The 114696-nt window shown below is 73.5% G+C and carries 92 protein-coding genes, 5 tRNA genes, 1 rRNA gene and 2 pseudogenes; 51 read left to right on the forward strand and 49 right to left on the reverse strand.

The genetic code is table 11. The features are described 5' to 3' along the window. The 5 genes from ACIGG8_RS28040 to ACIGG8_RS28060 all read right to left on the reverse strand — a co-directional run. Positions 1–93, reverse strand: a 16S ribosomal RNA gene (locus ACIGG8_RS28040); the annotation flags it as partial. Between the two features lie 561 nt (positions 94–654). Next, the gene (locus tag ACIGG8_RS28045; protein ID WP_396551587.1) at positions 655–1323 is read right to left on the reverse strand and encodes a nucleoside/nucleotide kinase family protein; all 669 of its coding nucleotides are present in this window, start codon (positions 1321–1323) and stop codon (positions 655–657) included. Positions 1324–1423: 100 nt separating this feature from the next. Next, a complete protein-coding gene (locus ACIGG8_RS28050) occupies positions 1424–2386 on the reverse strand; it encodes an LD-carboxypeptidase (RefSeq protein WP_396551588.1) in 963 nt (320 codons plus the stop codon). A 205-nt stretch (positions 2387–2591) separates the two neighbouring features. Continuing rightward, positions 2592–3671 (reverse strand): tryptophan--tRNA ligase, encoded by a 1080-nt coding sequence (gene trpS / locus ACIGG8_RS28055; RefSeq protein ID WP_396551589.1) that lies wholly within the window; start codon positions 3669–3671, stop codon positions 2592–2594. 184 nt (positions 3672–3855) lie between these two features. Then, positions 3856–5319, reverse strand: a complete 1464-nt coding sequence (locus ACIGG8_RS28060; protein WP_396551590.1) for an APC family permease — start codon at positions 5317–5319, stop codon at positions 3856–3858. Between the two features lie 415 nt (positions 5320–5734). Here ACIGG8_RS28060 and ACIGG8_RS28065 point away from each other — a divergent pair, with 415 nt between their 5' ends. Continuing rightward, entirely contained in the window at positions 5735–6784 is a 1050-nt protein-coding gene (locus tag ACIGG8_RS28065) for an ABC transporter substrate-binding protein (protein WP_396551665.1), read from the forward strand. 276 nt (positions 6785–7060) lie between these two features. Then, a complete protein-coding gene (locus tag ACIGG8_RS28070; RefSeq protein WP_396551591.1) occupies positions 7061–8260 on the forward strand; it encodes a hypothetical protein in 1200 nt (399 codons plus the stop codon). 104 nt (positions 8261–8364) lie between these two features. Here the strand turns inward: ACIGG8_RS28070 and ACIGG8_RS28075 are convergent, their stop codons facing one another. Continuing rightward, positions 8365–8910 carry an NUDIX domain-containing protein gene (locus ACIGG8_RS28075; RefSeq protein WP_350526618.1) on the reverse strand — a complete coding sequence of 182 codons (546 nt, stop codon included), beginning with the start codon at positions 8908–8910 and terminating at the stop codon, positions 8365–8367. Positions 8911–9113: 203 nt separating this feature from the next. Here ACIGG8_RS28075 and ACIGG8_RS28080 point away from each other — a divergent pair, with 203 nt between their 5' ends. After that, complete coding sequence (locus ACIGG8_RS28080) at positions 9114–10091, forward strand: ATP-grasp domain-containing protein (RefSeq protein WP_396551592.1); 978 nt, start codon at positions 9114–9116, stop codon at positions 10089–10091. Positions 10092–10275: 184 nt separating this feature from the next. On the opposite strand, the gene ACIGG8_RS28085 is transcribed toward ACIGG8_RS28080, so the two are convergent. Next, a complete protein-coding gene (locus tag ACIGG8_RS28085) occupies positions 10276–14343 on the reverse strand; it encodes an ABC transporter transmembrane domain-containing protein (RefSeq protein ID WP_396551593.1) in 4068 nt (1355 codons plus the stop codon). Positions 14344–14739: 396 nt separating this feature from the next. Beyond that, positions 14740–15483 (reverse strand): TetR family transcriptional regulator, encoded by a 744-nt coding sequence (locus ACIGG8_RS28090; protein ID WP_396551594.1) that lies wholly within the window; start codon positions 15481–15483, stop codon positions 14740–14742. Positions 15484–15610: 127 nt separating this feature from the next. Between ACIGG8_RS28090 and ACIGG8_RS28095 the strand changes: the two genes are divergently transcribed. From ACIGG8_RS28095 to ACIGG8_RS28110, 4 genes are all read left to right on the forward strand, one after another. Further along, the gene (locus tag ACIGG8_RS28095) at positions 15611–17323 is read left to right on the forward strand and encodes a carboxyl transferase domain-containing protein (protein ID WP_396551595.1); all 1713 of its coding nucleotides are present in this window, start codon (positions 15611–15613) and stop codon (positions 17321–17323) included. 143 nt (positions 17324–17466) lie between these two features. Then, the gene (locus ACIGG8_RS28100; RefSeq protein WP_396551596.1) at positions 17467–19770 is read left to right on the forward strand and encodes an acetyl/propionyl/methylcrotonyl-CoA carboxylase subunit alpha; all 2304 of its coding nucleotides are present in this window, start codon (positions 17467–17469) and stop codon (positions 19768–19770) included. Next, positions 19767–20753, forward strand: coding sequence for a hydroxymethylglutaryl-CoA lyase (locus ACIGG8_RS28105; RefSeq protein WP_396551597.1), 987 nt, complete (start codon positions 19767–19769; stop codon positions 20751–20753). The genes ACIGG8_RS28100 and ACIGG8_RS28105 overlap by 4 nt, the downstream gene beginning before the upstream one ends. Positions 20754–20926: 173 nt before the next feature. Beyond that, on the forward strand, positions 20927–22117 hold the full coding sequence (locus ACIGG8_RS28110; protein ID WP_396551598.1) for an acyl-CoA dehydrogenase family protein: 1191 nt from the start codon (positions 20927–20929) through the stop codon (positions 22115–22117). Positions 22118–22350: 233 nt separating this feature from the next. Here the strand turns inward: ACIGG8_RS28110 and ACIGG8_RS28115 are convergent, their stop codons facing one another. Further along, on the reverse strand, positions 22351–22815 hold the full coding sequence (locus tag ACIGG8_RS28115) for a universal stress protein (protein WP_396551666.1): 465 nt from the start codon (positions 22813–22815) through the stop codon (positions 22351–22353). Positions 22816–23915: 1100 nt separating this feature from the next. On the opposite strand from ACIGG8_RS28115, the gene ACIGG8_RS28120 reads away from it, so the two are divergent. Then, a complete protein-coding gene (locus ACIGG8_RS28120) occupies positions 23916–24851 on the forward strand; it encodes an HAD-IA family hydrolase (RefSeq protein ID WP_396551599.1) in 936 nt (311 codons plus the stop codon). Between the two features lie 6 nt (positions 24852–24857). On the opposite strand, the gene ACIGG8_RS28125 is transcribed toward ACIGG8_RS28120, so the two are convergent. Next, positions 24858–25658, reverse strand: coding sequence for a GNAT family N-acetyltransferase (locus tag ACIGG8_RS28125; protein ID WP_396551600.1), 801 nt, complete (start codon positions 25656–25658; stop codon positions 24858–24860). Positions 25659–26704: 1046 nt separating this feature from the next. On the opposite strand from ACIGG8_RS28125, the pseudogene ACIGG8_RS28130 reads away from it, so the two are divergent. The 5 genes and pseudogenes from ACIGG8_RS28130 to ACIGG8_RS28150 all read left to right on the forward strand — a co-directional run. Next, positions 26705–27752 (forward strand): annotated as a pseudogene (locus ACIGG8_RS28130) (helix-turn-helix domain-containing protein); the annotation flags it as partial. An 862-nt stretch (positions 27753–28614) separates the two neighbouring features. Next, positions 28615–29217, forward strand: coding sequence for an oligoribonuclease (gene orn / locus ACIGG8_RS28135; RefSeq protein ID WP_396551601.1), 603 nt, complete (start codon positions 28615–28617; stop codon positions 29215–29217). A gap of 169 nt (positions 29218–29386) precedes the next feature. Further along, positions 29387–29462 (forward strand) — tRNA-His (locus ACIGG8_RS28140). Positions 29463–29609: 147 nt separating this feature from the next. Continuing rightward, positions 29610–30056, forward strand: a complete 447-nt coding sequence (locus tag ACIGG8_RS28145; protein ID WP_350526601.1) for a DUF4442 domain-containing protein — start codon at positions 29610–29612, stop codon at positions 30054–30056. Between the two features lie 110 nt (positions 30057–30166). Continuing rightward, entirely contained in the window at positions 30167–31126 is a 960-nt protein-coding gene (locus ACIGG8_RS28150; protein ID WP_396551602.1) for a hypothetical protein, read from the forward strand. Positions 31127–31272: 146 nt separating this feature from the next. Here ACIGG8_RS28150 and ACIGG8_RS28155 read toward each other — a convergent pair whose 3' ends face one another. Together ACIGG8_RS28155 and ACIGG8_RS28160 are read right to left on the reverse strand one after the other, a co-directional pair. Beyond that, the gene (locus tag ACIGG8_RS28155) at positions 31273–32178 is read right to left on the reverse strand and encodes a spermidine synthase (protein ID WP_396551603.1); all 906 of its coding nucleotides are present in this window, start codon (positions 32176–32178) and stop codon (positions 31273–31275) included. Between the two features lie 219 nt (positions 32179–32397). Continuing rightward, on the reverse strand, positions 32398–32910 hold the full coding sequence (locus ACIGG8_RS28160) for a hypothetical protein (RefSeq protein ID WP_350526604.1): 513 nt from the start codon (positions 32908–32910) through the stop codon (positions 32398–32400). A 260-nt stretch (positions 32911–33170) separates the two neighbouring features. On the opposite strand from ACIGG8_RS28160, the gene ACIGG8_RS28165 reads away from it, so the two are divergent. Further along, entirely contained in the window at positions 33171–34793 is a 1623-nt protein-coding gene (locus ACIGG8_RS28165) for a tetratricopeptide repeat protein (protein ID WP_396551604.1), read from the forward strand. Between the two features lie 42 nt (positions 34794–34835). On the opposite strand, the gene ACIGG8_RS28170 is transcribed toward ACIGG8_RS28165, so the two are convergent. Then, entirely contained in the window at positions 34836–35492 is a 657-nt protein-coding gene (locus ACIGG8_RS28170) for a histidine phosphatase family protein (RefSeq protein WP_350526606.1), read from the reverse strand. Between the two features lie 312 nt (positions 35493–35804). On the opposite strand from ACIGG8_RS28170, the gene ACIGG8_RS28175 reads away from it, so the two are divergent. Genes ACIGG8_RS28175 through ACIGG8_RS28185 form a run of 3 tightly spaced genes read left to right on the forward strand, consistent with a single transcriptional unit; the run spans position 35805 to position 40017 of the window. Beyond that, positions 35805–37004, forward strand: coding sequence for a hypothetical protein (locus tag ACIGG8_RS28175; protein WP_396551605.1), 1200 nt, complete (start codon positions 35805–35807; stop codon positions 37002–37004). Beyond that, positions 37001–38626, forward strand: coding sequence for a hypothetical protein (locus ACIGG8_RS28180; RefSeq protein WP_396551606.1), 1626 nt, complete (start codon positions 37001–37003; stop codon positions 38624–38626). The genes ACIGG8_RS28175 and ACIGG8_RS28180 overlap by 4 nt, the downstream gene beginning before the upstream one ends. Beyond that, on the forward strand, positions 38626–40017 hold the full coding sequence (locus ACIGG8_RS28185; RefSeq protein ID WP_396551607.1) for an AAA family ATPase: 1392 nt from the start codon (positions 38626–38628) through the stop codon (positions 40015–40017). The genes ACIGG8_RS28180 and ACIGG8_RS28185 overlap by 1 nt, the downstream gene beginning before the upstream one ends. A 53-nt stretch (positions 40018–40070) precedes the next feature. On the opposite strand, the gene ACIGG8_RS28190 is transcribed toward ACIGG8_RS28185, so the two are convergent. Continuing rightward, the gene (locus ACIGG8_RS28190; protein WP_396551608.1) at positions 40071–40391 is read right to left on the reverse strand and encodes a hypothetical protein; all 321 of its coding nucleotides are present in this window, start codon (positions 40389–40391) and stop codon (positions 40071–40073) included. A gap of 244 nt (positions 40392–40635) precedes the next feature. Here ACIGG8_RS28190 and ACIGG8_RS28195 point away from each other — a divergent pair, with 244 nt between their 5' ends. The 3 genes from ACIGG8_RS28195 to ACIGG8_RS28205 all read left to right on the forward strand — a co-directional run bounded on the left by ACIGG8_RS28195 (position 40636) and on the right by ACIGG8_RS28205 (position 41865). Further along, positions 40636–40992 (forward strand): hypothetical protein, encoded by a 357-nt coding sequence (locus ACIGG8_RS28195; protein ID WP_396551609.1) that lies wholly within the window; start codon positions 40636–40638, stop codon positions 40990–40992. A 173-nt stretch (positions 40993–41165) separates the two neighbouring features. Beyond that, on the forward strand, positions 41166–41723 hold the full coding sequence (locus ACIGG8_RS28200; protein WP_396551610.1) for a bifunctional DNA primase/polymerase: 558 nt from the start codon (positions 41166–41168) through the stop codon (positions 41721–41723). A gap of 68 nt (positions 41724–41791) precedes the next feature. Continuing rightward, a tRNA-Lys gene (locus ACIGG8_RS28205) sits at positions 41792–41865 on the forward strand. Between the two features lie 146 nt (positions 41866–42011). Here the strand turns inward: ACIGG8_RS28205 and pgi are convergent. Next, positions 42012–43673: a glucose-6-phosphate isomerase gene (gene pgi / locus ACIGG8_RS28210; RefSeq protein ID WP_396551611.1), complete on the reverse strand. Its 1662-nt coding sequence runs from the start codon at positions 43671–43673 to the stop codon at positions 42012–42014. Between the two features lie 199 nt (positions 43674–43872). After that, the gene (locus tag ACIGG8_RS28215) at positions 43873–45456 is read right to left on the reverse strand and encodes a Na+/H+ antiporter (RefSeq protein ID WP_396551612.1); all 1584 of its coding nucleotides are present in this window, start codon (positions 45454–45456) and stop codon (positions 43873–43875) included. 169 nt (positions 45457–45625) lie between these two features. Between ACIGG8_RS28215 and ACIGG8_RS28220 the strand changes: the two genes are divergently transcribed. The 4 genes from ACIGG8_RS28220 (at position 45626) to ACIGG8_RS28235 (ending at position 48429) form a co-directional block, all read left to right on the forward strand. Then, a complete protein-coding gene (locus ACIGG8_RS28220) occupies positions 45626–46534 on the forward strand; it encodes an NADP-dependent oxidoreductase (protein WP_396551613.1) in 909 nt (302 codons plus the stop codon). A 66-nt stretch (positions 46535–46600) separates the two neighbouring features. Then, a tRNA-Lys gene (locus tag ACIGG8_RS28225) sits at positions 46601–46674 on the forward strand. Positions 46675–46822: 148 nt separating this feature from the next. After that, positions 46823–47794, forward strand: a complete 972-nt coding sequence (locus ACIGG8_RS28230) for a GlxA family transcriptional regulator (protein WP_396551614.1) — start codon at positions 46823–46825, stop codon at positions 47792–47794. Further along, the gene (locus tag ACIGG8_RS28235) at positions 47794–48429 is read left to right on the forward strand and encodes a DJ-1/PfpI family protein (RefSeq protein ID WP_396551615.1); all 636 of its coding nucleotides are present in this window, start codon (positions 47794–47796) and stop codon (positions 48427–48429) included. Before ACIGG8_RS28230 ends, ACIGG8_RS28235 begins: the two co-directional genes overlap by 1 nt. A gap of 74 nt (positions 48430–48503) precedes the next feature. On the opposite strand, the gene ACIGG8_RS28240 is transcribed toward ACIGG8_RS28235, so the two are convergent. Both ACIGG8_RS28240 and ACIGG8_RS28245 read right to left on the reverse strand, forming a co-directional pair. Continuing rightward, a complete protein-coding gene (locus ACIGG8_RS28240) occupies positions 48504–49691 on the reverse strand; it encodes an MFS transporter (RefSeq protein WP_396551616.1) in 1188 nt (395 codons plus the stop codon). Between the two features lie 86 nt (positions 49692–49777). Next, a complete protein-coding gene (locus ACIGG8_RS28245) occupies positions 49778–51415 on the reverse strand; it encodes a chitinase (protein ID WP_396551617.1) in 1638 nt (545 codons plus the stop codon). 213 nt (positions 51416–51628) lie between these two features. Here ACIGG8_RS28245 and ACIGG8_RS28250 point away from each other — a divergent pair, with 213 nt between their 5' ends. Next, entirely contained in the window at positions 51629–54838 is a 3210-nt protein-coding gene (locus ACIGG8_RS28250; RefSeq protein WP_396551618.1) for a S41 family peptidase, read from the forward strand. A gap of 116 nt (positions 54839–54954) precedes the next feature. On the opposite strand, the gene ACIGG8_RS28255 is transcribed toward ACIGG8_RS28250, so the two are convergent. Beyond that, positions 54955–55185, reverse strand: a complete 231-nt coding sequence (locus tag ACIGG8_RS28255) for a hypothetical protein (protein ID WP_396551619.1) — start codon at positions 55183–55185, stop codon at positions 54955–54957. A 194-nt stretch (positions 55186–55379) separates the two neighbouring features. Here ACIGG8_RS28255 and ACIGG8_RS28260 point away from each other — a divergent pair, with 194 nt between their 5' ends. Beyond that, positions 55380–56186 (forward strand): phosphoribosyl-dephospho-CoA transferase MdcG domain-containing protein, encoded by an 807-nt coding sequence (locus ACIGG8_RS28260; RefSeq protein WP_396551620.1) that lies wholly within the window; start codon positions 55380–55382, stop codon positions 56184–56186. 9 nt (positions 56187–56195) lie between these two features. Here ACIGG8_RS28260 and ACIGG8_RS28265 read toward each other — a convergent pair whose 3' ends face one another. From ACIGG8_RS28265 to ACIGG8_RS28275, 3 genes are read right to left on the reverse strand one after another with little or no spacing between them, the layout of a single operon-like run. Beyond that, positions 56196–56543 (reverse strand): hypothetical protein, encoded by a 348-nt coding sequence (locus tag ACIGG8_RS28265; RefSeq protein ID WP_396551621.1) that lies wholly within the window; start codon positions 56541–56543, stop codon positions 56196–56198. Further along, on the reverse strand, positions 56543–56755 hold the full coding sequence (locus ACIGG8_RS28270; protein ID WP_396551622.1) for a hypothetical protein: 213 nt from the start codon (positions 56753–56755) through the stop codon (positions 56543–56545). The genes ACIGG8_RS28265 and ACIGG8_RS28270 overlap by 1 nt, the downstream gene beginning before the upstream one ends. 7 nt (positions 56756–56762) lie before the next feature. Then, positions 56763–57026 carry a hypothetical protein gene (locus tag ACIGG8_RS28275; protein WP_396551623.1) on the reverse strand — a complete coding sequence of 88 codons (264 nt, stop codon included), beginning with the start codon at positions 57024–57026 and terminating at the stop codon, positions 56763–56765. Positions 57027–57136: 110 nt separating this feature from the next. Here ACIGG8_RS28275 and ACIGG8_RS28280 point away from each other — a divergent pair, with 110 nt between their 5' ends. The 3 genes from ACIGG8_RS28280 to ACIGG8_RS28290 all read left to right on the forward strand — a co-directional run bounded on the left by ACIGG8_RS28280 (position 57137) and on the right by ACIGG8_RS28290 (position 58911). Next, entirely contained in the window at positions 57137–57964 is an 828-nt protein-coding gene (locus ACIGG8_RS28280) for a Scr1 family TA system antitoxin-like transcriptional regulator (protein WP_396551624.1), read from the forward strand. Then, positions 57961–58164, forward strand: coding sequence for a DUF397 domain-containing protein (locus ACIGG8_RS28285; protein WP_396551625.1), 204 nt, complete (start codon positions 57961–57963; stop codon positions 58162–58164). Before ACIGG8_RS28280 ends, ACIGG8_RS28285 begins: the two co-directional genes overlap by 4 nt. A gap of 102 nt (positions 58165–58266) precedes the next feature. Further along, positions 58267–58911 (forward strand): dihydrofolate reductase family protein, encoded by a 645-nt coding sequence (locus tag ACIGG8_RS28290; RefSeq protein ID WP_396551626.1) that lies wholly within the window; start codon positions 58267–58269, stop codon positions 58909–58911. A gap of 63 nt (positions 58912–58974) precedes the next feature. Here ACIGG8_RS28290 and ACIGG8_RS28295 read toward each other — a convergent pair. The 6 genes and pseudogenes from ACIGG8_RS28295 to snpA (ACIGG8_RS28320) all read right to left on the reverse strand — a co-directional run. Then, positions 58975–59118: pseudogene (locus ACIGG8_RS28295) on the reverse strand (phospholipase domain-containing protein); the annotation flags it as partial. 34 nt (positions 59119–59152) lie between these two features. Continuing rightward, entirely contained in the window at positions 59153–61129 is a 1977-nt protein-coding gene (locus tag ACIGG8_RS28300; RefSeq protein ID WP_396551627.1) for a ricin-type beta-trefoil lectin domain protein, read from the reverse strand. A 259-nt stretch (positions 61130–61388) separates the two neighbouring features. Continuing rightward, a complete protein-coding gene (locus ACIGG8_RS28305) occupies positions 61389–63455 on the reverse strand; it encodes a phosphocholine-specific phospholipase C (RefSeq protein ID WP_396551628.1) in 2067 nt (688 codons plus the stop codon). 198 nt (positions 63456–63653) lie between these two features. Beyond that, positions 63654–64313, reverse strand: a complete 660-nt coding sequence (locus ACIGG8_RS28310; protein ID WP_396551629.1) for a pentapeptide repeat-containing protein — start codon at positions 64311–64313, stop codon at positions 63654–63656. 175 nt (positions 64314–64488) lie between these two features. Then, on the reverse strand, positions 64489–65112 hold the full coding sequence (gene snpA, locus ACIGG8_RS28315) for a snapalysin (protein WP_396551630.1): 624 nt from the start codon (positions 65110–65112) through the stop codon (positions 64489–64491). Positions 65113–65414: 302 nt separating this feature from the next. Then, positions 65415–66077: a snapalysin gene (gene snpA, locus ACIGG8_RS28320; RefSeq protein ID WP_396551631.1), complete on the reverse strand. Its 663-nt coding sequence runs from the start codon at positions 66075–66077 to the stop codon at positions 65415–65417. Between the two features lie 270 nt (positions 66078–66347). Here snpA (ACIGG8_RS28320) and ACIGG8_RS28325 point away from each other — a divergent pair, with 270 nt between their 5' ends. Further along, positions 66348–67322, forward strand: coding sequence for a LysR family transcriptional regulator (locus ACIGG8_RS28325; protein WP_350521894.1), 975 nt, complete (start codon positions 66348–66350; stop codon positions 67320–67322). A 62-nt stretch (positions 67323–67384) separates the two neighbouring features. Here the strand turns inward: ACIGG8_RS28325 and ACIGG8_RS28330 are convergent, their stop codons facing one another. Together ACIGG8_RS28330 and ACIGG8_RS28335 are read right to left on the reverse strand one after the other, a co-directional pair. Continuing rightward, a complete protein-coding gene (locus ACIGG8_RS28330; protein ID WP_396551632.1) occupies positions 67385–68599 on the reverse strand; it encodes a low temperature requirement protein A in 1215 nt (404 codons plus the stop codon). A 468-nt stretch (positions 68600–69067) separates the two neighbouring features. Further along, a complete protein-coding gene (locus ACIGG8_RS28335; protein ID WP_396551633.1) occupies positions 69068–70771 on the reverse strand; it encodes an ABC transporter family substrate-binding protein in 1704 nt (567 codons plus the stop codon). Positions 70772–71105: 334 nt separating this feature from the next. Between ACIGG8_RS28335 and ACIGG8_RS28340 the strand changes: the two genes are divergently transcribed. The 5 genes from ACIGG8_RS28340 (at position 71106) to ACIGG8_RS28360 (ending at position 75677) form a co-directional block, all read left to right on the forward strand. Next, complete coding sequence (locus ACIGG8_RS28340; protein ID WP_350521891.1) at positions 71106–72086, forward strand: ABC transporter permease; 981 nt, start codon at positions 71106–71108, stop codon at positions 72084–72086. A 16-nt stretch (positions 72087–72102) separates the two neighbouring features. Beyond that, a complete protein-coding gene (locus ACIGG8_RS28345; protein WP_396551634.1) occupies positions 72103–73143 on the forward strand; it encodes an ABC transporter permease in 1041 nt (346 codons plus the stop codon). After that, positions 73140–75224 (forward strand): dipeptide ABC transporter ATP-binding protein, encoded by a 2085-nt coding sequence (locus tag ACIGG8_RS28350; protein WP_396551635.1) that lies wholly within the window; start codon positions 73140–73142, stop codon positions 75222–75224. Before ACIGG8_RS28345 ends, ACIGG8_RS28350 begins: the two co-directional genes overlap by 4 nt. A gap of 60 nt (positions 75225–75284) precedes the next feature. After that, positions 75285–75358: transfer RNA gene (locus ACIGG8_RS28355), tRNA-Lys, on the forward strand. A gap of 73 nt (positions 75359–75431) precedes the next feature. Then, on the forward strand, positions 75432–75677 hold the full coding sequence (locus ACIGG8_RS28360) for a hypothetical protein (RefSeq protein ID WP_396551636.1): 246 nt from the start codon (positions 75432–75434) through the stop codon (positions 75675–75677). A gap of 106 nt (positions 75678–75783) precedes the next feature. On the opposite strand, the gene ACIGG8_RS28365 is transcribed toward ACIGG8_RS28360, so the two are convergent. After that, positions 75784–76773: an alpha/beta fold hydrolase gene (locus ACIGG8_RS28365; protein ID WP_396551637.1), complete on the reverse strand. Its 990-nt coding sequence runs from the start codon at positions 76771–76773 to the stop codon at positions 75784–75786. After that, positions 76770–77600, reverse strand: coding sequence for a DUF998 domain-containing protein (locus ACIGG8_RS28370; protein WP_396551638.1), 831 nt, complete (start codon positions 77598–77600; stop codon positions 76770–76772). Before ACIGG8_RS28370 ends, ACIGG8_RS28365 begins: the two co-directional genes overlap by 4 nt. A gap of 123 nt (positions 77601–77723) precedes the next feature. On the opposite strand from ACIGG8_RS28370, the gene ACIGG8_RS28375 reads away from it, so the two are divergent. The 3 genes from ACIGG8_RS28375 (at position 77724) to ACIGG8_RS28385 (ending at position 81708) form a co-directional block, all read left to right on the forward strand. Next, positions 77724–77797 (forward strand) — tRNA-Lys (locus tag ACIGG8_RS28375). Between the two features lie 224 nt (positions 77798–78021). After that, positions 78022–80454, forward strand: coding sequence for a transglycosylase domain-containing protein (locus ACIGG8_RS28380; RefSeq protein WP_396551639.1), 2433 nt, complete (start codon positions 78022–78024; stop codon positions 80452–80454). 204 nt (positions 80455–80658) lie between these two features. Further along, entirely contained in the window at positions 80659–81708 is a 1050-nt protein-coding gene (locus tag ACIGG8_RS28385; RefSeq protein WP_396551640.1) for an EamA family transporter, read from the forward strand. A 221-nt stretch (positions 81709–81929) separates the two neighbouring features. On the opposite strand, the gene lepB is transcribed toward ACIGG8_RS28385, so the two are convergent. Both lepB and ACIGG8_RS28395 read right to left on the reverse strand, forming a co-directional pair. Beyond that, complete coding sequence (gene lepB / locus ACIGG8_RS28390; protein ID WP_350521883.1) at positions 81930–82751, reverse strand: signal peptidase I; 822 nt, start codon at positions 82749–82751, stop codon at positions 81930–81932. A 198-nt stretch (positions 82752–82949) separates the two neighbouring features. After that, positions 82950–83285: a chorismate mutase gene (locus tag ACIGG8_RS28395; protein ID WP_030060240.1), complete on the reverse strand. Its 336-nt coding sequence runs from the start codon at positions 83283–83285 to the stop codon at positions 82950–82952. 282 nt (positions 83286–83567) lie between these two features. Between ACIGG8_RS28395 and ACIGG8_RS28400 the strand changes: the two genes are divergently transcribed. Both ACIGG8_RS28400 and ACIGG8_RS28405 read left to right on the forward strand, forming a co-directional pair. Continuing rightward, positions 83568–83993 carry an OsmC family protein gene (locus ACIGG8_RS28400; RefSeq protein ID WP_396551641.1) on the forward strand — a complete coding sequence of 142 codons (426 nt, stop codon included), beginning with the start codon at positions 83568–83570 and terminating at the stop codon, positions 83991–83993. A gap of 709 nt (positions 83994–84702) precedes the next feature. Continuing rightward, complete coding sequence (locus tag ACIGG8_RS28405) at positions 84703–86580, forward strand: putative bifunctional diguanylate cyclase/phosphodiesterase (protein ID WP_396551667.1); 1878 nt, start codon at positions 84703–84705, stop codon at positions 86578–86580. Positions 86581–86711: 131 nt separating this feature from the next. Here ACIGG8_RS28405 and ACIGG8_RS28410 read toward each other — a convergent pair whose 3' ends face one another. After that, positions 86712–87803, reverse strand: coding sequence for an LLM class flavin-dependent oxidoreductase (locus ACIGG8_RS28410; protein WP_396551642.1), 1092 nt, complete (start codon positions 87801–87803; stop codon positions 86712–86714). A 636-nt stretch (positions 87804–88439) separates the two neighbouring features. Between ACIGG8_RS28410 and ACIGG8_RS28415 the strand changes: the two genes are divergently transcribed. Together ACIGG8_RS28415 and ACIGG8_RS28420 are read left to right on the forward strand one after the other, a co-directional pair. Next, on the forward strand, positions 88440–89027 hold the full coding sequence (locus ACIGG8_RS28415; protein ID WP_396551668.1) for a DedA family protein: 588 nt from the start codon (positions 88440–88442) through the stop codon (positions 89025–89027). Positions 89028–89517: 490 nt separating this feature from the next. Beyond that, positions 89518–90798, forward strand: coding sequence for a hypothetical protein (locus tag ACIGG8_RS28420; protein WP_396551643.1), 1281 nt, complete (start codon positions 89518–89520; stop codon positions 90796–90798). Between the two features lie 162 nt (positions 90799–90960). Here ACIGG8_RS28420 and ACIGG8_RS28425 read toward each other — a convergent pair whose 3' ends face one another. From ACIGG8_RS28425 to ACIGG8_RS28450, 6 genes are all read right to left on the reverse strand, one after another. Beyond that, the gene (locus ACIGG8_RS28425; RefSeq protein ID WP_396551644.1) at positions 90961–91866 is read right to left on the reverse strand and encodes an alpha/beta fold hydrolase; all 906 of its coding nucleotides are present in this window, start codon (positions 91864–91866) and stop codon (positions 90961–90963) included. Then, positions 91863–92993, reverse strand: a complete 1131-nt coding sequence (locus ACIGG8_RS28430) for a branched-chain amino acid ABC transporter permease (protein WP_396551645.1) — start codon at positions 92991–92993, stop codon at positions 91863–91865. Before ACIGG8_RS28430 ends, ACIGG8_RS28425 begins: the two co-directional genes overlap by 4 nt. Before the next feature lie 119 nt (positions 92994–93112). Then, positions 93113–93979 (reverse strand): branched-chain amino acid ABC transporter permease, encoded by an 867-nt coding sequence (locus ACIGG8_RS28435; protein ID WP_396551646.1) that lies wholly within the window; start codon positions 93977–93979, stop codon positions 93113–93115. Then, positions 93979–94782 (reverse strand): ABC transporter ATP-binding protein, encoded by an 804-nt coding sequence (locus ACIGG8_RS28440; RefSeq protein WP_396551669.1) that lies wholly within the window; start codon positions 94780–94782, stop codon positions 93979–93981. The genes ACIGG8_RS28435 and ACIGG8_RS28440 overlap by 1 nt, the downstream gene beginning before the upstream one ends. Positions 94783–94838: 56 nt before the next feature. Beyond that, positions 94839–95636 carry an ABC transporter ATP-binding protein gene (locus ACIGG8_RS28445; RefSeq protein WP_396551647.1) on the reverse strand — a complete coding sequence of 266 codons (798 nt, stop codon included), beginning with the start codon at positions 95634–95636 and terminating at the stop codon, positions 94839–94841. 5 nt (positions 95637–95641) lie between these two features. Further along, positions 95642–96913, reverse strand: a complete 1272-nt coding sequence (locus ACIGG8_RS28450) for a substrate-binding domain-containing protein (RefSeq protein ID WP_396551648.1) — start codon at positions 96911–96913, stop codon at positions 95642–95644. A 335-nt stretch (positions 96914–97248) separates the two neighbouring features. On the opposite strand from ACIGG8_RS28450, the gene ACIGG8_RS28455 reads away from it, so the two are divergent. The 4 genes from ACIGG8_RS28455 to ACIGG8_RS28470 all read left to right on the forward strand — a co-directional run bounded on the left by ACIGG8_RS28455 (position 97249) and on the right by ACIGG8_RS28470 (position 103365). Further along, complete coding sequence (locus tag ACIGG8_RS28455) at positions 97249–98010, forward strand: CoA transferase subunit A (protein ID WP_396551649.1); 762 nt, start codon at positions 97249–97251, stop codon at positions 98008–98010. A 4-nt stretch (positions 98011–98014) separates the two neighbouring features. After that, positions 98015–98773: a 3-oxoacid CoA-transferase subunit B gene (locus ACIGG8_RS28460; protein WP_396551650.1), complete on the forward strand. Its 759-nt coding sequence runs from the start codon at positions 98015–98017 to the stop codon at positions 98771–98773. Between the two features lie 391 nt (positions 98774–99164). Beyond that, a complete protein-coding gene (locus tag ACIGG8_RS28465; RefSeq protein ID WP_396551651.1) occupies positions 99165–101417 on the forward strand; it encodes a glycosyltransferase family 2 protein in 2253 nt (750 codons plus the stop codon). Between the two features lie 16 nt (positions 101418–101433). Then, complete coding sequence (locus ACIGG8_RS28470) at positions 101434–103365, forward strand: galactose oxidase-like domain-containing protein (RefSeq protein ID WP_396551652.1); 1932 nt, start codon at positions 101434–101436, stop codon at positions 103363–103365. 90 nt (positions 103366–103455) lie between these two features. Here the strand turns inward: ACIGG8_RS28470 and ACIGG8_RS28475 are convergent, their stop codons facing one another. The 6 genes from ACIGG8_RS28475 to ACIGG8_RS28500 all read right to left on the reverse strand — a co-directional run bounded on the left by ACIGG8_RS28475 (position 103456) and on the right by ACIGG8_RS28500 (position 109148). After that, entirely contained in the window at positions 103456–104508 is a 1053-nt protein-coding gene (locus tag ACIGG8_RS28475; protein ID WP_396551653.1) for a glycoside hydrolase family 6 protein, read from the reverse strand. A gap of 214 nt (positions 104509–104722) precedes the next feature. Continuing rightward, positions 104723–105451, reverse strand: a complete 729-nt coding sequence (locus ACIGG8_RS28480) for a uracil-DNA glycosylase (protein WP_350521869.1) — start codon at positions 105449–105451, stop codon at positions 104723–104725. Between the two features lie 78 nt (positions 105452–105529). After that, positions 105530–106789, reverse strand: a complete 1260-nt coding sequence (locus ACIGG8_RS28485; protein ID WP_396551654.1) for a low temperature requirement protein A — start codon at positions 106787–106789, stop codon at positions 105530–105532. A 108-nt stretch (positions 106790–106897) separates the two neighbouring features. Continuing rightward, entirely contained in the window at positions 106898–107677 is a 780-nt protein-coding gene (locus ACIGG8_RS28490) for an HAD-IIA family hydrolase (RefSeq protein WP_396551655.1), read from the reverse strand. Between the two features lie 194 nt (positions 107678–107871). After that, positions 107872–108387 (reverse strand): hypothetical protein, encoded by a 516-nt coding sequence (locus tag ACIGG8_RS28495; RefSeq protein ID WP_396551656.1) that lies wholly within the window; start codon positions 108385–108387, stop codon positions 107872–107874. 203 nt (positions 108388–108590) lie between these two features. Then, complete coding sequence (locus ACIGG8_RS28500) at positions 108591–109148, reverse strand: carboxymuconolactone decarboxylase family protein (RefSeq protein ID WP_396551657.1); 558 nt, start codon at positions 109146–109148, stop codon at positions 108591–108593. Between the two features lie 279 nt (positions 109149–109427). Here ACIGG8_RS28500 and ACIGG8_RS28505 point away from each other — a divergent pair, with 279 nt between their 5' ends. From ACIGG8_RS28505 to ACIGG8_RS28515, 3 genes are all read left to right on the forward strand, one after another. Continuing rightward, the gene (locus ACIGG8_RS28505; protein ID WP_396551658.1) at positions 109428–110180 is read left to right on the forward strand and encodes a MarR family winged helix-turn-helix transcriptional regulator; all 753 of its coding nucleotides are present in this window, start codon (positions 109428–109430) and stop codon (positions 110178–110180) included. A gap of 5 nt (positions 110181–110185) precedes the next feature. Beyond that, positions 110186–111274: a Gfo/Idh/MocA family oxidoreductase gene (locus tag ACIGG8_RS28510; RefSeq protein WP_396551659.1), complete on the forward strand. Its 1089-nt coding sequence runs from the start codon at positions 110186–110188 to the stop codon at positions 111272–111274. 82 nt (positions 111275–111356) lie between these two features. After that, a complete protein-coding gene (locus ACIGG8_RS28515; protein ID WP_396551660.1) occupies positions 111357–111962 on the forward strand; it encodes a hypothetical protein in 606 nt (201 codons plus the stop codon). On the opposite strand, the gene ACIGG8_RS28520 is transcribed toward ACIGG8_RS28515, so the two are convergent. Both ACIGG8_RS28520 and ACIGG8_RS28525 read right to left on the reverse strand, forming a co-directional pair. Further along, a complete protein-coding gene (locus ACIGG8_RS28520; RefSeq protein ID WP_396551661.1) occupies positions 111949–112371 on the reverse strand; it encodes a type II toxin-antitoxin system VapC family toxin in 423 nt (140 codons plus the stop codon). The two genes, ACIGG8_RS28515 and ACIGG8_RS28520, sit on opposite strands and share 14 nt — an antisense overlap. Further along, positions 112364–112648 (reverse strand): type II toxin-antitoxin system Phd/YefM family antitoxin, encoded by a 285-nt coding sequence (locus ACIGG8_RS28525; RefSeq protein WP_396551662.1) that lies wholly within the window; start codon positions 112646–112648, stop codon positions 112364–112366. Before ACIGG8_RS28525 ends, ACIGG8_RS28520 begins: the two co-directional genes overlap by 8 nt. A gap of 129 nt (positions 112649–112777) precedes the next feature. On the opposite strand from ACIGG8_RS28525, the gene ACIGG8_RS28530 reads away from it, so the two are divergent. Together ACIGG8_RS28530 and ACIGG8_RS28535 are read left to right on the forward strand one after the other, a co-directional pair. Beyond that, positions 112778–113197: a hypothetical protein gene (locus ACIGG8_RS28530; RefSeq protein WP_396551663.1), complete on the forward strand. Its 420-nt coding sequence runs from the start codon at positions 112778–112780 to the stop codon at positions 113195–113197. Next, positions 113194–114600, forward strand: coding sequence for a hypothetical protein (locus tag ACIGG8_RS28535; RefSeq protein ID WP_396551664.1), 1407 nt, complete (start codon positions 113194–113196; stop codon positions 114598–114600). Before ACIGG8_RS28530 ends, ACIGG8_RS28535 begins: the two co-directional genes overlap by 4 nt. Positions 114601–114696 lie beyond the last annotated feature (96 nt).

A 114696-nucleotide genomic window follows, 5' to 3' on the forward strand; every position in this document is an offset into this window, starting at 1 on the left:
ACTGATCCACCCCGAAGGGCTTCACCGTTCGACTTGCATGTGTTAAGCACGCCGCCAGCGTTCGTCCTGAGCCAGGATCAAACTCTCCGTGAATGCTTTCCCGGCAGTACCCATTTAAGAGCGCCGGTCGACACCCGCGTTGAGCGGCACGGCAACCACCGGAATAGGGCGGCCCCGCGCACTGCGTCCTCGCTAGTGTTTATTTCAAAAGGAATCTCCAACCCCGATCAAACGATCGAGGCCGGGGATGTCAACATATCTGGCGTTGACTTTTGGCACGCTGTTGAGTTCTCAAGGAACGGACGCTTCCTTCGGACCGCCTTCCAGCGGACCCTCCGGGCTTCGTTCTTTCGTGTTTCCAGCTTATCAGATGTTTTCCGCTCCGTTTCCGGGGCTTCGTTCATCCAACTCGCCGGTGTCTTCCGGGGCTTGACGCCCCGTCCGACGTTTCAAACTCTAGCCGATCCCTGCCCCGAAAGGCGAATCGACCGCAATCCGATAAAACGAACACGCCGAATAAGAACCGAGCCGCGACGCAGAAATGCGAACGCAACCCAGCCCGAACCTGGGAAGTGGTGTTTCAGAGGATTGGCCGCCCCGGGACCGTCCGCGCCGATGCGTGTCCGGTGCTCCCTGCCGAGCGACTAGGAAACACTACGCCTGTCCGGCCTCGAAGGCAAACCCGCCCGTCCCGGAGACGGTCCGGGTGCAGAGCGCCTGCCCGGGCTTCACGTACTCACCGTTGGGGTGGTCGTTGCCGGTGACCCAATGCCGTGCGCCGGCCTCGTCGCGACCGCCGGCGCGGTGGCGGCCGAGGAGCCGCTCCTCGCGGACGGTGTCGTCGGCGTGGACGTACCAGAGTTCGCGCAGCAGGCGGCGGGCGTCCGGCCACGGGGTGTCGGCGGACGCGAGGTAGTTGCCCTCGGTGATGACGAGGCGGGTGTGCGGGCGGACCACGTGGCGGGCGGCGACCGGTTCGTCCAGGGTGCGGTCGAAGTCCGGGACGTAGATGTCCTGGAAGCGGTCGGCGGCGATGCGGCGCAGCAGGGCGACGTAGCCGTGGGCGTCGAAGGTGGCCGGGGCGCCCTTCCGGTGGGCCAGGCCCAGGCGGTCGAGCTGGGCCCCGGAGAGGTGGAAGCCGTCGAGCGGGACGTAGGCGGCGGTGCCCGGTCCTTCGGCGTGCTCGATCTCGGCGACCAGGTGGCGGGCCAGGGTGGACTTGCCGGCACCGGGCGGGCCGGCAAGTCCGAGGATCGTGCGGGCGTTGCTGCCCGGGCCGCGGAGGAAGCCGAGGGCAAGGGTGGTGAGGCGGTCCTCGTTCATGGCCGCACCTTACTCACCTGGGGCCCGAGGAACCGGGCCTTCGACGACCCGTCTTTCGACCCCCGGCCTCCGACGACATGGGCCTTCGACGACCGGATGCTCAGGCCGCCCGCTCGGCCAGCGCGGGCGCGTCGAGGGTGAGCGTGCCGGCGTCGGCGTCGAGCAGGGCGGGGACGCCCAGCGGAACGGTCAGGGTGGACGGGCAGTGGCCGAAGCCCAGCTCCCAGAGCACCGGTACGCCGAGCCCGCCGAGCCGGTCGAGCATCACCTCGCGGACCCGCTCGGGCCGTCCGCAGCCTTCCCAGGAGCCGAGGGCGATGCCGGCCACGCCGTCGAGGGCACCGGAGCGCAGGAACTGGGTGAGGAGGCGGTCCAGCTGGTACGGGTGCTCGTTGACGTCTTCGAGCACCAGGATGCTGCCCTCGTAGGAGGGACGGGCCGCCGGTGTGCCGCGCTCGGCGGCGAGGACGTGGACGCATCCTCCGGCGGTGACGCCGCGGGCGCGGCCGGGGACGAGCGGGCCGGCGGTGGCCGAGGTGAGGACCGTGGTGGCGGCGGGGTCGAAGAGGGTGCGGCGCAGGTGCTCGGCGGTGGGACCGTCGGAGATGAAGGAGGCGCCCGCGGCCAGCGGCCCGTAGAAGGTGACGAGGCCCAGGTGCCGGGCGAAGGCCTCGTGCAGGGAGCTGACGTCGCTGAAGCCGATGAAGGGCTTGGGTGCGGCGGCACGCATCGCCGTCCAGTCGAGCAGGTCGACCATCCGGTGCACCCCGTAGCCGCCGCGGGCGCAGATGACGGCGTCGACGGTGGGGTCGAGCCAGGCGCTCTGGAGGTCGGCGGCACGGTCCGCGTCGGTGCCGGCGAGGTAGCCGAGGGCGGGGTGGGTGTCGAGGACGTGCGGGGCGACGGTGACGCGCAGCCCCCAGGAGCGGAGGATCGCGCAGCCGGTGGTGAGGCGTTCGGGTTCGATCGGGCCGCTGGTGGCGACGACGGCGATGTGGTCGCCGGGGCGCAGGTGCGGCGGACGGGTCAGCCCCTGGCCGGGTGTGGTCGGGTGCTGGTCCATGGGCCGGGCCGCCTTTCGGGCGCGGGAGCGGGGGACGGGCGGCCGCGGTGTGGTTGCGGCCGCCCGGTGACGATATGCCCCCGCGGTGACCGGCCGATGTCCGAGGGGCGGTGCCCGAAGGACGGGGGGCGTAAGGACGGGACCCGACGGACGGCGTCCGGGCGCGGACGTCCGCGGCGTGCGGGCCCGCCGGGGTGAGGGCTCTTCAGATCACGGCGCCCATCACCTCCCGGACCTCCCGCAGGGTGGCGTCGGCGACGGCACTGGCCCGCTCGGCGCCGTCGCGCAGGACCTGCCGGAGGTGTCCGCGGTCGGCGGCGAGCTCGGCGCGGCGGGCGCGCAGCGGCCGGAGGTACTCGTTGACGGACTCGGTGGCGACGCGCTTGAGCGCGGCGGCGCCGCCGTCCCCGATCTCCTCGGCGACGGCCTCGGGGGCACGGTCCTGGCAGAGCGCGGCGAGCAGGACGAGGCTGGACACCTCGGGGCGGTCGACCGGGTCGTAGCCGATGCGGCGGTCGGCGTCGGTCCTGGCGCCGCGGATGATCCGGGCGGTCTCGTCCTCGGTGGCGCCCAGGGCGACGGCGTTGCCCCGGCTCTTGCTCATCTTTCCGCCGTCGGTGCCGAGCAGCATCGGGGCGTCGGAGAGCAGGGCCTGCGGGCGGGGGAAGACGGCGCTGCCGTCGGCGTGCGGGTAGCGCTCGTTGAAGCGGCGGGCGACGGTGCGGGCGACTTCGAGATGGGGCAGCTGGTCCTGACCGACCGGGACGAGGTCGGCCTTGCAGAAGAGGATGTCGGCGGCCTGGTGGACGGGGTAGGTGAACATCAGCCCGCTCACCGCGGACTGGCGGGAGTGGGCGATCTCGTCCTTGACGGTGGGGTTCCGGTTCAGTTCGGCGACGCTGACCAGGCTGAGGAAGGGCAGCAGCAGCTGGTTGAGGGCGGGAACGGCGCTGTGCGCGAAGATCGTGGACCGCTCGGGGTCGAGGCCGGCCGCGAGGTAGTCGAGGACGAGGTTCTCGGTGTGCTCGGCGAGCCGGTCGGCGAGGTCGCGGTCGGTGATGACCTGGTAGTCGGCGACCACGACGAACATCTCGACGCCTTGGTCCTGCAGTCGGACGCGGTTGCGCAGGGTGCCGAAGTAGTGGCCGAGGTGGAGCGGGCCGGTGGGGCGGTCCCCGGTGAGGACGCGGTGGGCGGTCGGGTCGTCGATCAGGCCGGTCTCGGCGGCTGCAGTGCCGAGCGCGGCGGCGGACGTGACGGGCGGGGCGGCGGTCTCGGTGGTCACGGGTTCTCCTCGGTGCGGCGGTGTGGCGGCCGTCCGGGGCGAGGGGCCCGTCCCGCGGGAGAGCGGGGGAAACGCAAAAGGGCCGTCCATCCCGGACGGGCCCTGGTCAGGCGAGTGCTGGTGGCCGTCCTAGGACGGCCACCAGCACAGGCCCACGAAGCGCTTCATGCGCCCAAGCGTAGCGTCAGTCCTCCATCACCAGCGCGGGAGTTTCCTTGCGCAGGGTCTCGCCGCGGAAGAACTCCGGCCGTACCAGGCCGTAGCAGGTCATCAGCAGTGCGCCGAGCAGCAGGATGCCGACGCCGATGACGAACACCGAGCCGACGCCGAGGACGGCTCCGCTGCCGTAGTCGGGGGCCCAGGCGTCGGTGAGGGTCTGGAGGAAGACCCCGCTCAGCAGCAGGCCGCCGAGGAGCGGGGCGATGCCCTTGAGCAGCAGGTCGCGCGGGCTGGTGCGCAGCGAGCGGCGGAAGTACCAGACGCAGGCGAAGGCGGTCAGCGCGTAGTAGGAGCAGATCATCAGGCCGAGCGCCAGGATGGTGTCCTCGACGACGTTCTCGCTGATCAGGCTCATGCCGACGTAGAAGACGGCGGTGGCGCTGCCGGCCGCCACGGTGGCGTAGCCGGGGGTGCGGAAGCGCGGGTGGACGGCGCCGAAGCGCGGCGGCACGGCGCGGTAGGCACTCATCGCGAGCAGGGTGCGGGCCACTGGGATGAAGGTGGTCTGCAGGCTGGCGGCTGCGCTGGCGACCACGGCCAGGAAGAGCAGGATGCTCCACGGCGAACCGAGCACCGGGCGGGCCAGCGCGGCGAAGACGTTATCGGCGGTCTCCGGGTTGCCCAGACCGGTGCCGGTGGTGCCGACGCCGGCGAACATCTGGGCGGCGATCGCGACCAGCAGGTACGAGCCGACCAGGGTGACCATGGAGATCATCGCGGCGCGGCCGGGGGTCTTGGCGCTCCCGAGGGTCTCCTCGTTCATGGTGAGGCAGGTGTCCCAACCCCAGTACATGAAGATCGACAGCGACAGTCCGGCGGTGAACGCGCTGAACGAGCCGACCTGGAGCGGGTCGAGCCAGGAGAAGGAGAAGCCGATCGAGTCGGGCAGGTCACCGGCGGCGGCCTTGCCGACGGCGATCGCCGCGAACAGCAGCAGCACCGCCAGCTGGAGCCCGACCAGGCCGTACTGGAACCACTTGGTGGCGGTCATCCCCCGGTAGCTCATCGCGGTGGCACCGGCTATCAGCAGGACGACGGTGAGCAGGTGGACGGCCGTGTTCCGGTCGAGATCGGCGACCCAGCCGCTGCCGGTCATCTCGCCGAGCATCAGGTAGAGGAATTCGGTCGCCACCCCGGCCAGGTTGGAGAGCACGATGATCGTCGCGACGGTCAGCCCCCAGCCCGCCATCCAGCCGACTCGGGGGCCGAAGGCCTTGGCGGTCCAGGTGAAGGACGTTCCGCAGTCCGGGAAGTCCTTGTTCAGCTCCTTGTAGGCGAACGCGACGAGCAGCATCGGCAGGAAGCCGGCCAGGAAGACCGCGGGCATCCGGACGCCGACTGCGGTGACGGTCGGGCCGAGCGTCGCGGTCAGGCAGTAGACCGGGGCGACCGTCGAGACGCCCAGCACCACACTGCCCAGCAGGCCCACGGAACCGCCCCGTAGACCCTTGTCCCCCGCTCCCCCGGCCGTCCCCGGGTCGGGGACTCCACCACTGGTGCCACTGACCGGGGCACCCTGCGGAGCGCCGGGCGCCGTTGCCCGGCCGCTACTCGTGTGCTCTGAGAGCTGCTGATCAAACACCAGCGCACTCTAAGTGCGGACACGGAATGTTGAATAGACCAACTCTTGGTGATTTTATGCACTTACGATGACTTTTCCGCTCTTGACTCCCCCCTCCGAGTCCCTCTCGCGGTAGCGCACGGTCCAGATCGATATAGGTTAGCCTCACCTAAGTTCGATCTCCCCGTTCCGACCCGTGAAGGAGCGTCGCGTGGCCCCCACCTCCGACGATCTGGCCTCCGCCCCCCGTACCCCCGACCGCCGCAGGTTCCTCAGGGCCGGGATCGCCGGCGGGGCGGTGCTCGGCCTCGGCGGCCTGCTCGCCGCCTGCGGCAGCTCGGGCGGCTCCGGTGGTTCGGCCGGCTCCGACGGCTCCGGCGGATCGGCCCCGGGTGGCGGCTCCGCGCCCGACCAGAAGTCGGTCAAGCAGGGCGGCGACGACTACGCCACCGTCATCGAGAAGATGAAGGGCTTCGGCACCGACGCCGCACCCGGCGTCTACCCGCGGACCGTCAAGCACGCGATGGCCGAGACCGTCATCCCGGCCAGGCCCACCCGGGTCGTGGTGCTGGACACCGGCGAGCTCGACAACGTCGTCTCGCTCGGCATCCAGCCGGTCGGCGTCGTCCACGCCGACGCTTCCAAGTCCCTGCCGTCCTACCTCAAGGACAAGGCCGGCAGCCCCGCCGCCGTCGGCACCATCAACAGCCTCAACCTGGAGGCGATCGCCGCGCTCAAGCCGGACCTGATCCTCGGCAGCCGGCTGCGCGCCCAGGACCAGTACGCACAGCTGTCCAAGATCGCACCGACCGTCTTCTCGCTCCGCCCCGGCTACCCCTGGAAGCAGAACTTCCTGCTCAACGCGAGCACGTTCGGCCTGGAGGCCGAGGCCGGGGCGCAGCTCGACGCCTACCGCGCGGCGGCCACCGCGATCGGCGCCGGGCTCGGCGACAAGCGGCCCACCATCACACCCCTGCGCTTCATGCCGGGCCGCACCCGGCTCTACGCCGAACTCTCCTTCATCGGCACCGTCCTCACTGACGTTCCGCTGCCGCAGCCCGCGATCGAGCAGGTCAAGGAGCTCGCGGTGGAGGTCGGCCCGGAGCAGATCGACAAGGCCGACGCCGACTGGATCTTCTACGGCGTGTACGGCAGCCCCAGCTCGACCAACCAGGACACGGTGCTGGGCGGCGCGCTCTGGAAGACCCTCGGAGCGGTCAAGTCCGGGCAGGCCCGCCCGGTTTCGGACGAGACCTGGTTCCTCGGGCTCGGCGTCATGGCGGCGAACGCGGTCCTCGCCGACCTCAAGGGGTTCGTCGCGCCCGGCAGTTGACCGGGCACCGTCGGCACGGGCGGCGGCGCGGGCGGCGGCGCGGCGGCGATCTGCCGGGAGTCCTCGCGGGGGTCCTCGGGCTGGTCCTCGCGGGGGTCCTCGGGCTGGTCCTCGCGCGGGTCCTTCCGGATGCCCCCGGGCTGGTCCTCCCACGGGTCCTTCCGGATGCCCTCGCGTGGTCGTGCGGTGGTCGCACGCACACCGCCGGGTCGGACGCTTGGAGCTGGTCGCGCGGTGCGGGAGGATCGTCGGGACCGTCCCCCGAAGGGCCCGCCGATGACCTCGCCCCACCTCGCCGCAACCGATCCGCGCCTGCCCGGCCCGCCCGGGGAGAGCGCCGGATCCGCACCCCCGCCCGCCGTACCCGGGCCGGCCGCCGCGGCCGGCCCGATGTGCTCGATCGCGACCGCGGTCGAGACGGGCACGGTCGCGCCCGGGTCCACCGACGGCGTGATCCGCCGGGCCCCCTCGCCCCGCCACGACTCGGTGCCGCAGCCGCGCAGCCGGGACGACGCGGACGCGCTCGCCCTCCCCGCGACGGTCTCCGTGCCGGACCCGTCCGTGGTGGACGGCGACCCGACGACGGCACGCCTGCGGGCGGCGTTCGCCGAACGGCTGCGGGCCGCACGGACCGAGGGTCGCTCGGTCGCCGAGCTGGCGGCCGCGTGCCGTCGGCCGGTCGCGGAGGTCCGGGCGATGCTCGGCGAGGAGGAGAAGGAGGAGGCCGACGGCGGAGCCGGGAGCAGCGGCGGCACCGGGGCAGAGGCCGGGGCTGACGTCGAGGCCGAGGCCGAGGTCGGGTTCGTGCGCTTCCCGTCGGTCGTCGCGCCGGAGGGCATCCCGTCCGTACCGGCGCAGCGTTCGGTGCGCGAGGAGCTGCGGGCCTTCGGGCCCCTGCGGCCGTCGCCCTCGCGCCGACTGCGCCGGATGCACCCGCAGGCCACACCGGACGGGCAGGAGGCGACCGCACGGGAGACGGCCGCGGCCGGCCCCGCCGGGGCGGGCCTCCCGGGTGCTGCCGCACGGACGGGCGAACTCGGCGGTACGGCGGGGGCGGTGGCGGATCAGGTGGTGCCGGGGGCCGGTGCCACGACCGCGGCACCCCTGGACGGCGGTGCCCTCCACGCCGAGGCGCCGCACACCGAACCGCAGCTCGGCATCCTGATCGGTGGGAACCCCGGTCTGCCCGAGCCCGTCGGTCGGCCGGAGGAGCGGGCGCCGGTCCGGGTGGCGGCCGAGCCGATCCGGGTCGGCCGCGGCACCAGCCTGGTGGTGCTGCCCTCCTGGCGCCCCGCCATCGCCGTCTCGGTGCCGACCGAGCAGCTGCTGGCCGCGACCGGTCTCGGCTACGAGCAACTCGCGGGCGCCCGGCTGACGGTGCTGATGAACCCGAGCGCGCTGCACGACCGGGAGCTGGAACTGCACGGCTGGGAGACCGGTCCCGGCACGCGGGGCCGACGCCGCGGGCGGCCCTGACAGCACGCGCCGACGCCTGGCGACCCCCGCCCCCGACACCGCCGGACGGGTACCGCCGGCCCCCGCGGGGTGGGCAAGGGGGGTGGGCCGCTGCCGGTCGACGGTCAGCGGACCGCCGGGGCGTTCGGGACGTACCCGAGGTCGACGGGCACCGGCGGGTTGCCGTCCACGGCCCAGCCCCGGCGGACGGCGTCCAGCAGCTCCGGAAGCCGGGGCGGCCACAGTGCGTCGGCGTTCTCGTCGGCGAGGTCGGCCGGGGTCCACCAGCGCCAGTCGAGGATCCGGTCGACGGCGTGCACCGCGCTGACGTCACCGACCGGGCCGCGGTGCGGTCCACCGGTGAGGTAGATGTGCTCGTGCTGGCGCACCGGGGTGCCGTGCCAGGTGAAGTCGTGTTCCCAGGTGCAGAGCAGCGGGCCGGGTTCGAGGTCGGTCCAGCCGGTCTCCTCCCACAGCTCGCGCCGGGCCCCCTCCCACGGGGACTCGCCCGCCTCCAGTCCGCCACCCGGCATCGTCCAGTGGACGCCGACCTCGTCGTTGTCCGAACGGAGCAGGAACACCGAGCCGTCCTCGTCCAGGACCACCGTGCGGGCGGCCTGTCGCGGCACGCGCTTGTGGGGGCGCAGCAGATTGCGCATCGGGTTTCGCATCGGATCACTCTCGCAGCGGGCCTCCGGAACGTCGAGCGGATGCGTCGCTCCGTCCGGCCTTCGAGTACTTCGAGCCCGTCGAGTCCTCGGGGGGCAGCTGGTCGGCGGGGGCCTTCACATCCCTGGGGTCCTTCGGGTCCTTCCGGCTTCCGAACCGCCTGGCGCGGGCGCCGGACCTGCCCGTTCGCCGTACCCTGACGGCCATGCCCGTACCCGCGATCATCTTCCCCGTCGATCCGCTCAACCCGCGCCGGCCCGATCCGCACTTCGCGTGGGAAGCCAGGCTGCTGCGGGAGTTGGGTGGCGAGCACCACCTCGTCGACCACGACGCGCTGCTCACCGGACGGGCCCCGGAGGCGGTCCGGCGGGTGCCGCGGGACAGCGGACCGCTCTGGTACCGGGGGTGGATGCTCCCCTCCGCCCGGTACGCCGACTTCGCCGCCGCGCTCACGGCACGCGGCGGCAACCTGCTGACCAGCGCGCCCGGTTACGCGGCCGCGCATGAACTGCCCGGCTGGTACGGCGTGTTCGAGGGGGCGACGCCGGCGAGTGCCTGGATCCCGTCGGACGGACCGGTGGCGCCCGGGCCACAGGAGCTGTCGGCAGCCGTGGCCCGAATCGGCGGGAGCGGCCCGGCGATCGTCAAGGACTACGTGAAGTCCCGCAAGCACGAGTGGCACGAGGCCTGCTACGTACCGGAGTTGGCCGACCTGCCGGCCGTCGGGCGGGTGGTGCGGCGGTTCGTCGAGCTGCAGGGCGAGTTCCTGGCCGGCGGGGTGGTGCTGCGGCGCTACGAGGAGTTCGAGCACGCCGACGGCGCTGAGGGCGCCGGCGGTTCCGGGGGTGCTGAGGGCGCCGGCGGCTCCCGCGGCTCCGACGGTGGCAAGGGGGACGAACCAGGTGCGGGCGGGCGGGCCGTGGAGGCGCGGGTGTGGTGGCTGGACGGCCGGCCGATCCTGGTCGGGCCGCATCCGGACGCCCCGCGCCGGAACGTCGAGCCCGACCTCACCGAGGTCCGGGCGCTGGTCCGGAGGCTCGGCTGCCGCTTCGTCACCACCGACCTCGCCCGCCGGGCCGACGGCTCCGGCTGGCGGGTGGTCGAGGTCGGGGACGGACAGGTGAGCGACCTGCCGCGCGGAATCGACCCCTCGGGGCTGCTGACCTCGCTGATCACCGCCTGACGGGCCTCGTGACGGGTCTCGCGTGACGGGCCTCGTGACGGGTCTCGTGACGGGCCTCGTGACGGGCCTCGTGTGACGGGCATGTGTGACGGTCTCCCCCGATGGGTCGCGCCCGGCGGGCCGCCCGGCGGATCGCGGGCAGGGCGCTCCCCGGACCGGGCCCGTCCGGGGAGCGGCCCGGGGGCTACCCGGCGGCGACGGTCTCGGCGGCCGGGTGGCCGTCCGCGATGAACGCCTGCCAGAGCCGGGCGTAGGTACCGTCCAGGGCGAGCAGTTCGGTGTGGGTGCCGTCCTCGACCACCCGTCCGTGGTCCAGCACGATCACCCGGTCGGCGCGCTCGGCGGTGGTCAGGCGGTGGGCGATGACCAGCGTGGTCCGACCGCCGCTGAGCCGGTCCGCGGCGTGGTTGACCGCCGCCTCGGTGGCGAGGTCGAGCGCCGCGGTGGCCTCGTCGAGCAACAGGACGTCCGGGTCGACCAGTTCGGCCCGGGCCAGCGCGATCAGCTGGCGCTGACCCGCCGAGAGGTTGCGGCCGCGGCCGGCCACCTCGTGGTCGTAGCCGCCCGAGAGCCGGACGATCATGTCGTGCGCGCCCACCGCCCGGGCCGCCGCCTCCACCTCCTCGGCCGAGGCGCCCGGCCGGCCGTACGCGATGGCCTCGCGGACCGTACCGGCGAACAGGTAGGCCTCCTGCGGCACCACGCCCAGACGGTGGCGGTACTGCGCCAGGTCGTAGCGGGTGAGGTCGACCCCGTCCACCCGGACGGTGCCCTCGGTCGCGTCGTAGAACCGGGCCACCAGCTTCACCAGCGTCGACTTCCCGGCGCCGGTCTCACCGACCAGCGCCACCGTCTGCCCGGCCGGGATGTGCAGGTTCACGTCGGCCAGCACCTTCGGGGCGCCGTCCGCTCCGCCGTTGTAGGCGAAGCCGACTCCCTCGAAGTCGATCTCGCCGCGCAGCCCCTTGGGCACCGGGACCGGGTCGGCCGCCGGGGCCGTGGTCGTCGGCGTGCGCAGCAGCTCGCGGATCCGGCCGAGGCCCACGGAGGCCTGCTGGTAGCCGTCGAAGACCTGGGACAGCTGGTTGACCGGTGCGAAGAACAGGTCGATGTAGAGCAGGTATGCGACCAGCGCGCCGACCGTCAGCGTTCCGGCGTCGACCCGGGCGGCGCCGACGATCAGCACCAGTGCGGCGGCCACGCTGGAGAGGAACTGGACGAACGGGAAGTACAGCGAGATGTACAGCTGCGCGCGGACCCGGGCCTCGCGGTACGCGATGCCGCGCGCCACGAAGCGGTCGGTGTTGGTGTCCAGGCGGCGGAACGCCTGCACGATCCGCATGCCGGCCACGTTCTCCTGGAGGTCGGCGTTGACGACGCTGATCAGGTCGCGGGAGCGCTCGTACTGGTCCTTGGACTTCCTGCGGAACACCAGCGTGGCGATCACCAGCAGCGGCAGTACCGCGAAGACCACCAGGGCCAGGCCGGCGTCGATGATCAGCAGGGCGGCGAAGATCCCGGCGAAGGTCAGCAGGCTGACCACGGCGGTGACCATGCCGGTCTGCAGGAAGGACGTCAGCGAGTCCAGGTCCGTGGTCATCCGGGTCATGATCCGGCCGGTCAGCTCGCGCTCGTAGTAGTCCAGGCCGAGCCGGTTGAGGTGGGCGAAGATCTTCAGCCGGAGCGTGTAGAGGACGCGCTCACCGGTGCGGCCGCTGACCCGGTTCTCGGCACCCTGCACCAGCCAGTCCAGCAGCACCACGACCAGCGCGGTGAGCGCGGCCACCGCGACACCGGACATCAGGCCCTTGCGGACGCCCTCGTCGATGCCGTGCCGAATCAGCACCGGCAGGACCAGGCCGGCCGCCGCGTCCAGGGCGACCAGCAGCAGGGCGATGAGCAGCGGAGTGCGGAAGGGGCGCAGCAGGCGGCTCAGGCTGAAGTCCGGGTCGCCGGCCTCGGCCTCGGGGCGGGCGACGGCCGGGGTGTCGGCGGCGGGCGGGAGGGCGGCGACCTTGTCCAGCAGGTCGGGGTCCGCGGTGCGGGCGGCCTTGGACAGGGCGGGGGTGGGGAGCTCGGGGCTGGGGAGCCCGGGGGTGGTGGGAGCGGTCGGCTGCTCGGCGGACGGCTTCCGGTCGGACGGCTTCCGGTCGGAGGGTGTCCGGTCGGGCGCCTGCACGGCCGACGGCTGCCGGGAGTCCTGGTGCCGGGCGGCCGTCGCGTCGGCGGCCGGATCGGCCTGCGGTTCGGCGGGTGCCCCGCTCCGCGGACGACCCGCCTCGGGGTCGGTGATCAGCGCCCGGTACTGGGGACATCGGGCTTCGAGTTCCTCGTGCGTACCGAGGTCCAGCAGGCGGCCGTGGTCCAGGACGGCGATCCGGTCGGCGAGCTGGAGGGTCGAACGGCGGTGGGCGATCAGCAGCGTGGTGCGGCCGGTCATCACCGAGCGCAGCGCGTCGTGGATCTCCGCCTCGACCTGCGGGTCCACCGCCGAGGTGGCGTCGTCCAGCAGCAGGATCCGGGGGTCGGTGAGGATCGCCCGGGCCAGGGCGATGCGCTGGCGCTGGCCACCGGAGAGGGTCAGGCCCTGCTCGCCGACCCTGGTCTCGTAGCCGTCCGGGAGCGCACGGACGAACTCGTCGGCCTGGGCGGCGCGCGCGGCGGCGACCACCTGCTCGTCCGTGGCGTCCGGGCGGCCGTAGGCGATGTTGGTGCGGACCGACTCGGAGAACAGGAAGCTCTCCTCCGGGACGATGCCGACCGTCGCCCGGACCGAGTCCAGGGTGAGGTCCCGCAGGTCGTGGCCGTAGAGGCGGACGGCACCGGCGGCCGGGTCGTAGAAGCGGGGCACCAGCTGGGCCACCGTCGACTTGCCGGAGCCGGAGGCGCCGACCACGGCGAGGGTCTCGCCGGGGGCCAGCTTCAGGCTGAGGCCGTGCAGCACGGGTGCGGGGTGCTCGGGGTCGTAGCGGAACTCGACCTGGTCGAACTCCAGGGCGACGTCGAGGGTCCGGGGGCCGACGGTGGTCCGCCGCGGGGCGTCGCCCACCGGGACGGTGCCGTGCGCGAGGGCGCCGGACGGGACGGTGCCGGACGGGGTGTCGTGGTGCGCCGGATCCGGGGCGGGGTCCGCGGTGAGGTCCAGGGTGAGCGCGTCCGGGCGTTCCCGGACCAGCGGGCGCTCGTCGATCAGCTGCAGGACGCGCTCCACGCCCGCCCGGGCCTGCTGGCCGACCGTGATGATCATGGTCAGCATCCGGACCGGGCCGGTCATCTGCGCCACGTACGTCGAGAAGGCGACGAAGGTCCCGAGCGAGACCTGGCCGTCGACCGCCAGCCAGCCGCCGAAGGCCAGGACGGCGACCTGGGCGAGGGCCGGGATCGCCTGCATCGCCGGGTTGTAGCGGGCGTTGAGCCGGATCGAACGCAGCCGGGCGGCGAACAGGTTGCGGGACGCCTGCTCCAGCTTGTCGAGCTCCTGCGCCTCCTGGCCGAAGCCCTTGACCACGCGGACGCCGCCGATCGCGCCGTCCACCACGCCCGCGACGGCGGCCGCCTCCTGCTGGGCTGCCCAGGTGGAGGGGAACAGGCGCTTGCGGCTGAGCACGGAGACCCACCACAGCGCGGGCGCCATGACCAGGGCGACCAGGGTGAGCGGCGGGGACAGCCAGAGCATCACGATCAGCGACATGACGAACATCAGCAGGTAGCCGGTCATCATCGGCACCATCGAGAGCAGGCCGTTGACCAGCTGGAGGTCGGAGGTCGCCCGCCCGACCACCTGTCCGGTGTCCAGCCGGTCCTGGCGGTGGCCGTCGAGCCGGCCGAGCGACCGGAACAGGTCGCTGCGCAGGTCGTGCTGCACGTCTAGGGCGAGCTGGCCCCCGTAGTAGCGGCGGACCTGGGTGCAGCCGAAGACCACGACGGCGGCCAGCAGCAGCACCACCGCCCAGGGGGCCAGCGAGCGGGTGTGGGCGACGATGACGTCGTCGATGATCAGCTTGGTGACCAGCGGCACCAGCGCGGTGACGGCCATGCCGAGGAGCGAGGCGCCGAAGGCGAGCAGCAGGCTGCGGCGCGACCGCCAGCTGTATCCGACGAGGCGGCGCAGCCAGCCGGCGGGCTCGGTGCGCCCGTCGGCGGCGCCCGTTCCGGCGGCGCGCTCGCCGACGGTGGCCTCCGGGGTCGTCGAGCCGGGGGCCGGTGGGCCGCTCGGGGATTGCTCCACCGTGGATCCGTGAGTCTCAGGCATATTTAGGGATGCTAACCATTTCGTCGAGTGGCCGCCACGGCGTTTCCGACCCCGGGTGGGTTCGGGGCGGGCCGGGGCAGCCCGGATCGTCCGGTCCGGCGGACTGGGCAACAGCGCGCGGCCGGCGGAGATTCCCGATCGAACATCCGCGCGACCGGCATCGACCACCGCCCGCATCCAGGGTCGCCGACCGCCCGTGCAGTGCCCAGCGACCGCGGGTGGTCCGGCGCAGTCCTTTCGGCCTAGGCCTCCGGGCGGGGACGCGCGCGTAAGCGGCCGGTGCCCCGCGCGAAGCGAAACCCGGTGGGACGCGCGCAGCCCGGGGGGAAGCGCGCGGCCCGGGAGAAGGGCGCAGCCCGGCGGAACGACGCCGCTCCCGGCGGAACGGCTCTGCTCCTACTCGGGCACCGACGAGCCCGAGCCGGCCGCGTCCGCGGCGGCGGCGAAGGCGCCGTGGGCGAGGGTGTGCAGCAGGGCGGCCATGCCGTCGCGCTGCAGACCGGACCGCTCACCCTGACCGGACCGCTCACCCTGACCGACCCGCTCGCCCTGGCCGGACCGCTCACCCTGACCGACCCGCTCGCCCTGGCCGGACCGCTCGCCCTGGCCGGGGTTCGAGCCGACGCTGTGCGGGGTCGAGTTGATCAGGCCGAAGACGGCGTGCACGGCGGCGCGCGCCACCGGCTCGGCGGCGGGCTCGGCAAGCGGCGGGTAGGCCTGCCGGACCACGTCCACCCACAGCTCGACGTAGCCGCGCTGGAGCCGGCGGACCGTGCGGCGGTCCTCCTCCTTGAGGTTCAGCAGCTCGCGGTCGTGCAGGGTGATCAGGTCGCGGTCGTCCAGGGCGAAGTCGACGTGGCCGCCGATCAGCGCGTCCAGCGCGGCGACCGGACCGTCGCCACCGCCCGCCCGGCGGCGCCCCTCCTCCAGCAGGCGCTCGCTGATGCCGATCAGCAGGTCGGCGAGCATCGCGTCCTTGCCGGCGAAGTGGCGGTAGAGCCCGGGACCGCTGATCCCGACGGCCTTGCCGATCTCGTCCACGCCCACGCCGAGGAAGCCCCGGGCCGCGAACAGTCGTGCGGCCTCCCGGCGGATCTGGTCGCGGCGTGGGAGCGCAGAAGTTGCGGGGACGTTCGGCATGCCGTCCATCGTAGACAGTCGGGTTATCGGTCGTTAACCTGGGCGGCGTAAGTTAACGTTAATTAACGCTGGACTCCATGGGCGCCGAGGCGCCCACCTGGTGCCGAGGGCAAGGGAGCTCTTGGGAATGGTCATCTCAACCGCCGGCGCACCCACCGGCCTCCAGCTCAGCGCGGCGAACGGCACGACGGCGGCGCCGACGGCCCCACCGCCCGGAGCCGCCGCACCGGCGCCCCGGCTCGGCACCTCCGTCGACCCGGGCTCCGCGGCCTACCGCGCCAACACCGAAGCGCACCAGGAGCTGGTCGCCGAGTTGCGCTCGAAGCTCGACGCGGCCGCCCAGGGCGGCGGCGCCAAGGCCCGCGCCCGGCACACCGCACGCGGCAAGCTCCTGCCCCGCGATCGGGTGGACACCCTGCTCGACCCGGGCTCGCCCTTCCTGGAGCTGGCCCCGCTGGCCGCCGACGGGATGTACGACGGGGCGGCGCCCGCGGCCGGGGTGATCGCCGGCATCGGGCGGGTCGCCGGTCGCGAGGTGGTGGTGGTCGCCAACGACGCCACCGTCAAGGGCGGCACCTACTACCCGATGACGGTGAAGAAGCACCTGCGCGCCCAGGAGGTCGCGCTGGAGAACCGCCTGCCCTGCGTCTACCTGGTGGACTCCGGCGGCGCCTTCCTCCCGATGCAGGACGAGGTCTTCCCGGACCGCGACCACTTCGGCCGGATCTTCTACAACCAGGCCAGGCTCTCCGCCTCGGGCATCCCGCAGATCGCCGCGGTGCTCGGCTCCTGCACGGCCGGCGGCGCGTACGTCCCGGCGATGAGCGACCAGGCCGTGATCGTCCGCAACCAGGGGACGATCTTCCTGGGCGGGCCGCCACTGGTGAAGGCCGCCACCGGCGAGCTGGTCACCGCCGAGGAGCTCGGCGGCGGCGACCTGCACTCCCGCACCTCGGGCGTGACGGACCACCTGGCCGAGGACGACGCCCACGCCCTCTCCATCGTCCGCACGATCGTCGCCGGGCTCGGCCCCCGCGCGGCCAAGCCCTGGCCGCTCGCCGCCGTCGAGCCGCCGACCGTGGACCCGGCGGGCCTGTACGGGGCCGTCCCGGTCGACCCGCGTACGCCCTACGACGTGCGCGAGGTGATCGCCCGCCTGGTGGACGGCAGCCGCTTCGCCGAGTTCAAGGCGGAGTACGGCGCGACCCTGGTCACCGGTTTCGCCCGGATCCACGGCCACCCGGTCGGCATCGTCGCCAACAACGGCGTGCTGTTCTCCGAGTCGGCCCTCAAGGGCGCCCACTTCATCGAGTTGTGCGACCAGCGCGGCATCCCCCTCCTCTTCCTGCAGAACATCACCGGATTCATGGTCGGCCGGCAGTACGAGGCGGGCGGCATCGCCAAGCACGGCGCCAAGATGGTCAACGCCGTCGCCTGCACCCGCGTCCCGAAGCTCACCGTGGTGATCGGCGGCTCGTACGGGGCCGGCAACTACTCGATGTGCGGCCGGGCCTACTCACCCCGCTTCCTGTGGATGTGGCCGGGCGCCAAGATCTCCGTGATGGGCGGTGAGCAGGCGGCCTCCGTCCTCGCCACCGTCCGCCGCGACCAGCTGGAGGCACACGGCGAGCAGTGGCCGACCGAGGCGGAGGAGGAGTTCAAGCGCCCCGTCCGCGAGCAGTACGAGCGCCAGGGCAACGCCTACTACGCCTCCGCCCGGCTCTGGGACGACGGTGTGATCGACCCGATGGACACCCGCACCGCCGTCGGACTCGCGCTCACCGCCTGCGCCAACGCCCCGCTGGCACCGCCGGCCCCGTACGGCGTCTTCCGCATGTGATCCCTCGTCATGGCGCCCCTGCGTTCGTGATCCCTCCCTTCCGGGTGTGACGTCCACGGCGCCGGTCCGACCCCGGGCCGGCGCCCGACCGCCCACCGCCACCTCCTTCGTACGGCTCCCCTCGACCCGGAGGAACGCCTCCCATGTTCGACACAGTTCTGGTCGCCAACCGCGGTGAGATCGCCCTCCGGGTGATCCGCACCCTGCGGCGCCTCGGTGTCCGCTCGGTCGCCGTGTTCAGCGACGCGGACGCTGACGCCCCGCACGTCCGCGAGGCGGACGTCGCGGTCCGGCTCGGCCCGGCCGACCGCAGCGACAGCGCGGCGGCCGAGACCTACCTGCGGACCGACCAGATCCTCGCCGCCGCCCGCCGCACCGGTGCCCAGGCCGTCCACCCCGGTTACGGCTTCCTCGCCGAGAACGCCGGCTTCGCCCGCGCCTGCGCCGACGCCGGCCTCGTCTTCATCGGACCGCCTCCCGGTGCGGTCGAGCTGATGGGCGACAAGATCAACGCCAAGGAAGCCGTCCGGACCGCCGGGGTCCCGGTGGTCCCGGGCAGCCAGGCCACCGCGCCCACCGACGAGGAACTCGTCGCCGCCGCCGACGAGATCGGCTACCCGGTGCTGCTCAAGCCGTCCGCCGGCGGCGGCGGCAAGGGCATGCGCCTCGTGCGGGACCCGGCCGAGCTGCCCGCCGAGATCGCCGGCGCCCGCCGCGTCGCACGGACCGCCTTCGGTGACGACACCCTGCTGCTGGAGCGCTGGATCGACCGGCCGCGCCACATCGAGGTGCAGGTGCTGGCCGACGCCCACGGCACCACCGTCCACCTCGGCGAGCGCGAGTGCAGCCTGCAGCGCCGCCACCAGAAGCTGATCGAAGAGGCTCCCTCCGTTCTCCTCAATGCCGAGACCCGCGCCGCGATGGGCGCCGCGGCCGTCCGCGCCGCGGAGTCCTGCGGCTACACCGGGGCCGGCACCGTGGAGTTCATCGTCCCCGGCATCGACCCGGACGCCCCCGCCTCCGCCGCCGAGGGGGTGCGGGACTTCTTCTTCATGGAGATGAACACCCGTCTCCAGGTGGAACACCCCGTCACCGAACTCGCCGTCGCCGTCGGCGCCGACGCGACCAGGCTGGACCTGGTCGAGTGGCAGCTGCGCGTCGCCGCCGGCGAACGGCTCTCCTTCGCCCAGTCCGACGTCTCCTTCCTGGGCCACGCCATCGAGGCCCGCATCTGCGCCGAGGACCCGGAACGGGACTTCCTGCCCACCGGCGGCCGCATCCTCACCCTGGACGAGCCCCGGGGCGAGGGCATCCGCGTCGACTCCGGGGTCGCCCCCGGAACCGTCGTCACCAGCGCCTACGACCCCATGCTCGCCAAGGTCATCGCGTACGGGCCCGACCGCCCGACCGCGTTGCGCCGGCTCCGCGCCGCGCTGGCCGACACCCGCATCCTGGGCGTCACCACCAACACCGGCTTCCTGCGGCGGCTCCTCGCACACCCCGAGGTCGCCGCCGGCCGACTGGACACCGGCCTGGTGGAGCAGACCGCCCAGCAGCAGCCGGCCCTGCTCACCGCGTCGTACTCCCCCGTCAACGCGACCGCTCCGGCCGAGGCCACGACGCCCGCCCACCCCGGGAACGGGACCGACGCCGCAGCGGCCGAACCGCCGTCGCCCGCGCACCTCCTCTACTTCGCGGCCGCGCTCGCACGGCACCTGGAACTCACCCCGGCCGCCACCCCCGGCGGCTGGACCGACCCGTTCTCCCTTCCCTCCGGCTGGCGCCTGAGCGGCACCCCCGCCTGGACCACCCACCGACTCCGTACCCCCGGCCAGGACCCGGTGCCGGTGCGCATCCGTTCGATCACTGCGAGCAACGTAGTCGACGCCACTGACAATTCCGCCGGGCAGGCCCGCGAGGTGGAGCTCCGGCTCGGCGACGGGCCGGTGCACCGCGCCCGCGCGGCCCTGGCCGGCGACCGGCTGCACCTGACCGTCGACGGCCTGCAGACCACCTTCTCGCTGGCCACCGACGCCACCCCCGGCCTCGCCGCCGGACCGGTGACCTGGCTCGGCATCGAGGGCGACGCCTGGCCGCTGCACGCCTACGACCCGGCCGTCGAGCGCGCCGCCGGGGCCGGCGCCCACCACGGCGCCCTGACCGCCCCGATGCCCGGCACCGTCACCGTCGTCAAGGCCACGGCGGGCGAGACGGTCCGCAAGGGCCAGCCTCTGCTCGTGCTGGAGGCCATGAAGATGGAACACGTGATCGCCGCGCCGCACGACGGCGTGGTCGCCGAGCTGCGGGCCACCGCCGGTGCCACCGTCGCGATGGAGGACCTGCTGGTCGTGGTCACCCCGGTCGAGGAGGCCGCCGCCGGGGAGACCGCCACCGGGACTGCCGCCGCGCCCGCCGCGCCCGCCGAACCCGCGGAGGTGCGGTCGTGACCACCCCCGCCCGCGAGCCCGACGCCCTCGACCTGGGCCTGCCCGACCCCGTCCGCGCCCCCGGCCTGCCCGAGGAGGTCCGGATCCACGAGGTCGGCCCCCGGGACGGCCTGCAGAACGAGGGCGCCATGGTGCCCGTCGAGGTCAAGGCCGAGTTCATCGCCCGGCTCGCCGCCGCCGGCCTGCGCACCGTCGAGGCCACCAGCTTCGTGCACCCGAGGTGGGTGCCCCAGCTGGCCGACGCCGAGGACCTGATGCCCAGGCTCGCCGAGCTGCCGGAGCGCCACCCCGGCCTGCGGCTGCCGGTCCTGGTGCCCAACGAGCGCGGCCTGGACCGCGCGCTCGCCCACCACGCCGGCGACATCGCGGTGTTCGCCAGCGCCACCGAGACCTTCGCCCGCCGCAACCTCAACCGCTCGGCGGACGAGGCCATGGCGATGTTCCAGCCGGTCGTGACCCGGGCGACCGGGGCGGGGGTCGCGGTCCGCGGCTACCTCTCGATGTGCTTCGGCGACCCGTGGGAGGGGCCCGTCCCGATCCCGCAGGTGGTCCGCCACGGCGTCCGGCTGCTGGAGATGGGCTGCTCGGAACTGAGCCTCGGCGACACCATCGGCGTGGCCACCCCGGGCCAGGTGAGCGCCCTGCTGACCGGCTTCGCCCGGGCCGGGGTGCCGGCCGACCGGCTCGCCGTGCACTTCCACGACACCTACGGCCAAGCGCTCAGCAACACCCTGGCGGCGCTGCGCGAGGGCGTCACCACGGTGGACGCCTCGGCGGGCGGCCTGGGCGGCTGCCCGTACGCGAAGAGCGCCACCGGCAACCTGGCCACCGAGGACCTGGTCTGGATGCTGCACGGACTCGGCGTCCGGACCGGCGTGGACCTGCGTGCCCTCGTCGCGACCAGCGGCTGGATGGCCGAGCGCCTCGGCCGCCCGAGCCCGTCCCGCACCGTCCAGGCGCTGCTCGGCGCCGCCCGGGGCTGACCGCCCCGCCCCCGCTCCGGCGCCGGCCGCCCGTACGGTCCGGCCGGCGCCCCGCACCCCGCCCGTCCCTCACCCACCCACCCCCGACCGCACCCGCGCGTCCGTCCGACCGACCGACGCCGGTCGTCCCGCCCACGCCCGCGGCCACCAGGCCGGGCATCAGGAGGATCACCATGCTCGACCACCGACTCAGCAGCGAGTACGAGGACCTCCGGCGCACCGTCGCCGAGTTCGCCCAGGACGTGGTGGCGCCGAAGATCGGCGAGTTCTACGAGCGCGAGGAGTTCCCCTACGAGATCGTCCGCGAGATGGGGCGGATGGGCCTCTTCGGCCTGCCCTTCTCGGAGGAGTACGGCGGCATGGGCGGCGACTACTTCGCCCTCGGCCTCGCCCTGGAGGAACTCGCCCGCGTCGACTCCTCGGTGGCGATCACGCTGGAGGCCGCGGTCTCGCTCGGCGCGATGCCGATCTACCGCTTCGGCACGGAGGAGCAGAAGCGCGAGTGGCTGCCCCGGCTGACCTCGGGCGAACTCCTCGGCGCCTTCGGCCTCACCGAGCCGGAGGGCGGCTCGGACGCCGGCGCCACCCGCACCACCGCGCGGTACGACGAGACCACCGACGAGTGGGTCATCAACGGCACCAAGTGCTTCATCACCAACTCCGGTACCGACATCACCGGCCTGGTCACCGTCACCGCGCTCACCGAACCGATCGCTCGTTCGAGTGAAGAAGGCGAATTCCGCTCGCCCACGCGGGAGATCTCCTCCATCATCGTGCCCACCGGGACCCCGGGGTTCCAGGTCTCGAAGAAGTACTCGAAGGTCGGGTGGAACGCATCCGACACCCGCGAACTGTCCTTTACCGACTGCCGCGTTCCCGCGGCCAACCTGCTGGGCGAGCGTGGCCGAGGCTACGCCCAGTTCCTGCGGATCCTCGACGAGGGCCGCATCGCGATCGCGGCCCTGGCCACCGGCCTGGCCCAGGGCTGCGTCGACGAGTCCGTGAAGTACGCCGGCGAGCGCCGGGCCTTCGGCCGGCCGATCGGCGCCAACCAGGCCGTCCAGTTCAAGCTTGCCGACATGGAGCTGCGCGCCCACACCTCCCGCCTGGCCTGGCGGGACGCCGCTTCCCGGATGCTGCACGGTGAACCGTTCAAGAAGGAGGCCGCGATCGCGAAGCTGTACTCGTCCGAGGCCGCCGTCGACAACGCCCGCGAGGCGACCCAGATCCACGGCGGGTACGGCTTCATGAACGAATTCCCGGTGGCGCGCTTCTGGCGCGACAGCAAGATCCTGGAGATCGGGGAGGGCACGTCCGAGGTCCAGCGGATGCTCATCGCCCGGGAGCTCGGCATCACCTCGTGACCGCGCGTCGCCGACCGTCGGGTCGGTGACCGGCGCGGCCGTGACGGCGCCTTCGTGACCGTCACGGCCGCGGCGACTGCGGGGGCTGTGACGGCTGCGGAGGTTTCCGCGGCAGCCACGGCCTGAGCCGAGCCCGCCGGGTCAACCTCCCGCTCCATCAACGGCGTTGAGGAGCGGGCCATGGCGGAGGAGGCAACAGGAGAGGCAGCAGGAGGAGGCGACCGGACGATCCCTCAGGGGATCACGATCACCGGTCGGTTGGCCCGCCGCGCCAGCCGGCCGGAGACCGAGCCGAAGATCTTGCCGAGCAGGCCGTGCGTCGTGCCGACGACGATCGCGTCGGCGGCGTACTCGCGGCCGACCTCCTCGATCTCGTGGCAGATGTCGCCGCCGCGCTCGACCAGGATCCACGGCACCCCGGCGAGGAAGTCCGCGCAGGCGAGCTCCAGGCCGAGGACCTCCGTCCTGTGATCGGGGAGGTCGACGAAGACGGGAGGCTCACAGCCGGCCCAGACCGTGGCCGGCAGGCGGTTGGCCACGTGCACGATCACCAGGCCGCACTGCGAACGGCGCGCCATGCCGACCGCGTAGGCGAGCGCGCGCTCGCTCGACAACGAGCCGTCGAAGCCGACCACCACACCATGCTGAAACGTCGGGTCGAGCGACGGCGCGGGGGCGTCCTGCACCGACGGCTCGATGAGCCCGTCGAACGGGTCGGCCGCGCCGGAAGCCGCTTCCGGACGCTCAGCGCCCGGGCCCAGGCGGCCCGTCACCGGAGGCCCCGCAGGGTCGGCCGGGGCCTCTCCGCGCCGTTGGCGGGGCCCAGGGCGGTCACGGCGGGCGAGGCTGCCACAGCGGGCGAGACCACGCAGAGCGCGCGCGAGACCGTGGGGTCCGTCGCCACCTGCGGCCGGCTCGGCAGGCCGAGTCGCCTCGACGCGCCCCGGGGCCTCCCCGCGAGCAACGGTTCGCGGCTCGACGTACGCACCGGCGTGCCCACTGGCGTGGCCGGCGGTGTGCCCATCGGCGTGGCCGGCGGCGTGCGCGTCCCGGTGCTCGTCGGCAGGGCCGCCGTTCGCTCCGTCCGCTCCGCGGTTCGCGGGGCCGTCCGCAAGGTCACCCGTCCCGCCGTCGGTGCGCTCGACGGCGTGCCCGTCGACCGGACCGAGGTTCGTGCGGACGCCGTCTCCACTCCCGGTCGCCGCTCCCGCGCTGCGGGGCGAGTCCGGTTCGACCGGTCGGGGAGGCTCAAAACCAGCCATGGCTCACGGCTCTTCGAGGGAGAGGGGCCGACAGGAGAGGACAACGCTGCCCGGGCAGCAGGCCCGCTCACGGGATGACGTCGGTCTGCACCGCGCAGCACCGTATGTGACCTGTTCCTTTCAGAGTACGACGGGCGCGGGGCCAGGCCCAGCGGCGAAGCCCCGGAGCGACGTTGTTCCCGCGAAAGGAGGATGCGCCCGCCGTGGCAGTGCGCCCTGTCCGCAGGCGATCGCGCCCCCTCCGGAAAGGAGGTTCCCTGGAGCTTGACTGAGCGGACCGGGCGGCGCAACAGGCCCGCGGGACACCGTGACCGGACTGTCATTGATCGGCGACGATCCGTTGCGGCACGTCGCGAACCGTTACGCCCCGGCGGTCACGACAACCCCACCGACCTGCCCCTGCACCACCCCGCACCCGGCCCGGACGGGATCCGTACGCCAGCTGTCGGAGCCCGATCCAGCCACTTGGTACGGCTTCGCGACGCGCTCTGGCATTTGCCAGGTGCATAGCCGCAGGCGCTGGCACCATGCTCGGCATGCCCCTGCTCCTGTTCGACCTCGACAACACGCTGCTCCCCCGGGACGCCGCTTTCCGGGCGTGGGCGCAGGACTTCCTGTCCGATCACGGCCTTCCGCCCGGCGACCTCGACTGGTTCGTCACCATCGACGGCGGCGGCTACGTGCCGCGCAGCACCGTACTGTCCGCGGTTCGGCGCCGCTACGGCCTGGACGTCTCCGCCGACTTCCTGCTCGCCCACTACCGACGCGGCATCAACTCCCACATCCACTGCCCACCCCGGCACGTCGAGGCCCTGCAGGCCGCGCGGGCGGCCGGGTGGACGCTAGGAATCGTCAGCAACGGCGGCACCCGGCCGCAGTTGGAGAAGATCCGGCGGACCGGTCTGGGGCCACTGGTCGACGGCTGGGTCATCTCCGAGGAGGCGGACTGCGTCAAACCGGATCCGCTGATCTTCGAGATGGCCGCCCAGCGCTGCGGCATCCCGCCCACCGGGGACTGGGCCGCGCACACCTGGATGATCGGGGACCACGCGCCCGCGGACATCGCCGGGGCCGAACTGACCGGGCTGCGCAGCGTCTGGCTGCACCACGGCCGGCCGTGGGCGGAGAGCGGCTACCGGCCGACGCTGAAGGCGGCCGGGCTGCCGGAGGCCGTCGGCCAGGTGCTCGCCGCGCGGAACGCGCCGTCGCCCCGGCCGGGGATCCGCAGCGGCGGGCCCGCCCGGCGGAGGGCTGCCGGAGTGCCGGTGGGGGCGGAGGAGGCGCTGGTCGGCGCACGGTCCGGCGCACGTTCGACGGCGTCCGCCCCGGCGGGTCCGAATGCGCCCGTTCCTGCGAACGCCGGGGCGGGCAGCGCGCCGGGCACCGGAGCCGGGTCCGGTGTCCGAAACCGATCAGCCGGGTTTGCCGTGATCGCCGACGCCCGCACCGGCGTCGCGGCGGGTGCCGGGTAGCGTCCGTCAGCCCTCCGCCGACGCACGGCTCCACCAGCGGGTTCGGGCCTGCTCGACGAACCCGAGCTTGCGGTAGAGCGGTTCGCCGAGCGTGGTGGCGACCAGGGTGGCCGGGCGGTCCGGGTGCGCGTGGGCCAACGCGGTCCGCAGGACGGCCTTGGCGACTCCGCGGCCGCGCCAGTCGGGCAGGGTGGCGACCCAGTACACGCCGGTGGCCCGTCCGTCGTCGTAGGTGAGGCAGGTGCCCGCGACGGCACCGTCGACGCGGCCGAGCCACGCCCGCCACCCGGGTTCGCCGAGCAACTGCTCCGGGAGCGCCTCACCGCGCACCCACGGTCGGCGGGCGGGCAACGGGAACCCCTCCACGATCGCGCGTTCGACCAGCGCGAAGCCGTCCCCGTCCTGCACCTCATCGACCGTCAGGCTGCCGCCCCCGTGCGCCCCGTACACCGCGGGCAGGACGGTCGTCGCACCTTCGACCGGGCCCGGGTCCCGGACCATCACCGGCATCTCCGGCATCCGGGTCGCCCCGAAGCGGGAGAGGTCGAGCCCGCCGTACGGGTCCTCGACGGTGAAGTGCATGGTCTTCCACGCGCTCAACAGGTCCGCCAACTCCTCTTCCAACGAGCCGTGTTCGGCGTAGGGGCGGGTCACCAGGATGCGGTGCGCGTCGTCCGGGGTGCGGGCGCAGCGGACGGCCGTCAGGCCGGGCAGGACGCGGGACCGCCAGCCGTGCACCCGGGCCTGGGCGAGCCAGAAGGCGGCGGCGTTGTCGTTGGCCCGTTCGAGCCGGCTGTCGCTGTTCACGGCAGGACCGTAACCCGGTAGTCCGGATAGCGGTTCCGCCGCACCAGGCTTGGCCGGATGAAGCCTGGGAGGCGCACGACCCGTGCCCGTGCGCCCTCTCGTGCACCGCCGATTTTCGGTCAATTTCGCGCCGATCCCTCCCCCTTGGGCAAATCCGCAGCCCAGACCCGCCGATCGGGCGCACGCGGGCCGGACACCCCAGGAACGGCCCCGCGACAACCAGCCACCGTTGCCCCGGCCCTCTTCCCAGAAGGGTCGACGGGTGCCACGCTTCGTGATCGAATGCATCACGCCAAATTGCCATGTCGACATAGCGTCGGATGGTGAACTTGTCACAACGGCAATGGTCCACCCGATAGATTTCGATCTTGGCCAGCAGTGCCGCACCACCCACACCACACCACCGAGGGGGCTTGAGCGCCTTGAGCAGGGTGAGCAGGAGCGACGCGGGTCCTGACAGCGGCCAGGCGGTGGCCGGCACCGCGGGTCGGTCCGCGAGAAGCACCGGCACCTCCGCCACCTCCGCGATCGCCGCCAGCACCCGCACCCCGGGCGCCGTCCCGCATCCCTCGCACCCCACGGCGCACTCCCCCCTCGGCGGCCCGGGCGCGAACCCGGCCACCGCCGAGCACGGGGCGGCGGCACCGTACGGTGGCCAGCCCCCGTTCGCCGGGCAGAGCAGCTCCGGGCAGAACGGCCCCGGACAGAACGGCCCCGGACAGAACGGCCCCGGACAGAACTCCGGTGGCCTGCACGCCGCCGGACACCCCGTCGGCGGCGGGAACGTCATCGGCGGCGGCCAATCGATCGGGGGCCAGTCGATCGGGACCCAAGCGACCGGCGGACAGCCCGTCAGCCGAGGCCTCGTCAGCCACACCCCGGCCTACGGCGGCGAGCACCCGGGCTACGCGGCCCACCCCGCCTACTCCGGCCATCCCGCCCACCCCGCCTACCCCGGCGGCGCTCCGGGCCCCAACGGCGCCTCCGGAGCCGTCGGCGGCCCGCTCGGCGGACTCGCGCTCGGCTCCGCCCCCGGCCACGGGCCGCTGGGCCACGGCAGCGGACCCGGTGCGAACGGCTCGCTCTCCGCGGTAGCGGCCGCCGCGCCGCGCAAGCTGTCGGGCCGACGCCGCCGGGAGACCGTCGCGGTGCTGATCTTCGGCGGCGCCCCGATCTTCGAGAGTTCCATCCCGCTCTCGGTCTTCGGCGTGGACCGCCAGGACGCCGGGGTGCCCCGCTACCGCCTGCTGGTCTGCGCCGGCGAGGAGGGCCCGCTGGCGACCACCGGCGGCCTGACCCTCTCCGCCCCGTACGGCCTGGAGGCCCTCGCCCGGGCCGGCACGATCGTCGTACCGGCCTGGCGCTCGATCTCCCAGCCCCCGCCGGTCGAGGCCATCACCGCCCTGCGCAAGGCCCACCACGAGGGCGCGCGGATCATCGGCCTCTGCACCGGCGCCTTCGTCCTGGCCGCGGCCGGCCTGCTCGACGGTCGGCCGGCCACCACCCACTGGATGTACGCGCCGACCCTGGCCAAGCGCTACCCGCGGGTCCACGTCGACCCGCGCGAGCTCTTCGTCGACGACGGCGACGTGCTCACCTCGGCCGGCACCGCCGCCGGCATCGACCTGTGCCTGCACGTGGTGCGCAGCGACCACGGCGCCGAGGCGGCCAACGCGCTGGCCCGCCGCCTGGTGGTGCCCAGTCGCCGCGGCGGCGGAGGACAGGCCCAGTACATCGATCAGTCTTTACCGGAGGAGATCGGCAACGACCCGTTGGCCGAGGTGGTCACCTGGGCGCTGGAGAACCTCAACCAGCAGTTCGACGTCGAGGTGCTGGCGGCCCGCGCGTACATGAGCCGGCGCACCTTCGACCGGCGGTTCCGCACGCTCACCGGCAGTGCGCCGCTGCAGTGGCTGATCACCCAGCGGGTGCTCCAGGCGCAGCGGTTGCTGGAGACCTCGGAGCTGTCGGTGGACGACGTCGCGCGCCGGTGCGGGTTCCGTTCGCCGGTGGCGCTGCGCGGGCACTTCCGCCGCCAGCTCGGGGTGTCCCCGGCCGCGTACCGGACCAGCTACCGGGCGCGTCGTCCCGGGCAGCAGTCGCCCGGGGCGGCCGGTGCGCACGGCGGCGACCTGCGGCTGCCCGGCGCGCTGTCGCACGCGGCCGCTTCCTCGGCGGCGGGCGGTGCGCTGTTCGGCGGGGCGCACGGCGGGCCGTCGGCACAGCCGTTCGCGCCGGGGGCAGCGGTGCCCGTCGGTCCGCACGGACAGCCGGTGCACGGACAGCCGGTCGGCCACGGTCAGCCGGGTGCGCACGGCCAGCCGGTCGGGTTCGGTCCGGGACAGGCCGGGACGCCGGCCGCCCAGGCCTTCCACGCCCGCGCCGGTCAGCCGTACCCGCACCAGACCGCCGCGCAGCAGCCGCACCCCGGGCAGCAGGGTGCGGCGGGGCGCGGTCCGGTGCGGCCGCCGCTGGTCCCGCCGCAGGCAGGGTCGGGTGCGGGACGTCCGCCGCGCACCGCCGAGCACGCGGCGGCCGAGGACGGCCTGCCCCAGCCGGGGGCGCGCGGTCAGGGCCAGGGGCACCGCAGCGCGGTCGAACGGCCCGCGGACGAGCCGGGCGCGGCCGGGCGCGGTCACGGTGCGGCCGCCGGACGGATGCCGGCCCCGACCGGGCAGCCGGCGCCGGGGGCGGGCGAGCTCCGCGGCCGGCAGGCACGGGCGCCGCAGGTCCGCTCCCAGGGCGGTCGGCCCGCGGCCGACGGTGCCCGGACGGCGCGCGAGGCCCGTGCCGGACGGGACGGACACGCGGTCCGCACCGGCCGGGAGGGCGAGCACGCGGACGGCCGCGGCGCACACGGCGGGGCGGAGGAGCACCAGGCCGAAGGCTGCGCTCCGGCACCCCGCTCGGCTCCACCGGTCCCCGCGGCGCGTGATCGCGCCGTAGGGTGAGTTGCGTGAATGACCGTTTGGTATGGATCGACTGTGAAATGACCGGCCTCGACCTCGACCGGGACGCCCTGGTCGAGGTCGCGGTGCTGGTGACGGACTCCGAGCTGAACGTCCTCGGCGAGGGCGTGGACGTCATCATCCGGCCGCCGGCGGAGGCCCTGGCGAACATGCCGGAGGTGGTGCGCGCGATGCACACCGCCTCCGGCCTACTGGAGGAGCTGGAGCAGGGGGTGACCCTCGCCGAGGCCGAGGAGCGGGTCCTCGCGTACGTGCGCGAGCACGCGCCGGAGGCCGGGAAGACGCCGCTGTGCGGCAACTCGGTGGCCACCGACCGCGGCTTCCTGACCCGGGACATGCCGGCCCTGGAGAAGCACCTGCACTACCGGATCGTGGACGTCTCCTCGATCAAGGAGCTGGCCCGCCGCTGGTACCCGAAGGCGTACTACAACAGCCCGCAGAAGGGCGGCAACCACCGGGCGCTCGCCGACATCCGGGAGAGCATCGACGAACTGCGGTACTACCGCGAGGCCGTGTTCGTCCCCCAGCCCGGCCCGGACGCCGACACCGCGCGGACCATCGCCGCGAAGTACCAGGCCCCCACGAGCTGACCCGGGAGCACCCCGGAGCACCCGGGCGAACCCGGCGGCGGCCCGGATCGGGGTCCGCGGGGGTGTCGCGTCCGCCGGAACGGAACCCTGGCGCGAGCACCCTCTCGGATCCTGTAGAGTTCTTCCTGTCGGAACGGGAACGCGAGAGCGGGAACGGACCGGACAGATGGTGGGTGTAGCTCAGTTGGTAGAGCACCTGGTTGTGGTCCAGGTGGCCGCGGGTTCGAGTCCCGTCACTCACCCCAGAGCCCGAGGGGCCGATCTCTTCAAGAGGTCGGCCCCTCGGGCGTTTTCGCGTTCCCCGATCTCGCACCCCTTCAATTGCGCCCGGTGGCCCGGCTTTTCCGATCGGCCCCTGCCGCCGAAAGCTACCGGCTAGTAACATCGTCGCCATGACCACACCTAAGATCGGCCAGATGCTCGACGCCACCGTGCCGATGGCGCACACCCTGAAGCTTGAGTACCTGGAGACCACCCCGGAGCGCGCCGTGCTCCGGCTGCCCGACCAGCCCGAGTTCCACAACCACGTCGGCGGCCCGCACGCCGGCGCGATGTTCACGCTCGCCGAGTCCGCCAGCGGCTGCATCGTGCTCGCCGCCTTCGGCGACCAGCTGTCCCGCGCCGTGCCGCTGGCCGTGAACGCCGAGATCGCGTACAAGAAGCTCGCCATGGGTGAGGTCACCGCCACCGCCGTGCTCGGCCGCCCGGCCGCCGAGATCGTCGCCGAGCTGGACGCCGGCGACCGCCCGGAGTTCCCGGTCACCGTCGAGATCACCCGCGCCGACGGCGCCGTCACCGGTGTGATGACGGTCACCTGGACCCTGCGTCCCAACTCCTGACCGCCGCGCGGTCGGTGGCCCCGGGGAACGCCGGCCCGGGGTCACTCTCGCGATGACTGTCCGTGACGGCGGGCGTGACCTCACCACCCGTCCGCTCGTTCTCAACTCACGTGCGAGCCAATCACGCGACCGAGCCCCGGGAACCCGCCCCCCACGGCGTCGCCGGAGCCCGGGGCGGGATCGCGCGGTGGCTGCCCCGCCCCCGCGCCGTGGCGGCCGCCGGAGCCCTGCTCGCACAGCTCTGGGGCCTCGGCGTGGCCGGAGCGTACGCGGCGTCCGCCGATCCGCTGCCGGAACCGGCCCGACCCGCCGTCCGCCGCGTCCCGCACGGCGCACCGGCCCTCGACGCACCGGCCCTCGACGCACCGGCCCTCGACGCACCGGCCCTCGACGCACCGGCCCTCGACGCACCGACGCTCGACGCGGCCGCACCCGGCGCCCCCGCACTCGACGGGCAGTCAGCCGAACGCCCCGTCGGGCAGGGACCGTCGGCGGGCGAAGCGCCGCGCCGCTCCCCCGGGCCTCTCGGGGGCCTCGCCGACGGCTCGGCCGGCGGGGCCGCGGGGACGTCCGGCGGCAGCCTGCAGGATCGGATCCGGGCCGGCGGACTGCCCCTCCCCGGCCAGCGGGCGGCCGTCCCCGACGCCTTCGCGATCGCCTCCGGCCTGCTCGACACCGACCCCGCCCAGGCCGACCCGGCCGAGGCCCGCGCCGTCCGCGACGGCGAGCCCGCGGCCCCGCCCTCCGCCGAGACGCACCCCGGCGCCACCCGCTCCACCGTGCCGCGGCAGCGCGAGGGCGCGGACACCCCACCCGTCCTGGAGGCCTCCGAGACCGACCCCGCGACCGGGGCCTCCACCGACCGTGACGCGACGACGGCCCCCGCCGGCCCTGCCGCATCGGGCGCCGGCGGGACGCCCGAGACCCTCGCCATCGCCGACACCGCCACGGTGACCCCTGTGCACCACGGTTCCGCGACCGCCACCGCCGTACTCGCCCCCATCGCCGCCGGGCTGCTGCTCACCGGGGCGGCCATGTGCAAGCACCGCGGGCTTCCGCGCGGCCACTAGCGGGGCGCCCCGGCCTGGCGGCTTCCGCCGCCGTCGACGGGAGTTCGCACCCGGGACCGGGGCGCACGGGAGCGGCTGCCGAGGCGCGGTACCCGGCGCAGCGGGGCTCGACGGGCCCGACGGGGCGGGACGGCGCCCGCCCGCCGTCAGCGGAAGACGCCCGGCGGCGGCTCCGGGGACGGCGCGGCCGTGGCGTCCGTCGCCGGCGCGGCTCCGGCGGCGAAGTCGGTGAGGCCGCGGCCGTGTTCGACCCGGGCGTGAGCCGGGTCGGAGGCGGCACGGCGGGTGAGGTCGGTGACCGGGAGGGGGGTGTGGGCGGCAGCCAGGACGAGGTTGCCGAAGCGCTTGCCCCGCAGGACGGCCGGGTCGGCGATCAGGCAGAGGTCGGGGAAGACCGCGCCGAGGGTGGCCACTTGGGAGCGGGCGAAGGGGAGGGCGCCGCCGTCGGCGATGTTCGCGGAGTACCAGCCGCCGGGGGCCAGGGCGCGGGCGGCGAGGGTGGTGAACTCGACGGTGGTGCAGTGGGCCGGGGTGCGGGCGCCGGAGAAGACGTCGGTGATGACCAGGTCGACGGTGCCCTCGGGGGTGCGCTCCAGCACGCTGCGGGCGTCCCCGCCGCGCACCTTGATCTGCCAGCCGCGGTCCAACGGCAGTTCGGCCCGGACGAGTTCGGTCAGCGCGGTGTCGATCTCGGCGACCTGCTGGCGGGAACGCGGCCGGGTGCCGGCGACGTAGCGGGCCAGGGTGAGGGCGCCGCCGCCCAGGTGCAGGACGGTCAACGGCCGGCCCGGCGCGGCGACCAGGTCGATCAGGTGCCCGAGCCGCCGCTGGTACTCGAAGCCGAGGTGGGTGGGATCGGCGAGGTCGACCATGGACTGCGGGGCGCCGTCGATCAGCAGCGACCACGCGGCGGGGCGATCGCGGTCGGGCCGCAGTTCGGCCAGCCCGGAGCCGACGGGGCGGGTGAGCGGCCCCTGGGCGTGGGTGCGGCCACCCGCGCCGGCCGTGGCCGCCGCCTCGCCGCCACGCGCGGCCCTACTGCTTCGTCCCATGTCGGCCATTATCGCCGCAGGCCAGAAGGGTGGTGCCGCCGCAGGCCAGAAGGGTGGTGCCACCGCAGGCCGGGAAGGTGGTGCCGCCGACCCCTACAAGCGCAGGGGAAGTCGCCGCCACCGAAAGCGCACACCCGCCGGGTCAGGGCCGTGCCACGGGGATCGGGCCGGAGGGGCGAGCGGTGCTCGCGGCCCGGCGGGATCCGCGCGGCACGGCCGCTAGAACGGGCCGAGGCCGCCTGCGGTGAGCGTGCAGGCGGCCTCGCAGAGGGCGGAGCGGAGCACCCAGGCGTCGGTCGGGCGGGCGGCGGGGCCGGAGCCGGCGGGCGGGATCACCCAGCGCGGGTCGGTGGCGGAGGGGACGAGGGCGCCGGCCGTACAGGAGCTGCCGGGCAGGTGCCAGGTCTCCCAGGTGCCGGCCGGGACGAGGAAGGAGACGGTGCTGCCGTTGCGGCTCTGCAGCACGACGCCGCAGGCGCGGCGCAGCCTCAGGATGTCGACGGCCTCCAGACCGTGCCGCAGGGCGACCGTCACGGTGTCACAGGCGGTGACGAGGGTGCCCTCGTCGGCGAGGCGCTCGCGCCGGGGGCCGCTGCGGGGGCCGTGGCCGCCCTCGACCGGACCCCGGCCGGGGATCCGGTCGTCGGCGGGATCGGGCAGCAGGGCGGGGACTGCGCCGGCGATCACGCCCCCGCCGACGGGTCGGTGCTGCGGCAGTCCGGTGGCCATCATGGGCCCTCCTGTACCTCGTCGGATCCGGAAGCACCGCCGCCCGGAGGGGCCACCGGGCCGGGACGGGCCGGGGCGACGGCCCGGGCTTCCACGTATCAGGACAACGCCGGGGATGCGCCCCAGGCCACGGGGCGCCTTACAGCAAGGCATGGCATTTCATGGCAGATATCCCGCAACATCGCCCGCTCTGCCCGGGATTGCCCTCATATCTCCCGCGAACCCCATGTGTCCGGTCGGTGACTCCGAGTACTCTCGGCGCCATGGCAGCCACCCCACCGGCCGAGCCGAACCGACCGTCCCCCAACACCGTGATGCGCGCGCTGCGCGGCGACCGCTCTCCCGGCGAGTTCGCCATGGCGGTGCGCCGGGCGGCCCGCGAGATCGGCGAGCACGTGTCCTGCGACGCCCGCTACGTCGGACGGGTCGAGTCCGGTGAGATCCGCTGCCCCAACTACGCCTACGAGCGGGTCTTCCGGCACATGTGGCCGGGCAGCACGCTCGGCGACCTCGGCTTCGCCCCCCGGACCGCCGTCCGCCGCCGCTCGGCGGACGGCGGCGCCGGGCGGGCCGAGCCGCCTCCGCTCCACCCGCCGTTCCCGCCCCTGCCCGCCCCGCGCTCACCACTCTCCACTCAACTCCCGTACGCTGCCTCGCCGTACGCGGATCCGACCGCCCCGGAAGGCCCCCCGTGGCCGAGTCCCGGCGCCGTGCCCCGGGGGCCCGATGGATCGCCCTATCTCGACGAGGAGAACGACGACGTGCGTCGCCGTACGTTCCTGGCCGGCGGCACCACCGCGCTGGCCGCCGTGATCGGCATCGACCGGCCGGCCACGGCCGCCGGTCGGTCGGCCGGTACCGACGGCGCCTCCGGTGCCCTCACCGGCCGAGGCGCCCTTCCCGGTGCGGAGTTCGCCGCGCCGTCGCTGCTGTCGGCCGACCCGCCGGTGCCCGGCCGGCCCGGGCCGGTGCCGCCGCTGCGCCGGGTCGGCGCCGCCGAGGTGTTCGGTGTCGAACAGGCCGTCCGGGACATCCGGTTGGCCGACGACGCGCACGGCGCCGACGCCCTCTACGAGCTCGCCGGGCAGTCGCTGCGCAACGCGTACGTTCTGCTCAACGAGGGCGAGTACAGCGCCGCGACGGAACGCCGGCTGCAGGCCGGGGCCGGTGAACTCGCCATCTCGGTAGGGTGGTTGGCACACGACTCGAACCGGCTCGCGGACGCCCGCTCGTTCTACTCCGAGGCGCTGGCCACCGCCCGGATGGCCGGGGACTCCGCACTGGAGGCGCACGTCTTCTGCAACAGCGCATTCCTCGCCCGGGACGCCGGCCGCCCCCGGGAGGCGCTGCGCGCCGCGCAGGCCGGGCAGGTCGCCGCCCGGGGCCTGGGCTCCGAGCGACTGCTCGCACTGCTGGCGATGCGCGAGGCCGGTGCCTGGGCGCTGCTGCAGGACCGCGCCGCCTGCGAACGCGCACTCGGCCGCGCGTACGCGCTGTTCGGCCGCGGTCACTCCGAGGCCGATCCGGAGTGGATGTCCTTCTTCGGCGAGGCCGAGATCGCCGGCCTCCAGTCGCAGTGCTGGTCCGCCCTCGGCGACTGGGACCGCGCCAGCGAGCAGGCCGGGCTGGCCATGACGCTGCAGGAGCCGCACTTCCTGCGCAACCGGGTGCTGTACACCGCCGAGCTGGCCCACGACCGCCTGGGCCGGGGGGACCTGGCCGGCGCGGCGCACCACGGCTCGTCCGCCGTCGCGCTGTTCGCGGACGTCCGCTCGGCCCGGATCCGGAGCATGCTGGCGGACACCGCGGGACGGCTGCGCCCGCACGCCGCGGTGCCCGAGGTGCGGCGGTTCCTGGCCGAGTACGACCGGGCGGCGGCCGCCTAGCCGGAGCTGCGGCGGCCGCCGGGGCGGGGGTGCAGCCGGGCGTCAGTGCCCGGCGTTCAGGGCGTCCAGGTGGGAGAGGTCGTTCCAGATCTCCACGGCCGGGGCGCCGTACTCCCAGGACAGCACGCACAGCGCCGCCGTACCGAGCTTGAACCGCTGCGCGAACTCGGGCGGCAGGCCCAGCCAGCGGGCGGCCAGGATGCGCAGCAGGTGGCCGTGCGCGAACAGGACGACGTCCCGGTCGGCGCAGTGCATCACGGTAGTGTCCGGCTCGGGGACGCCGTGCTCCTGGTGGAGGCCGGCGAGGAAGTCGTCCACCCGGGCGGCCACCTCGGACAGCTTCTCGCCGCCGGGCACGCCGTCCCGCCAGATCAGCCAGCCGGGGTGGTCGGTGGCCCGGATGTCCGCGCCGGTGCGGCCCTCGTACTGGCCGTAGTCCCACTCCATCAGCTCGGGGCGCTCCACCGCGCGGTCGCCGAAGCCGGCCAGGGCGCAGGTCTCCTTGGCGCGGCCGAGCGGGCTGGTGTAGACGAGCGCGTCCGGCAGGCCGTCCCAGGGGGCCCGGGCGAGGCGGGCACCGAGGGCCCGGGCCATCGCGCGGCCCTCGTCGGTCAGCGGGATGTCGGTGCGGCCGGTGTGGCGGCCGGTGGCGGACCACTCGGTCTCGCCGTGGCGGACCAGCACTATTCGGGCGGGCATGGGGGGCTCCTCGCAACGGGGCGGTGCAACGGTCGGTCTCACCATCGAGCACCGGGTTCCATGATCCCCCACCCGGGCGGCGGCCACGATCGCGGGCCGGTGCGGCCGCCTCGCGGCCCGTGCGGCCCACGATCGCGGGCCCGTGCGGCGGCCACCATCGCAGGCCCGTGCGGACGGGGCGCAGGCTGGTTCGGGCGGGTCGCGGGGCACCGCTTCCGGCCACCGCACGGCCGGCTGTAAGGCCACCCGGACGGTCCGCCGCGGCCGGTCCGCACCGCGTTGTCGGACCCGGATGCGACACTGGGCCGCACCATGAACGTCTCGACGAACGTCCCGCCCGGCGGGTCCGCTGAGCCGCTCGCCCAGCGGCTCGCCGAGCTGCGCGGGCCGGCCCTCCAGCGCAGTCTGAACGCCCGTTCCCTCGCCGCGCTCGCGGCCAATCCGGGTTGTCACCGCCGTGCGGTGCTCGACGCGGCCGGGATCGACAAGTCGGCGCTGGCCGCCCGGCTCGGCCGCCCCGCCCCCTTCGGCCAGTCCCCCTTCGCGATCGCCCGCGGCGTGATCTTCGAGTCCCGGCTGAAGGCGGACGACTACGCCGCGCTGCTGGAGCCGCTCCGCCGCCACCTCGACCTCCCGGTCGACGGCCACGCCCCGCTGGAGGTGCCGGACCTGCTGCAGCGCTCCGGCCCGGCCGTCCGCGCCGACCGGACGGCGCAGGCGCTGGCCCGGGCCGCCGCCGACCCGGAGTCCTGGACGCTGCTCGACCACCCGCTGCTGCGCCTGGAGGTGGCCGGCAGCACCGCCTACCTGGAGCCGGACGCGCTCGTGGTGCACGGCGGTCGGTGCACGGTGGTCGAGATCAAGTCGTTCCCGGTGGTCGACGGCAGCGCGGACCCGGCCAAGGTCGGCGCCGCCGCCCGCCAGGCCGCCGTGTACGTGCTGGCGCTCCAGCGGGCCGCGGCTTCGGCGGCCGGGCTGCCCCTGGGCGACGACCCCTACACCGAGCAGGCTCTGCCCGGCAGCCCCCGGACGAGCGTGCTGCTGGTCTGTCCCAAGGACTTCGGCAACCGGCCGACCGCGGTCGCCGTCGACGTCCGCCGCGAGCTGGCCACCACCCGTCGCCAGCTGAGCCGGATGACCGGCATCGGCCGGCTGCTGGACGCGCTGCCGCCGGACGCGGACTTCGACCTGGCGTCCGACGAGGCGGGCACGCCGGCGCGGTCCGCCGAGCAGCTGGTCGCCGCGGTCGAGGCGGTGCCCGCCGCGTACAGCCCGGACTGCCTCTCCACGTGCGAGCTCGGCTTCCACTGCCGGGCCCGGGCCCGCTGCGGCGACCGGGTCGAGCAGCTGGGCCGGGGCGTGCGCGGCGAGCTGGGCAGCATCCGGACGGTCTCCGAGGCCCTGGCCGCCGCCGGCGGCGGCGCGGGCGGTACGGACGACGGCGCGGACGACGCCGCCGAGCGCCTGGCCTACGCGGCCGCCCTGCGCGCGGAAGCCCTGGGGAAGGCATGAGTCTCCTCACCACCCTGGCCCGTCTGGAGGCCGTCCGCAGCGGCCGGGCCGAGCCGCTGGCCACCGTCCGGCACCGGCACCTGTCCGACCGCCCGATGGTGCTCGTCCCACTGACCGCCGCCGGTGAGGCCGGCGCGCCGCTGGCGATGATGCTGGGCACCGACCGGGACGCGCCCCGGCTGCACCTGGTGCCGCAGCCGCTCAACCGCACCCTACGGTTCGACTTCCTGGCCGAGCTGGCCGCCGACCTGCTGCCCTACCTGGAGTCCTTCGCCGACGACGTCGAGCAGATCGAGGGCTCCGAGAAGGACCCGGAGACCGGCGAGAAGACCCAGGTGTTCCGCGAGCTGTGCGCGGACGCCCCGCAGCTGGTCGTGCCGAACGGCGCGGGGATCCACCACCTCGCCCTGATCGGCCGTTCGACCCGCTTCCGCCGCACCGTCGAGGACGACGAGCCGGGCCCCTACCCGGCCCCGGTCCGGGTGCCGCTGCTGGGCCGCTGGCTGACCCACCTCAGCGAGCGCGCCCAGGTGCCCGGCTCCAGCATGCTGCTGCCGATGACCGGTCTGCTGGCCCGGCACTGGGCGACCGGCCAGAGCCACCTGGAGGACCAGCACCTGGCGGCCCGGCTGGCCTGGCACCGCCCGCCGCCCGGTCTGACCGGCGCCGAGGCCGCCGAGCTGGCCGAGTCCGCGCGGGACGAGCACGGGCAGCTGCTCCACCCGCCGGCCGGCCCGGCCACCGACCCCCGCTTCGACGAGGCCGTGCTCGCCCCGGCGATCGCCCGCTACGACTCCGCCGTGGGCGCCCTGCGGCACAGCACCGAGCAGCACGACGAGGACGCCGCCGAGCGCGCCCGGGCAGCGGTGCGGGCCGCGGTCGGGCAGCTGGAGGAGGTGCTGACGGCCGTCCTGCTGCCGACCTGGCGGGACGTCTGGCAGGGCCTGGACCTGCTGCGCGGCCTGCCGCCGGCCGGCCACCTGGAGGAGCGCTGGACGGGCGACCGCTGGTCGTACACCGGCCACCGGGACCGCCTGGCGGCGGGCGAGCCCCCGCAGCCCCGGCAGGACGACGCCGTCACCGCCGCCCGCAAGCTCGCCCAGCGCGAGCGCGAGCAGGCCCGGCTGGACGTCCAGGAGGCGCTGGACGACCCGCTGGCGATGGCCGAACACCGGCTGGCCGGCGAGGCGTTCAGCGGTGAGGTGACGGAGGTGGTGCCGGACTGGGACACCACCGGCCGCTCCCCCAAGCCCCGCCCGCTGGTCACCCTGCGCACCGCCGACCGCCCGCACGCGGACCTCGGCCGGGAGGTGCACCGGGTGTGGGGGTCCCCCCGGCCGGAGTCGGGGAGCCCGGCCGCGCAGAAGGCCGAGATCGTGGCGGTCGACACCGCCGAGGGCACCATCACGCTGCGGGTGCTGTCCGGCATGGGCCGCAGGAAGGAGCCGGAGCCGGGCAGCCTGCCCGAGCCCGGCGAGCCGGTCACCTTCACCCTGTTCGAGTTGACGGTCCGCCAGTCCGCGCCGCTGCCCGAGCCGGACGACACCCCCTGGACGCACGGCGGCCCGCCCGGCGCCGCACCGCCCGTACCCGCCGCGACCGCCTCCGAGGAGTGGGAGTGATGACCGCCTCGACCCCCCAGCCGGACCGGCACGGCCGGCCGGGCCCCGAGCAGGCCCCGGGAGCGGCCGCCGACGCGGCCGTGGCCGGGATCCTGACCGCGACCGTCCGCCCGCCGGCCGGCGCCCCGCGCGGCGTGGTGGTGGACTCGCCGCCCGGCGCCGGGAAGTCGACGCTCGTGGTGCGGGCCGCCCGCGAGCTGGTCGAGGCCGGCGAGCGGCTGATGATCGTCGCCCAGACCAACGGCCAGGTGGACGACCTGGTCGGCCGACTGGCCGAGAAGGCGCCGGACCTGACGATCGGCCGGCTGCACGCGGCGGACTCCCGTCCGGGACCGGAGGTGCTGAAGCACGCCGGGGTCACGCCCTCGGACAAGATCGCCGACCTGGTCGAGCACGACGTGGTGATCTCCACCTCGGCCAAGTGGCAGTGGGTGCGGGCCGAGGCGCCGTGGCGGCACGCGATCGTCGACGAGGCGTACCAGATGCGCTCGGACGCCCTGCTCGCGGTGGCCCGGCTGTTCGAGCGGGCGCTGTTCGTCGGCGACCCGGGCCAGCTGGACCCGTTCACCGTGGTCGGCACCGAGCAGTGGGCCGGCCTGTCGTACGACCCGTCCGGCAGCGCCGTGGTCACCATGCTGGCGCACAACCCGCAGATCGAGCCGCACCGGCTGCCGGTCTCCTGGCGGCTGCCCGCCAGCGCGGCGCCGCTGATCTCCCGGGCCTTCTACCCGTACACCCCGTTCCGCTCCGGCACCGGCCCGGACGACCGCCGAATGACCGGCACCGTCCGTCCCGACGGCTCGGCGCTGGACGCGGCGATCGACCGGGCCGCCGAGCACGGCTGGGCGCTGCTGGAGCTGCCCGCCCGGCACACCGTCCGGACCGACCCGCAGGCCGTCGCGGCGGTCGCGGCGACGGTGCGCAGGCTGCTGGAGCGCGGGCTGACGGCGCACTCCGAGCAGGGCGACGCGCCGCTCACCGCGGACCGGATCGCCGTCGGCACCGCCCACCGGGACCAGGCGGCGGCGGTGCGCGCGGCCCTGCTCAAGGTCGGCGTCCCGGTGGACGGCACGGCCGGGCCCGCCGTCACGGTGGACACCGCCAACCGGCTGCAGGGACGCGAGTACGACGTCACCGTGGTGCTGCACCCGCTCTCCGGCCGCCCCGACGCGACCGCCTTCCACCTGGAGACCGGACGGCTCTGCGTGCTCGCCTCCCGGCACCGGCACGCCTGCATCGTGGTGGCCCGGGCCGGGATCGCCGAGCTGCTGGACGAGCACCCGGCCACCGAGCCGGTGCAGTTGGGGGTGCCGGTGACGTTCCCGGACGGCTGGGAGGCCAACCACGAGGTGCTGCACCACCTGGCCGGCCACCGGGTCCGCCTGCGGTAGCGGCTCGGCTCCGTCCGGGGCATCGGCGCCCGGGCCGGGGCCGGGGCCCCCGGTCAGTCCTCGGTCTCGCAGACCGCGAAGGCCTTGACGGCCGTGTGGTCGGCCTGCGCGTACCAGCTGCGGGCGTCCTGGGACGGGCCGTTGTAGGTGACGGTGTCGTGCGTCCCGGCCGGCAGCTGGTACCCGCCGCCGGTCAGGTGGGTGCCGCTGGGACAGGTCGCCTGCGACAGGCCGCCCGGGGCGCTCACCCCGCCCTGCACCACCACCGCCGTCTCGGCGGCGACGGCCGGTGCCGCCGCGGCCAGGCCGAGGGCGGAGGCGGCCGACAGGGCGCCGAAGGGCAGGAGGAAGCGCAGGATCGTCCGCACGTGCATGGGATCTCCCCGATCTGTGGGTGGCTGGACTACACGGAACCGCACCGACACAACCGGTTCGCACGCGATCCGGATGCGCGGCACTCGGAGCACGCCTGCGGCGCGCACCGGGGAATAGCGCCCGCACGCGCACCGTTCCGCTACCGGCCCTCGCCGCGAGACAATGGACGACGGCCACAACCCGGGCGGCGCAGCCCGGAGCAGCTCCCTGCCCGCCCCACCGAGACCCCGGAGGTGTCCGTCCATGCCCGACTCCCCTGCAGAGTCGACCGAGCCCACCAGGCGCGTGCGTCCGGCGCAGCTGCTGTTCGAGCCGCAGTCCGCCGAACCGGAGCCGGAACGATTCTTCGACCTGGAGTCGATCGAGGACCCGGCGGAGCTGCTGCACCGCTCCACCGAGCTGGCCCTGGCCTTCCGAGCGGCGGCCGAGCGGGCCACCGACTTCCAGGCCGTCGCCGCCGCCCAGCTCGCCGACCCGCGCCGGTTCGACGCCCTGTCGGACGCCGAGATCGCCGTGCGGGCGGACTGGACACCGGACTACGCCGCCAAGATGATCGAGTACGGCCGCACGCTGCTCCAGCCGCGCCGTCACGAGGACTGAGCGCTCCCCGGAGCTCCCCTGCCCAGCGCCCGCGTCCGGTGTGCCGTGCCCCGCGCCCGGACACAGGCCGCCGGCATATGCGCGGCGGGAAGGGTACGCCGTTCCCCGCCGCGCTGTCCGGCGAACGGGGCTTTCCGCCCTGCCGGCGGCGCGCACGGCGCAGGCTGCTGTGCGTGGACATCTGGACGCATCAGTCGGTGGAGTACGTCAGCGTGGCCGGGGAGGCGTGGCTCGCCTCCGCCAGCGAGTACCCGCGCAGCATGCGCGCCCTCTGGGAGACCCGCCCGTGGGCGCCCTCGGTACTGCCCTGCGGGCGCGCCTTCGACGTGATCAGCATGCCGGCCCTGTTCGGCCGCCGGGTGCTGGACGAGCTATGGGCCTCCGGCCCGGGCTGCGGGCCGGTCGCGGCCTACCGGGGGCGGACCCTGCTGTTCGTCCAGCCGGGCGCGGCGCCCCGGCTGCGCCGGCTGCTGGCCTGGGAGGAGTGGGCCCGGGACGTGCCGCCGCTGCTCTGCCACGGCAAGGGTGACGCGGTGACCGTGCCGCCGATGCAGCGCCTGGTGAACAGCCCGGACTCCCCCGGCCACGGCGCCGGCCGGTGGATCGTCGCACCGGAGGACCGGGAGCCCTGGCTGCCCGGCGCCTCGGTGGTGCTGTGGGCCTGCGTCCGGGCGGCGCGCGAGCCGGGCGCGCCGGTCCCCGCCGGGGCGGCCGTCGTGACCGGCGGATGAACGCCGGGCGACCGGTATTCGATTTTGGCTCGGACGCGCGGCGCTGCTAGAGTCTTCTCTGTCAGCAGGCGCCGCTAGCTCAGTTGGTTAGAGCAGCTGACTCTTAATCAGCGGGTCCGGGGTTCGAGTCCCTGGCGGCGCACAGACAGCCGGAAGGCCCTTCGCGAAAGCGAAGGGCCTTCCGGCGTTTCCGGGCCCGTTGCCGGTTCCGGTTCCGTTGCCGTTTCCGGGGCCCCCGGGAAGCAGGTCGGCCGGGCCGCCCGCCGGAGCGGACGGCCCGGCCGGGGCTCAGCGGCCGCGCAGCGCGCGGTAGCGGGCGACCAGCTCGGCGGTGGAGCTGTCGAGCTGCTCGGCGCCCTCACCGGTGAGCAGCACCGGCTCGATCCGCTTGGCGAGCACCTTGCCCAGCTCGACGCCCCACTGGTCGAAGGAGTCGATGTTCCAGATCGCGCCCTGGACGAACACCTTGTGCTCGTACAGCGCGACCAGCTGGCCGAGCACCGACGGGGTCAGTTCGCCGGCCAGGATCGTGGTGGTCGGGTGGTTGCCCTTGAAGGTCTTGTGCGGGACGAGTTCGGCGGGCACGCCCTCGGCCGCGACCTCCTCGGGGGTCTTGCCGAAGGCCAGCGCCTGGGTCTGGGCGAAGAAGTTGGCCAGCAGCAGGTCGTGCTGGGCGACCAGACCCGGGAGCAGGTCGGCGACCGGCTTCGCGAAGCCGATGAAGTCGGCCGGGATCACCTTGGTGCCCTGGTGCAGCAGCTGGTAGTAGGCGTGCTGGCCGTTGGTGCCGGGGGTGCCCCAGACCACCGGGCCGGTCTGCCAGTCCACCGGGGTGCCGTCGCGGGTCACCGACTTGCCGTTGGACTCCATGTCCAGCTGCTGCAGGTAGGCGGTGAACTTGGACAGGTAGTGCGAGTACGGCAGCACCGCGTGCGCCTGGGCGTCGAAGAACGCGCCGTACCAGACGCCCAGCAGGCCGAGCAGCAGCGGGACGTTCTGCTCCGCCGGGGCGGTGCGGAAGTGCTCGTCGACCAGGTGGAAGCCGTCCAGCATCTCGCGGAAGGCGTCCGGTCCGATGGCGACCATCAGCGAGAGGCCGATCGCCGAGTCGTAGGAGTAGCGGCCGCCGACCCAGTCCCAGAACTCGAACATGTTGGCGGTGTCGATGCCGAAGTCCTGCACGCCCCGGGCGTTGGTGGACAGCGCGACGAAGTGCTTGGCCACCGCCGCGGGGTCGCCGCCCAGGCCGCCGAGCAGCCAGTCGCGGGCGGAGACCGCGTTGGTGATGGTCTCGATGGTGGTGAAGGTCTTCGAGGCGACGATGAACAGCGTCTCGGCCGGGTCGAGGTCGCGGACGGCCTCGTGCAGGTCGGCGCCGTCCACGTTGGAGACGAAGCGGACGTCGAGGTCGCGCTCGGTGTACGAGCGGAGCACCTCGTAGGCCATAGCCGGGCCGAGGTCGGAGCCGCCGATGCCGATGTTGACGACGGCGCGGATCGGCTTGCCGGTGAAGCCCTTCCACTCGCCGCTGCGGACCCGCTCGGCGAAGGCGGCCATCTTGTCGAGGACGGCGTGCACGGCGGGCACCACGTTCTCGCCGTCGACCTCGATCACGGCGCCGCGCGGGGCGCGCAGGGCGGTGTGCAGGACGGCGCGGTGCTCGGTGTTGTTGATCTTCTCGCCACGGAACATCGCGTCCCGCAGCTCGGCGACGCCGGTGGCCGCGGCGAGGTCGCGCAGCAGCTCCAGCGTCTCGTCGGTGACCAGGTGCTTGGCGTAGTCCACGTGCAGGTCGCCGACCTGCAGGGTCAGGCGGCGGCCGCGCTCCGGGTCGGCGGCGAACAGCTCGCGCAGGTGGGTGTCGCCCAGTTCGGCCCGGTGCTTGGCCAGGGCGCCCCACTGCGGGGTGCGGTCCAGCGGGGTGCGGGCGTCGGCGCGGGTCTCCGACATCGGTGGGTCCTCGATTCATCTGGGTGCAGAAACCGGCAGGGCCAGGCGTGAGGGTTCTTCGCGAGGTCGTGCGGGTACTGGTGGTGCGCCGACTCCGTTGACGGCCTGCCCGGGCTCAGCCTATGCAACCTCGGGGGCGGTCGCGCACATTCCGCCCGGCGGCGGACAACCCGTCACCTCGGAGCGGCCCGGCCCGCCGTCACTTCCGTTCCGAGCGCAGGTCGAGCCCGCGCAGCACCTGGTCGACCAGCTCCGGGTCGGCACCCAGCTCGCTGCGGGCGACGAGCATCTCGCGGCGGGACGCGGCGATCATCTCCTGCTCGACCTCCCGGGCGGCCCGCCACTGGGACAGGCGCAGCTTGGCCTCGGCGGCCTCCTCCTCGGCGTAGTTCTCCGGGCAGAGCCGGGCCAGCCGGTCGTGCTGACGGTCCCGCAGCCGGTCGGCGACCTCGGCGGGCAGCCGGTCCTGCTCCTCCAGTTCGCCGAGCCGGGTGAGCCCGGCCTTGGCGGCCCGCCACCAGAGCTGACGGACGGCCTGCTCGTGCTTGTCCTGGTCGATGTCCAGCCGGAGCCGCTTGGCCACCCAGGGCAGGGTCAGACCCTGCACCAGCAGGGTGAAGAGCACCACGCTGAAGGCGATGAAGACGAGCCGTCCGCGCTCGGGGAAGTCCGCGCCGGAGTGCAGGGTGAGCGGGATGGCGAGCGCCAGCGCGACGGTGGCCACGCCGCGCATGCCGGACCACCAGAGGACCACGCTCTCCTTCCAGCTGAACGGGGTGTCCTCGTCGTCGCCGCTGCGCACCCGCCGGGACACCCAGCCGGCCGGAAGCAGCCACAGCAGCCGGACCACCACGACGACCGCGATCACCACGGCGGCGTCGCCGATGAAGCCGGTCCAGCCGCGGCCCGCCTCCTTGAGCACGGTGGCCAGCTCCAGGCCGATCAGCCCGAAGGCGACGCCGGTGATCAGGATCTCGACCACCTCCCAGAAGGCGTTGCCGACCAGCCGGTAGGAGACGGCGTCGGCGTCGGAGGCCCGCTCGGCGAGGTAGAGCGCGCAGACCACGACGGCGAGCACGCCGGAGCCGTGGATCTCCTCGGCGATGGTGTAGGCGGCGAACGGGACCAGCAGGTTGAGCGCGACCTGCTGGGTCGGGTCGTCCAGGCGCTCGGCGAGCTTGGCGTTGATCCAGCCGAGCGCGACGCCGACGACCACGGCCAGCACCGCGGACAGGACGAAGCGCAGCACCGCGTGGCCGACCGAGAAGTCCCCGCTGACCACGGCCTCGATGGCCAGCGAGTAGATGACGATCGCGGTGACGTCGTTGAACAGGCCCTCGCTCTCCAGGATCGACACCAGGCGGCGGGGCAGGCCGACGCTGCCGGCCACCGCGACGGCGGCGACCGGGTCGGGCGGGGAGACCAGCGCGCCGACCGCGATCGTGGCGGCGACCGGCAGGGCGGGCAGCAGCCAGTGCACCGTACTGGCCACCACGGCGGTGGTGACCACCACCAGGGCGACGGCCAGCAGCAGGATCGAGCGGATGTTGGCCTTGAAGTAGCGCACCGAGGAGCGCCGGGCGACGGCGAAGATCAGCGGCGGCAGGACCAGCGGGAGGATCAGCTCGGGCTCGATGGTGACGTCCGGGATCTGCGGGACGAGCGCCATGACGATGCCGAGCAGCGTCATCAGGACCGGCTGCGGCACGCCCGTCCTGCGTCCGAGCGGCATGGTGACCACGGAGGCGAGCAGCACCAGGAAGAACAGGGGCAGCTGGCCCACGGGAAGGTTCCTCTCGACGGCGGACGGCTGAGCGCCGCCAGGATAAATCTGACAATGCGCCCATCCGTGAAGACACACCGGGCGACGGCTTGACCTCAAGCACGCTTCAGGTTGAAGGATCGGGACCGGTCGACGAGAGCGGTCGAACGGTCGAGGGGCGGGAGCAGACATGAAGGCGGTCGTCGTCACGGAGTCCGGCGGTCCGGAGGTCCTGCGGGTCCGGGTGGTGCCCGATCCGGAGCCGGGCCCGGGCGAGGTGCGGGTGCGGGTGTACGCGGCCGGGGTGCAGCCGGTGGACCTGGCGGTCCGGGAGGGGTTCCGGCCGCCGGGGCTGACGGTCGAACCGCCGTTCGTCCTCGGCAACGAGTTCGCCGGGGTGGTGGACCGGCTGGGGCCCGACAGCGGGGAGTGGCGGGTCGGCGACGAGGTGCTGGGGTTCCGGCTGCTGGACAGCCACGCCGAACTGGTCACGGTGGCCGCCGACCAGCTGGTGGCCAAGCCCGCGGGGATGCCCTGGGAGCAGGCCGGCTCCCTCTCCGCCTCCGGCCAGACCGCGCACACGGCGCTCACCCTGCTCGGGGTCGGCCCCGGCGACACCGTCCTGGTGCACGGCGCCTCGGGCGGGGTCGGCACGGTGGCCGTCCAGCTGGCCCGGACCTGGGGCGCCACCGTGGTCGGCACCGCGAGCGAGCGCAACCACGGGTACCTGCGCGAGCTGGGCGCGATCCCGGTCGCGTACGGGGAGGGGCTGGTCGAGCGGGTCCGGGCGGTCGCGCCGCAGGGGGTGACCGCCGCCTTCGACGCCGCCGGACGGGGCGCGCTGGAGGCCTCGGTCGAGCTGGTCGCCGACCGGGACCGGATCGGGACGGTGGTCGACTTCGAGGGCGCCGGGCGGCTGGGCGTCCGGCCGCTGCGCACCCGGCGCACGGCCGCCCGGCTGGCCGAACTGGTCCGGCTGTGGGAGGCGGGCGGGCTGCGGCTGGAGATCGCCGAGGCGCTCCCGCTGGAGAAGGCCGCCGAGGCCCACCGGCTGGTCGGCACCGGCCACGTCCGGGGCAAGGTGGTGCTGACCGCCTGAGCGGGATCCGTCCGGGCCGATTGTGTGTTTCGGCCGCTGACCAGGTAGTGTTCTCCACGTCAGCAAGCGCCGCTAGCTCAGTTGGTTAGAGCAGCTGACTCTTAATCAGCGGGTCCGGGGTTCGAGTCCCTGGCGGCGCACAGACAGCCGGAAGGCCCTTCGCGAAAGCGGAGGGCCTTCCGGCGTTTCCGGGTCCGGGTCCGGGGCAGCGGGCCGCCCGGGAGCGGTGGCAGGAAAGGTGGGAACCAGGTCATTGCTGCCACCACGGCCCGCTGACAGGCTGGCCGCATGAGAGCGCGCAGCGTGCTGGTCCTCCTCTACGAGGGCGTGCAGAGCCTCGACGTGACCGGCCCCGTGGAGGTGTTCACGGGCGCCGGCGGCGCCTCCGGGCAGCCGGGGGCGTACCGGGTGCTCACCGCCTCGCCGGGCGGGCAGCCGGTGCGCAGCACCGGCGGGCTACGGCTGCTGCCGGACGCGGACCTCGCCGAGGTCGGGCCGGTGCACACCCTGCTGGTCCCCGGCGGGACGGGCGCCGAGCACCCGGACGGCGCACTGGTGGCGCGGATCCGGGAGCTGGCCGGACGGGCCGAACGGGTGGTGTCGGTGTGCACCGGGGCCTTCCTGCTCGCCGAGGCCGGACTGCTGGCCGGGCGCCGGGCGACCACGCACTGGGCGTACTGCGAGGAACTCGCCCGGCGCTTCCCGGACGTCGAGGTGGACCCGGACCCGATCCACGTCCGGGACGGGCGCATCGCCACCTCGGCCGGCGTCACCGCCGGGATCGACCTGGCGCTCGCCCTGGTCGAGGAGGACCTCGGCCGGGAGACGGCACTGCTGATCGCCCGTCACCTGGTGGTCTTCCTGCGCCGCCCGGGTAACCAGGCCCAGTTCAGCACCCAGCTGGCCGCCCAGGTGGCGGCCCGGCAGCCGCTGCGCGAGGTCCAGCGCTGGATCGCCGAGCACCCGGAGGCCGACCTCTCGGTCGAGGCGCTGGCCCGCCGCTCGGCGCTGTCGCCGCGGCACTTCGCCCGCGCCTTCACCGCCGAGGTCGGGGTGACCCCGGGCCGGTACGTGGACGGCGTCCGGCTGGAGGCCGCCCGGCGCCGGCTGGAGGACACCGACGACGGCATCGAGGAGATCGCCCGCCGCTGCGGCTACGGCACCCCGGAGGCGATGCGGCGCGCCTTCGTCCGGGCGCTGGCCGCCCCGCCCGCCGAGTACCGACGCCGCTTCCACCCGAGTCACCACGGAGGACACTGATGCGCACCGCCATCCTGCTGTACGACGACTTCACCGCGCTGGACGCGGTCGGCCCGTACGAGGTGCTGTCCCGGATCCCCGGCACCGAGGTGGTGTTCACCGCCGCCCGGCGCGGGCCGGTGCGCACCGACATGCAGAGCCTGGCGCTCACCGCCGACGCCGCATTGGACGAGGTGGACTCGGCCGACGTGCTGCTCGTGCCCGGCGGGCCCGGAACCGAGGCCCGGCTGACCGATCCCGCCGTGCTGGAGTGGGTGCGCGCCGTGGACGCGACCACCACCTGGACCACCTCGGTCTGCTCGGGCTCGCTGATCCTGGCCGCCGCCGGGCTGCTGGAGGGGCGCCGGGCCACCTCGCACTGGTGCTGCCTGGACCAGCTGCCCCGCTTCGGTGCGGAGCCGACCGGGACGGAGCGGGTCGTGGTCGACGGCAAGTACGCGACCGCGGCCGGCGTCTCCGCCGGGATCGACCTGGCACTGACCCTGACCGGCCGGCTGGCCGGCGACCGGGCGGCGGAGGCGATCCAGCTGGTCATCGAGTACGACCCGCAGCCGCCGTACGCGATGGGCTCGACGGCCTCGGCCCCGCCCGAGCTGGTGGCCGAGCTGCTGTCGAACCGGCTGCTGCTCCGCTAGGGTCCGTCCTCGCTGGGGTCCGTCCTCGCTGGGGTCCGTCCTCGAACCCGCGTCCGCGGGGCGCCGCCGGGGGCCTACCGGACCGGCGGGAAGGCGTGGCGGCGGGCGCCGACGACCACGGCGAGGACGGGGAGCATCAGCGCGAGGACCGTCCAGGGCAGGGCGGCGGTGCCGAGTGCGCCCAGGACGACGCCGCCGACCACCCCGCCGGCCGCCATCGCGACGTTCCACAGGGTCACCAGCACGGACTGGGCGGCGTCCGCGTGCTCCCCGCCCGCGTCGCCGAGGGCGGTCTGCAGCAGGGTCGGGGCGCCGCCCCAGCCCAGGCCCCAGAGCAGCGCCGCGAGGTACACCGCCGGCGCGCTGCCGGACCGCACCGCGAGGACGCCCGCCGTCACCGCGACCAGCAGCGCGCCGCCGATCGTCAACTGCCGCAGCCGGCGGTGGATGTGGGCACCGGTGAGCCAGATGCTCGCCAGCGAGGCCAGCCCGAAGACCAGCAGCACGGTGCCGGTGGCGCCGCCGAGGCCGGCCCGGTCGAGGAGGGGCGCGATGTAGGTGAACAGGACGGTGTGCGCGAGCACGAAGAGCACCGTGACGGTGAGCACCGGCGCCACGCCGGGCACGGTGAGCGCGCGCCGGACGGGCGAGCGCTCGCCGTCCGGCTGTCCGGGCTGGTCGGGCAGCAGCGCCGCGATCCAGCCGACCACGCCCACCGCCAGGGCCGTCATGGCCAGGAACGGCACCCACCAGGCGGATATCCGGCCGACGAAGGTGCCGATCGGCACTCCGAGCGACAGCGCCACCGGCACACCCGCCATCGCGACGGCCATCGCCCGGCCCTGCTGCTCGACCGGCACCAGCCGGCGGGCGTACCCGGCCAGCACCGCCCAGGCGAGGCCGGCGGCGACGCCCGCGAGGAAGCGGGCGGCCAGGGTGAGCGGGTAGCTGCCGGAGACCGCGGTCACCGTGTTGGCCAGGGCGAAGCCGCCCATCGCGGTGAGCAGCAGCCGCTTGCGGCCCGAGCCGGCGGTGGCCGCGGTCAGCGGGATCGCGGTGACGGCGGAGCCGATCGCGTACACGGTGACGGTCTGCCCGGCCGCCGACTCGCCGACGCCGAGGGACTCCCCCATGCCGGGCAGCACCCCGGCGGGCAGGGTCTCGGTGAGCGCGGTGACGAAGACGGCGGTGGCCAGGGCGAGCAGGGCGGGGAGCGGGAAGGGCCGGTGGGGTGCGGGAGCAGGGAGCTGTGTGGTTGCCATGGGGACCATGCTCGAACCTCACACCGGTGTCAGGTTCAAGTACGGTCCCGTGGCCCTCGGGTCAGCGGCCGACCGTGGCCCTCGGGTCAGCGGCCGAAGTAGCCGTCGAAGTTCCTGGAGAACTCCCCGCCGCCGAACCGGTCCCAGTTGATCGACCAGGTCATCAGCCCTCGCAGGTTCGGCTGGGCACCCGAACGCGGCACGTACGGGCCGCAGTTGGCGAGCCTGGTGAGGCAGTCCAGCGCCTTGTCCACCTCGGCGGGGGCGACGTAGCCGTTGCCCGCGTTGGTGGTGGCCGGCATGCCGATGGCGACCTTCGAGGCGGGCAGCGGCGGGAACACGTTGTTCGCGTTGCCCGCCACCGGGAAGCCCTTGAGCAGCATGTCGGTCATCGCGACGTGGAAGTCGGCGCCGCCCATGGAGTGGTACTGGTTGTCCAGGCCCATGACGGAGCCCGAGTTGTAGTCCTGGACGTGCAGCAGGGTGAGGTCGTCGCGCAGCGCGTGGATGACCGGCAGGTACGCCCCGGCCCGCGGGTCCTGGCCGCCCCAGGGCCCGGATCCGTAGTACTGGTAGCCGAGTTGGACGAAGAAGGTCTCCGGCGCCATGGTCAGCACGAAGCCGGGGCCGTACTTGGCCTTCAGGGTCTTCAGCGCGGAGATCAGGTTGACGATGACCGGGGTGGTCGGGTTCCTGAAGTCGGTGTCGCCGGTGGCGAGGGAGAGCGAGTGGCCCTCGAAGTCGATGTCCAGGCCGTCCAGGCCCCACTTGTCGATGATCGCCGAGACCGAGCTCACGAAGGTGTCCCGGGCGGCGGCGGTGGTCAGCTGGACCTGGCCGTTCTGGCCGCCGATCGAGATCAGCACCTTCTTGCCCTGGGCGCGCTTGGCGGCGATGGCGGCCTTGAAGTCGGTGTCGGACTCGACGGTCGGGCACTCGGTGACCGGGCAGCGGTTGAACCGGATGTCGCCGGAGGTGACGGAGGTGGGCTCGCCGAAGGAGAGGTCGATGAAGTCCCAGGAGTTCGGGACGTCCGCCATCCGGGTGTAGTCGGCACCGTTGGCGAAGCTGGCGTGCAGGTAGCCGACCAGGGCGTGGCTGCCGGCGGGCGGGCTGGTCGGCGTGCCCGTGGGCGTGCCCGTGGGCGTGCCCGTCGGCGTCGCGGTCGGAGAGGCGGTCGCGGTCGGGGTCGGCGTCGGGGTCGGGCTGGGGCTGGGGGCGCCCGGGCCGTCGAGCGACACGTCGTCCGCGTAGTAGGTGCCCTGGCCGTACCAGCCGTGGGTGTAGACGGTGGCGCTGGTCTGGGTGGCGCCGGCGGTGAAGCTGAGGCTGAGCTTCTGGTACGAGCCGCCGGTGCCGGGCGTCCAGGTGCTGGGGCCGCCGCCGTCGACGCCCAGGTAGACGTACGAGCCGTTGACGTACGCGCTGAGCGTGTAGGTGGTGCCGGGGGTGACGGTGACGGTCTGGCTGCACTGGGCGGTGTCGCCGGCCGTGGCCGCGCCGGCGAGCGCGCGGCTGCCGCCGTGCACCGGGCCGGAGACGACGCTGCCGGTGCCGCCGGAGCAGTTCCAGGGGCCGAGCGAGCCGGACTCGAAACCGCCGTTGACCAGGAACTCGCCGGCCGAGGCGGCGGGCGCCAGGCCCAGGGTGACGCCGACCAGGGTGGCTGCGGCGACGGCGGAGGCGGTGCCGGCGGCGAGGCCGTTTCTCAGGGTTCTGCGCATGCGGGTGCTCCTGCGATGGCGCGGTCGTGGGGGACGTCCGAGGGCACGCCGGTGCACGCGCCAGTGGGGGGAGCGGCCCGGCCTGGCACCCTAGTTGGACTAGACCACTGAAGTGGATCCGCCGATGCCCTGTCAATGGTCCAGACCGGTCTCGACGCCTTCCCCGGTCCCCTTCCGGTTGCCGGGTGTGACACCCCGTCGAAGGATGGAGGGGTGACCCCGCCCGGCTACCTCCGCCACCCCCACCTGCACGGCGGCCTGCTCACCTTCACCGCCGAGGACGACGTCTGGATCGCCCCGCTGGACACCGACGGCGCCGTCACCGGCCGGGCCTGGCGGGTCACCTGCGACCGCACCCGGGTCAGCCACCCCCGCTTCTCCCCCGACGGCACCACCCTCGCCTGGACCAGCTGGCTGAGCCTCACCCCCGAGGTGTGGACCGCACCCGTCGACGGCGGCGAGGCCCGCCGGCTCAGCTTCTGGGGCAGCCAGGACACCCGGGTGCGCGGCTGGCTGCCGGACGGCGAGGTGCTCGCCGTCACCTCCTTCCACGAGCCCTTCGGCCACTACACCTGGGCCCACGCCCTGCCGCCGGACGGCTCCCCCAGCCGCCGGATGCCCTGGGGCCCGGTCGGCGACGCCCAGATGAGCCGCGAGCGGACCGTCCTGCTCACCGGCGCCGCCCCGCACGACCCGGCCGCCTGGAAGCGCTACCGGGGCGGCGCCGTCGGCCGGCTCTGGGCGGACGGCGAGCAGATCCTGCCCGCCCACACCGGGCACCTCGCCGCCCCGATGCCGGTCACCGGGCGGGTGGCCTTCCTCTCCGACCACGAGGGCATCGGCAACCTCTACTCCTGCCGCCCGGACGGCACCGACCTGCGCCGGCACACCGACCACGCCTCCTACTACGCCCGCGAGGCCGCCACCGACGGCACCCGCATCGTCTACCAGCACGCCGGCGACCTCTGGCTGCTGGACGACCTGGACGCCCCCGCCCCGCGCCGGCTGCACGTCCCGCTCGGCGGCGCCCGGGCCGGCCGCCGCCCGTACCAGGTCGGCGCCGCCTCCCAGGTCAAGGACCTCGCCTGCGACCAGACCGGCCGGGCCGGGGTGATCACCGTGCGCGGCAGCCAGTACTGGCTCACCCACAAGGACGGCCCGGCCCGCGCACTCGCCGACACCCCGGGGGTGCGGACCCGGCTGCCGGTGGTGCTCGGGCACACCGGCGAGGCGGCCTGGATCACCGACGCGAAGGGCGCCGACGCGATCGAGGTGATGCCGCTGCCCGGGCACGAGGGCGCGGAGAAACACCGCCACCGGATCCTCGCCTCCGGCCGGCTCGGCCGCGTCCTGGAGCTCACCGCCTCCCCCGACGGCAGCCGCCTCGCCGCCGTCGCCTCGGACGGGCGGCTGCTGCTGGTCTCCGCCGCCGACGGCGAGGTGCGCGAGCTGGCCGCCTCCGAGTACGGCCCGGTCTCCAGCCCCCGCTTCTCCCCCGACTCGCACTGGATCACCTGGTCCCAGCCGGTCGCCGGGCGCTCGCTTCGCCGGATCCGGCTCACCCGCACCGACGCGCCCGCCCCCGTCACCGAGGTCACCGACGGCCGCTTCGAGGACGAGCAGCCGGTGTTCACCCGGGACGGCCGCTACCTGGCCTTCCTCTCCTGGCGCGGCTTCGACCCGGTCCACGACGTGCACACCGGCGACCTCTCCTTCCCGGTCGGCTGCCGCCCGTACCTCGTCCCGCTCACCGCCGACACGCCCTCGCCGTTCTCGGCACCGGTCGAGGACGGCGCCCCGCGCGGGGACGGCGGCGGCGACGGCACCGTCCGGGTCGAGCCCGCGGGCATCGGCGACCGGCTGCTGCAGTTCCCGGTGATCGCCTCCAAGTACTCGGCCACCGACGCGGTGCGGGGCGGCCTGGTCTGGCTGCGCTGGCCGATCGCCGGCACCCTCGGTCAGACCTTCGCCAGCCCGGAGGACACCTCGGGCCGCCCCTCGCTGGAGTACTTCGACCTGGTCCGGGGCAGCCGCAGCACGTTGGCGGACAAGCTCGACGGCTACGCCGTCTCCGGCGACGGCGGCTCGATCGCCGTCTACTCGGCCGGGACGCTGCGGGTCGTCCCGGTCACCGCCCCCTCCGCCGGCACCGCCGTCGACCTGCGCCGGATCACCCACACCGTGCACCCGGCCGCCGAATGGCGCCAGGCCTACCACGAGGCCGCCCGGATCGTCCGGGACCAGTTCTGGGACGAGCGGATGTCCGGCCTGGACTGGCCCGCGCTGGTCGCCCAGTACGAGCCCCTGCTGGACCGCATCTGCTCACCCGACGACTTCGCCGACCTGCTGCGCGAACTCCTCGGCGAACTCGGCACCTCGCACGCCTACGTCACCCCGTCCCGGCGCGCCGAGGGACCCTCGCTCGGCCAGCAGCCGCTCGGCCTGCTCGGCGCCAACGCCCACCGCGCCCCCGACGGGCGCTGGCTGGTCGACCGGGTGCTGCCCGGCGAGTCCTCCGACCCGCGCGCCCGCGCCCCACTGGCCGCCCAGGGCGTGCGCGACGGCGACGAACTGCTCTCGATCGGCGGACGCCCGCTGGACCCGGTGCGCGGACCGCTCCCACTGCTGGCCGGCACCGGCGGCACCACCGTGGAACTGGCACTGCGCAGCGGCCCGGACGGCCCGGTGCGGCGGATCGCGGTCACCCCGCTGACCGACGAACGGCCCATCCGCTACCAGGACTGGGTGGCCAAACGCCGTTCCCTGGTACGGGAGTTCAGCGACGGGCGGTGCGGCTACCTGCACATCCCGGACCTCGGCGGCTCCGGCTGGGCGCAGTTCAACCGGGACCTGCGGCGCGAACTGGACAAGCCCGCGCTGGTGCTGGACGTCCGCGGCAACGCCGGCGGCAACGTCTCCGAACTGGTCCTGGAGAAGCTCACCCGACACGTCCTGGCCTGGGACTTCACCCGGGACCGCCAACCGGTCCGGTGGCCGCGGCACGCCCTGCGCGGCCCGCTGGTGGCCCTCGCGGACGAGGCGACCAGCTCGGACGGGGACGTCATCATCGCGGCGATCAAGCTGCTCGGGCTCGGCCCGGTGATCGGCAACCGCACCTGGGGCGGTGTGGTCGGGATGTCCGGGCGGCACACCCTCGGCGACGGCACGCAGATCTCGGTGCCGAAGAACGCCTCCTGGTTCGACGGCGGCCTCGGCTGGTCGGTGGAGAACCGCGGCGTCGAACCGGACGTGCACGTGCTGCGCACCCCGCGGGACTGGGCCCGGGGGCGCCACCCCGAGCTGGTCACCGCCGTCCAGCTGGCCCTGGACCTGCTGGAGGACGCGCCCGCCGCGGTGCCCCCGCCGGAGTCCACGGCCCGGCCGGACCTGCGGCGCCCGCCGCTGCCACCGCGGGAGCGGTGACCAGCGGGGGGCGGCAGTGACCGGCACGTGGGCAGTGACCGACGGGGGCAGTGACCGGCACGTGGGCAGTGACCGACGGGGGCAGTGACCGGCGGGGGCGGTGACGCCGGGCGGTCTCAGTCCCAGGGGTCGCCTTCGGCCGTCATGTTCTCGGCGGCGCGCCGGTCGGCCTCCTCCTGGGAGATCCGTTCCTGGGCCATCCGCTCCTGCGTGTCCCTGCTCCGCTCGACGTCGTCACCGAACGCGTCCGCGGCCTCGTCGTGGGCGAGGGCGGCCCGCTGGGCGCCGTCCTCGCCGGTGGCCTCGTGGTGCGGCGGCCGGTGGAACAACCTGTCGAAGATGCCCATGACTCCTCCTCCGGAGGGGAACGTCGGACTACCGGGCTGCCCCCACTCTCACACCGTGACCGGGCCGACGCACCTCGGGCCCCGGTTGAGCCCTTGGTCCCTGGTGAACGCGCCCAACGGCCGTGGCGGGGCGGTGCGCGCCGGGCGGAGGGTGGAGCCGTCGGCCGAACTGACGCCACCGTCTGGAGCCCGCTGTGACCGTCGTACATTCCGGAAGCCACGCCCGGCGCCCCGCCGAGGACCCGCACGACGGCCCGCGCCGGCGGGTCGGCCCGCTGGCCGCGCTGGACGGGCGGCTGCCCGGCGCGCACGACCTCCTGCTGATGCAGTGCCCCAGGTCGTTGCGGCCCCTCGCGGGAGGCGAGCTGCCGGACTGGGCGCGCGCGGTGCTGCGGGCGCACCCCTGGGTGACGGTCGGCCGGGCGCCCGCGGTGGTCGGCAACCCGGCGGACCTGCCGCACCCGCAGCGCTGCGCCCGGGACCCCGAGGCCGCGCCCGAGCTCTGGTTCCCGGTGACCGTGCGCGGCCCGCGCCACGGGCAGCGGCTGGACGCGCTGGCGCCCTGGGCGGCGGTGGCCGGGACGCTGCGGCCCGAGCAGCTGGCCGAGCGGCGCGAACGGCTGGCCCCCGAACGGCTCACCGGGATCCCGGCGCTGGCCCTGCTGCCGGAGGTCGGCCGGCTGGTGGCGGACCACCGGATGCCCTGGGGCCCGATCGGCGCGGTCGGCTACGAGCTGGGCAGCGGGGTGCCGGTGACCGGCCCGCTGAGCCCGATCCGGCTGGTGCTGCGCTCCCCGCAGCCGATCAGTCGGCGCGACGCGCTGCAGCTGCGGCGGGCGCTCACCAAGCTGCCGGTGCCCGTGCAGGCCGAGCTGGAGACCCGGCACGGCTCGGTGCAGCTGGCCGAGTACGCCGCCGGGGTGTACACCCTCACCCTGCTGACGCCGTACGGCCCCCGGGAGGTCCGCGACCCGTGGTTCCCCCGGGGCCCCTACGCCTGAGCCGCCCTGTCAGTCGGGTCGGTTGGGCGGCCGGGACGCGGGAGGCCGACGGCGACGGGGCGCCGCGGCGAGCTCCCGGGCCGCGGCGTACCGTGCCGCGGCCCGGCGGAGTCGTTCCGTTGCCTCACGCAACTCGGCACGGAGCGCGTCCCGGGCGGCCTCGCGGCACGTCTCGCGGAGCTGCCGCTCCTCCGCGAGCATCAGCGCGGCCGCCGCGACCGCTCGGCGGCGTTCGGGGCTGAACCACAGGACCGGCGGGGCGAACCGGAGGTACCCGCCCCAGAACCAGGACCAGGTGGCCCGGGGCTCGCGGACCAGGCCGAGGATCGTACGGCCGATGAAGGCGATCGGCAGCATCACGGTCCGTCCGCCCTCCGGTAGCGGGGTCTGCGGCCGAGGGCGATCAAGGGCTCCTCGAAGGGCTGGTTCGCCAGGTAGGCCGGAGACCAGGCGACGCCCCACCGACCGCACTCGGGGCAGTTCCACGTGCGGCCGGCCTCGGTGGCATCGCCGAGGAGGTCGACCGGAGCGCAGCAGTTCGGTGCGGGGCAGGTCGGCGGGTTGGTCATCGGTGTCTCACGCGGCGCCCTCGGTGTCGACGCGGGGCCGGCCGCGCCGCTTGGCGGGGACGAGGCGGAGGACCACCGTCGGCCCGCCCGGGAGCGGGTGGATCCGGGCGGGATCGACGGTCCGCTCCAGCCCTCCACCCACCGGCCGCACGTAGGCGAGCCCGCCTCGCGTGTCCATGTAGACGACGTCCTGATCAGTCGTCACGTCCTTGACCAGCTCGCCGACCTGCGGGCGGTAGGGCTGCCCATAGAGGGGCTTCTTGCGCGTCACGGGAACAACTCCGTTCCGTAGTGCGATGACTACCCAGAGCGCCAACTGTCGTCTACGATGGGGATGTCTTCAACCTGTCGGATCTGCTTGGGGAGAGGGAATCGACACCCATGAACAAGGTTGAACTGGACCCTGATTCATCTCCCGCCGCCAAGTTCGGCTCAGATGTCCGCAGCGCACGGGAGGCAAGGGGGTGGACCCAGGACGAACTGGCACGTGCCATCGGCTACTCGCCGACGCATGTATCGGCCGTGGAAACTGGTCGGCGTCCTCCAACCGCTCGTCTGGCACGCGAACTTGACAAGGCCTTTGGGTTCGAGAACGTATTTGTTCGCAAGTCGCGCGATCTCAAGTCGTCGACCATCCTCGAAGGGTTCCCGGAGTACGTCGCGCACGAGTCCAAGGCGGTGGAGCTGAGGCTGTTCGATCTGGGCATCGTGCCGGGACTGCTCCAAACCGTGGACTACGCACGGGCCATCGCAGCGGGCGCGGTCCGGCGAGGCAGCATCACGGAGGACCAGGCCGAGGAACGGGTCACCTACCTCGCTCGCCGACAGTCGAACCTGCGCCGGGAATCCCCGCCGCTGATCCACGCCGTTCTGGACGAGAGCTGCCTCCGGCGCCCGGTCGGCGGAGAGGCCACCATGGCAGCCCAGCTCGATGAGCTCGCCGCCTTCGCCCGGATGCCCAACACGGTTCTCCAGGTGGCTCCGTTCGCCATGGGCGAGGAACGAGCGTTTGACCTGCCGGTGAACATCCTCACCCTTCCGGACCGATCGCTGATGTCCTACGCGGAATCGGCGCACCAAGGGCACCTGGAACGGGACAGCGGCGCGGTACCGCCGATGCTCACGGCCTACTATCAGCTGCAGGCCCTGGCACTCTCACAAGCCGAGTCCGTGGCCCTGATCAGCCAGCTACGAGAGGAACTGCCGTGACCGCCGAGCCTCAGTGGTTCAAGTCTTCGTACAGCAGCAACGGAGGCAACTGCGTCGAGGTCGCGGGGAACCTGGTCGCATCCGACGCCGTCCCCGTCCGCGACTCCAAGGACCCCGCCGGCCCGGCCCTCGTCTTCTCTGCCGAGTCCTGGCGGTCCTTCGTCTCCGCCGTCCGCGCCGGCGAGTTCGGCGCGATCTGAAAAACCTCGCGGGTCGATGTCAATCCGGCCGCGTCCGCTCCGACGACACGGCGTGCGGCGCCCCGCCGTACGAGGACGCGACCGGAACTGACGAGGACACCCGTGGACCAACTGCTCAGAGTGATGAACTTCAACGTCTCCCGTGACGGCATCGGCGCCGGTGAGCACCAGAGCCTGGAGCGGCCGTTCGGCCTCGACGGCCCCGAGCGGCTGTTCGCCTGGGCCGGAGCCACCGCGAGCTGGCCGATGCGCACGGATCCCGGGGGGAGCCGGGGCCTGGACGACTACTTCGCCCGGGACTTCGCCCGCAACATCGGTGCCGAGATCATGGGCCGCAACAAGTTCGGGCCGCAGCGCGGGCCCTGGCAGGACCACGAGTGGCGCGGCTGGTGGGGTGACGAGCCGCCGTTCCGCACTCCGGTGTTCGTCATGACCCACCACGGGCGTCCGTCGATCACGCTCTCCGACACCACGTTCCACTTCGTCGACGGCGACCCGGCCGCCGTCCTCGAACGGGCGCGGGCAGCGGCGCAGGGCAAGGACGTCCGACTCGGCGGCGGTGTCACCACGATCCGGGAGTTCCTCGCCGCCGGCCTGGTCGACGCCATGCACGTCGCCGTCTCACCGGTGAAGCTCGGGTCCGGACTGCGGCTCTGGGAGTCCCCCGAGGAGCTGCTCGACCGGTTCCACCTGGAGGTCGTGCCCAGCCCGAGCGGCGTCACGCACCACCTCTTCTGGCGCAGGTGACGCGGAGCCCCACCACCCGACGGCGGGTGGTGGGGCCCGTGTGCCGTGCGCGGGGAGCGGCCGTCAGCCGCTGACGCTGGGCGCGCCGGTCTCCAGGTGGCCGGTGAAGCGCTGCGACCAGCTGCTGTCCGCGTCCACCGTGACGGTGAAGTCGTACCAGCCGTTGGTGTAGGCGACGGCGTTGAAGTGGTCGCTGACGCTGACGCCGGGCAGGGCGGCGGGCGCCACCACGGGTTGCCGATCAGAGGAGCTGGAAGGACCACTCCTGCTTCCAGCCGCCCTCACAGCTCCACACACCGAGTTGCTTGAAGTCGGCGTCGTGGGTGAGGCAGTCGTCGTCGGAGATCCGGATCTGGTACTTGCCGTTGCCGAGGCTGACGAACTCCCACTTCTGGTTGGAGGTGTCGCCCCACGCCTGCTGCTCGGCGACATAGGTGTCAGGGTTCTCGGTGAGGTTGAACCCGAGGTCGTTGACGATCCGGTAGCGCCCCCCGCCCAGCGGCTTGATCGTCCAGCGGGACCCCTTGTACCCCAGGATCCCGCCCACGATCGGCGCTCCCCAGCTCGCGGTCTCGGTGGGTGCCGACGCGCCCAAACCGTTGGAGAGCTTCAGGAACAGCGGCCGCTCGGTCGGGATGCTGGAGCCGCCCCCGGTCGGCGGGGTGGTCGGCTTCGGGTTCGGCTTCGTCGGAGTGGTCGGGTCGGTCGGCGTGATCACACCGCCGGACGTGGACTCAAGCACCCACTCCTGCTGCCAGCCCTGCTTGCACGTCCACACGCCGAGTTGCTTGAAGTCGGCATCGTGGGCGAGGCAGTCGTCGTCGGAGATCCGGATCTGGTACTTGCCGTTGCCGACTCCGACGAGCTCCCACTTCTGCTTGGAGGAGTTGCTCCACGGCTGGAGTTCGGCCAGGTAGCTGCTGTTCTCGGTGAGGTCCAGCCCGTAGGAGCTGGTGATCCGGTAGCGACCCCCGCCCACGGAGGTGACCTTCCACTTTGATTCGTTGCCACCCCGGAGCCCGGGGACGACCGACGCGCCCGCGGAACCGCTGAGCGGGACGGCGCCCAGCCCGTTGGAAAGCTTCAGGTACACGTCGGCGCCGTTGCCGGGTGTGGTCGGGTTGGTGGTCGACGGGGTGCCGCCCCAGGCCCAGTTCTGGTTGGGCGCGTCCCGCCTGTCCTCGGAGCCGCAAGCCCAGGCCGCCACGGTGCTGCCGTTGGCGGTCTGGCCGTTGAAGTCGTCGATGCAGACGTCCTTGGACCGGTCATCCTGGTCCGTCATGTGCCGCAGAGTGCCGCTGGGCGACATGTTCCAGCGTTGACCGGGGATTTCCAGGCAGTCCCAGACCTGAAGCTTGGTCCCGTTCGCGGTCTTGTTGGCCTCCAGGTCGAGACACTTACCGTTGGCCGCTTGGAGCTTGTACCCGTTGTAGGTCCACTTCTGCGCGTCGCCGCCGTTGCACTCCCACATCTGCACGGGGGTGCCGTTCGCGGTGCCGTTGCCACTGACGTCCAGGCAGGCGTGGTAGCCGGGGCTGCTGGAGTCGGGGGTCAGGCTGCCGGTCCTGGTGGCGTAGCCGGACCGTGCGGGAAAGTGGATGGTGCGTACGTCACCGTCGCACTTGTAGGGCCGCGCGGTGCCCGCCCGGCAGGTCCATGACTCCTTTTTGACGGTGTCGCCGTCGTTGCCCATGAATGCCCAGTTCATGTAGCCGCCGTCGCCCCGGTTACGGAAGGTCGAGTCCCCCTGGAATACCCAGATCCGGAAGATGTCATAGCCGGAAGGCTCCTTCTTGTCCTTGTCCAGGTAATGGTTGAGCTTGTAGGTGGTGTCGATCAGCACCCCCTTCATGTCGGCCTTGTACTCGTTCTTGAACCACTCGGTGTCATACAGGTCGGTGCCCACGGTCTTGAACACCATGACGTTGAACCCCGGGAACTTCTCGCTCAACTTCGTCGCGGTGCTCTGGGTGAACTCCGCGTTGTCCACCTTATTGAGGTTTGCGGCGTTGCGCATCAGCTTGATGACGTCGAAGGCGGAGCTGATCAGCGAGCTCATACAGTTGCCGCCGCCCGGCACGGCCGGGGTTCCGCAGGTCTTGTCCACGGGGGCGTTCGCCGTCGGCGCGGCCTGGGCCTGCACGGTCAGGCCGGAGAACACGGCGACTGCGGCAACCCCGCAGGCGAGGGCGCGTTTCAGGCGGGACAGGGGTTCCATGGCAAAATCATCCTTTCTTCTCGACAAAGTTGGATGATAGGGCCAGAAATCCTGCGCTTTGCGACTCCTGACGGTATCCATACGACCGGACCGGGAGGCCTGACCTCCTTCATGCACACACCACCCCGAACATTGAACTTCGTATACGAACTTTACTGTTCACGCCGACTGTGCGAGTTCATTCACGGGAAACCGAAGGCCCCGCTACCCGGAAGAACGGGCAGCGGGACCCAGGGGGTTCACACAGTGAGAGCGGGCATCAGCCGCTGACGCTGGGCGCGCCGGTCTCCAGGTGGCCGGTGAAGCGCTGCGACCAGCTGCTGTCCGCGTCCACCGTGACGGTGAAGTCGTACCAGCCGTTGGTGTAGGCGACGGCGTTGAAGTAGTCGCTGACGCTGACGCCGGCCGGGACCTGGTAGGTCCAGGGGCCGTCGGTCCGGTAGTTGTCGGGGGCGATGGTGAAGGTCATCGGGGTGCTGCCGTTGTTGGCCAGCTTGAACCAGATGGCCAGCTTGCCGGTGCCGGCCTCCACCGCGTACGAGGCGGTGACGGCGGCGTTCTTGCCCGCCTTCGTCGCGTCGCCCTTGAAGCGGCGCAGGAAGCGGTTGGGGCCGACGACGGTGAGGTCGTACGGGCCGCCGCCGAAACCGGTGCCGCAGTTGAAGAAGTCGCTGGTGCTGCCGCCCGGGTCGACGGTGTACTGCCAGGGGCCGCCACCGCGGTAGGCGTTGGCGTACGCGGCGAAGTGCGAGGACTTGGAGCCGCCGTTGGCCATGGCGATCCAGACCTTCATCACCCCGCCCGAGCCGAACTCCAGGTGGTCCAGGTTGGCGTTCGGCTGGTACGGCAGGGCGCGGGCCGGGCGGGTGCCGGACTCCTGCAGCGGCAGCTGGTTGTTCACCGGGGCCGGGTTGGGCAGCGGGCCGCAGGCGGACAGGCCGATGGTCTGCGAGGTGTCGGGCAGCGCCGGCAGGCCGTACACCGGGTTGGCGAAGTCGAACACGCTGGTGAGGTCGCCGCAGACGCGCCGGCGCCAGTCGCTGATGTTCGGGCTGGTGGCGGGCCTCCCGAGGGCGGCCGTCCAGACCTCCAGGAAGCGCAGCACCGAGGTGTGGTCGAAGGTCTCGGAGTTGACCCAGCCGCCGCGGGTCCAGGGCGAGACCGCGATCATCGGGACGCGGAAGCCGAGGCCGATGTTGGTGCCGTTGTAGAACTCGCCCGGAGTGCCGGCCGGGGCGACCGGCGGCGGCACGTGGTCGAAGAAGCCGTCGTTCTCGTCGTAGTTGATGAACAGGACGGACGAGTTGAAGACGTTCGGGTCCGCGTTCAACGCGTCGATCACGTTGTGGACGAAGTGCGCGCCGTCGGCCGGGGTGGCGTACGGGTGCTCCGAGGAGGCCTGGTCGGGGACGATCCAGGAGACCTGCGGGAGGGTGCCCGCCAGCACGTCGGCCTTGATCGCCGCGACGATGTCGTCCGGGGTGCGGCCGGTGACCTTGGGCACCGAGCCCATGCCCTTGACGGCCAGCGGGCTGCCCGCCGGGGCGCCGGAGAACTGGTTGAAGTAGGCGAGGGCGTTGTCGCCGTAGTTGTCGGCGGCGTTCTGGTAGACCTTCCAGCTGACCCCGGCGTTCTCCAGGGCCTCGGCGAAGGTCTGCCAGCGCAGGCCCTTCTCGTCGCCGCCGTCGTAGGCCGGGCCGCCCGCGGTGCCGGACGGGTCGATCTGACCGGACCAGTGGTAGGTGCGGTTGGGGCCGGTCGCGCTCAGCACCGAGCAGTGGTAGGCGTCGCAGATGGTCCAGTTCTCGGCCAGCGCGTAGTGGAACGGGATGTCCTGGCGGGTGAGGAAGCCGAGCGTGCGCACGTTGCCCTTGGCGGAGACCCAGTTGTCCAACTTGCCGCTGTTCCACGCGCTGTGCTGGTCGCTCCAGCCGTGGCTGAGGTCGCCGTTGCACTGGGCGAGGCGCTCCGGGTCGGCGCCGCCGGCCGGCTTGGTCTGGCTGAACTGCCACGGGTACTGGCGGCTGAACAGGCCGTTGGGCTGGTTGAAGACGCTGTAGCCGCCGGCGATCTGGATCGCGCTGCGGTCGGCGAAGCCGCGCACGCCGCGCAGCATGCCGAAGTAGTGGTCGAAGCTGCGGTTCTCCTGCATGAGGATCACCACGTGCTGCACGTCGTTGATGGTGCCGGTCTGCCGGAGCGTGGTGGTGGAGGCCACCGCGGGAGCGCCCGGGGCGGCGCCCGCGGCACCGGTGCCGGCCACGGCCAGACCGGCCGCGGCCACCCCGGACAGCGTGACGAACTTCCTACGACTCAGCTCGGCCATCAGTCCGGCCCGTCCCTTCGCTGGCGATGTTGTGTACACAAGTCGGGGCTCACTCGATCGCGGAGAAGTCTCCACCGCGTACGTGGCGGGCCACCAGATGCGCGCAGCAGGTTTGGCGGACTGTTCGCCCTGCGGTCACCGAGCGACGTCGGGCTGAACGCGGGACTGAAACGCCGGGGAGGACGGAGAGGGATCCGGTCAGCGGTCCTTCACCTCGATCCCCAGCGCCTGGGCGAACTGCGGCGCCAGCTCCAGCAGCTGGGTGGAGCTGATGACCGCGCCGCGCAGCCCCTGGTGTCCGTCGGTCAGCCCGAGCCGGACGGCGCCGCGCAGGTCGGTCTTGCTCAGCGTCGCACCGCGCAGCCGGACCTCCTCCAGCGTCGAGCCGGGGAAGGACACCGAGGTCAGCTTCGCCTCGCCGAAGTCCACGTCGCGCAGCAGGCAGTCCTCGAAGACGACGTCCCGCAGCACGGCCGACCGGAGGTTGACCGCCTCCAGCTTGCAGCCGCGGAAGACCACCCGGCGCAGCGCCGAACCGTACCCGGCGACCCCGGCCAGCACGCCGCCGACGAACGAGCTGTCCTGCCACTCGGAGTCGCTGAGGTCGCAGGCCACCCAGCGGCCGGCCTGCACCCAGACCTCGTTGAACCGGGCCTGGCGCAGCTTGACCCCGCTGAGCGCGACGCCGGTGAAGGCGCACTCCAGGAAGGCCGCCCCGGCGACCGACTCGTCGGTGTGCTCGCCGCCGTCGAAGTGCACGGTGTCGTACCGCTCGTCGCTGCGCAGCGGCCCGGTGTGCGGGCGCAGCAGTTCGGCGTACGGGAGGTCGTCGAGCCGGTCGGGGACGGAGCGGGTCATGGCGGCACCTTGCGATCGGGGGCGGAAGGGTCTCGCCCGCATGCTCGCACGCGGCACCGACAGTCCCGCCGCCACACGCCACCGCGGCCACCGCCGCCGTCAGTGGCAGCGGCGGCAGCGGGACGCCCCGGGCCGGCCGCAGCGGTGTGCGGCCGGCCCGGGGGTGTCCGGTGGATCAGCCGCGCGCCCAGAGGGAGTTGACGCGGCTGCGCTCGGTGCTGTTCGGGTAGGGGTTGGTGCAGGAGGTGCCGGGGCCGCCGCCCGACATCAGCTCGCTGCACGGGCCGGAGTAGTGGTCCGGCAGGCCGAGCACGTGCCCGGTCTCGTGGGCGGTCACCCGCACCGAGTTGTACTGCCGGTTCTGCTGGTAGTCGAGGAAGACGTAGCCGCGCCCGTGCCCGTCGGTGCTGGCGTAGGAGCCCCGGCTGTCGTTGCCCTCGTAGTAGCGGAAGTCGGCGGCCGAGCCGGACCGCAGCTGGACGTTGCCGACCGAGCTGTTCCAGATCTGCGCGGCCTGGGATATCTGGTTGCGGAAGGACGGGGCCGAGCTGGCGTCGTAGGTCACCACGACGGTCGCCAGGCCCGGGTTGGCGGCCTGCTTGGCCTTCGCGGAGGCCATCACGGCCTGGAAGAAGGCCTGGTTGTCCGCGGCCTCGGCGGCCGAACCGGCGTACGTCGAGGCGGTGTAGCCCTGCGTGGCCGGGGCGGCCGGGGCGGCGGCCGCGGCGGTGGCGGGCAGCACGGCGAGGCCGGCCGCGAGGGCCAGGCCGAGGGTGGCGGACAGCACGGATCGCTTCATGTGGGGGTCTCCGGTTCCTGTGGTGTCGTGGCCGGTTGGGGGCCGGCCCTGGGGGACACCTGGTCAACGGGTGATGTCCCCAGAGCTTCGGACAGCCCGGCGGGCGCGCGGATGATGTCAACCGGCGATAGCTCGGTGCAATACCCCTGGGGCACGGCCGATTTGAGCCGTCTTTTCCTCGTCTTGACCCAACCGTGCCCCTGGCATTCCGTTCCGGTGGCGGCTAGGCTCCGAGGCGGGGAAGTACCCGGAGCGGCGGGCCGCTCGATTCCGGCCGAGCGGCCTGCCGCGCCCGAACTCCGCTACCGGGCAGCCTTGTTCACCGCCGCAAGACCGTTCGCCCAGAGGTCGTCGACCTGGCTGCGCTCGTCGGCGTCGGGGTAGGGGTTGGTGCAGGACGGGCCGGGGCCGCCGCCGGACATCAGCTCGCTGCACGGGCCGGAGTAGTCGTCGGGCAGGCCGAGCACGTGCCCGGTCTCGTGGGCGGTCACCCGCAGCGAGTCGTACTCCTGGTTCTGCTGGTAGTCGAGGAAGACGTAGCCGTGGCCGTGCCCGTCGGTGCTGGCGTAGGAGCCCCGGCTGTCGCTGCCCTCGTAGTACGAGAAGTCGCCGTTGCCGCCGGTCTCCTGGAGCTGCACGTTGCGCACCGAGCCGTTCCAGATCCGTGCGGCGCCGGCTATCTGGTCGGCGAAGGAGGGCGCGTTGGCGGTGTCGTAGGTGACGGTGACGGTCCGCAGCCAGGGGTTGGCGGCCCGCTTGGCCTCGACCGAGGCCACCACGGCCCGGAAGAAGGCCCGGTTGTTCGCGGCCTCCGCGGCCGAACCGGCGTACGTGGCCGGGGTGTAGCCCTGGACGGCCGGGGCAGCCGGGGCGGCCGGTGCGGCGACGGCAGCGGTGGCGGGCAGGGTCGCGAGGCCGACCGCGAGGGCCAGGCCCAGGGCGGCGGACAGCACGGATCGCTTCATGTGAGGGCTCCGGGTTCGCGGTGCGCCGCCCCGCCGGGACCGGTGGGGGCCGGGCACGGCGGCGGCGCGTGGTGGGGGACCGCCGGGACCGGTGGCCGCGGCGGGTTGCTGCCCCCGAGCTTCGGACAGCCCGGGCCGGTCGCGGATGATGTCAACCGGCGATAGCACCGCCGCATACCTACCGGGACCCGTAGCACGTTCCGTCGAGGCACCTTTGACTACCTGTCATGTCCTTGGCGATCTGGCGCGGAGGCGTCTATGCTCCGGAACGTGGAGCTCGACGTGAGACACCTCCGGGTGCTGTGCGCGATCGCCGACAGCGGCAGCCTCCGCAAGGCCGCGCTCCAGCTCGGCATGACCCAGCCCTCCCTCACCACCCAGCTGCACCGCATCGAACGGGCCATCGGCGGAACCCTGTTCACCCGCGAGCAGACCGGCAGCAGGCCCACCCCGCTCGGCCACTCGGTGCTCTCCCGGGCCAGGCCGGTGATCACCGAGATGGCAGCGCTGGTGGCCGCCGCCCGCCAGGAGGCCCGCGACGCGACGGGGTCCGGCCGGCACCGGCGACTGCGCATCGGCAGCGTCGGCAGCCGCGCGGTCGCGGCCTGGCTTCGCCGGGTGCACGAGCGGCTGCCGGACACCGACACCACGATCCACGTAGACGTCTCGGCCAGCGCGCTGCTGCGGATGGTCGCCGCCGACCAGCTGGACGTGGCCTTCGTGCACGAGAGCGAGGGCTTCCCGCTGCGGGTGCCGCCGGACGCCGAGCAGCGGGTGCTGATGGCGCGCGAGCCGCAGTACGTCGAGCTCGCCGCGGGGCACCCGGCCGCGGCCCGCCAGGTCGTCCGTCTCACCGACCTCGCCGAGGACACCTGGATGGTCGACCCGACCGCCGACCACGAGTACGCGGCGATGCGCCGGGTGTTCAGCGGGGCCGGGCTCAACCCCCGCGTACTGCAGGTACGGGACAACGCCACCGCCGCCGAGCTGGTCGCCTCCGGCGAGGCCGTCCGCCCCTGTCAGCCGACCTCCCCGCCGGGGCCCGGCACGGTCGTCCGCCCGGTGCACGGGGACCCGTTGGCCGTCCGGCTGCTGTTCACCTGGCGTCCGCGCGCGCTCAGCCCGCCCGCGCTGGACGCGCTGTACGGCGAACTGCGCGCCGCCTACCTGGATCTGGCCAAGGTCAACCCGGCCTACCTGGCCTGGCTGTCGCGGCACGAACCCGTCCTGCTGGGGCGGAGCTAGGACACCCCGGTGGTGAGTCGGGACGCCCCCGGGGGTCGGGCCGGCACTCCACCGCGGCGGAGTCAGGACACCCCGGCGGTCCTGCTCTCCCGGCCGTGGATCAGCACGCCCGCCGCCACCATCAGCGTGCAGACCAGGCCCGCCGCCGGCACCCCGGAGCCGCCGAAGGCGGTGCAGGCCAGCACCAGTGCGGCCCCGACCGGCGCCACCGCCTGGGCGAGTGCGCCGCGCTTGGTGTGCCGGGAGTGCAGGAACCAGACGGTGACCAGGTAGATCGCGGTGGGCACGGTGACCGTCGCGGTCGCGGCGGTCTCGGAGATCTCCGCCTTGTGCGCGGTCGACTCCACCGCGACCTCCAGCCCGGCGCCGATCGCCGCCGCCGAGGCGAACACCACGTAGTGCCCGTAACCCCAGGCGAAGGCCTGCCGGTTGGAGCGCAGGTGCTCGTGGACGGGCCGGGCGAAGTAGATCCACCAGGCGGCGAAGCAGATCAGCAGGCCGCCGGCCGCCAGCGGCACCAGCCGGCCCAGCTCCTCGTGCTCGTCCACCGCCGACTGCACCGCGACGGTCGCCGCCGCGACCGTCTCGCCGAGCACGATGAGGGTGAACAGCCCGTACCGCTCGGAGATGTGGTGCGGGTGCCAGGAGGTCTGCATCCGCAGCTCCGCGATCACCGGAACCGCCAGCTCGCACAGCACGCCGACCGGGATGACGTACGGACGGACGTCCTCCGGCAGGAACACCACCACCACCCAGCCGATCTGGCAGAGCGTGATCCCCACCGCGTACCGCAGCGCGACCCGCCGGGCCTCGCCCTGCTCCGCGGCCGCCGCGCGCAGCCACTGGGTGACCATCGCGAGGCGCATCACCACATACCCGGTGATCGCCAGCGTCAGGTCCTGGGTGGCAAACAGCCGCGGCACCCCGGCGGCGAGGATCAGCACCCCGGCGATCTGCACCAGCGTGGTGATCCGGTACGGCACGTCGTCGCAGTCGTACGCGGAGGCGAACCAGGTGAAGTTCATCCAGGCCCACCAGATCGCGAAGAAGGCGAGGGTGTAGCCGCGCAGGCCGTCTCCGTAGTGCCCGGCCGCGAGGTAGTGGGCCAGTTCGCGCCCGGCCTGGCCGACCGCGACCACGAAGCAGAGGTCGAAGAAGAGCTCCAGCGGGGTGGCGACCCGGTGCGGCTCGTGGCGGTCGCGCGGGACCATCCGGCGCACCGGCGGCGGGTCGACGTGGTGCGCGCGGGGTGCCGGGGCGGCGGGATCACTGGCCATCGGGGCTGCTCCGGGGTCGGGAGGGGCGGATCGTCCCCGCGCATCCTGACAGCGCCCCGGGCCCGGCGCACGCACCGGCACGGCGCGTGCGCCGGGTGGTGCGCCCCTGCCGGGACCCGCCGCGCCCCACCGGCGAAGACCCCGCTCGTCGCGTTCTTCCCTTGCCGTCAGCCGTAGTTGACGCACCGGTGCGCGAAGTGGGTGACAGCTCGGCGGGTTTCCGGACGCGCCCCGCGTGATGCACCGCGAGGGGCCGGGGCGCCGCTAGATTCATCCCCGGTCGGAAGAGCGCGGGCCCTGCGGGGCCCATGACACGGGCGGTCTGCGGGCAACGCGGAAGGTCAAGGCGGGTGGCGGGACAGCGGGGGCGGCGGAGCCGACCTTCCCGTGTCCGCACCACCGGCCTCGTGATCACCGCGCTGCTCGCCAGCGCCTGCCGTGCGGCCCGCGTCGCCGTGCCCGCAGTGGCTACTTCTCCCAGCCGACCTTGCTGTAGTCCGTCGCCGCGAGACCGAACGCGCCGTAGTTGGCGAGGCCCTTACGCACCGCCACGACCGTGGGCCGCTGGTAGAGCTCGACGGTGTGGCCGAGCTCCCAGATCTTCGCGTCCGCCTGGTTGTAGAGCTTCGCGGCCTCCACCGGGTCGACCGTACCGGCCGCCTTCTTCAGCAGGCCGTCGATCTCCGGGGTGCCCAGCCGGGAGGGGTTGCTGAAGGTGTTGTCGCCCACCGGCAGCCGGAAGTTGGCCAGGCTCTTGGAGTCGGGGAAGGAGTCGGTGTTGCGCCAGCTCGCGATGTCGAACTTGCCCGGGGTGACGTACTTGGCGAAGTAGTCGTTGGCGGCCACCTTGTCCAGGTCGACCTTGACCCCGACCGTCTGCCACATCGCCGCCGCCGCGGTGGCGAGGTCGAGCTGGGCCTGGGTGGAGCCGTCGCTGAGCACCCAGTGGAGTTCCAGCGACTGCCCGTCCTTGGTGCGCGGGCCGCCGCCGGACTCCTTCCAACCGGCCTCGTCCAGCAGCTTCTTGGCCGCGGCCTGGTCGAACTTCGCCCAGTCGCCGGAGTTGTCCTGGTAGCCGGCCTGGTTGGGCATGATGATGTGGTTGCCGAGCGGCTTGAACTCCACCGGCACCCCGTTGTTGGCGATCTTGATCAGCGCCGAGCGGTCGATGGCCCTGCCGAGCGCCTGGCGGACCCTCTGGTCCGCCAGCGCGCCGGTGCCGCCGAAGGAGATGTGCACCTCGTCCCACGGGCTGGCGGCCCGGATCACGGTGTCCTTGGCGCCCTTGAGCTGGCCGTACGCGGTGGCCGTGCCGGCCGAGGCGAAGTCGATCTCGTTGTTGAGGTACGCCTGGATGCTCGCCGCCTTGTCCATCACCCGGAAGGTGATCTTGTCGAGCTTGGCCCGGGTACCCCACCAGGCCGGGTCCGGGACGAGGCTGATGGTCTGCGCGGTCTTGTCCGCCACGCCGATCTTCAGCGGGCCCGCGGTGATCGGGACCTTCTCCACCCAGCCCTTGTTGAAGTCGTCCGGGGTGGCGATGCCGGCCGCCGGCACCAGCGGACGGAACAGGTTCTGCCAGTCCGCGTACGGCTCCGAGAAGGTGACCTTCACCTCGGACGAGTCGGCGCCCTGCTCGACCGCGGAGATCAGCTCGTAGCCGGACGGGTCGTAGCCGTTGTACGCCGGGTCCTTGCCGTTGCTCGCCTGCCAGTCGGCCTTGAAGTCCAGGTAGCTCAGCGGCTTGCCGTCCGACCACTTGGCCTTGGGGTTGAGCTTGTAGGTGATCACCTGCGGCGAGGTCGAGGTGACCTTGGCCTCCACCAGGTAGTTCGGGTTCGCCTGGAAGGCCCCGGAGGCGTCGGTGTCGAAGAGCGTCGGCTCCAGGGCCCGGATCAGGTCCACCGTGTCGGTGTACGAGCCGCCGTCCACCTGCAGCGGGTTCCACTGGCTTATCCACTGGTCCAGCGCGAAGCGCACCTCGCCGCCGTCCTTGATCTGGTCCAGCGGCTTGGCGTTGATGTCCTGGGAGTCCTGCCTCGGCGGCTCGCTCTTGGCCACGTCGCCGGACGAGCCGCCCCCGCCCGAGGTGCACGCGGTGACCGCGAGCGCGACGGCGACGGCCGCGGCGGCCGCCCGGCCGAGACGGCGGGCCGTGGTGGAAGCGTCCATGGGGGTCCCCCTGGTGGCGTGGGTCGGAACGTGAATCGGGCGCGAGAGGCATGACTGGGCTTGAGCGTGGGCACTCAATCCGGCATCGAGCCAGAGGAACGTAACAGCGGATCAGATCCGCCACCAGGGGGAGGAACGCACGCCTGATCCAAACGTCACGGGGGGCAACACCGCCGCAACACCGCCGCCGTCCCCGAGTGCTTCACTCTGACCTGCGGTTTCCCAACTTCCGCTCCGAATACGCCACCTGACGGCCCGACCGGGCCCCGACCGAAGGCCGAGACCCGATGCCCACCAGACGCGTCGGCCCCGCCCCCACCCCGGGCGGCCGTTGATGCTCCGCTACCTGGCGAAGCGGCTGAGCTACTACGCGGTGCTGCTGATCGCCGCCGTCTTCCTGGCGTACGCGATCTCCGCGACGGCCCTGCAGCCGCGCGCCTACTTCGACGCCAAGGTCCCCCGCCCGTCCGCCGCATCGGTCGAACGCCAGCTCACCGCCCTCAACCTGAACGACCGCACCCCGGTGCTCGACCGCTTCGGCCACTGGGCCGGCGGGCTGCTGCACGGCGACCTCGGCCGGACCATCCACGACACCCCGGTCACCGACGACTTCGGCCGCCGGGTCTGGGTGTCCCTGCGGCTGCTGCTGATCGGCAGCCTGCTCGGCATCCTCCTCGGCATCGCCGCCGGGGCGTGGAGCGCCGTCCGCCAGTACCGGATCTCCGACCGGCTGCTGACCGTGCTGTCCTTCGTCCTGCTCTCCACGCCGGTCTTCCTGGTCGCGCTGTTCCTCAAGAACGGCGCCATCGCCGCCAAGGACGCCGCCGGCCACGAGGTGATCCCGTTCACCGGCTACGAGACCCCCGGGCTCACCGGCGGCCTCGGCGCCCACCTGTCCGACTGGGCGCTGCACCTGCTGCTGCCCACCATCTCGCTGGCCCTCGGCGGCCTCGCCACCTACAGCCGCTACCAGCGCGGCACCATGCTCGACGTGCTCGGCTCCGACTACCTGCGCACCGCCGAGGCCAAGGGCCTCACCCGCGGACGGGCGCTGCTGAAGCACGGGCTGCGCACCGCCGTGATCCCGATGTCGACCATGTTCGCGTACAGCTTCCTGGGCATCTTCACCGGCGCGATCTTCACCGAGACGATCTTCGGCTGGCACGGCATGGGCGAGTGGCTGATCCAGTCGATCAACGAACAGGACGTCAACTCGGTGGTGGCGATCAACCTGTTCACCGCGGTCGTCGTCCTCGTCTCCGGTTTCCTCGCCGACACCCTGCACGCCGCCCTCGACCCGCGCGTGCGGTCCTGACCGGAGGAAACCCGAGATGACCACCCTCTCCGCCCAGCCGGCCGAACCCACCGGGCCCGCCGGGCCGGCCGGACTCCCGCTGTCCGCCGGCACCCCCCGGGCCGCCGGCCGCGGCCGACTCGTCCTGGCCCGGCTGCTCGCCGCGCGCGGGGCGCTCGTCGGAGCCGCCGTCGTCCTGCTGCTGTTCGCGCTCGCCTTCGGCGGGCCGTTCCTCACGCCCTGGGACTACGCCACCCCCGACTTCTCCGCGCTGCACCAACCCCCCTCCGCCGAGCACTGGTTCGGCACCAACGGGGTCGGCCAGGACGTGTTCGCGCAGACCCTCCGCGGGCTGCAGAAGTCGCTCGTCATCGGCCTGCTGGTGGCGCTCCTCTCCACCGTGCTGGCCTCCGTGGTCGGCGCCTGCGCCGGCTACTTCGGCGGCTGGGCGGACCGGGCGCTGATGTTCCTGGTCGACCTGCTGCTGGTCTTCCCCGCCTTCCTGATCATCACCATCGTCTCGTCGCGGCTGAAGAGCGCCGGCTGGATCGCCTTCGTCCTGCTGCTCGCGCTGTTCAACTGGATGATCACCGCCCGGGTGGTCCGCTCGATGACCATCTCCCTGCGCGAGCGCGAATTCGTCCGCGCCGCACGGTTCATGGGCGTACGGCCGCTGCGGATCATCAGCCGGCACATCCTGCCGAACGTCGCCTCCTTCCTCATCATCGACGCCACCATCGCGGTCGGCGGCGCCGTGATGAGCGAGACCGCCCTCTCCTACTTCGGCTTCGGCGTCAAGGCACCGGACGTCTCCCTCGGCACCCTGCTCGCCGCCGGGACCAGCGAGGCGCCGGTGTTCCCCTGGCTGTTCTACTTCGCCGCCGGGCTGCTGGTGCTGTTCGTGCTCGCCGTCAACCTGATCGGGGACGGGCTGCGCGACGCCCTCGACCCCACCTCCGGGGCCGCGCCCAGCCGTGCCCGCCGCCGCGGCCGCCCACCGCAGCCCGACCGCTCCCGCCGTTCCGCCGGCGGTCCGCTCGGCAGCAACCGTTCCGACAGCCGTAGGAAGCGCCCGTGACCACCATCGTCGAAACCCCGCTGCTCGCCGTCCGGGACCTGCGGGTGGACTTCGCCGGGCCGCACGGCCCGGTCCCCGCCGTCCGCGGGGTGGACCTCACGCTGCGGCGCGGCGAGACCCTCGGCATCGTCGGCGAGTCCGGCTCCGGCAAGTCCGTGACCGCGCTGTCCGTGCTCGGCCTGCTGCCCGGGACGGCACGGGTCAGCGGATCGGTGCGACTGGACGGACGGGAGCTGGTCGGACTGCCCGGCAAGGAGCTGGCGGCGATCCGGGGCCGCCGGGTCGCGATGGTCTTCCAGGACCCGCTCTCCGCCTTCACCCCGGTCTACCGGATCGGCGACCAGATCGCCGAGGCGGTCCGCGTCCACCAGCGGGTGGACAAGGCCACGGCACGTCGCCGGGCCGCCGAACTCCTCGACCTGGTCGGCATCCCGGCGCCCGACCGGGCCCTGGACAGCTTCCCGCACGAGTTCTCCGGCGGCATGCGCCAGCGCGCGATGATCGCCATGGCCGTCGCCAACGAGCCCGACATCCTGCTCGCCGACGAACCCACCACCGCGCTCGACGTCACCATCCAGGCCCAGGTGCTGGACGTGCTGCGCACCGCCCGCCGGGAGACCGGCGCCGCGCTCGTCCTGGTCAGCCACGACCTCGGGGTGATCGCCGGAACGGCCGACCGGGTCGCGGTGATGTACGCGGGGCGGGTGGTCGAGACGGCCGGCGTGGACGAGCTGTTCGCGGCCCCGCACCACCCGTACTCGCTCGGGCTGATCGGCGCGCTGCCCCGGCTGGACGGGCGCGGCGGTCCGCTGGTGCCGATCCCCGGCGCTCCCGCGCCGATGGCCGAGCTGCCGCCGGGCTGCCCGTTCGCGGCGCGCTGCCCGCTGGCGGAGGAGCGCTGCTCGGTGTCGGAGCCGGTCCTGGAGGGCCCGGACGACCACCTGTCGGCGTGCGTGCGGTCGGCGGAACTCGCCGAGCGGCGGCCCGCGCCGGCCGAGGTCTACCCCGTACCGGAGCTGCCGGCCGACTCCGCTCCCGGGGACCGCGCCGACCTGGCGCCGGTGCTGGCGGTGAGCGGCCTCGGAAAAACGTTTCCGCTCCTCAAGGGCACGGTGTTCAAGCGCAAGGTCGGCGAGGTCTACGCGGTGGACGGCGTCGACCTCGACCTGCGCGAGGGCGAGACCCTCGGCCTGGTCGGGGAGTCCGGCTCCGGCAAGTCCACCACGCTGTTCGAACTGCTGCGGCTCGGCGCCCCGGAGACCGGCCGGATCGAACTGCTCGGCCACGACACCGCGAAGCTCACCCGGGCCGAGGCCCACCGGCTCCGGGGCGAACTGCAGATCGTCTTCCAGGACCCGATGGCGAGCCTCGACCCCCGGATGCCGATCGGCGACATCATCGCGGAACCCCTGCTCGCCCAGCGCGCCCCCCGCGCGGAGACCGCCCGCCGGGTGCCCGAACTGCTCCGCCAGGTCGGCCTCGACCCCGACCACGCCGTCCGCTACCCGCACCAGTTCTCCGGCGGCCAGCGCCAGCGCGTCTCGATCGCCCGGGCGCTCGCCGTCCGCCCCAGGCTGCTGGTGCTGGACGAACCGGTCTCCGCGCTGGACGTCTCCATCCAGGCCGGGGTGCTCAACCTGCTGCAGGCGCTCAAGGCCGAACTCGGGCTCTCCTACCTGTTCGTCTCGCACGACCTCTCGGTGATCAGGCACCTCGCCGACCGGGTCAGCGTGATGTACCTCGGCCGGACGGTCGAACAGGGCGAGGTCTCCGCCGTCTTCGACCGCCCCCGCCACCCGTACACCCGCGCCCTGCTCTCCGCCGTCCCGCTCCCCGACCCCGCCGCGGAACGCGCCCGCGACCGGATCCTGCTCGCCGGCGACCCGCCCTCCCCCACCGAGCGCCGCACCGGCTGCCCCTTCCGCACCCGCTGCCCGCGCTACACCGCGCTCACCGCCCCGGCCGACCGGACCCGCTGCGAGCAGGAACGGCCCGCCCTGACCGGCGGCACGCCGGGCACGGACCACCAGGCGGCCTGCCACCACCGGGAGGGGCCGCCCGCGGACGGTCACGGCGGGTGACCACCCACGCACGATTCGGTGGATCGGGCCCGCGCCGTGTAATGTCTTCGACGTCAGCAAGCGCCGCTAGCTCAGTTGGTTAGAGCAGCTGACTCTTAATCAGCGGGTCCGGGGTTCGAGTCCCTGGCGGCGCACATGGCAAGGTCTCAGGCCGCTCACTTCGGTGGGCGGCCTGATTCGTTTCCCGGTGGGGTTACGGCTGTTCCCGTGACGCCTTCCGATTCCCGTCCTCTCCCCGAGGAACTGATACTGCTCTGCGCCCACCCGGACCACGGGCGCTTCCGGGCCCCGGCCGGCGAGTTCCACCACGCGGTCGCCCTGATCGGCGTCAGCGGCCTGGAACACCGCCTCTACCCCGGGCGGCCAGGCGCCCCGATCAGACGCGCCGTACGGAAACCGGCCCGGGACCTGCCCATCCCGCAGGCGGTCCGGCGGGTCGACTCCAGCGACTGAGCCCGGGGCGGGGCCCGACCCTCCGGCGGCCCCCTCGGCGCCGGTCGATTCCTCTTGCCGGTGCCCCGGCCGTCGGGCGGCTTCCCGTCGAGTGCCGGTCCGCACGTCAGCGGGTGTCGAGCACGGCCGAGGCCACCGCGTCCGGGCGGTCGAACATCACCAGGTGCCCGGCCGGGGCCGTGGTGCGGAAGTCGGCGCCGAGCAGTGCCGCGAGTTCCCGCTGCTCGGCCAGCCAGGCCTCGGTCCGGCGGTTCCGGCAGCCGTCGTCGGCGGCCAGCACGGTGATCGGCAGGCCCTCCGGCAGCGGCCGGGTGCGGCGCAGCCCGTCCAGCTCGGCCGCCGTGTCCAGGTAGCGCGCGTTCTCCCGCAGCAGCGCGCGCAGCGCCCGGCCGGTGCGGTAGCAGTGCCGGACCAGCGGTTCCGGGGCGAGGTCCTCGCGCCGGACGGTGGACAGCCGGGCCACCGTCCGGCGGACGGTCGGGCCCAGCAGGTAGGGCACGGCGAGGGCGGTGGCGGCGCCGGCCACCGCCCGGGCCGCCAGGTCGCGGGCGGCGGGCGCCGGGTACGGCCGGGCCGCCGGTTCGACGCTGCCGTCGACCAGGACCAGCCCGGCGGTCCGCGCGGGGTGCAGCCGGGCGAAGGCCTCGACGTGGAAGCCGGCGAGCGAGTGGCCGACGACGGTGCAGGGCTCCTGCAGCCCGAGGCCGTCCAGCACCGCCAGGATCCGCCCGGCCTCGCCGGCCGCCGTCGGAGCGGGCCGACCGGTGGCGGGCTCGCCGGCGCTCAACCCGTAGCCGGGGCGGTCGTAGCGGACCACGGTGCGGTAGGGGGTGAGGAACGGGACGACGAGGTCCCAGTCGAACCAGCTGCTGCCGAGGCCGCCGCTGAGCAGACAGACCGGGCCGCTGCCTTCGGTGCGGACGTGCAGCGGCACGCCGTCGATGCGCAGGAAGCGCGCCCGGGTGCCGGGGTCGCTCGGACGGCCGGGGCCGCCGGGATCGCTCGGACCGCCGGGGCCGCCAGGGGTTCGGGGGCCGCCGGGGCCGCCGGGGGTTCGGGGGTCACCAGGCTGTCGGGGGTCGCCGGGTCCGGTCATGCCGGCCTCCGTTCCGGGAGCGGCCGGGCCGGGTCGTGCCGCTCCGGCCGGTCCCGCCGGGCGGACCGGGCGACGCCCACGGCCAGGACGGCCGGCCAGAGCGCGACCAGCAGCACCTGCAGCCGCTGGCCGGCCCCGAGCGCCCAGGTGCCGCGCCCGGCCTGGAAGGCGGCGATCGCGGCGAGGCTCCAGCCGGTGGCGAGCAGTTCGGCGCCCAGCAGCCAGGGCCCGATCCGGCCCACCGGCGGCCACCAGCCGTGACGACGGGCGGCGACGGTGAGCGCGACCAGTGCGGTGAGCGCGCCGAGCACCGCGAGGCTGCTGGTGACGGCGTGCGCGGTGTGGGTGGCGGGGACGAGCCCGGCGGTCTCGCGGGCGGCGCACATCTCGTCGCTGGTGGGGGTGCAGCTGAGCGGCAGCCGGGAGTCGGCAGCGGTCGCGGCACCGAAGACGGCCAGGGCGGACCAGCCGACGAGCGCCCAGCGGCAGCGCCGGGAGCCCCCGGTCCGCCCGGCGGCCCGCCCGGCCGTCCGTCCGGTGGTCTCCCCGGGGGCCTTCTCCTCGGCCGTCCCGCTCGCGAGTCCGCTCGCAAGGGCGGTACCGGCGGCGGTGAGCAGGCAGAGCCCGGCGACCAGGTCGGTGGCCCGGAACAGGCCGCCCAGCGGCTGGTCCTCGGCAGCGAGTTCGCTGACGTACGCCTGCACCGGGTCGAGACCGGTGCTCAGCACGACCTCCAGCACCCAGGCGGTGTACGCCACGGCGCTGAGCAGCAGCAGGACGGCGACCGTCGTCCGCCCGGCACGGTGTCCTGGCTGGGGGCTGGGCACGGTTCCACCCTAACCAGCGGCGAACTCCGGCCCAACCCGGAGGAAACGGACGGGTCGGACGACTGCCACCGGAAACGGTTCGAGGCACCCCTCCGGACCGTGTATTGTTTTCCAGGTCAGCAGGCGCCGCTAGCTCAGTTGGTTAGAGCAGCTGACTCTTAATCAGCGGGTCCGGGGTTCGAGTCCCTGGCGGCGCACAGACAGTTGGGGAGCCTCTCGCAACAGCGAGGGGCTCCCCGATTTTTTGGCCCTCGAAGTCCGATTTGCGTGTGATGTCGGTCTCGATTGGTGCCCCGACGGAGCCATCAGGCCCGTCCTGCTCGTCAGGGCAGTAAAACCGGAATCGGGACAAAGGTCCCCGACCGCCGATGTCCCCCGCCCGTGCAGGCTGCTTCGGTCCGCCCGCAGGAAAGGCCGCGCTTTGTCCCGAAACGCCCAGAGCGGCCGTCGCACGCCGCCGATCAGTCTCCGGCCGGTCAAGCGCTTCGTGCGCTCCACCGGCGCGGCCGGCTTCTCCGGCGGACCCGGTGGGTCCGGTGGGTCCGGCGGGTCCGGCGGCGGGAAGCCGCGTCGCCCGAAGCGCACCGGCTGGCGCCGGCTGATACCCACCTGGCGGATGACCCTGCTCGGCTTCGCCTCGGCGCTGCTGCTCGGCATCGGCCTGTTCGTGCTGGGGATCACGCTGGTGAAGGTCCCGGACGCGCACGCCGCCGCGACCGCGCAGAGCAACACCTGGCTCTACTCGGACGGCTCGGTGATCACCCGCACCGGCCAGACCAACCGGCAGAACGTCACCCTGGACAAGGTCTCCCCCGCCGCCCAGCACGCCGCGCTGGCCGCCGAGGACCGCAACTTCTACAACGAGGGCGCGGTCAACATCCAGGGCCTGGTCCGGGCCGCGGTCAACACCGCCAAGGGCGAGGGCACCCAGGGCGGGTCCACCATCACCCAGCAGTACGTGAAGAACACGTACCTGAACCAGAAGCAGTCGATCACCCGCAAGGTGAAGGAACTCTTCATCGCCATCAAGGTGGACGCCACCGAGAGCAAGGACGACGTCCTCTCCGGCTACCTGAACACCTCCTACTACGGCCGCGGCGCCTACGGCATCCAGGCCGCGGCCCAGGCCTACTTCGGCGTCGACGCCTCCGCGCTCAACCCGGCGCAGGGCGCCTACCTGGCCACCCTGCTGAACGCGCCGAGCGCCTACGACGTGGCCACCGCGACGGCCGCGGGCAAGCAGAACGCCGTCAACCGCTGGAACTACGTGCTCGACGGCATGGTCAAGGAGGGCTGGCTCCCCGCCGAGGAGCGGGCCGCCACCACCTTCCCGGACGTCCGGGACCCGCAGCCCAACCCGGGCCTGTCCGGCCAGGCCGGCTACCTGGTCGACGCGGCCACCCAGTACCTGACCTCGACCAACGTCATCAGCGAGACCGAGCTGGCCAAGGGCGGCTACACGATCAAGCTGAGCATCGACCCGGGCCGCCAGCAGGCCCTCCAGGACTCCGTCCAGGCGCAGCTGCGCGACACCCTGAACCCGGACAAGCGGAAGAAGGACGCCTCCGCCCAGGCCGGCGCCGTCTCGGTGGACCCGAAGACCGGCGCGGTCGTCGCCCTGTACGGCGGCGTCGACTACGTGAAGCACTACGTGGACAACGCGACCCGGCGCGACTACCAGGCCGGTTCGACCTTCAAGGCGATCGCGCTGGCCGCCGCCTTCGAGAACGACGCCAAGACCCAGGACGGCCGCACCGTCACCCCGCGCACGGTCTACGACGGCACCAGCGGCCGGAAGGTCCGCGGCGGCAAGGGCACCCCGTACGCGCCGCCGAACGAGGGCGACAAGAGCTACGGCCAGATCACCCTGCAGCAGGCCACCGACTGGTCGGTCAACTCGGCGTTCGCGCAGCTCGCGCAGGACACCGGGCTGCAGAAGGTCAAGGACACCGGCATCGCCCTGGGCCTGCCCGGCAACACCCCGGGCCTCGACCCGGTGCCCTCCATCCCGCTGGGCGCGGCCACCCCGAGCGTGCTCGACATGGCCGGCGCGTACGCCACCCTGGACAACGGCGGCAAGCAGATCACCCCGTGGCTGGTGCAGTCCGTGGACCGCGAGGGCGAGGCCGTGCCGCTGCCCGCGCACAAGACCACGCAGGCGATCAGCGCGGACACCGCCAACCAGGTCACCTCGATGCTCCAGGGCGTGGTGAGCGACCCGGGCGGCACCGGCTGGCGAGCAAAGGGGCTGGGTCGCCCGGTGGCGGGCAAGACCGGCACCACCGACGACCAGAAGTCGGTCTGGTTCGTCGGCTACACCCCCGAGCTGGTCACCTCGGTCGCCCTGTTCGGCCAGGACCCGGGCACCGGCGCCCAGGTCAGCCTGAGCGGCGTCGGCGGGATCGACGGCGCGGCGGGCGGCCAGTACCCGGCGCAGATCTGGACGGCCTACATGAAGGCCGCGCTCAAGGGCCAGCCGGTCAGCGACTTCCCGACCCCGGCCGACGACTACTCGGGCGCCGACGACCTGCCGACCGCGCCGAGCACGCCGAGCGGCACCCCGTCGACGGGCGCCCCCACCGGCGGCCCGACCAGCGGCCCCACCCCCTCGGGCTCCGGCTCGAAGGCGCCGTCGGACGGAACCGGCGGGGCCACCACGGCGCCGACGGATCCCCCGACCGACCAGCCGACCAGTCAGCCCACCACCCGGCCGACCGGACGACCCACCACCCGGCCGACGCCGACCACGCAGCCGACCACGGACCCGACCTCGCAGCCGACCACCCAGCCCACGGGCGGGACGGACGCGCTCGTCGGGGCGGGCACGGCGGCCTCGTCGCGGTCCGGGGGCTGACCTCAGCCGGTCCCGGGGGGCCGGCTTCGGGGCTGACCTGCTGGGGGCTGACCTCGGGGGAAGCGAGTGATCGACTGATCGGGCTCGGCCGACCGGGCCCGATCGGTCGACTCGGTGATTGCGCCAGTGCGCACAGTTGAGTGCAGGACCAAATGCCGAAATGGCGCCTTACCGAACTATCGGTATGACTGTCACAATGCGGCGGTGCACAGATCAACGGCCTCCCCCACCCTCCCCTCGGGCCGAACCCTCGGCCTCGGTCTCGCGCTGGTCTCCGCCTTCGCCTTCGGCGGCTCCGGCACTGCGGCCAAGCCGCTGATCGAGGCCGGCCTCTCCCCACTGCACGTGGTGTGGCTACGGGTCACCGGCGCCGCCGTGGCGCTCCTCCCGATCGCCTACCGGCACCGGGACGCCGTCCTGCGCCGTCCCGGCCTGCTGCTCGGCTTCGGCCTGCTCGCCGTGGCGGGCGTCCAGGCCTGCTACTTCGCAGCCATCTCCCGCATCCCGGTCGGCGTCGCCCTGCTCATCGAGTACCTCGGACCGCCACTGCTCATCGGCTACGTCAAGTTCGTGCAGCGCAGGCCGATCAGCCGGGGCTCCGCCATCGGCGCCGGCATCGCGGTGGCCGGACTGGCCTGCGTGGTCGAAGTCTGGAACGGCCTGAGCTTCGACGCCCTCGGCGTGCTGTTCGCGCTCGGCGCCGCCTGCTGCCAGGTCGGCTACTTCGTGCTCGCCGACGCCGGCCGCCGGGGCGAGCGCCCGGTCGACCCGTTGGCCGTCAGCGCGTACGGGCTCCTCATCGGCGCCGTCCTGCTCACCGCCGTCGCCCGGCCCTGGCAGGCCGACTGGAGCCCGCTCGGCGGCGACGTGGTGATGAACGGGCACACCCTGCCCGCGTTCGTCCCGGCCGTGTGGATGGTCCTGATCGCGACCGTGCTCGCCTACCTGACCGGCGTGATCTCCGTCGGGTACCTCTCGCCACCGGTCGCCGGGGTGGTGGCCAACCTGGAGGCCGTGGTCGCCACCGTGCTTGCCTGGGTGCTGCTCGGCGAACACCTGGGGCTGCCGCAGATCGCGGGCGGCCTGCTGGTGCTGGCCGGGGCCTTCGCGGCGCAGGTCAGCACGCCCGGGGCGGAGGAGAAGGCGGCGGTGACACCGGACGCGACTGCCGCCGTGGCCGGGGCGGCCACCGGCCCGGATCCGGAGGACCGAGCGGCCAGGACCGCTCGGACGGGATCCGCGACGGCTTCGTAGGAACCGGCGGCGGCCACCGGCTCCCGCCGGCGGGGCCTGCGGGTCGCCGCCGAGCATGAGACCGACGGGGCCGCCGCCGAACGCGGGGCCGACCGGCCCTCCGCCGAGCGTGGGGTCAGCGGGCTCACCGCCGAACGCGGGCCGACAGGGTCACCGCCGAGCGTGGGGTCAGCGGGCTCACCGCCGAACGCGGGCCGACAGGGTCACCGCCGAGCGTGGGCTCAGCGGCCGGTCCAGCCGAACCAGTCGAAGTGGTTGATCGGCCAGACGACGGCCGACACCGGCCCGACCACGTTGCTCACCGGCACGGCGCCGCCGCCGGGGCCGCGCTGGTGGTAGCGGGAGTCGGCCGAGTCGCTGCGGTGGTCGCCCTCGACCCAGACGTAGCCCGACGGCACCTTCACCGGACCGAAGTCCAGGCCCGCGCAGGAGTCGTCGCCCGGGTGCAGGTACGGCTCGTCCACCTTCCGTCCGTCGACGCTCAGGGTGGTCCCCTCGCACTGGACGGTCTGGCCGCCGGTCGCGATGACCCGCTTGACCAGGTAGTTGTCGTCCTTCGGCGGCACCAGCCCGACGAAGCTGAGCGCCGAGCTCACACCGTCGGTGAGCGGGTTCGGGTCGGTGGGCTGGGGCGGCAGCCAGCCACCCGGGTCCTTGAACACCACCGGCTGCCCCGGCTGCGGCTCCCAGCCGGTCAGCGGCGCCAGCTTGTTCACGCCGACCCGGTCGCCGATCCGCAGGGTGTTCTCCATCGAGCCGGACGGGATGGAGAACACCTGGAACAGGCAGGTCTTGATCAGCAGCGCGACCGCCAGGCCGACCACGATCATCGCCGGCAGCTCGATCCACCACGGGCGGGGACGGCGGCCCGAGCGGCCCGTCCCGTCACCGCCACCCGGACGGGTGCCCCGGCGCCCGCGCGAGCCACGGGCCCTGCGGCGCGCCTCGGCACGGCCGCCGGACACCCCGTGGGTGTGCGGGGCGTCCTGGGCGGCGGAATCGCCGGGGGCTCCGCTGGGCGTATCGGGCAGGTTCACCGCCATCGTCGCTGCTCCACCTCTCCGGCCGGGGAACCTGCACGGTACGCCAACCGCGGAGCCTGGCGAAATCGGGCATTTAGCCGTCACCGACATCCCGGGGCGCCTCCGTCCCGCCCTGCGCGGGCCGCGGACGGATGCCGGCGGCGCCCCCGGGGCCCCTCCTTCCTGCGGTTCTCCCCCTCAGGAGCCGCAGTTCCCCCTTCAGGCGCGGGCGATGGCCTCGTGGTGCCGGATGACCTCGGCGATGATGAAGTTCAGGAACTTCTCAGCGAAGACCGGGTCCAGCTTCGCGCCGGCGGCCAGCTCGCGGAGTCGCTTGATCTGGTCGCGCTCGCGTGCCGGATCGGCCGGCGGCAGCTTGTGCTCGGCCTTGAGCCGGCCGACCCGCTGGGTCGCCTTGAAGCGCTCGGCCAGCATGTGGACCACCGCGGCGTCGATGTTGTCGATGCTCTCGCGCAGGCTGGTCAGCTCAGCCCGTACGGCGTCGTCGATCCCCTCGGACAGGCCGGCGTCGGGGGTCGTGGAGTGGTCCGTCATCGGGGCGGCTCCCGGTGTCTGGGTGGGCGCCCGACCGTACGGCGGCCGGGCTCGGGCCCGGGCAAATCTAACAGGGCCCCCGCTCACGCCAGGCACCGCTGAGCGGATCCGTCCACGATCCGGACAGCCGTCCGGACTCCCGGAGCGCCCCCGGCGACCGGCGCCGCCCGGCCCTGCCGACGCGGCGTGACACGCCGGGCCGGGCACCGGGCTGCCCGTAGGCTGGTGCGTGCATGACCGGAAGTGACCGCTGAGCAGTCCCCTGTAGTGGAGGTACCGATCGTGGCAACCACTCGCACCGCTCGTACGGCCTGGGAGGGCAACCTCCTCCAAGGAAAGGGCCAGACGACCTTCGTCTCGTCCGGGATCGGCACGTACCCGGTGTCCTGGCCGGCCCGCGCCGAGCAGCCCAACGGCATGACCAGCCCGGAGGAGCTCATCGCGGCCGCCCACTCGGCCTGCTTCTCGATGGCCCTCTCGCACGGCCTGGCCAACGCCGGGAACCCGCCCCGCACGCTGGACACCCAGGCCGACGTCACCTTCCAGCCGGGTGAGGGCATCACCGGCATCCACCTGACCGTCAGCGGCGACGTGCCGGGCCTGGACGAGGCGGGCTTCGTCAAGGCCGCGGAGGACGCCAAGGCCAACTGCCCGGTCAGCCAGGCCCTGACCGGCACCACCATCACCCTGACGGCGAAGCTGGCCTGACGGCCCGGCGGCTGACGGACCGGCGGCTGACGGACCGGCGGCTTCCTCCGCCGTTTCGTCCGCTCGTCCGCCCCAGGTGCCACCCCGGCGCGCAACCGGCGCCCGGGGGCGCGACTTCGGCGCACGCGCCCCTGGTGCACATCATGTGATGTGCACCAGGGGCATCTGCACGTACCGCCACCCATGATCACAAAGCGGGCGAATCACCCTCGCGGCGGTCACCGCGCGTTGCCGTCGCGGCCTATGATCGGCCGAAGCGCCCTGTTCTTCACGCGGGTCCCCGTGCGACAGCGCCCCACGGCGGGCGCCCCGCAGCGGACCGACTCCGAGGACCGCGACAGAGTGCGGAGCCGGCCGCCGGAATCCCGACTGACCGGCCTGACCATCGTCAAGCGTCAGCAGCGGACGGGAGCATGCCGTGCCGGGCCAGAACGAGGGGGCCGACGCACACCACCCGGGCGTGCGGCACGAGGAATCACCACACCACCGCCGCCTCGCCGCGCCGTTCCTCGACCCGGCCGCCGCGCCGGTCCCCGGCGCCGCTGTCGGACCCGTCGCAGGGGTCGGACCCGTCGCCGGAGCCGCGACCGGGCCCGCAGTGGGGCCTGCGGGAGGGCCGGTGGGAGGGCCGGCCGCAGGATCCGGCGCCAGGCCGTCCACCGGAGCGCTCGCCCCGCCCGGTGCCTGCGGGACGCTGGAGGAACCCGAGGTGCTGCTCTGCCCCACCTGCTCGGCCCCGCTCACCGACGGCACCCACCGCGCCGGGGCCGACGGGGCCGACCGGGCGGACGGCGGCGACCGGCTGCTGGCCGCACTGCGGGCCAGCGAGTCCCGGTTCCGGGCGGCCTTCTGCGACGCGGTCATCGGGATGGCCCTGATCGACCCCGAGGACCGGATCATCGAGGTCAACCCCGCCTTCGCCACCCTGATCGGACGGGGCGTCGGCGACCTGGTCCGCACCCACCTGCACGAGATCATCGACCCGGAGGGCATGCCTGCCAGGCTGTTCTCCGAGCTCGTCCACGGGGAGCGGGAACGGTTCCGCGTGGAGAAGCAGCTCAAGCACCGCGAGGGCCACGACGTCTGGAGCAAGGTCACCGTCTCGCTGATCCGGGACGGCGCCGGGGAGCCGCTCTACACCCTCGCGCTGGTGGAGGACATCTCCGAACAGCGCCGGCTCGGCGACCGCCTGGAGTACCAGGCCCTGCACGACCCGCTGACCCGGCTGCCCAACCGGGCCTACTTCTTCGAACGGCTCGACGCCGCCTGCGTCACGGCCGCCGAGGAGCCCGCTCCGGGCACGACCGCCGACGAAGGCCGCCGGGTCGGCGTCTGCTACCTGGACCTCGACGGCTTCGCGGCGATCAACGAGGCCCTCGGCCACCACATCGGCGACCAGCTGCTGATCGCCGTCGCCACCCGGCTGCGGCGCGGGTTCGACGGGTACGACACCCACCTGGTCGCCCGGATGGGCGGCGACGAGTTCGCCGTCCTGGTCACCGACAGCCTGGGCAGCGAGCAGCTGACCGAGCTGGCCGGCCGGATCCTGGAGGTGCTGGAACGTCCTTTCGACGTCGCCGGGCACCGGCTGGTGATCACCGCCAGCGTGGGCGTGGTCGAACGGTCCGTGCACGAGACCACCCCGACCGACCTGGTCAAGGACGCCGACGCCACCCTCTACTGGTCCAAGGCCGACGGCCGCGCCCGCTGGACCCTCTACGACCCGGACCGCGGCGCCCACCAGCTCACCCGCCAGCTGCTCGCCACCGCGCTGCGGCCGGCCCTGGAACGCGGCGAGTTCACCATCGAGTACCAGCCGCTGGTCGGCCTGGCCGACGGCGCCGTGCACGGAGCCGAGGCCCTGGTCCGCTGGCGCCACCCCCGCTACGGGACGCTCTCCCCGGACCGCTTCATCCCGCTCGCCGAGGAGTCCGGCGCGATCGTGCCGCTCGGGAAGTGGGTGCTGGAGGAGTCCTGCCGCCAGGCCCGCCAGTGGCTCACCGAGTTCCCGGACACCGAGACCTTCGTGAGCGTCAACCTGGCCGCCCGCCAGATCTGGGACTCCGACGTCGTCGCCGATGTCGCCCGCGCCCTCGAACGCACCGGCCTGCCCGCCCGGCTGCTCCAGCTGGAGATCACCGAGAGCGCCCTGCTCGGCCCCGGCGGACGTCCTCTGCAGGCCCTCCAGGCCCTCGCGGACATGGGCGTGCGGATCGCCATCGACGACTTCGGCACGGGCTACTCCAACCTGGCCTACCTCTCCAGGCTCCCCGTCCACGTGCTGAAGCTGGACGGCACCTTCATCGAGGGCTTCCGCGACCCGGCCCCCGCCGACCGCCCCGGCCTCCCCGAGCTCGGCACCCGCCGCAGCGACGCCGACGAGCAGATCGTCGGTGCGATGGTGCAGCTGGCCCACACCCTCGGGCTGACCGTCACCGCCGAGGGCATCGAGAGCGCGGCCCAGGCCGAGCGGCTGCGGCTGACCGGCTGCGACACCGCCCAGGGCTGGTACTTCGCCCGACCGGGCGAGGCCGCGCTGGTCGCGGCCATACTCCGCGACGGCCGCCCCGCCCTGGACGGGCGGTAGCGGCAGCGGGACGCGGAGGCGGGGCGGCGGGCAGCCGCCGCCCGGGGTGGCCGCCGCCCGGGGCGGTCAGGCGTGCACAGCGGCGGTCGGGCCCCTGCTGTCAGGCGGCTCCTGCCGTCAGGCGTCTGCCGTCAGGCGTCTGCCGTCAGGCCGTACGCCTCGGCGATCAGGCCGTAGGAGCGGAGGCGGGCCTCGTGGCCGTGGATGTGCGAGGTGACCATCAGCTCGTCCACCCCGGTCCGCTTGCGCAGGGCCTCCAGCCCGTCGGCGACCCGGCCCGGGTCGCCGAGCACGACGTTGTCGAGCCAGCTGTCGATGAAGTCCGCCTCGGCCGGGCTGTACGGGTACTGCTCGGCCTCCTCCGGGGTGGGGATCGGGCCGGGGTTGCCGCGCCGCAGGCGGAGCATGCCGAGCGCGGCGGAGCGGGCCAGCCGGCGGGCCGAGGGCTCGTCGTCGGCGGCGACCGCGCTCACGCCGATCAGGGCGTACGGCTCGGTGAGCACGGCGGAGGGGCGGAAGGACGACCGGTAGAGGTCCAGGGCCGGGAGGGTGTTGGCGCTGCTGAAGTGGTGGGCGAAGGCGAACGGGAGGCCGAGGCGGCCCGCGAGTCGGGCGCTGAACCCGGAGGACCCGAGCAGCCAGACCGGCGGGCGGCCCTCACCCCGGGGGACGGCGGTGAGCTGGGCGTACGGGTGCCCGGCGGGGAAGTCGCCGTCGAGGAAGTGGGTCAGCTCGGCGAGCTGCTGGGGGAAGTCGTCCGCTCCCTCGGCCTGACCGCGGCGCAGCGCGCGGGCGGTGGCCGGGTCGGTGCCGGGGGCGCGGCCGAGCCCGAGGTCGATCCGGCCGGGGTGCAGGGCCTCCAGCAGGCCGAACTGCTCGGCGATGGCCAGCGGGGCGTGGTTGGGGAGCATCACGCCGCCCGAACCGAGCCGGAGCGTCGTGGTGTTCGCCCCGAGGTGGGCGAGCAGGACGGCCGGGGTCGAGCTGGCCACGCCGGGCATGCCGTGGTGCTCCGCGACCCAGAACCGGTGGTAGCCCCACTGCTCGGCCTTGCGGGCCAGCGTCGTGGTGGCCGCCAGCGCCTCGGCGGGCGTGTGGCCGACGCCGACGGTCGCCAGGTCGAGGATCGAGAGCGGAGCGGGCGCCGTGCCGCGGGCGGTGCCCCGGATCGCCGCGCCGGCCGCCGGCCCGGTCCTGTGCTCCTGCTGGTCCTCGCTGGTCATGCCGTCCGCCCTCCTGGCTGAAGTGAGCCGTCCTCCGTGTGGCGACGTGCCGGTCCCGGACGGCCCGACGGTCGCTGTTGCCGACCGGGGTCAACCACGGCGGGCGGCTCGCTGTTCCCGTGGTCGGGGCACCGTTCGCCCCCGGTCCGAACACGTTTCGGCCATTCCTCCGGGGGCCGCCGACCACTCGTGCGACTGACGGAGAGCCAGCGCACGGACACGGTTGGCGACTTCACGCCAGCGCCGGAAGTCGCCAGGGTCAGGGCTCGCGACGGCGGCCGACATCCGGCAGGCTGGTGATCAGGAGCGGGTCGCTGAGCGGGATCCGCGCTCCACCAGCAAGATCGTCGGGCTGGACCAGTTCCGGACGATCACTGCGAGCCCTCGGCGCGGCACCCCGCCCCGGGGGCTCGTTCGGTTCCTGGCGGCGACGACGGCAGCCTTCCCCGACGGAGGCTCGTCCTCCGCCCCGCCCGGTGCGCACGGCCCGGCACGCTGCGGAGCGGCCGGAACCGGCGGTCGTGATCTGCGGCATACCGGGGTGCTTCATGCCATGAAAAGTCGAGGCGCTAGCGTTGACCCCTACAGCCACCTGCTCGCTCGGGCGGCGTGGAGGGAGTAAGGGCCTTGAACTTCGTGGCGGCGATCGGATCCTCGTGGATCTGCGCCCTGGCTCTGTTCGCCGTGCTCGGCGACGCCCTCCTCCCCTTCATCCCCAGCGGGACGCTGGTCATCCTGGCCGTGCTCAAGACGGCACAGATCAACGGGGCCCCGCTGATGCTCGGCCTGGGCGTGGCGGTGGCCTCCTTCCTGGGTGATCTGCTGTTGCTCCACCTGGCACGGCGGGGCGCCCCGATGCTGCACCGCCGGCTCGCCCGGCGCCCCAAACTGGCGGCCAGCGTGGCCCGGGTCCAGGACGCCCTGGTCGAACGCCCGCACGGCGCGGCCGCCGCGATGGTGGTGATCGCGCGGTTCGTCCCGGCCGGCCGGACCGTCCTCGACGTGGCGATCGGCCACTCCCCCGCCCATCCGCACCGCTTCCTGCACTGGTCGGCGCTGGCCGCACTGATCTGGGCCGCCTACATCGTCACGCTGGGCTGGCTGAACAGCCACTGGTTCAACACCGCCTGGCTGAGCCTCGTGGTCTCCTGCGCGGCGGCCACCGCCATCAGCACCGCGATCGCGCGGATCGTGCGCCGCAACCGGCGGCTCGCCGCGCTCTGATCGGCCCATCCGGGGCGGCCGGCCCTCGCCGCCCCTGCCGACCTCGGCCCATGCCCTCGGCCGCCGACCTCGCCGCCGCTCCGGCCGCCGACCTCAGCGGGGCGACCTCCGACCTGCGACCTCCGCGGGGCGCTGTCCGCGTTGGAACTACTGCCCTGGGGGCGCACTGCCCATCAAGGGGCAAAAATTTCCCCAAAAGGGCGATCAAACGGGCCGAACGCTGACGAACCGCCACCAACCCCGGACGGACCGGCGGTACCGTACTGCGCGGGCCGCGAGGAATGCGAAGCGTCACAGGACGGTAACAGATACCGGATCCCTGCAGCCCGGCCGGACGCACCCGACGTGTTGAGAGTCGTCGGAGCCCGGCGGCCTTGGAGGCCGTTGCGGCGACATGACATGCTAGCGGCGGAATAATCATCAATTGCCCGATTTGACCGGTGCGGCCGCGGACCGCCCTCACCACCGGTATCGGTACCCAGGGGAGACCATGACCAGCATCTCGCGCAGGACGGTGCTCAGTGCGACCGCTGCGACCGCGGCCCTCGGCGCGGTCTCGGCCTGCTCCAGCGGCGGATCCGGGTCGGGTCAGGGCTCCGCCTCGCCCGGCTCCGGCGGCGCGAGTGGCGCCCAGGACGGCGGCGCCGGCGGTCAGGCCCAGCCGGTGGTGCCCAAGGGCACCCCGATCGGCGACGGCTCCAATGCGGACACCGGCCCGCAGCCCAACCAGCCCAAGCCCGAGAAGCTCAAGCCGGGCGAGCGGCCGCCGCAGTTCGTGGTCTTCTCCTGGGACGGTGCCGGCGGCACCGAGGACGGCCAGTTCCCCCGCTTCCTGAAGCTGGCGGAGCAGTACAAGGCCACGATGACCTTCTTCCTCTCCGGGATCTACGCCCTGCCCAAGGGCAAGGCCGACCTGTACCACCCGCCGAAGCACTCGGTCGGGGCCTCGGACATCCCGTACCTGTCGGACGGCGCGGTCAAGAGCACGCTCAAGCTCATCAGCCAGGCCTGGCTGGCCGGGCACGAGATCGGCACCCACTTCAACGGGCACTTCTGCTCCAGCCGCCCGGACAAGAACGGGGTCAACATGTGGACCCCGGAGGACTGGCAGAGCGAGATCGACCAAGCCATCGGCTTCGTCACCCAGTGGCGGACCAACACCGGCTTCACCGACGTCGAGCCGCTCCCCTTCGACTACAAGAAGGAGCTCATCGGCGGCCGCACTCCGTGCCTGGAGGGGCAGAAGGCGCTGCTGCCGACCATCGCCAAGCTCGGCTGGAAGTACGACGCCAGCTCGTCGGGCGGCCTCCAGATATGGCCGCAGAAGGTGCAGGACGGCAAGGTCTGGGACTTCCCGCTGCAGTCCATACCGTTCCCCGGGCACACCTTCCAGGTCCTGTCGATGGACTACAACATCCTGGCCAACCAGTCCAAGGGCAGCACCAAGGGCGACCCGGCCAGCTACAACGACTGGCGCACCCAGGCGGCCGGCTCCTACCTGGCGGGCTTCGAGCGCGCGTACAACAGCAACCGCGCACCGTTCTTCATCGGCAACCACTTCGAGCAGTGGAACGGCGGCATCTACATGGACGCCGTCGAGCAGACGCTCAAGTCGATCGCCGGCAAGCCGGACGTCCGGCTGGTCTCCTTCAAGCAGCTGGTCGAGTGGCTGGAGGTGCAGGACCAGTCCACCCTGCGCAAGCTGCGCTCGCTCAACGTCGGCCAGGCGCCGGCGGGCGGCTGGGAGACCTTCCTCGGCACGGCCGGCTGACGCACCGCGGGGTGCCGGCGGGGAACAGCACCGCTGGGGGCAGCACCACCAGGAGGGTGGACCGCCGGGAACGGGGCCGCCGGGGGCGACGGCGGCCGGCGGGTGTCCTGACCCCGCCGGCCGCTGTCGCCCCGGTCCGCCCCGGTCCGGTCGAGCGGGTGGCTACCCTGCGGTTGGGGCGTCCGCGAGCAGGCTGCGGACGATCCGGTCGGCCCCGGCCTCGCCCCAGAGGATCGAGTAGTGGTTGGAGCCCGGCACCGGCGAGGCCGGAACCCGCTCCGGGTCCAGCCCGGCCAGCCCGATCCGTTGGTGGTCGTAGAGGCCCTGCGGCTCGTCGAGCAGTCCGCGTTCCGCCCAGAGCAGTTCGGCCAGGCAGGGCAGCCGGTGCACGGCGGCAGCCGCCTCCCGGTCCAGGAGCACCTGGGCGCCGTCGGCCTGCACGGCCTCCAGCACGCAGGAGGAGCGCAGTTCGGGCACCGCGCCGACGAGGTCGCGCTGGGTGTAGGCGTCGATCCCCTCCGACCACGCGCCTCCGAAGGCCGGGTGCCGGCGCCAGAACTCCCGGTAGGCCTCCTGGTCGGGGAAGGTCATCGACAGCCGGGCCAGTGCGGGCCCGAGCACCGCGGCCAGAGCGTCCTCCTCGCGAACGCCCTCCGGCAGCGGGAACGTCACCGCGCCGTCCACCAGCAGGACCCGGCGGACGAGTCCGGGGTGCCGCACGGCGGCCAGGGCGGCGACCCAGGCGCCCATCGAGTGGCCGACGACCACGGCGGGCCCCGTGTCGAGGGCGGTGATCAGTGCGGCCACGTCATCGGCGTGCCGGGCCAGTCCGTACGGTCCGGAGACCGAGCGGCTGGCGCCACGGCCCCGCAGGTCGGGCGCGACCAGGGTGACGCGTCCGGCGATCCTGCGGGCGACCTCGAACCAGGCGAGGCCGTTGGCGGTGATGCCGTGCACCGCCACGACCGTCGGCGCCCCCGGTTCGACGGCGGGCCAGCGCAGGACGGTCAGGTCCCCGCCGGGCACGGGAACGGTCGACTCCTCGGGCTTCAGTGGTGACTGGCTCACGCGGGGGCACCTCCGGTGGGGCGGGCGGTCCGGACGTCGGCCGGCGTCCGGGCGGAGCGGGCGGATCGGGCGGCGTGGATGCGGGCGGGCAGTCCGGCCAGGCCGCCGGGCAGCAGGTAGACCACGGCGACGAACAACGCACCGAGCAGGAACAGGGGCTGGGAGAGCGGCACCCGCAGCGCCGCGGGCAGGTCCGCGACGGCCGTGGAGTTGGCGAGGTCGCCGAGCCGGTGGCTCGCCCAGGTGTACAGGACACCGCCGAGCAGTGGGCCCCAGCGGGTGCCGGACCCACCGAGGACGACCATGACCAGGAGGGCGAGCGTGGCGTCCGAGGAGGCGGCCTGCGGGGTGGCGCCGCCGGTCAGCAGCAGGTAGACCACCCCGCCCAGCCCGGCGAGCGCGCCGGCCAGCACGAAGGCGACCAACTTGTAGCCGTAGGGGCGCAGTCCGAGCACCTCGACCCGGCGCTCGTTCTCCCTGATGCCCTCCCAGACCCGCCCGATCGGCGAGTTGACGGCCCAGTGGACCGCGGCGACCGTCAGCACCAGGTAGCCGACGGTGATCCAGTACAGGGTGGCGGTGTTCTCGATCCCGAGCAGGCCGGAGGGCAGCAGGTCGGCCGGGGCGGACCGGCCCTCCTCGCCGCCGGTGACGCCACCGGGGTTCCGCTGGACGAGGATGGAGCCGGCCTGGGCGAAGGCGAGGGTGACCATGGAGAAGCCGATGCCGGTGACGCGCAGGCTCACCGAGCCGAGCAGCAGGGCCAGCAGCACGGTGCAGGCGACACCGAACACCGCGGCGGCGGCGAACGGCAGTTGCAGCTCCAGCATGCCGAGATCGGTGGCGTAGAGGCCGGTCGCGAAGTAGAGCGCGTGGCCGAAGGAGAGCAGTCCGGTACGGCCGAGCAGGAGGTCGTAGCCGGTGGCGAGGGCCCCGTAGAGCAGGCACAGGGCGAGGAGTTGGAGGCTTCCCGGGCTGCCGAGTGGGCCGTCGAGCAGTCCCGGGACGGGAAGCGCACTGTATGGGGCGACAAGGAGCGTGATCAGCAGGGCGATCGGCCACCAGCGTAGCGCTCTGTGCAGCACTGTCCAGCGATGAGTGAATGAATCACCTGTTCGAGTGATCATGGCGGACTCGCGTGTGTGTTCCCCGTGAGTCGCGGGAAGGCCGGTGTCAGTCCCCCCTGCCGGGGCGGCGCTGCGGTGGACCGCGGGGCCACCGGTGCTCGTGATCGGAGTTTCGGCGGTCACGCGAGCCTCCCGGTGAGTCCACGGGGTCGGACCAGAAGCAGTGCGGCGAGCAGGACGACGACCGAGAGGTCGCCGAGCCCGGCGCCGGTGTAGTAGTTGGCGAACTGCTGGACGAGGCCGACGCCCACCGAGGCGGCGGCGGCCCCGGTCACGGATCCCATGCCCCCCATGACCACGACGACGAAGGCGAAGATGAGCAGACCGGTCCCCTGGCCGGGATTGACCGAACCGAAGTAGAGACCGCCGAGGGCGCCGCCGAGCGCGGCGGCCGCCCCGCCGAGGGCGAAGACGAGGGTGAACGCCCTCCGGACGTCGATGCCGAGCGCCGTGACCATCGCCCGGTCCTCGACGCCGGCCCGGACGACCAGCCCGTAGCGGGTGCGGGCGAGGAACAACCGAAGAGCGAGCAACAGCAGCGCGGCGGCAGCCACCAGCACGAAGCGGTTGACCGGGACGGTCGCACCGAGCACGTGCCAGGTGCCGGACAGCAGGGCCGGCTGGGGGAAGGGGCGGGCGTCCGCGCCCCAGATCCCCATGAGCAGGGCGGGTACGGCGAGCCCGACCCCGACGGTGGCGAGGATCTGATCGCGCGGGCGGCTGTAGAGCGGCCGGATCAGGAAGAGCTCCAGCAGGACGGCGGCGGCCGTCCCGACCAGGGTGCCGAACGGCACCGCGAGCCAGAAGGAGAGACCGGCCTCGGCGCCCGCCCACCAGGTGGCGTACGCGCCGATGGAGAGCAGGGCGCCGTGCGCGAAGTTGAGCACGTCCATCAGACCGAAGATCAGCGACAGACCGGAGGCGACCAGGAAGTACAGCGCACCGAGACCGAGCCCGGTACAGGAAAGGAGGACGACGGTGTCCATCAGGGCTTCACCTCCGCGGTGACGGCAGGAGCGGCCGGGGAGGCCGCGGGCCGGGACCCGCCGGCGAGCGGGTGGCGGGAGCCGACGCCGAGCAGGCGGCGGGCGGCTTCCTCGTCCGCCAACAGCTCGGCGGTGTCCCCGCGGTGGGCGGTGCGGCCGTCGGCCAGGACGGCGCAGGTACCGGCCAGTCGGCGGACGAGGGCGAGGTTCTGCTCGACGAGGAGGACGGGCACGGCCTCGGCTGCACGCGCCAGGACCTCGGCCACCTCGGCGACGATCCTGGGCGCCAGGCCCTTGGTGGGCTCGTCGGCGATGATCAACCGGTTGCGGTTGAGCAGCGTCCGGCCGATCGCCACCATCTGCTGCTGGCCACCGGAGAGCGTCCCGGCCAACTGTCCGGCGCGGTGCTTCAGTTCGGGGAAGAGCTCGTGGACGAGCGGGTAGTTCGGCTCGGCGACACTCTCCCCGCCCGGGGCCCCGCGCTCGGCGAGGCGGAGGTTCTCGGCGACCGTCAGACCGGCGAAGACCCCCCGGTCCTCGGGCGCGTACCCGATGCCATGGCGAACGACCAGATGTGTGGGAAGGGAGGAGAGTTCGGCACCGCCGAGGCGGATGCTGCCCGTACGCGGCACCAGGCCCATGACGGCCTTGACGGTGGTGGTCTTGCCCGCACCGTTGCGGCCGAGGAGCGCGGTGACCCCGGTGGGAGCCACGTCGAGGTCGACACCGTGCAGGATGTGCAGCCCTTCGACGACCACCCGCAGGTCACGGACGGAGAGGAGGGGTTCGGCAACCGACGACAACGAGGAGGACGGCTGAGAAGAAGCGGACGACTGCGGCGAGGAGAGCGGAGAGGAGGTCACAACGCCTCGCCCAGGTAGGCCTGTTGCACCGTCGGATCGGCCATCACGGCCTCGGGGGTGTCCAGGGCGAGCAGGGTGCCGTGGTGCATCACCGCGAGCCGGTCGGCCAGACCGAGCAGGACGTCCATGTGGTGCTCGACCATCAGGACCGTCCGGCCCAGGTCGCGGTGCACGGAACGGATCAGCTCGGTGAGGGCCGGTACCTCCTCCGCGCTCACGCCGGCCATCGGCTCGTCCAGCAGGATCAGCCGCGGGTCGGAGACCAGCAGGACGGCCAGCTCCAGCTTGCGCTTCTCCCCGTGCGAGAGCGCGCCGGCCAGGGTGTCGGCGCGATCGGTGAGCTCGGTGCGGTGCAGGGTGTCGGCCAACTGCTCCTCGTAGCGGTCGGCCCGGCGCCAGAGCCGGTACGAGGCGCGCGGACCGGCGGCCGCCTGTGCGGCCAACCGGACATGGTCGGCAACCGTCATGCCCGGCCAGAGGGAGGAGGTCTGGAAGGTGCGGCCGAGCCCCCGGCGAGCCCGCGCGTGCACGCTCTCGGCCGTGACGTCGGCGCCGTCGAGCCGGAGCCTGCCGCGGGTGGCCGGGTGGATGCCGGAGATCAGGTTGAAGAGGGAGGTCTTGCCGGCGCCGTTGGGCCCGATGAAGGCGATGAACTCGCCTTCGCCGACAGAGAAGGAGACGTCCTCGACGATGGGCACCCCGCGGACGGACCAACCGAGCCCGTCCAGTCCCAGCACCGGAGAGGAGGAGCACACGGCCGACGCGGCAGGAGCGGCGGCGGTACGGGCGGGCATCGGGATCAGCCCGCCATCGGGGCGACCGGCGGCGCCACCTCGTCCGCGGTCAGCACCTTCTCCACCGAGGGCTTGGCAGCGGACCCGGTGCCGGTCAGCCGGACCTGGAACATCGGCTGGAGGAGGGCGTGGTCCTCGGCGCGGACCGTGGTCCTGCCCTTCACCCCGTCGAAGCTCCAACCCTCCAGCGCCTTGACCAGGGCCGACGTGTCGTCGGCGGAGCCGTGGGCGGCCTCGACGGCGTGCACGATCATCTGGGCCGCGGTGAAGCCGTCAGGGGTGAAGATGTCGGTCTTCCCACCGGCAGCGGTGACGGCCTCGTCCATGGCCTTCTCGACCGGGGTGCCCGCGGCACCACCGAAGTAGTGGTTCAGGAAGGAGATCTTCTCGCCGGCCGGTCCGAACAGCGGGTAGGAGGCCGCCAGGTCGAGACCGGTGACGACCTTGGTGTCGGTGAACACGTCCTGCTGGTTGAGCGCCGTCCACAGGGCCGAGGCGGTGTCACCGGCCCAGGCGACGAACAGCAGGTCGGGTTTGGCGGTCCTGGCCTGGGTGGCGAAGGGCGTGAGGTCGGTGGCGCTCGGCGGGGCGAGCACCTGGTCGACCGTCGCCCCCTCGGCGCCGAGCACCGCCTTGACGGCGGCCACGTTGGCCTGCCCGAAGGCGTTGTCCTGGGCGAGCACGGTGACCTTCTTGCCCTTGGCATCGCCCACGAACGAGGCCGCGGTCCTGATGTCCTGGTAGGACTGGCGGCCGGAACGGAAGGTGTACGTGTTCAGACCGGTGACCTTGTCGGCGGCGGCCGGGCCGCTGATGAAGAGCACCTTGTTCTGGGCGGCGATCGGGCCGACCTGGAGGGCCACGCCGGAGGCGGTGGAGCCGGCCAGCACCTTGTAGCCCTTGCCGATCAGGTCCTTGGCGGCGGACACCGCCTTGGCCGGGTCGCCCGCGTCGTCCTGCTCCTCGAACTCGATCTTGTGCCCGTCGACCGCTCCGGTGCCCTTGGTCGCGTAGCTCAGGCCGGCCTTGAATCCCTCCAGGTACTGCTTGCCGTAGGCCGCCAACGGTCCGGTCCTGGAGTACACCAGGCCCACCTTGACCGGGCCCTTGCCACCGCCGCCCGCCGCGCCCGTCCCGGCGGTACCGGCCTTGGCACAGCCCGCGGCGAGCAGGACGCCCGCCGCGAGGACGGCGAGCTTCCGGGCCGGTCCGCCGGTCAGGGAATCGCCCGGGCCGACGCCGGAGGCGGTCCCGGTGGGGGCTGTCGTACTGCGCATGGTGACCGACTCCTGAGGTGCGGCGGGGTGGATGCCGGAACCGTAGGTGTGCGGTGGGAGCGGCGACATGTGGCCGGGCGATGCATCGGCCCGGCGGGATGTGGACCTGGTCGACATACCGCCGGTCCGGCAACGCCTCCGGGGCGCGCGGGTGTGGCCCGCCGACACGGGTCCGCACCCACCCATGGTGGTGGCCGCCATCGCTGCGCCGACCCGTGGGCGGTGACGGTGGAGAGGGGCGCCTGCGAGCCGGGACGGCCCCGGGAAGGGAGCGGGCCGGGCCCGCGCCCGCTTCTCCCCTCCCCCTTCCATCCGCTCCCTCACGAGGTGATCCCTTGGACAAGGTCCTGGACTCTCCCGCCGACGCCGTCGGGGACATCCCCGACGGCGCCGTGCTGGCCGTCGGCGGCTTCGGCCTCTGCGGCATCCCGAGCACCCTGATCGGTGCGCTGGTGGACGCCGGCCCGACCGGGCTGCGCGTGGTCTCGAACAACTGCGGGGTGGACGAATGGGGGCTCGGCCGGCTGCTGCGGGCGGGCCGGATCGCCCGGATGACCGCGTCGTACGTCGGGGAGAACAAGGAGTTCGCCCGGCAGTACCTCTCCGGCGAGCTGGAGGTGGAGCTGACCCCGCAGGGCACGCTGGCCGAACGGCTCCGGGCGGGCGGCGCCGGCATCCCGGCGTTCTTCACCCCGGCCGGGGTCGGCACCCAGGTCGAGGAGGGCGGGCTGCCGTGGCGCTACGCGGCGGACGGTTCGGTGGCCGTGGCCTCGCCGCCCAAGGAGGTCCGGGAGTTCGGCGGCCGCCGGTACCTGCTGGAAGAGGCGATCACGGCGTCCTTCGCGCTGGTCCGCGCCGAGACGGCGGACCGGCACGGCAACTGCGTGTTCCACGCGGCCGCCCGCAACTTCAACCCGCTCTGCGCGGCGGCGGGCCGGATCACCCTGGTCGAGGCGGACCGGATCGTCGAGCCGGGCGAGCTGCCGCCGGACGCCGTGCACCTGCCCGGGGTGTACGTCGACCGGGTGGTGGCCGCCGACCCCGAGGACCGCCGCATCGAGCGCCGGACCGTCCGCCCCGCACTCCAGGAGGCCTGAGCCGATGTCCGCCCCGAGCAGCACCCTGCCCGGCCCCGGCACCGGCGCCGGCCCCGCCTCCAGTAGCGGCCGCGGGGACGGCGCCGCGACGACCGCTGCCGCCACCGCCACCACCACCACTGCCACCGGCCTCGACCGGCGCAACGCCCTGGCCGCCCGCGCCGCACGGGAGTTGGGCGACGGGCAGTACGTGAATCTGGGCATCGGCCTGCCCACCCTGATCCCCGACCACCTCCCGCCGGGCGTCGAGGTGGTGCTGCACTCCGAGAACGGGATCCTCGGTGTCGGCCCGTACCCGGAGCAGGGCGCCGAGCACGCCGACCTGATCAACGCCGGGAAGGAGACCGTGACGGTCGCCCCCGGGGCCTCGTACTTCGACTCCGCCCTCTCCTTCGGCATGATCCGGGCGGGCCGGATCGACGTCTCGGTGCTCGGTGCGATGCAGGTGTCGGCCGCCGGTGACCTCGCGAACTGGATGATCCCCGGCAAGACGGTCAAGGGCATGGGCGGTGCGATGGACCTGGTGCACGGGGCCCGTCGGCTGATCGTCGTGATGGAGCACACCGCCAGGGACGGCTCGCCGAAGATCGTCGACGAGCTGTCGCTCCCCGCGACGGGTCGAGGAGTCGTGGACCGGATCGTCACCGATCTCGCGGTGATCGACGTGACCCCGGAGGGGCTGCGCGTGGTGGAGACGGCGCCGGGCGTCGGGTTCGAGGAGGTCCGGGCGGCGACCGGAGCCGCCCTGCTGCCGCCCGGATGACCCCGTCGCCCACTCCGACGCGCCACGGGGCTCGCCCTCGGAAGGAATTCGTATCCATATCACCTCCGGCGGCGAGATCGGCCCGGAACCACTGGGTCTTCATGCCTGGGTGGTGATCATTTCTCGGAACGGTTGCAATCACCGTGACGCTCCGGGAGAGTTGACCACCTAGCGGATCTGAGCGCCCGGAGGGGAAGCCGGGAGTTTCGCCGGGTCCCGCATTCGAAGTCACCGTGCAGGCGCACAACTGAACCAGTCGCACACTTCATGTGCCGAACAGCCCGGTGAACTGCCTGGAAAGGCCGCAGTTCACCGGGCCGTGTTCTGTCTGGACGACGACTCCACGACGAGGCCGAGCAGTACCGCAAGGTGAACTCCGGGGGGAGCAGCTATGACCACGCCGTTCTCGCGACGAAAGGGCATCGGAACGGCCCGGGGGCGAGGCACCGGGCAGCTCGACGGGGCCGCCCTGAGCGAGTTACCCATACCCGAAGCCCCGTACGACTACGGCCACTTCAGCCGCCTCGCCGGCCCGGCACACGATCCGAACGACGACGACCTCGGCGGCGGGATCTACTGCCCCGAGCCGGCCCACCCCGCCCCCGTCCCCGGCCACATCCCCAGCGCCGGCCCCGGCCGCACCCCCGACGCCAGCCCCGACCCCGGCCCCGCGACAACCCCCCTGGGCGGCCCGGCGGCCCCGCCCGCGGCAGGCGCTTCGCAGCCCGGGTCCTCCGTCGACCCGTACCGCGCGCCCTACCGCGTCCGCTACCGGAGCCTGTTGCGCCGCGAGCCGCACCGGATCCGGGCCGCCCTGCTGCTGGCGGCCGCCCCCGTCGTGGAGGCGGTGCTGCTGATCTGGCTCCTGCTGCCGGAGCACTGGCCGGAGCGGCTGGACGAGACGAACGTCCTGGTGCTGCTCGGCGACAAGGTGATGATCGGGATCATCGCCGTGGTCGAGGTGTTCCGGCTGGTCAACGTGGTCTCCAACGCCCACGCCACCCTCGTCGCCCGCGATCCGATCCCCGTGACCCCGGAACGGGGCACCCGGGTCGCCTTCCTCACCGCCTGCGTGCCGGGCAAGGAGCCGCCCGAGATGGTCCGGGCCACGCTGGCCGCCGCCCGCGCCGTGCGGCACGACGGCCCCTACGACGTCTGGCTGTTGGACGAGGGAAACGATTCTGCAATGCGGGAGCTCTGCGCCGAGCTGGGCGTCCGCCACTTCACCCGGGCAGGCCGGCCGCACTGGAACCGCCCCGAGGGCCGGTTCCGTGCCAGGAGCAAGCACGGCAACTACAACGCCTGGCTCCAGGCGCACGGCGACGACTACGACTTCTGGGTGGCCGTCGACACCGACCACGTTCCGCTGCCGGACTTCTGCGAGCGCATGCTCGGCTACTTCCGCGACCCCGACGTGGCATTCGTGGTGGGCCCCCAGGTGTACGGGAACTACCGCAGCTCGGGCTCCGCCGTCACCAAATTCTCCGAGAGCCAGCAGTACCTCTTCCACGCCCTCATCCAGCGCGCCGGAAACCGTTACGGCGCGCCCATGTTCGTCGGAACCAACAACGCCGTCAGAATCCGCGCACTCCAGTCGATCGGCGGGTTGTACGACTCCATCACCGAGGACATGGCGACCGGTCTGGAGTTCCACCGGAGCCGTAACCCGGAGACCGGAGAGCGCTGGAAGTCCGTGTACACCCCGGACGTGCTCGCCGTCGGCGAAGGCCCCTCCTCCTGGACCGACTTCTTCTCCCAGCAGCTCCGCTGGAGCCGGGGCACCTACGAGACCCTGCTCACCCAGTACTGGCGGGTGCTCTGGCAGCTCTCACCGGGCCGGCTGCTCAACTACTCGCTGATGGTGCTCTTCTACCCGATGGCCGCGCTCACCTGGCTGCTCGGCGGCCTGTCCAGCGTGCTCTACCTGGGCTTCGGCGCCTCGGGCGTCCACGTCTCCTCCGAGATCTGGATGATGCTCTACAGCGACGCCGCCGCCCTCCAACTCCTGCTCTACACCTGGAACCGCAAGCACAACGTGAGCCCGCACGAGCCGGCCGGCTCGTCCGGGGTCGCCGGAATGGTGATGTCGGCGCTCTGCGGACCGATCTACGCGGCCTCGCTGCTGCAGGCACTGGTGCGCCGCCGCAGCCGTTTCGAGGTGACGCCGAAGGGCCGCTCGGCCAGCACCGACCGCCTCGGCACCTTCCGCTTCCACCTGTTCTGGACACTGGTGTTCGGCGGCGCGATCACCGCCTCCTACTTCACCGGCTACGACCACGTCGCGATGCGCACCTGGGCCTGGATCGCCCTGGCTCTGACCCTGCTGCCGCTCCTGATCCTGGCCGGGGACACCGTACGCCGCCGCCGCACCCGGCCCACCGCCACCCTCACCGTCACGGGCGGCCCGGCCGCAGACCCGAGGGTCCTCCTGGAGAAGCGCCGCCCGCGCCACGCCCGCGACCCCCGGGCCCCGCAACCCGCTCAGCACGCTCAGCCCGCCCTGCCCGCGCCGACCGCTCAGCACCCGCAGCACGCTCAGCACCTGCCGCACCCGCACCCGCACCCGCAGCAGCCGGCGCACCCCGCGCACCCCGCACCGTTCGTCCGGGCCCCGCAGCACGAGAGCGGCACCCCCATCCACTGAGGGAGTAGCAACCACCGTGAGGATCCACAAGACCGGCCGCACCAAGCGCTTCGCCCTCGGCAGCACCGTCGCACTGACCGTGGCGGGGATGAACGCGCCGGCCGTCCTCGGCTTCGCGACCCAGCAGTACCACCACTACGTGATCAACCGCCCCGGGTACAAGGCGCAGTACGGCCACTGGCAGACCCTGACGCTGCCCGCCGAGTTCCGGGTCAACGCCGTCCACGCCACCCTGCTGCGCACCGGCAAGGTGCTGATCGTGGCCGGTTCCGGCAACGACGAGAAGCAGTTCAACGCGGGCACCTTCAAGAGCCTGCTCTGGGACCCGGCCCGGAACACCTACAAGCTGGTGCCCACCCCGGCCGACATGTTCTGCGGCGGGCACACCTCGCTGCCGGACGGCCGGGTCCTGGTCGCGGGCGGCACCCAGCGGTACGAGAAGCTGGCGGGCGCGGTGAAGAAGGCGGCCGGCGTCATGCGGGTGCGCAACGAGAGCCCCGAGCGCGCCCGGACCCTCCCGAAGGGCACCGTCTTCGTCGCCCCGAACGGCCGCGAGTACGCCAGCACCGTCCCGGTGACCGTCCCGGCCGCGACCAAGAGCGGCTCCGGCAAGCAGACCGTGATCACCGCCGGCGAGCAGCACGTGTTCGTCGAGGCGGTCGGCACCGGCCCCGACTACGTCGCCGGCTCGCCCGCCCAGTACCGGATCAAGGACCTGAGCGGCGCCGACGCCCGCAACCTCTACGGCCAGAGCGACAAGCTGACCCTGGACAAGCAGGAGTACCAGGGCATCCGCTCCGCCTTCGAGTTCAACCCGGACACCGAACTGTACGAGCCGGTCACCGACATGGCCTACGCCCGCTGGTACCCGACGCTGACCGGGCTGGGCGACGGCCGGGTGGTCACCGTCTCCGGGCTGGACGACGCCGGCCGGATCCTCAACGGCAACGACAACGAGATCTACGACCCGAAGGACAAGACCTGGGCCAAGGCGCCCGACCACTACTTCCCGACCTACCCGGCGATCTTCCTGACCGCCTCCGGCAAGCTCTTCTACTCCGGCTCGAACGGGGGCTACGGCCCCGCCGACAAGGGCCGCGAGCCCGGCGTCTGGGACCTGTCGAACAACACCTTCCAGCCCGTCCCCGGCCTGCGCGACCCGGGCCTGACCGAGACCTCCTCCTCGGTGCTGCTGCCGCCCGCGCAGTCGCAGAGGGTGATGGTCCTCGGCGGCGGTGGCGTCGGCGAGTCGCCGCTGTCCACGGCGCGCACCGACATCGCCGACCTCGCCGCCGCCAAGCCCTCCTTCACCCCCGGCCCGGACCTGCCGGCCGGCGGCACCCGCTACCTCAACAGCGTGATCCTCCCGGACGACACCGTCTTCACCACCGGCGGCTCCAGCGGCTACCGCGGCCGGGGCGACAGCGACCTGCTCAAGGCGCAGGTGTACCACCCGGATTCCAACAGCTTCACCACCGCCGCCGAGCCGACCGTCGGCCGCAACTACCACTCGGAGGCGCTGCTGCTGCCCGACGGCCGGGTCGCCGTGCTCGGCTCCAACCCGCTCTTCGCCGACAAGGCCGAGACCCAGCCCGGCGGCTTCGAGCAGCGCATCGAGATCTACACCCCGCCCTACCTGTACCGCGGCGACCGCCCGCAGGTGGGCACCGCGCCGCAGGCGGCGAAGCTCGGCGGCACCGTCAGCGTCGGCACCTCCCGGCCGGAGGCCGTCGCCACCGCCAAGCTGATCCGGCCGAGTTCGGTCACCCACGTGACGGACGTCGAACAGCGCTCGGTGGCCCTCGACATCACCGGGCGGACGGCGGACGGCATCTCGCTCGCCCTCCCCGGCAACCCCGACCTGCTGCCCCCGGGCTGGTACATGCTGTTCCTGACGGACGCCGCCGGCACCCCGTCGGTCGCCCGCTGGATCCAGGTCACCGGCTGAGCTGAGCGGACCGGCCCGGGAAGGCAGCCGGTCGGACGGGTAGCCGAAATGGAAGCGCCCGAGCCGGGGGCACGGGCGCAGCCCGCTGCCTCAGCGTGCCGCCTGCGCCAGCCCGAGCGCGTACGGCAGCCAGAACTCGCCCGCCCGGGGCTCGCCACGTCCGCAGTCCCCGTCCGACTCGCCCGGGTTCTTGATCCACAGGTAGGCGTCCACCCCCGGCCGGCCGGTCTCGGCGGTCGGCCGCTCACCCAGGGCACGCCCGGGCGGGTTGCACCAGGAGTCGCCGCCCAGCGCACCGTTGCCGCTGCGACTGGTGTCGATGACGAAGTGCTTCCCGCCCAGCGCGGCGGAGAGCCGGGCGCCGTACGCCGCGTTCCGTTCGGTGTCGTAGAAGTTGGCGACGTTCACGGCGAAACCGTCCGCGGCGGCGATGCCGGCCCTGCGCAGCGCGCCGGCGAGCTCGTCCGGGTCCTGCGCCCAGCCGGGGTTGCCCGCGTCCAGGTAGACCCGGACGTTCGGACGCTTCTTCAACTCCTGGACGGCGAAGGCCAGCAGACCGTACCGCTCGGCGGCCAGGTCGCCCTTGATGCCGCAGGTGTCCAGGGTGTGCGCGACGGCGTCCGGCTCCAGCACCACCCAGGCCTTGCGGTCGCCGAGGGCCCGGGCCACGTCGGTGATCCAGGCCCGGTAGGCGGCAGCGTCCGCGGCGCCGCCGGCCGAGTACTGGCCGCAGTCGCGGTGCGGGATGTCGTACGCGACGAAGACCGCCGTCCGGTCCGCCTCGGCGGCCCGCCGGCTCACCTGCTCGGCGATCTCCTTGGCCCCCTGCTCACCGAGCCACTGCGACGAGGGCTGGGAGGCGATCCTCAGCAGCGTGTCCGCCTCCGCCGTCCGGCCCTGGCCGCGCAGCGCCGTCACCTGCAGGGCCGCGTTGGTCCGGTCCGAGACGAAGAAGGTCTGCCCGGGCAGTTGGGCGAGACCACCGGACCCGGCGGCCGTGCCCGCGACGGTGGAGCCGGAGGCGGCTGCGCCGCCCGAGGAGGCGGACCCGCCGCCTGCGCCGCCGCCCGGACCGCTGCAACCGGACACGGCCACCAGCACCCCGGCCAGCGCCGCCCCCACGGCCCACCGGGAGGCCCTCACCCACCGAAACGTCCTCGCCCGCCCCAGCCCGTGCACGTACCGCCCCTCCCAGGACCGGTCCGGCGACCGATCGGCACCAGCTAAGCACACCCGGTACCGACCGACGGCCACCAGCCGTGAACGCCAAGTGGCCGTGGGCGAACGGGAGATCGAACCCGTCCGACCACGGCCACCGGACCCCGGGACCCGCCCCCGACGAACCCCGGGCCGAGGCTCAGGCCTGCTTCAGGTCGGGCACCTGCCAGTCGATCGGCTCGCCGCCGAAACCGTCCAGCGCGGCATTGATCTGCGAGAACGGACGGCTGCCGAAGAACAGCTTGGCGGACAGCGGCGACGGGTGCGCGCCCTGCACCACCACGTGCTTCTCGGTGTCGATCAGCGGCAGCTTCTTCTTCGCGTAGTTGCCCCACAGCACGAAGACCACCGGCTCCTCGCGCTCGCTCACCGCCTTGATCACCGCGTCGGTGAACTTCTCCCAGCCCTTGGCCTTGTGCGAGTTCGCCTCGTGCGCACGGACCGTGAGCACCGCGTTGAGCAGCAGCACGCCCTGCTCGGCCCAGTGCATCAGGTAGCCGTTGTCCGGAGCCGGGATGCCCAGGTCGGCGTCCAGCTCCTTGAAGATGTTGCGCAGCGAAGGCGGCGTCTTGGTGCCGGGCAGCACCGAGAAGCTCATGCCGTGGGCCTGGCCGTTGTCGTGGTACGGGTCCTGGCCGAGCACCAGTACCCGGACCTTGTCGTACGGAGTGGCCTCCAGCGCGGCGAACTCCTGGCCGCTCGGCGGGAACACCTCGTGCTCCGCGCGCTGGGCCGCCACGAAGGCCGCCAGCTCGGCGAAGTACGGCTTCTCCGTCTCGGCGCCCAGCACCCCGCGCCAGGACTCGGGCAGCTCCAGCCCGCCGCCCTCGCCGGCCTCGACCACGCCCGCCTCGACCGTGTCCGTCACGACATCTACCTCCCACACCGCGGCTGCTGCGCCGCACGCCCTCTTTCACCCCGAACGCTACACAGGCCCACCGACAACTCACTCCACAGGAGCGGGCGCGGAGCCGGCGGCCGGGGCCGGAGCAGCCGCGGAGGCAGGATCCGAGGCCGAGGCCGCCGCCGCCGGGGCCCCGGCGGCGGAGCGCGCGGTGCGCTCCACCCGGAGGTGTTCCAGCATGTTGAGCGTCACCAGCAGCACCGCCAGTGTCGACAGCACCACCAGCGCCGGCAGCCGCACCATGGCGGGCAACAGCGCCAGCGCCACCACGGCCGCGGCGATCCGGGTCGACGCGACCTGGCGGAACATCATCCACCGCGTGTACCCGAAGGTCAGCAGGTACAGCCCGCAGCCGCCGTACAGCAACGTCACCGACCCCGGGCCGAGCACCTGCCACGGGTCCGCGACCGTCTCCCCGAAGCCGACCGCCACCCCGATCACCCCGGCGACCAGCGCCAGGTGCCCGTACTGGAAGATCCGCCGGACCACGTCCCGGCGCGAGTCGGCGATCACCACGGCATGCCGCATCGCATCGGCCGCGTACACGAAGTACTGCCACCACAGGCCCGCCGAGATCGTGAACGCGACCGCCACCGCGGCGAGTTCGGCCACGTCCAACCGGGCGGAGGCCGCCGTGCCACCGATCCCGACGATCGATTCGCCGAGCGCCACCAGCAGGAACAGCGCGAACCGCTCCGGCATGTGCTCGGGGTGGTAGGCGACCTTGGCGAGCCGACGGCGGAACACCAGCGGCGCGGCCAGGTCACCGAGCGCGGCCGCCGTCCACAGCACCAGCCGCGGCCCGTCCGGCAGCAGCCCGCCCGTCACCAGCAGCGGCCCGCTGACCAGCACGCCCACGCCGTACGGGCCGCGCCAGACGCCCGGGACGCGGACCAGCAGGAGCAGCAGCACCAGCCTGGCCAGCCAGTACGCGGCGCCGAGCAGCACGCCCCGCCCGCCGTACGCGCCCGGGATCGCGAGCGCCATGAACAGGCCCGCCAGGCCGACCAGCAGGATGCCGAGGCGGTCCCGCAGGTTGTCCACGTCCCGGATGTTGGCCTGCACGGTGGTGCCCACCCAGCACCAGTACACCGGCACGAAGACCACCAGCGCCCGGACCAGGCCGGCCGCGTCGTGGTGGTGGTGCAGCAGGCCGGAGACCTGCGTGATCGCGAAGACGAAGACCAGGTCGAAGTAGAGCTCCGCCCAGGTGACCCGCTTCTCCTCCGGGCCCGCCTGCTCGGGCTCCCGCGGTTCCGTCCCCCGCAGCCCGGGCTCCGGTGACTCCCCCGTCGTGCTCATGCGCGCCTTGCCTCCCCGCATGCCGAAGCCTCCCGCATGCCGAACCGTACGAAGCGGGCCCCGCCCCGGCGAACGGCCGGAACGGGGCCCACGACAGCACCGCAGAGGCTAGACCAGCTCGACCAGGTCCGCGATCGACGTGACCACGCGGGTCGGCCGGTACGGGAAGCGCTCCACGTCGGCGGCGGAGGTCAGGCCGGTGAGCACCAGGATCGTCTCCATGCCCGCCTCCATGCCCGCGACGATGTCGGTGTCCATCCGGTCGCCGATCATCACGGCGCTCTCGGAGTGGGCGCCGGCGGTGTTCAGCGCCTCGCGCATCATCAGCGGGTTGGGCTTGCCGACGAAGTACGGCTCGACGCCGGTCGCCTTGGTGATCAGCGCCGCGACCGATCCGGTGGCCGGCAGCACGCCCTCGGGCGAGGGGCCGGTCTCGTCCGGGTTGGTGCAGATGAACCGGGCGCCCTGGTTGATCAGGCGGATCGCCTTGGTGAGCGCCTCGAAGGAGTAGGTGCGGGTCTCGCCGAGGACCACGTAGTCGGGGTTGTTGTCGGTCAGCACGTAGCCGGCCTGGTACAGCGCGGTGGTGAGCCCGGCCTCGCCGATCACGTAGGCGGTGCCGTTCGGACGCTGGCTCTTGAGGAACTTCGCGGTGGCCAGGGCGGAGGTCCAGATGCACTCCTCCGGGACCTCCAGGCCCATCCCGGCCAGACGGGCGCTGAGGTCGCGCGGGGTGTAGATCGAGTTGTTGGTGAGGACCAGGAAGGGCTTGCCGGACTCCCGCAGCCGGCGCAGGAACTCCTCCGCCCCGGGGATCGGCGTGCCCTCGTGGATGAGGACCCCGTCCATGTCGGTCAGCCAGGACTCGATGGGCTTGCGCTCTGCCACGTAGGTGTCTCCTCGGTCTTGCAACGGTTCTGGTCGATCTCGTAACACCGCTCCGGACCGGACACCCTCGGCCGGCCGGGCGCCACTGGCTGCCCTGACACCGCCCAGCGTAGCCGTCCGTCAGCGCGCCCTGAAGAGCCGTCCTGCCCGGCCGTCCGCACCGCCGCCGAGGCCGCCCCGGCGGGCGGAACCGGTCACCGTGAAGCCCGCCCGACGCTGCTCACCCACACCGGAAACGGTGCGACCTCCGGCTCGGGGGCCTGCCCGCACCGGTCGTGCACATCCTCAAGGTCCGCCCCGTCCTCAAGGTCCGACAGGTCCTCAAGGTCCGACCAGGCGACGACGCCCGGCCCCCGGTCGCTCAGGAAGCCCTCGATCACGGCGCCGAGGTCGCCGGACGGCATGTAGGCACCGCCGAACGGCAACTCGTCCGCGGCCACCGATCCGGTCGAGCACCGGAGCTGCCCGGCCTGCTCGTCGTGCCACACGTAGAACGTCGCCACCCCGGCGAAGCCCATCCCGCGGATGCGGCGCCGGATGCCTTCGGCGGTCCGCTCGAAGGCGGCGACCACCTCCGGCACCGACAGGGCCCGCCTGTCCTCGTCCTCCGCACCCAGCCACCAGGTGTTGGTCTCCCACTCCACCCGCCGGTCGGTCGGCTCCAGCACCAGCGGCTCATCCGCCACCTCGGCGATCCAGGTCAACAGCACCCCGGAAGTATCCCGGCGGACCTCGGGCACCGGGAAACGGCCGACCCGGGAGAGCCGGCGCCGCCTGCGGACCGGTTGGTGGGCGCGGAGTGGCACTGCGGCGCACCGGCGCGCCCTTCCGCCGCGGTCGGGAGGGTGCGCCGGTGTGCCGCGCCTACGCCCAGGACCGGGACCGGGACCCGGCCGTCGGCCCAGCCGCCGGCCTAGGCGCCGGCCGGCGTCGGCTCGGGCAGCGGAACGACCGGGAAGTCGATCTCGGTCCGGCCGACCGAGTTGAACCAGTTGGTGAAGGAGTTCAGCGCGACCGCGCCGATGATCTCGCCGATCTCGCCGTCCCCGTAGCCGGCCGCGCGCACCTCGGCGAGGTCCTCGTCGGAGACGAAGCCCTTGCTGCGCAGGACGGTGCGGGCGAACCGCAGGGCCGCGGCCTCCTTCGGGTCGGCGGCCCCGGCGTGGCCGCCGGCGGCGAGGTCGGCCGGGCTGACGCCCGCTCGGGCGCCCAGGACGTGGTGGGCGGCGTAGCAGTAGTCACACGCGTTCTCGACGGCGGTGACCAGGGCGATCTGCTCCCGCAGGCCGGCGCCGAGGCGCCCCTTGGCCAGGACGCCGCCGAAGGCCAGGTAGGCCTCCAGGACGGCGGGCGAGGCGGCCATGGCGCGCATCATGTTGGGCGTCACGCCGAGGGCCCGCTCGACCTTGTCGAGAAGGGCCTTGGCGGCGGGTTCGGCGGCCGCGGGGTCGATCGTGCCGAGTCGGGGCATGGCTGTGCTCTCCGTTCGCTGCGATTGACTTTCGTTGGCAGTGCCAAGTGATTGTTGGCAGAGCCAAATATAGTTGGCACTGCCTAGAATGCAAGGGTGCACATCGCACGCCGGCCACCCGACCCGAACGCCGAGCGGACCCGACGGCCGGACAGGCCCGAACGCCGAGCGGACCCGACGGCCGGACAGGCCCGAAGGCCGAGCGGACCCGACGGCCGGACAGGCCCGTTGGCCGAGCCGCCCGGGCGGAAGGCCGACCAGAGGAGAGGACCGGACACCATGGCGGATCCGCTACCCGGACTCTCCCCCAGCGAGCAACTGCTGATCGGGCTCACCCGACTCGGCCAGGCCGTCCGCCTCAGCACCTGGCACAACGCCGGCCCGGTCCGGCTCACCCCGCTCCAGGCCGACATCCTGCTGTTCCTGGCCGGCGACCGGCGGCCCCGCCGCCAGGGCGAGATCGTCACCGCGCTCGCCTCCACCGCACCCACCGTCAGCGACGCCGTCCGCGCCCTCGTCGGCAAGGAACTGGTGGACCGTCAACGCGACCGGGCCGACTCGCGCGCCGTCACGCTGACCCTCACCGACGCCGGGCGCGCCGAGGCCGAACGCCTCGCCGTCGTCCCGCCGCCGCTCGGCGAGGCGCTCGCCGCCCTCGACGGGGACACCGTGGCCGCGATGCTCCGCGGCACCACCACGATGATCCGCGCGCTCCAGCGCCACGGCGCCGTCCCGGTCTCCCGCACCTGCGTCACCTGCCGCTTCTACCGGCCCGACGCCCACCCCGAGGACCCGCGCGCGCCGCACCACTGCGACTTCGTCGACGCCCCGTTCGGCGACGGCCGGTTGCGCGTCGACTGCCCCGACCACGAGCCGGCGGTCCTCCCCGACGACGCCCGCGACGGCGCCCGCAACGACGGCCCCGTCCAGGAGCCGTCAGCGCTCCGGCACCGCACCCCCGCCTGGGACCGGTCGGCGCCCCCGACGCCGCGCACCAAACCGGGAGCAACCGGGCGCCCCGTGATTGAGTAGGCCTCATGAACCCGCAGACCTCCCGCCCCCTGCCCGAACAGCCGCTGCGCGTCGGCCTGATCGGCTACGGCCTGGCCGGCTCCGCCTTCCACGCGCCGCTGATCGCCACCACGCCGGGGCTGCGGCTGGACGCCGTGGTCACCGCCAACCCCGAGCGCCGCGAGCAGCTGGCACGCGAACACCCGGGCGCCCGCGCCGTGGACACCCCCGAGCAGCTGCTCGCCGACCCGGACGCGCTCGACCTGGTCGTCATCGCCTCCCCCAACCGCACCCACGCCCCGCTCGCCCGCGCCGCCCTGCGGGCCGGCCTGGCCACCGTGGTGGACAAGCCGCTGGCCGGCACCGCCGCGGAGGCGCAGGAGCTCTGCCGGCTCGCCGAGGAGCGGGGCGTCCTGCTCTCCGTCTTCCAGAACCGGCGCTGGGACGGCGACTTCCTCACCGTCGGCCGCCTGGTGCGCGGCGGCGCGCTCGGCCGGGTGCACCGCTTCGAGTCCCGATTCGAGCGCTTCCGTCCCAAGCCCAAGCCGGGCTGGCGCGAGCTGGCCGACCCGTCCGAGGTCGGCGGCACCCTGTACGACCTGGGCAGTCACCTGGTCGACCAGGCGCTCACCCTGTTCGGACCGGTCGAGACGGTGTACGCGGAGATCGACGTGCGGCGCGACGGCGCGGTCGTGGACGACGACGCCTTCCTCGCCCTCACCCACGCCTCCGGCACCCGCTCGCACCTGTGGACCAGCGCCATCACCCCGCTGATCGGCCCCCGGCTGCGGGTGCTCGGCGACGCCGCCGGGTACGTCAAGCCCGGCATGGACCCGCAGGAAGCCGACCTGCGGGCCGGCCTGCGCCCCGACGACACCCGCCCGTGGGGCGCCGACGAGCCCGGGCACTACGGCACCCTCGGCACGGACGAGTCCGCGATCTCCCTCCCGACGGACCCGGGCGACTACCCCGCCTACTACGCGGGCATCGCCGCCGCCCTGGCCGACCCGGGCACCCCGCCCCCGGTCGACCCGCGCGACGCGGTGGCCACCCTCACCGTCCTGGAGGCCGCCCGCACCTCCGCCGCGACCGGGACGGCGGTCCGCCTGGGCTGACGGGCACCCGCGCAGGCTCCGGCAGGATCTGCCGCCCGCCGGAGCCTGCCGCTCCCACCGACCCGCCTCCTAGGATGAGCGGATGAACAGTCAGCGGGGGCGGCAGATCAGCACCGACGAGCGTCGCGAACGCGAACGGGCGTGGTCCGCCGAGCAGAAGAAGCGCGAGAAGGCCTGGAGCGCGGAGTTCACGAAGCGCCAGGAGGTCGTCGAGACCGAGACCCGGGAACACCAGCGGACCGCGTCCATCGCCGCCGAACGGAAGGCCTGGGCAGAGGGCAAGCGGGCAGGGTCGATCGGCTACCTCGACGTCACCGGCCCCGACGACGAGCCCGTACGGATCGCCGTCGTGTGGCTCGGCCGCTTCCGGGCCACCCGCAAACCGCTGGACGGCTACGACCCCGTCCCGCCCACCGACCTGAGCAGCGGTGGCGTCGAAGGACTCGTCCTGTTCGTCCTCTACGTCGTACTCGTCGGCCTGAACGCCGGCCTCCGCTGGCTGGCCCTCCGGCTCGCCGACCGCCCGCGCTGGGCCGTCGGCGCCGCCGCGGGCCCCGACCGGGGCAGGGGCGGCGACAACAACGTCATCCTGCTGCGCAGCCGCAGCCGGCGCGCGGCCCTGCGGTTCGCCGCCGCCCTCGCCGACCGGGTCGAACGGGACGGAACCGCCGCCCTCACAACCCGATGACCTCCACCGCCGAACCCAGCCCCCGGAAGTCCGCCACGTTGCGCGTGTACAACGGCAGCCCGTGGGCGGAGGCCACGGCGGCGATCATCAGGTCGATCCGACGCGGCCGCGGCTGCCGGCCGGCGGCGATGGTCAGGGTCACCAGCGTCCCGTAGCGGGCGGCGGCGGCCGCGTCGAAGGGCAGCGGATCGAAGTCGGCCATCGCCGCGCCCAGCACCTCCAGCCGGGCCGCCCGGCTCGCCGGGTCCCGGGCCATCGACACGCCCTGCTGCAACTCCGCGAACGTGATCGCGGTCAGCTCCGGCACGGCCGGCAGGTCCGCCGGGTCGAGCAGCGCCAGGTCGATGTAGACACAGGTGTCCAGCACCCCGGCGGGCCGCCGCCGGGACGCCCTGCGGCGCTCAGCCACGCCGCCGCTCGAACGGGTCGTCGCCCTCGTCCCCCACCAGCTCCTCGGGTCCGAAGTAGTCCTCGGCCTCCTTACGCATCTGCTGGTAGTCCACCCGCGGCAGCTTCACGTGCCGCGCCACCAGCTCCTCCGCCGTGAGCCGCCGTCGCCCGGACACCGGCCGCAACTCCGCCACCTCGACCCCGTTCCTGGTGATGTGGAAGGTCTCCCCCGCCTCCACCGCGTCCATCACCGCGGCGGAGTTGTTCCGGAACTCCCGCTGGGTAATCGTCTTCATGCCATCCACGGTAGCCCCGCGTAGCACCGATGGCTACACCCCGCGCGCCCCCGCGAAAGCGCCTCCTGGCCGTGCCCCGTCCGCTAGGTTCGGGCACCGATGGTTTCACGCAGAGGGGGGCTTCTGCTCATGGCAGGCACCGACGACAAGGACCGGAACCCGTGGCTCCACGGCCAGGACGCACCGCCCGCACCGGGCCCGCTCGCGCCACCCCGCACGACCGGACCGTGGACGGGTGCGGTCACCGCGGGCGCCCCCGTCCTCGTGCAGCCCGCCGTGCTCCAGCAGGCCGCCGGCGAATCCCGACGGCTGCGGGGTGAGATCCGCTCCTCCGTCGGCCGCATCGAACCCGACACGGCCGCAGCCGTCCAGGCACTGGCGGGCGGCTGGGCCGGCGGCCCCGCACTGTCCCAGGCACTCACCTGGTGGAAGTCCCGCTGGACCAGCCTCGACAACCGGCTCGGCCTCACCGCCGACCGTCTGGACGCCACCGTCCGCAGCTACCACGCGGCCGACGACAACGCCGCCGCCGGATTCCGGGGGCAGTGACCATGGTGACCTTCGCCCTGCTCCGTCACGCCACCTTCGACTCCCTCGACCACGCGGGCGACACCTGGAACGGCCTCTCCGGGCACCTGGAGCACGTCGCCGGCAGGATGCGCTCCGACGTCCTCCAGCCACTGACGGGCGGCAGCGGCCCCTACGCGCCCCCGGGCACCGGGAACCGGCCGTGGACCGGCGCCGCCGCCGAGGAGGCCGCCCGGGAGATCGGGTTCCTCACCGACGAACTGCACGCTTTCCACTACGAGGCGCTGGCCGTGTCCGCCGCCCTGCACCGCGCCAAGAAGGCCTTCACCGAAGCCCAGCAGAAACTTCTCCGGGCCATCGGCGACGCCGAAGCCCTCGGCGCCACCGTCGCCGAGGACGGCACCGTCACCCTCCCCGACCTACCGCCCGAGGAGCGCAACGATCCCGAGGCGATCGCCTACCAGAAGCGCAAGTGGGACGAAGTCCAACAGCACGTCCAGGTCATGACCGCTGCCCTGACGGCGGCCGGCGAAGCGGACAACGCCATGGCCACGGCCCTGCGCGCGCTCGACCCGCAGGACGTCGACCCGGCGACGCATCCGGACGCGGTACGGAACGCCGTGAGTGACCTGGAGGCGGCCACGGGCATGCCGACCGACCCCAAGGCCCTGAAGGACTGGTGGGCCGGGCTCGACCCCGCTGTGCGAGCCGGACTGCTCACGGCAGATTCGGACAAGCTGATCAAGGCCGGAATCCTCGGGCCGACCGAGTACGAGTGGTCGTCGCCGGACAAGGGGGCCGGGCCATGGGGAGTCCGGGAGCCGGGCATCGCCGATCAGATGATGCAGGTGGAGGTCGCGAGCATGGTCGGTGGCGGCGCCCTCGCCGGCTACCCCGCTGCCGCCCGCAACCTGGCGCACTACCTGGACAACAACGGTACGCCCCTCGACCTGGAGGTCGAGCCCATGCTCCGTGACGACGCGCTCTTCCGGGCGAACGCAGACGCCCAACTGGCCGCCAACAAGGACAAGTGGCGCCAGGCTGCGGTGGAGGCGTTCGAGAAGTCGGGAGGCGTTCCGGTCTCGATCCCTGTCGAGAGCCCGGTTGATCAAAATACGTTCCAGGACGAGAACTGGTTCTACGCGATCGGCAGTCATCCCAATCTCACGTCGGGAGTGGTGACAGCCGTCCCGGGAGCGGACGGAAAACCCCAGGTGTCCCTGGAGTACCAGGTCAACGTCTGGGACCGCTACAACTGGGACGAAGGCAAGAGCACACAGATCGCCGGCACGAACGTCACGGACCACGACATGGCGACCCTGCACCAGACGGGACTCGCCAAGGAGTTCGACATCGTCGGCAGGACCAAGCCGATCACCATCCGACTCGACGACCCCACCTCCCCGGGGAGGCAGACGCCATGACGGGACTATCACGATCTAGGTGTACGACACCCGGTTGGACTAGGTGTTGATCTTGCTGTCGGGCGTGGGCCGGGTGGCCTACGCCCGTCCGGCGGA

This window comes from Kitasatospora sp. NPDC085464 (genome assembly GCF_044541955.1).
Taxonomy (GTDB): domain Bacteria; phylum Actinomycetota; class Actinomycetes; order Streptomycetales; family Streptomycetaceae; genus Kitasatospora.

What these genes read in the sequence shown, in the direction of transcription:
- ACIGG8_RS28045 (WP_396551587.1), bottom strand. Translation starts at nt 1,323, where the DNA reads ATGAACGAGGACCGCCTCACCACCCTTGCCCTCGGCTTCCTCCGCGGC.
- ACIGG8_RS28050 (WP_396551588.1), bottom strand. Translation starts at nt 2,386, where the DNA reads ATGGACCAGCACCCGACCACACCCGGCCAGGGGCTGACCCGTCCGCCG.
- ACIGG8_RS28070 (WP_396551591.1), top strand. Translation starts at nt 7,061, where the DNA reads ATGACCTCGCCCCACCTCGCCGCAACCGATCCGCGCCTGCCCGGCCCG.
- ACIGG8_RS28075 (WP_350526618.1), bottom strand. Translation starts at nt 8,910, where the DNA reads ATGCGAAACCCGATGCGCAATCTGCTGCGCCCCCACAAGCGCGTGCCG.
- ACIGG8_RS28080 (WP_396551592.1), top strand. Translation starts at nt 9,114, where the DNA reads ATGCCCGTACCCGCGATCATCTTCCCCGTCGATCCGCTCAACCCGCGC.
- ACIGG8_RS28085 (WP_396551593.1), bottom strand. Translation starts at nt 14,343, where the DNA reads ATGCCTGAGACTCACGGATCCACGGTGGAGCAATCCCCGAGCGGCCCA.
- ACIGG8_RS28090 (WP_396551594.1), bottom strand. Translation starts at nt 15,483, where the DNA reads ATGCCGAACGTCCCCGCAACTTCTGCGCTCCCACGCCGCGACCAGATC.
- ACIGG8_RS28095 (WP_396551595.1), top strand. Translation starts at nt 15,611, where the DNA reads ATGGTCATCTCAACCGCCGGCGCACCCACCGGCCTCCAGCTCAGCGCG.
- ACIGG8_RS28100 (WP_396551596.1), top strand. Translation starts at nt 17,467, where the DNA reads ATGTTCGACACAGTTCTGGTCGCCAACCGCGGTGAGATCGCCCTCCGG.
- ACIGG8_RS28110 (WP_396551598.1), top strand. Translation starts at nt 20,927, where the DNA reads ATGCTCGACCACCGACTCAGCAGCGAGTACGAGGACCTCCGGCGCACC.
- ACIGG8_RS28120 (WP_396551599.1), top strand. Translation starts at nt 23,916, where the DNA reads ATGCCCCTGCTCCTGTTCGACCTCGACAACACGCTGCTCCCCCGGGAC.
- ACIGG8_RS28145 (WP_350526601.1), top strand. Translation starts at nt 29,610, where the DNA reads ATGACCACACCTAAGATCGGCCAGATGCTCGACGCCACCGTGCCGATG.
- ACIGG8_RS28155 (WP_396551603.1), bottom strand. Translation starts at nt 32,178, where the DNA reads ATGGGACGAAGCAGTAGGGCCGCGCGTGGCGGCGAGGCGGCGGCCACG.
- ACIGG8_RS28160 (WP_350526604.1), bottom strand. Translation starts at nt 32,910, where the DNA reads ATGATGGCCACCGGACTGCCGCAGCACCGACCCGTCGGCGGGGGCGTG.
- ACIGG8_RS28165 (WP_396551604.1), top strand. Translation starts at nt 33,171, where the DNA reads ATGGCAGCCACCCCACCGGCCGAGCCGAACCGACCGTCCCCCAACACC.
- ACIGG8_RS28170 (WP_350526606.1), bottom strand. Translation starts at nt 35,492, where the DNA reads ATGCCCGCCCGAATAGTGCTGGTCCGCCACGGCGAGACCGAGTGGTCC.
- ACIGG8_RS28175 (WP_396551605.1), top strand. Translation starts at nt 35,805, where the DNA reads ATGAACGTCTCGACGAACGTCCCGCCCGGCGGGTCCGCTGAGCCGCTC.
- ACIGG8_RS28180 (WP_396551606.1), top strand. Translation starts at nt 37,001, where the DNA reads ATGAGTCTCCTCACCACCCTGGCCCGTCTGGAGGCCGTCCGCAGCGGC.
- ACIGG8_RS28185 (WP_396551607.1), top strand. Translation starts at nt 38,626, where the DNA reads ATGACCGCCTCGACCCCCCAGCCGGACCGGCACGGCCGGCCGGGCCCC.
- ACIGG8_RS28190 (WP_396551608.1), bottom strand. Translation starts at nt 40,391, where the DNA reads ATGCACGTGCGGACGATCCTGCGCTTCCTCCTGCCCTTCGGCGCCCTG.
- ACIGG8_RS28195 (WP_396551609.1), top strand. Translation starts at nt 40,636, where the DNA reads ATGCCCGACTCCCCTGCAGAGTCGACCGAGCCCACCAGGCGCGTGCGT.
- pgi (WP_396551611.1), bottom strand. Translation starts at nt 43,673, where the DNA reads ATGTCGGAGACCCGCGCCGACGCCCGCACCCCGCTGGACCGCACCCCG.
- ACIGG8_RS28220 (WP_396551613.1), top strand. Translation starts at nt 45,626, where the DNA reads ATGAAGGCGGTCGTCGTCACGGAGTCCGGCGGTCCGGAGGTCCTGCGG.
- ACIGG8_RS28230 (WP_396551614.1), top strand. Translation starts at nt 46,823, where the DNA reads ATGAGAGCGCGCAGCGTGCTGGTCCTCCTCTACGAGGGCGTGCAGAGC.
- ACIGG8_RS28235 (WP_396551615.1), top strand. Translation starts at nt 47,794, where the DNA reads ATGCGCACCGCCATCCTGCTGTACGACGACTTCACCGCGCTGGACGCG.
- ACIGG8_RS28240 (WP_396551616.1), bottom strand. Translation starts at nt 49,691, where the DNA reads ATGGCAACCACACAGCTCCCTGCTCCCGCACCCCACCGGCCCTTCCCG.
- ACIGG8_RS28245 (WP_396551617.1), bottom strand. Translation starts at nt 51,415, where the DNA reads ATGCGCAGAACCCTGAGAAACGGCCTCGCCGCCGGCACCGCCTCCGCC.
- ACIGG8_RS28255 (WP_396551619.1), bottom strand. Translation starts at nt 55,185, where the DNA reads ATGGGCATCTTCGACAGGTTGTTCCACCGGCCGCCGCACCACGAGGCC.
- ACIGG8_RS28265 (WP_396551621.1), bottom strand. Translation starts at nt 56,543, where the DNA reads ATGCTGCCGATCGCCTTCATCGGCCGTACGATCCTCGGCCTGGTCCGC.
- ACIGG8_RS28270 (WP_396551622.1), bottom strand. Translation starts at nt 56,755, where the DNA reads ATGACCAACCCGCCGACCTGCCCCGCACCGAACTGCTGCGCTCCGGTC.
- ACIGG8_RS28280 (WP_396551624.1), top strand. Translation starts at nt 57,137, where the DNA reads ATGAACAAGGTTGAACTGGACCCTGATTCATCTCCCGCCGCCAAGTTC.
- ACIGG8_RS28300 (WP_396551627.1), bottom strand. Translation starts at nt 61,129, where the DNA reads ATGGAACCCCTGTCCCGCCTGAAACGCGCCCTCGCCTGCGGGGTTGCC.
- ACIGG8_RS28305 (WP_396551628.1), bottom strand. Translation starts at nt 63,455, where the DNA reads ATGGCCGAGCTGAGTCGTAGGAAGTTCGTCACGCTGTCCGGGGTGGCC.
- ACIGG8_RS28310 (WP_396551629.1), bottom strand. Translation starts at nt 64,313, where the DNA reads ATGACCCGCTCCGTCCCCGACCGGCTCGACGACCTCCCGTACGCCGAA.
- snpA (WP_396551630.1), bottom strand. Translation starts at nt 65,112, where the DNA reads ATGAAGCGATCCGTGCTGTCCGCCACCCTCGGCCTGGCCCTCGCGGCC.
- snpA (WP_396551631.1), bottom strand. Translation starts at nt 66,077, where the DNA reads ATGAAGCGATCCGTGCTGTCCGCCGCCCTGGGCCTGGCCCTCGCGGTC.
- ACIGG8_RS28330 (WP_396551632.1), bottom strand. Translation starts at nt 68,599, where the DNA reads ATGGCCAGTGATCCCGCCGCCCCGGCACCCCGCGCGCACCACGTCGAC.
- ACIGG8_RS28335 (WP_396551633.1), bottom strand. Translation starts at nt 70,771, where the DNA reads ATGGACGCTTCCACCACGGCCCGCCGTCTCGGCCGGGCGGCCGCCGCG.
- ACIGG8_RS28340 (WP_350521891.1), top strand. Translation starts at nt 71,106, where the DNA reads ATGCTCCGCTACCTGGCGAAGCGGCTGAGCTACTACGCGGTGCTGCTG.
- ACIGG8_RS28345 (WP_396551634.1), top strand. Translation starts at nt 72,103, where the DNA reads ATGACCACCCTCTCCGCCCAGCCGGCCGAACCCACCGGGCCCGCCGGG.
- ACIGG8_RS28365 (WP_396551637.1), bottom strand. Translation starts at nt 76,773, where the DNA reads ATGACCGGACCCGGCGACCCCCGACAGCCTGGTGACCCCCGAACCCCC.
- lepB (WP_350521883.1), bottom strand. Translation starts at nt 82,751, where the DNA reads ATGGCGGTGAACCTGCCCGATACGCCCAGCGGAGCCCCCGGCGATTCC.
- ACIGG8_RS28395 (WP_030060240.1), bottom strand. Translation starts at nt 83,285, where the DNA reads ATGACGGACCACTCCACGACCCCCGACGCCGGCCTGTCCGAGGGGATC.
- ACIGG8_RS28410 (WP_396551642.1), bottom strand. Translation starts at nt 87,803, where the DNA reads ATGACCAGCGAGGACCAGCAGGAGCACAGGACCGGGCCGGCGGCCGGC.
- ACIGG8_RS28420 (WP_396551643.1), top strand. Translation starts at nt 89,518, where the DNA reads ATGACCAGCATCTCGCGCAGGACGGTGCTCAGTGCGACCGCTGCGACC.
- ACIGG8_RS28430 (WP_396551645.1), bottom strand. Translation starts at nt 92,993, where the DNA reads ATGATCACTCGAACAGGTGATTCATTCACTCATCGCTGGACAGTGCTG.
- ACIGG8_RS28435 (WP_396551646.1), bottom strand. Translation starts at nt 93,979, where the DNA reads ATGGACACCGTCGTCCTCCTTTCCTGTACCGGGCTCGGTCTCGGTGCG.
- ACIGG8_RS28445 (WP_396551647.1), bottom strand. Translation starts at nt 95,636, where the DNA reads ATGCCCGCCCGTACCGCCGCCGCTCCTGCCGCGTCGGCCGTGTGCTCC.
- ACIGG8_RS28450 (WP_396551648.1), bottom strand. Translation starts at nt 96,913, where the DNA reads ATGCGCAGTACGACAGCCCCCACCGGGACCGCCTCCGGCGTCGGCCCG.
- ACIGG8_RS28460 (WP_396551650.1), top strand. Translation starts at nt 98,015, where the DNA reads ATGTCCGCCCCGAGCAGCACCCTGCCCGGCCCCGGCACCGGCGCCGGC.
- ACIGG8_RS28465 (WP_396551651.1), top strand. Translation starts at nt 99,165, where the DNA reads ATGACCACGCCGTTCTCGCGACGAAAGGGCATCGGAACGGCCCGGGGG.
- ACIGG8_RS28485 (WP_396551654.1), bottom strand. Translation starts at nt 106,789, where the DNA reads ATGAGCACGACGGGGGAGTCACCGGAGCCCGGGCTGCGGGGGACGGAA.
- ACIGG8_RS28500 (WP_396551657.1), bottom strand. Translation starts at nt 109,148, where the DNA reads ATGCCCCGACTCGGCACGATCGACCCCGCGGCCGCCGAACCCGCCGCC.
- ACIGG8_RS28505 (WP_396551658.1), top strand. Translation starts at nt 109,428, where the DNA reads ATGGCGGATCCGCTACCCGGACTCTCCCCCAGCGAGCAACTGCTGATC.
- ACIGG8_RS28510 (WP_396551659.1), top strand. Translation starts at nt 110,186, where the DNA reads ATGAACCCGCAGACCTCCCGCCCCCTGCCCGAACAGCCGCTGCGCGTC.
- ACIGG8_RS28515 (WP_396551660.1), top strand. Translation starts at nt 111,357, where the DNA reads ATGAACAGTCAGCGGGGGCGGCAGATCAGCACCGACGAGCGTCGCGAA.
- ACIGG8_RS28525 (WP_396551662.1), bottom strand. Translation starts at nt 112,648, where the DNA reads ATGAAGACGATTACCCAGCGGGAGTTCCGGAACAACTCCGCCGCGGTG.
- ACIGG8_RS28530 (WP_396551663.1), top strand. Translation starts at nt 112,778, where the DNA reads ATGGCAGGCACCGACGACAAGGACCGGAACCCGTGGCTCCACGGCCAG.